A 112,270-nucleotide genomic window follows, 5' to 3' on the forward strand; every position below is an offset into this window, starting at 1 on the left:
GTAGACGGCCACGCTCGCGATGCCGGCATCCCGGCAGGCCCGGGCCACGCGGACAGCGATTTCGCCACGGTTGGCGATGAGCACCTTGCGCACGACGAGTTCTCCTCATTCGTCACGGACCGTGCTTGAAAGCCTCGCCCGCGCCTCGTCGCCCTTCAAGGGCATTCCTTTCAGGAACAGGTCAGATTCCGCAGGCCCTGTACGCCTGTATCCGAGCAACTTCACGTAAAGGTCGAAGAACTTCAGAGGAATGCCAAGTCGCCAGGTGGCCTCATCAATGACGTAGGGGCACCCCCTGCCCGGGGGTGCCCCTTTTTCCCGTCGTCGCCCTGAAAGGCGCCACCTCGGACTTTCAGCCGCTCCCCCCGCCGAAGCGGAACCCCACGCCGCGCACTGTGATGATCCAGCCGCTGCCGCCGAGCTTGCTGCGGAGACTGCTGACGTGTGTGTCGACAGTCCGCCGGGACCAGGAGTCGCCCCAGATCTGGTGGATGAGGCGCTTGCGGGGAATGACCGTGTCGGGGTTGGAGGCCAGCATGTACAGCAGGTCGAACTCCTTGCGGGTCACGTCCACGGCACGTCCGTGCAGGATGACCTCGCGAGAGCCGGCGTCGATCCGCAGCGGTCCGTGGCTGACGACCCTCGTGGCGGGCGCCGGCGTCCGGACGCGGCGCATGACCGCCTCCATCCGCGCCATGAGTTCCCGGAACCCGTAGGGCTTTACGAGGTAGTCGTCGGCACCCGCCTGCAGACCGAGTACACGGTCGAGTTCCGACCCGCGCGCGGTGACGGCGATCAGCGGGACGTCACAGGTCGACCGGATGCCGCGGCAGACCTCCAGCCCGTCCAGATCGGGGAGTTCGAGATCGATCAGTACGAGATCGGCGTCCGCGTACGACTGGAGCGCGGCGCCGCCCGAGGTGACGCTGTCCACCTCGTGGCCATGCCGCTTGAGTGCGCGGACCAGGGCTTCGGCCTCGGCTGCGTCGTTCTCCACGACGAGAACACGCCAGGCTGCCACCTCCCCACGGCGAGGAGCCGGTATGTGAGGCTCCTTCAGATTGGTTGAATGCTGGCTCATTAGTCCCCCTAGCTCGTCCAGCTTTGTCTGAATCGTTCGATTTCTGAACAGACACAGGAAACCTACAAACCGATCCTCCGGTATGTCAATGACGATCAGATCGGTTGACCGCTGGCCCAAATGACGTTCAACGAGACGTCAAATCAAGGCCGTACAGGCGTAGTTGATCGAAACTGCAGGCAAATTGGCGCTCACCTGCTGCATCACCTCAAGGCACCCCAGCAGGGCCTGACCAGGCAAGAGGCTGACAAACAGTCAAGGTGGTTTGTTATGATCCAGCTCACTATGGGCTCGCTCCGGGCGCGAGCCGCATCGGTTTCCTACTGGCCCGGGGACTCCCGCACGGGACGCGGGGCGCCCTCCCTCACCTGGCCATGAGCACAAGAGGAGCCTGGAAGTGAACAGACGGGAAATCTCGGTCCGTGCGCGAGGCCTGCGATGACCAAGCAGGAACGGGCCGCCCGCACCCGTGACGCCTTGCTGCTGGCGGCCGCCCAGGAGTTCCAGCGGCACGGTTACGACAGGGCGAAACTGTCCGCCATCAGCTCCGAGGCCGGGGTCAGCTCGGGCGCGCTGCACTTCCACTTCGAGAACAAGGCGGCCCTGGCCGAGGCCCTGCGCGCCGAGGCCTCGCACACCCTGCGCCGAGCCGCGCGCCTCGCCCACCGCCGCCGGACCAGCGCGCTCCAGACGCTGGTCGACCTCTCGCATGCCCTGGCCGACGTGCTCCGGCGCAGCATCGTCGTACGCGCAGGCTTCCTGCTCAGCTGCGAGGGCGCGAACGGCACGGACCTGAATCTGCGTCAGGAGTGGCAGGTCTGTGTGCAGCAGCTCCTGGCCGAGGCGGCCGACGAGCGCGCGCTCGTCCAGGGCACGCGCCAACAGCAGCTGACCGGGGTGCTGGTGGCCTCGACCATCGGGTTCGAGGTGCTCAGCCGCTCCAACCCCGAGTGGCTGTCCTGCTTCACCGTCACCGGCTTCTGGGAAGTGCTGCTGCCCAAGCTGGCCGCTCCCGAGACACTGACGCACCTGGACCCCGCGGGCACGGACACGGCACACCAGGCGTCGAACGCGGCCGTGCGCACGGGTGTCGTTCCGGCTCCGGCCGGCCCGGCCGTCCCCTGATCCGCGGGTCGCCGTCACAGGTCGGTGCCGCCGCTGACGTCGAGATACTGCCCGGTGATCCAGCGGGAGTCGTCCGACGCCAGGAACGCCACCACGTCCGCCACATCGGAGGGTCGGCCGATCCGGTCGAACACGGACCGCGCGGCCAGGGCGGCCCGCGCCTCAGGGGTCTTCCGGCGCCGGGCGTTCATGTCCGTCTCGACGAACCCCGGCCCGACCGTGTTCACGGTGATGCCGCGACCGCCGAGCTCCTTCGCCAGACACAGGGTCATCGTGTCCAGCGCCCCCTTGGACATGGCGTACGCGACGGACTCGGGAAAGGCGCGCCGTGAGGCGAGCGAGGAGATGTTGATGACGCGCCCGCCGTCCCGCATCCGCGGCAGCGCCCGCTGCACGAGGAACAACGGCGCCTTGGCGTTCACGGCGATCATCCGGTCGAAGACCTCCGGGACGGCCTGAGCCACCGGTCCCGACCCGCTCACTCCGGCGTTGTTCACCAGGATGTCGAGCGAAGGCTCCTCCCGCTCATCCCACTCATCCTGCTCATTCCGCTCATCCCGCTCCGCCCGCAACCCCGCGTCGAAGGCCTCGAAGACGGCATCGGCGTCACCGGGCACCCCGAGTTCCGCCCCGACCGGGAAGGCGCGTCCGCCGTTCTTGCGTATCTCCGCGACGACTTCCGCGGCGGCGGCCTCGCTGTGGCCGTAGTGGACGCCGACCAGCGCCCCGTCCTGAGCCAGCCGCCCGGCGATGGCTCTGCCGATGCCTCGGCCGGCCCCGGTGACCAGTGCGATCTTGCCTGTCAGTGTGCGCTTGATATCCACGAAGACCCTGTATCGACGTAACGGAGGAAGGCGGAAGCAGGACGAGGAGGAAGCAGGAAGCGGGAAGCGGCAAGGGGAAAGCAGGAAGCGGGAAGCGGGAAGCGGGCGTACGGGAAGCAGTCATGTCCGTCAGCGGCCCACGAAATCCCGGTACCACGGCGCGTGTTCGGCCAGGCTGCGCGCGAACCCCGCTCCGGGATCCGCGCCGGCGCGGGCCCAGAAACCGCCGTCCGCGAACCAGTGGTCCACCGCGAGCATGCCGAGGTGGTGCAGTGCCCGAGGCTGCCCGGCGAGCCGGCTGCGGGCCTCGTCGAGGTCCAGGGGCGGGCCCGGCAGGCGCAGGCCGAGCCGGTCGGCCACCGTGTCCAGCAGCTGCGAACCGTCCACCGGCTCCGGGTGGTTGACGTGATGCACACCCGCCAGTTCCCGGTCCGACAGTCCGGCGGCGACCACCGCACGTCCCAACGTCCGTACGTCGATGACGGAGTGGCGCGACACGCACCCCTTCAGGCGCGCGGAGAGCGCTCGCATCAGGGCGGCCAGCCCCGGCACCACCCATCTGTCACCCACCCCGAGCACGAGGTGCGGACGCAGCACGACGCCGCCCGCGTCCAGCACATGACGCTCGGCGGCGGCACGGGAACGGCTGGTCGGCGAGGCCGGCGCGAGAGGCGGCTCGCCGGGCAGCGCGCCGGTGAAGGGCCCTCGCCCGTATACGGCGGCCGTACTCACCTGGACGATCCGGGCCACCCCGGCGCGCGTCGCCTCCTCGACGAGGGCCCGGGTGCCGTGGTCGTTGACGGCCTCGGCACGCCGTTCGTCGTCCCCGATGTGGGAGGCACAGTGCAGGACGACATCGACGCCGTCGCAGACACCGCGCAGCGATGCCGGGTCGGCCAGGTCCGCTCCCACGACGTCCGCCGCCAGGACACCGGCCTGCGGCGGCCGACTCCCGGGGTCGCGCAGCAGCAGCCGGACCGGGGGCGGGACGGAGCCCGGTTCCCGGACGGCGGCCACGACATGACCGCCGATGAAACCGCCGGCTCCGGTGATGAGGATCAGTGGTGACAAGGTGGTGAGCTCTCCTCTCGGGCCGGCGGTTCGCCCGTCATGGCCGACGGTCGGTGACGGACCCGCTCCGGGGACCGTCGGAGACCAGGTCGGGTACGGCCGGCCCCGGTGCCGTGACCGTCACAGTGCAGTCGAAGACCTCGTCGTCGTCCTGCAGGCCCCGCACCCTGACCGTGGCCGGGTCGGGCTCGCCCTTGGGCACGGTGTCGGCCTCTATCCAGCAGGGGCGGTCCAGTTCGGCGTACCGGCAGAAGACCATGTCCATTCCGGTCGCCATCATGATGCCCGGGAAGAGCGAGAAGGCCGTCGCGGCCTGGCGGGCCGCCTCCAGCAGCACGATGCCCGGCACATGGTCGTTCGGCCGTCGGAACAGCGTGGGGTGCGCGGTGTTCACCCTGAGCTGCCAGGCCCCGGGCCGCGGAGACGGCGCCAGTACGACGGCGGCGGCGTCGGTCCTGCCGACGGCCTCGGGCGGCAGTCCCGGCAGGAGCGGCACGGGACGGCCGGTCATCGACAACCGCTCACCGCGCACCCGGCGGTAGGCCCTTTCCGAGACGCAGTCGACCCGCCCGCCGGCGACCGCGACCACCCGGCCCGCGCGGCGCAGCACCATGTCGCAGCGCATGCCCGCCAGCCGACGCCCCCGGCGCCGCACATCGCTGCAGGTGATGTCGGCGACGACGTCCTCGGTGGAGCGGTCGAAGGCGAGTCCGGCCGGCGAGGTCGAGTAACTCAGACGCTGCATCACGAACCGTCCGCCGATGGGCACTTCGAACACGGCATGGGCCAGCAACATCGTGCTCTGCCGCAGTATCTCCGGTATCAGCAGCGGGTCCTGGAAGCGCCCGGACGCCTCGGCGAAGAGCCGGTGCCGCCGCGGCCAGCGGGCCCTGATCTGGAAGTGGGTGTCGTCCAGGCGGCGCCATCCGGTGGGAAAGGCGTCCCGGGGATCGGGCCGGTGCACCTGTTCCCCGCTGATCTCCGTGTGCCACAAGGCGGTTGCGGGGACCGGCGCGACAGCGCCTGTGATTTCCTCGTCCCATGCGGTCGTGCCGACGGATTTCGTCCGGTCCATGGCTCCCCCCGAGTCACTCACCAGAGCGAGGCGTCCTCACCCGCCGCATAAGATACGTGTGATCCGGTTTTCTTTTCAATACGCGACGTGATGTTGCGCGTGCATACGGTGGAGGGACCCATGGCCCAGCAGGACCGCGCTATCAGAACCCGCAGGTCGATCCTCGAGGCGGCCGCGAAGGTGTTCGGCGAGCGCGGTTACGCCTCGGCCACCGTCGAGGAGATCCTCAGCCGCGCCGGGGTCACCAGGGGTGCCCTGTACTTCCACTTCTCCTCCAAGGAAGAGGTCGCCCTCGGTGTACTGGAAGCCCAGATGCCCATCGACCGGTTCCCGGAGCAGGCCAGCAAGCTGCAGAAACTCGTCGACCACGGCATGGTCATGGCCTACCGGCTGCAGCACGATCCGCTGGTACAGGCCGGCGTCTCCCTCGCCCTCGACCAGGGCGCGGCCGAACTGGACCGCAGCGCCGCCTTCCGCGCCTGGACCGATCAGCTGGAGCGCATCCTGACCGAGGCGCGCGGCCAGGGCGAACTCCTGCCGCACATCGACGTCTCCGACACCGCGGAGTTCCTCACCGGTGCCTTCGCCGGCGTCCAGGCGATGTCACAGGCCCACTGCAACCGCGACGACCTCGACCGTCGCGTCTCCGTGATGCTCCGCCACGTCCTGCCCGGCATCTCCACTCCGGCCATGCTCGCCGCCCTCGACTTCTCCCCGGAGCGCGGCAGGCGGGTCTTTCTCGAGTACCAGGATTACACGCCCGAGACCGCCTCCTCGGTGGCAGGGAGTTAGCGTCACCCAGCCGTAACAAAACCGATCGGTCGGTTAATCTCGGGTTCATGCCGGGGCCGTCTCACCGCCCCGGTTCCGTACAGTCGGCTTCATCCAGCCATGGAAAGGACCCACCGTGCGGCTGCGCTGTGCTGTGCTCGACGACTTCCAGAACGCGGCGACCGAGCTCGCCGACTGGTCGCCGCTCGCGGACGACGTGGAGGTCGTCCCCTTCACCACCCACTTCCCCGACGAGGACACCCTCGCCGCGGCCCTCGCCGACTTCGACATCGTCGTCACCCTGCGGGAGCGCGTCCCCTTCCCCGCCTCCCTGTTCGCCCGTCTGCCCCGGCTGAAGCTGCTGATCGCGTCCGGCATGCGCAACACGGTCATCGACTACGCCGCCGCCGAGGCGCACGGCGTCACCGTCTGCGGTACGGCCAGCTCCTCGACCCCGCCCGTCGAGCTCACCTGGGCCCTGCTGCTCGGCCTCGCCCGCGGCCTCGTGCGGGAGAACAACGCCCTGCGCTCGGGCGGCCCTTGGCAGAGCACGGTCGGCGCCGATCTGCACGGCCGCCGCCTGGGGCTGCTGGGCCTGGGCAAGATCGGCAGCCGGGTGGCCCGGGTCGGCATCGCCTTCGGCATGCACGTCACCGCCTGGAGCCAGAACCTCACCAAGGAGTACGCCGACGAGGTGGGCGTCCAACTGGCCGCCTCCAAGGAGGAGTTGCTCACCGAGAGCGACTTCGTCTCCGTCCACCTCGCCCTGAGCGACCGCACCCGGGGCCTGCTCGGCGCGCCCGAACTCGCCCTGCTCAAGCCGACCGCCTACCTGATCAACACCTCCCGCGCGGCGATCGTCGACCAGGACGCCCTGCTCACCGCCCTGCACGAGGGCCGTATCGCCGGCGCCGGAGTGGACGTCTTCGACATCGAGCCCCTCCCCGCCGACCACCCGATGCGCACAGCGCCCCGCCTCCTCGCCACACCCCACCTGGGCTATGTCTCGCGGGCCAACTACGCGACGTACTACGGCCAGGCGGTCGAGGACATCAGGGCGTATCTGGCGGGGGCACCGGTACGACGGCTGCCCTGAGGGTGCCGTACGGCGCCGACGGAGCCCCTCCGGCAGCGACAGCGCGCTCAGGCGCTGTCGGCGGCCTGGGTCTCCGCGGCCGGCCGGCGGTAGATCCCCTCGCTCCGGCGCAGATGGTGCAGGTCCACCAGATAGCGCCGGAGCGTCACATGGTCGATGTCGTCGCTGTCCTCGCACCAGGCGCGCAGCTTGGCGTCGACGGTCCGCTCCGGGTACTCCACGCCCGGCTCGAAGCTCTGCTCGGCGATGTACCGGAGCACCAGTTTCTTGCGGGTCCACTGCGCGGGCAGCCGGACCAGCCGCCGCCCGTCCCGGACGAAGGTCCGCAGGATCACGTCGGTCCGCTCGTCCCCGGAGTCAGGGCCGCCGCAGGGGCTCTCCCGCCGCGCGGCCTCTCGCGCGTACTCCTTGAACAGCCCGTACGCCACGCCCAGTTCCCCGCCGTCCCCGGCCGTCACCACGCCCTGCTCCCGCAGCCGCCGCAGTGCCACGGCCGTCTCCTTCGGGGACAGCTCCGCGGCCCGGGCGACCTCCTCGGTGCTCCCCGCGCCCAGCGCCACGGCGGCGAAGGCCCGCACCCGGCTCTCCTCGGCGAACAGCCGGACCAGTTGTTCCGTCGGATCGGTTGCCATGCGCGGAGGCTAATGGACGTACCGCCGCGGGGCTGAGCGATTTTTTTCTTCGCCGGACCCCTCCGATCTCGCCGGACCCACCGGCCGATCTCGCCAGGCGTACCGGTAGGTCCTCGCTGGATCCTCGCTAGGCGTACCGGTAGATACTCGACACGTCCTCCAGATCGTCCGGGGTCACGTCCCACGGCGGCAGTCTCTCGTGCCGGGCGACGATCCGGCCGTCCTGGCCTCTGCCCCGGCCTGGCGGCCGCTCCGGCAGGTAGCGGTTGTTGCGGTGGCGCCGCTGCCAGCGCTGCCACTGCATGTCGACGAAGGCGTGGACCAGCCAGAAGACGGGATCGTTGACGGACCCGCCGCCGAGCATCGCACCCCCGACCCAGCGGTGCACCCGGTTGTGGTTGAGCCACGGGTTGCTGTCGGGTCCCCACCCCTCCATCTTGTTGCGGAAGCCCTTGGTGACCGTCGAGTCCCACGGGGCGACGTCGTAGACGGGGTCCCTCAGCGCCCGGTCCAGATCGGCCTTGGTGGGCAGGTTGATCGGATTGCGGGAGCGGCCCAGGTCCCGGGTGAGGAACCGGTCGTCGGTGACGCCCGCCCTGATGGTCCACCAGCCGTTGCGGTAGGCGAACGGCCCGGTCATCACCTGCCGGTCCCCGCGTCGCCCGTTCCCGCCGAGCAGGTCGTTGGTCCACGGCACCGAGGTGGCCGAACGGTCCCTGGTCCAGTCCCAGTACGGCACCGTCACCGAGTCGTCGACGCGGCGCAGGGCGTTCTCCAGCTCCAGCACGAACATCCGGTGCCAGGGCAGGAAGGAGGGCGTCATATGGGCGGCCCGCAGACCTCGCTCGCCGTCGCCGCGGAAGTGCCTGATGTGCAGCCGGACGAACTCGTCGTACTCACCGCGGCGTTTGACCTCGAGCAGCGCCTGGACGAACCGTCGCTTCTCGGTGGCCGTCAGCCTGTTCACGTTCTTACGCACGTACACCATGGTCGGCCTCCCCGTGCGGGTGCCCGCCGCCGAGCGGACCGGGGGCCATGTAGCGCAGCCGTCGGCCGGGTCCGAGTTCGTCGACGGCCGCGCGGGTCGCCTCCAGCGGGGTGCCGTACCAGCTGTAGTGGTCGAGCATGCTCAGCCAGGTGCCGTCGGCCCGGCGCATCAGGTGCAGCGGGTGGCCGTCCACGGTGACGCGCCAGTCGGCGCCGAGGGCGCTGAGCCCGTGGAAGGGAAGCGGGGCGCCCTGGATGTGGCGGCCCCGGTAGGTCTCGTCGAAGGGGATGTCGGTGTGCCGCTGCCGGTTCGCGGACTGCGAGGGCCGGGAGCCGGCGAGCACCGGGGTGAGCGCCACCGCGCCGGAGCCGAACAGCAGCCGCGCCACCTCCCGCCGTGTCCGCCGCCTCGGCTCGCTGTGCACCCGGGCGCCCTCTCCCTGCGCCGCACCCACGGACACCCCGTCTGTACTGACGGCCATCGCTCACTCCTCGCACGGTTCGGCTGTTCGTACGAGTAACCGTCCGGGACGCCCCACGGTCACCACCGAGGCGCCCATACGGTGCAGTGGTCAGCTCGTCCAGAAGTCCCACCAGCGGGTCAGGATCAGCATCCCGACGACCCCGATGTGCAGCACCACGAGCACCCAGGTGAACTCCGCGAAGAGGGTCCGCGCCGGGCCCGGCGCGGGCAGGAGGCCGCCGCGCACGAGGAAGGAGGTCAGGTACCAGAACAGCACGATCGTCGCGAGCCAGGCCAGACAGCACCACAGGCACAGGGCGTTGATCTCGTACAGCGACTCGTACTGCAGCCAGGAGACGAACCCGATCCCGAAGACGCATCCGGCCTCGAAGGTCAGCCAGTACCAGCGCGGGTAGGCGGCCCCCGCCAGCAGACTCACCCCGACGCCGATCACGACGGCGTAGGTCACCAGGCCCAGCATCGGGTTGGGGAACCCGAAGGCCTCGGCCTGCTCGCTCTCCATGACGCTGCCGCAGGACAGCACCGGGTTGAGGCTGCAGCCCGGGGTGAAGTCCGGGTCCTCGAGCAGCTTGAACTTGTCGAGGGTGATGACCCAGGAGGCGAGCAGCCCGGCAGCCCCGGTGAGCACCAGCAGCAGGGCGAACGCACGGCCGCCGCCCGTGGTGCGCCGGGCGGCCGGGGCGGGGGTCACCACCGCGCGGCCCCGCGGTAGACGCGGAGGTGGCCGACCGCGAAGGTGATCGGCGCCGGACCGCAGGGGGCCGGGTGCCAATGGCCGGCGCTCACCGACAGGTTCAGGATCGGATACGCCGACCAGTCGTCGCCGACGCCGGTGCCGTCGGAGAAGACGCGCTCGCCGTTGACGTACCACTCGACGGAACGCGCGCCGTAGGTGGTGCCGACGGTCACCCACCGGTCCGGGGCGATCGCGTCGGCGTCGGAGTGGCAGGTGGAGGCGGGGTTGACGTTGTTGGACAGCTCCAGCAGGTTCGGGTTGTCCGGGTGGTACTCGAAGGAGTCGACCTCGTTAGCACCGTCCTTCCAGGTCCACAGTGCCGGCCAGGCCCCGGTCCCCGAGGGCAGTCTGACGCGGGTCTCGACGTGGTCCCCGGTGCGCACCCGGAAGCCCTCGGCGGAGTACTCGGTGGTGAGCAGCCCGGTGCGCCAGGCCCGCCTGCCGTTGTCCAGGGTGCGGCCGGCCGGGGTGGCGGTGAAGGTGGCGACGCCGTCCGAGACGGTCACACAGCCGGGGTCGAGCCAGTCGAGTTTGTCGTCGTCCGGATTGTGGTCGCGGTAACGGTAGGCGCTGGTCCGGTCGCCCACCCATTTGGCGCCCCACTCGATCGGGGCGTCGAACTCCTCCGACCAGGTCGGTGTGAAGGTGGCGGTGTCGATGGTCATGGCGGCGAGGGTAGGTAAGTCGCCCGCCGCTTTTCCTGATTCACCTCGCGCAGACGATCGAGTCGAGCCGGGCGCACCATACGATCAGCCCATTCGCCGACCAGCTGCCCATCCCTCCGAATGCCTCTGCGCATTCCATTCTTCACCCCCGCCGATTTCACGCGTATGGAGCAACGCGTCACTTTTGCAGCGGCCTTGTACTGCTATGTTCTCCAACCGTCGGATCAGAGGTACTTTCAAGCGAGGTGAATCATGAAGAAGGCAATTTTCACCACTGCGGCGTTGGCCATCGGTGCGGGTCTTGTGGGCGGCTCGGCCGCGACGGCGGCGGCCGCCACGGGGTCGTCTTCGGGCAACTCGGGTGTCACGGCCAGTCCGCTCGGGCTCATGTCCCCGTCCAAGGTGAGCCCGGCGATCCTGCCGGCGACCGACGCCGTGACGCGGCTGGCCCGCGACGGTGGGATCGCGAAGGGAAGCGCGTTCGACAAGAACAGCAAGAACGCGGCCGGAATGTCCGGCGTTTACCTGGACGGAATGGACCCGGATGCCGCCAAGCGGCCCACGATTCCGGTGAAGAACCCGGCCGGCAGCGGCTCCGTCCAGGTCCGGCCGCTGAAGGCGCCGACGGCCGCCGGTTTCGGCTCCTTCCTTCCCCAGTGACGACCCGGCAACCGTACGAGTCCCTGGCTCCGGAATTCTGAGACTCTGATCCGGTTCTCGGCAACCCGCGCACCATCATTCCGGCCCACCGGCCCGCATCCTGCCGGTGGGCCGGAGGCATGTCTCAGAGCAAAGCCGGGCACAGCAACGGGCGGTCACATTGCGCCATCCGAAGGAATCTGTCCACGTTTGATTGTTCCCACCGTGACTTATGCGTGCATATACGGGTTTCCTTTTCGTAAGCGTGCGCAACCGTGAATTCAGGAAGGAACCAAGTTGCCCAAGAAGTTCGCGGTCATCACGGCCCTCGCCCTCAGCACCGTAGTCGCCGGCGCCGGCCTTGCCTCTGCCGGTGAATACGACGGCAATGGCAAGACCACCACTGTCAAGGGTGGCAGCGGGTTCTCGTCGGCCCCGGTAGTCGTCAACGCGCCCCAGCAAGGCGTTCTCGTCGTCAACGGCACCCTGGTCGACGGCCGCTGCATCGCCCCGTGGTCCAACGGATCCGTCCTCGGCGGCGTCGTCGCGACGAACTCGCACTACGCCTCCTGCAACACGGGCACGGTCCACCAGGAGCAGCTCGGCAGCTACAAGGGCGGCCTCCTCTTCTGACCCCCTGATCCGAGCGATTCGCAGCAGGTAAATCTCCCAACGCAGCCCGGAAAGGGGCAGCTCATGCGTAACAAGGTTACGGCCGTTTCCGCGCTTGCCGCGGGTATCGTTCTGGCGGCCGGCGGTACCGCCGCCGCCGACGGCGACATCACCACCGTCCAGGGTGGCAAGGATTTCTCGTCGGCCCCGGTCGTCGTCAACGAGCCCCAGCAAGGCATTCTCATCGCCAACGGCACCCTGGTCGACGGCCGCTGCCTCGCCCCGTGGTCCAACGGATCCGTCCTCGGCGGCGTCGTCGCGACGAACTCGCACTACGCCTCCTGCAACACGGGCACGGTCCACCAGGAACAGACCGGCCACTACAAGGGCGGCCTCCTCTTCTGACCCCTGATCCGAGAATTCGGAGCAGGTCAACCCCAAACGCAGCCCGGAAAGGCTCAGCTCATGCGTAACAAGGTTACGGCCATTTCCGCCCTCGCCGCAGGCATCGTCCTGGCGGCCGGCGGTACCGCCGCCGCCGACAGTGACACCACCACCGTCAAGGGCGGCAGCGGCTTCTCGTCGGCCCCGGTCGTCGTCAACGAACCGCAGCAGGGGATCGCCGTGGTCAACGGATCCGTCCTCGACGCCCGCTGTGCCGCGCCGTGGTCCAACGGATCCGTCCTCGGCGGTGTCGTCGCGACGAACTCGCACTACGCCTCCTGCAACACGGGCACGGTCCACCAGGAGCAGCCCGGCTCGTACGTCGGCGGCCTCCTGTTCTGAGCAGTCCTTCGCCCGATGGCGGTCCGCCGGAAATCCGGTGGGCCGCCATCGGCGTGTCCGCCGCGGGCTCCGGTGCCAAAAGCGTGGGCCCTGGCCGCATGGGAGTGCGGCCAGGGCCCACGGAGAGAGCGCCGACAAGGAGGAATGAGCGCCGATTCACTTGGACCAACGACGCCGAAACGTCCGTGGTCACCCTGTCTCATTCATTTGGCCCAACGCGGCAAAGCACAAGGGCAATTGCGCTCCCCTCACTTCCCGCCGCCCTTCCCGCGTTTCTTCCCGGGAAACGCCGAAGGGCCGGCTCCGCGGAGTGCGGAGCCGGCCCTGAACATCGAGCCGATGGGCGACGAAGTCGAGGAACGAGTCGCCTGCCTGATCGCCTGGTTGGATCGCCTACCTGTTGATCGGGAGTCCACCGAGCAGCTGTCCGTCGGCGGGGTTCGGCAGCGTGCCGCCGAAGATGGGGGTCTTCACCACGCCGGACTTGTTCACGCCCTGCTTGACGTTGTCCGCCGTGCGCTTGACGTTGTTGCCCACATAGCCCGTCGGCACCTTGGCGGCCGAGGGGAGGCTGCGGGCGACCGTCTTCCCGTTGTCGACGAGGCCCGTCGCCGGCATGTCCACCGCGGCGGCGGGCCCGGCGACACCGGCGACGGCGAGGGAGCCGGCGACGACCGCGGCAGCCTTCAGGTTCTTCATCATGTTCCTTTCCTGGTGACTCGACTTCCGTAACTCGCGTTCGGCGAAAGGGACTTCAGCCCGCGGACGCCGTGAGTGAGTCGGTCTCGGTTCTCCTGGGCTAACGAGAGGGGACCGGTCTGGAAACTCCGCCGCGGACAACTTCCAGGAACTCATACGAAAAGACCCGTCGGGCCGGACACGACCGGCGCAACGCGGTGGTGAACGCACGGGCGGTCATCTCCACCGAGTTTCGGATCGTGTGATCACCGTTAAACCGGTGCGGACGACCGGCTGCAAACGGGTGACATCGCGCGGGAAACAACTCCGAAAGGTCCGCCGTTCCGACACGGTCGGCCATCTGACCGTTAAATATGGATAAGTGTCTGGTGCCGCTCATCCCCTGAATCCGGAAAGCCTGTTGCCCCTCGGGCCCTCTCGAACAGGCGTGGGATCTCGTATCGGGAACGCGAGCCACACGTCGTGTTGCTGGTTCGGACTCTTTTCTTCGGAAGGGCAGCCTCGGTCATGCGCATTTCCGCGCCGCACGTCCTGCATGTCGCGCAGCCCGTCGAGGGCGGTGTCGCCCGGGTCGTGACGGACCTGGTGGCCGCACAGGTGACGGCGGGGCTGCGGGTGACCGTGGCCTGTCCGGGGGGCGGCACGCTGACGGACTCCCTGCGCGCTTCGGGCCGCACCGTGCTGCGCTGGGACGCGGTCCGCCGACCGGGGGTCCGACTCCCGGGCGAGGTACGGCAGTTGGCCCGGCTGGTGCGCGATGTGCGGCCCGACCTGGTGCACGCGCACAGCGCGAAGGCAGGGCTCGCGGCCCGGCTCGCGGTGCACGGCCGGCTGCCGACCGTCTTCCAGCCGCACGCCTGGTCGTTCGAGGCCGCGGACGGCGTCGTCGCGCGGCTGGCGCTGGGCTGGGAGCGGTTCGGGGCGCGGTGGGCGACGCGCGTGCTGTGCGTGAGCGAGGCCGAGCGGCGTACCGGCGAGCGATATGGAATCGCCGCTTCTTGGCGGGTGGTCCCCAACGGGGTCGACACCGGCACGTTCCACCCGGAGGGGGACAGCGCGCGGTCGGCGGCGGGCCCGCTCGTCGTGTGCGTGGGCCGGCTGTGCCGGCAGAAGGGGCAGGACGTGCTGCTGCGGGCCTGGCCCGAGGTGGTGCGGCGGGTGGCCGGTGCCCGGCTGGTGCTGGTCGGCGACGGGCCGGCCGCACGGTCGCTGCGCCGCGGTGCGCCCGCGTCGGTGGAGTTCGCCGGCGCCGCCTCCGACGCCGCCCCCTGGTACCGGGCCGCCGACGTCGTGGTCCTGCCGTCCCGCTGGGAGGGCATGGCGCTCGCCCCGCTGGAGGCCATGGCGTGCGCCCGTCCGGTCGTCGTCACGGACGTGGACGGGGCGCGCGAGAGCCTTCCCCCCTCCCATCGGCCGTCCTGTCTGGTGCCGCCGGAGGACCCCGGCGCGCTGGCCCGGGCGCTCACGGCGCTGCTGCGGGACGAGCCGCTGCGCGCGGCGCTCGGCGCGCAGGGCCGTGCGCATGTGCTCGCCGCCCACGACCTGCGGCACACCACGGACGCGGTCACCGGCGTGTATCGCGAGTTGCTCGGCGTCGTTCCCGCGCCGGTCGTACCCAACGAGGGCAGAAAGAGCATCACCACATGACCGCGGAAAGCACCGTCGCCTCACCCACGGGACCGCAGCGGGTGCTGGAGGGCGCCCTCTCCGTTCTCGTCCCGGGCGGCCTGGCCGGCGGACCCGGGCCGTCGGCCGGGCGGGCCGCCCGCCGGTCGCCGCGGGCGTCCCGGGCAGTGCTGTGGCTCGTCGACGGCGCCGCCGTCCTGCCGGCCGCCCTGGTCGTGCCCGTGCCGCACAGGCATCCGCTGGTCTTCGCCCTGCTCGCTCTCGGCGTGCTCGGGCTGAACCGCCGGGCCTCGCGGTACGGCACGTCCGTGGTCCCCGGGGTCCTGGACGAGGTCCCGGCCGTCTGCGCCCGGATCGCCGTCGGCTGGGCGGCTGCCGTGGCGCTCTCCCCGCTGCGGTCGCTCCCGGTGACCGTGCTGCTGGCGGCCGTCGCCGTGCACTGCGGGGCGGCCTGCGCGGGCCGCGCCGCGGTGCACGGCCACCGGCACCGGGTGCTGCGGCGCCGGCCCTGTCCCGCGCTGGTGGTCGGTCCGCTCGCGGCGGCCCGGGAGGTCGCCGCCGCGCTGCTGCGCCACCCGGACTGCGGGGTCCGCCCGGTGGGCGTCGTCGCCGACAGCCTGGAGCTCCTCGGCGGCACCGGTACCGAGCCCGGTGTGCCGGTGCTCACCTCGGCGCAGGACACGGTCGCGGCGCTCCTCGAGAACGGTGTGGAGACGGTGCTCGTCGTCGGGGCCGCCACCAGGGTGGAGAAGGCCGCCGAGCTGCGGATGCTCGCCGCCTACGGATGCGTGCTGTGGGAGCTGGACCCGCAGACGCCGTCGTACGGCCTCACTGGTCGCCGAGAGGGGGCGGGGCAGTTGGCCGGCTTCTCGCTGAGGTGGCTGGGCCCGGAGAGCGGACGGCGGCGCGGCAGCGTCGGCAAGCGGCTGCTCGACGTGGTGCTCTCGGGCTCGCTGCTGGTGCCGGCCGCACCGCTGCTGCTGCTGTGTGCGCTCGTGCTGTGGGTCATGGACGGGCCCGGAGTGGTGTTCCGGCAGGAGCGGATCGGCAAGGACGGGCGGCCGTTCACCATCCTGAAGCTCCGCACCCACCGGCCCGCCAGCGCGCACGAGGCGGCGACCCGCTGGAGCGTGGCGAACGACCAGGACATGAGCCGGTTCTGCCACTTCCTGCGCCGCACCTCGCTGGACGAGCTGCCGCAGCTGTGGAACGTCTTCCGCGGCGACATGAGCCTGGTCGGGCCCCGGCCCGAACGGCCGTATTACGTCGCCAAGTTCAGCCAGGCCTATCCGGGCTACCGGGCGCGGCACCGGATGCGGTGCGGGATCACCGGGCTCGCGCAGATCCACGGGCTGCGCGGCGACACCTCGATCGAGGACCGGTGCCGCTACGACAACGCCTACATCGACAACTGGTCGCTGTGGCAGGACGTCTGCATCCTGCTGCGCACCGCGGTGCAGTTCGTACGGCCGACGGGGAGCTGAGCGGCGGTGAGCACTCCTACGACGGCCCCTCCCCCGCTCGCGCTGTCGCTGCCGGCGCTGCGCCGGGCCCGCTGCTCGCTGTCGGTCCTGTCCGCGCTGCCGGTGGTGGCGGTCGTCGTGCTGCTGGGGCTGCCCGTCGCGCCGGGCAGCGACGTCACACCGGCGGACGCGGCGTCGGGGCTGGTCGTGGTGTGGGCCGTCGTGGCCACCGTACGGCGGGCGCGGCGGCCGCTGACCCGGACGGCGGCGGTCGTGCTCGCTCTGCCCGTGGTGGGTGTCGCCGTGGCCGCGGCGGGGGCGGCGTCCGCCGGCGACGCGGTCACCGGACTGGCCCGCTATCTGCAGGTGTTCGTGCTCGTCCCGGTCGCGGTGCTGCTGCTGGTGCGCGACCGGCGGGGCGCCCGGCTGGTGCTGTGGTCGCTGGTCGGCCTCGCGGTGTGGCAGGGGGCGGTCGGGGTGCACCAGTACCTCACCGAGACCGGGGCGCTGTATCAGGGGGCCGACATCCGGGCGGTGGGCACGTTCGGGCCGTCCGACGTGATGGGGATGGCGAACGTCGTCTCCTACGGGGTGGTCGCCGCGACCGGTCTCGCCCTCGGGTCGCCGGCGCGACGGCTGGGGGTCCCCCCGCCCGAAAAGTGGGGGAAGGTCGTGGCGGCCGGCTGTGCGCTGGCACTGCTCGTACCGCTCGCGCTGTCCTTCAGCCGGGGTGCCTGGATCGCCACGGTGGTGGCCTGCGGGGCGCAGCTGCTGCTGGGCGGGGTGCGGCGGGCGGCGAAGGTGTTCGCGGCGGCGGTCGCGGCCTGCGTCGTGCTGGTCGGCGGGCTGGGGGTGGGTGCGGCGGTGCTGCAGGAGCGGCTGACCAGCATCACCGAGGTGGCCGACGCGCCGGACCAGTCGGTCGTCGACCGCTACACCCTGTGGGCGGCGGCGGCCGGGATGTGGCGCGACCACCCGGTGACGGGCGTGGGGCTGAAGGCGTTTCCGGCGCACCGGGACGGCCATGCCTCGCTCGCGCTGTCGTCGGGCAGCGACACGGCGGGAGCGGGCCAGGCCTTCCGGCGTCAGCCGCTGCTCTCCCCGCACAACATGTACCTGCTGCTCCTCAGCGAGCAGGGCCTGCTGGGGGTGCTCGCGGTGGCGGGCAGCTGGCTGGCCCTGCTGGTGTGCGCGGTGCGGCGGCTGTCGCGGCCGGGGCGGGGCGACGGCGCCCGGGACTGCGCGGTCCCGATCTGCGGGCTGCTGCTGTGGCAGCTCGTGAACTTCCTGTACGCCGACATCGGAGGCCCCTCCACCGTCCTCACGGCCGTCTGCTTCGGCCTCGCCGCCTGGTGGGCACTGGCCCACGACGAGACGACGGCCCCGGCCGCGGAATCGGGCCGGCGATGAGGCCCCGGCCCACCACGACCGGTGACGCCCAGGAGCACCCGCCGGCCCTGCACGGCCCGCCCGCCCCCGAAGACACCCACCCCGAACACCCGGCCGACGTCCTCCGCCCGCTCCCGGCCGCCGTCCCCCAGCCACTCCCGGCCGACCATCGCCCCGGCCTCAGCATCGCGCAACCCGTCGAAGACGGCCCCGACATGACCGCCCCACAACCGGTCCAAGCCCACGCCGACATGACCGCCCCACAACCGGTCCAAGCCCACGCCGACATGACCGCCCCACAACCGGCCGAAAACCACCTCCACATGACCGCCCCACAACCGGCCGAAAACCACCTCCACATGACCGCCCCACAACGGGTCGAGAACCGCCGCCCGACCGGCCACGCGGCCGACCCCGACTCCCCCGGCCCGGCGGGCGATCGCCCCAGTGGCCAGACCGTCGGCGTTCACCCGCCCGCGTCGGCCACCCCGGCCGACCCGGCGCCCGTTCCCCGCCCGGGCGGTCCCACGAGGCGCTTCCTCGCCAGGGCGACGTTGCTCACCGTCGCGCTGTCCATGGCCGGGGCGCTGCTCGGGCTCGGGCGGGATCAGGCGCTCGCGCATCTCTTCGGCGCCGGGGCGGACACCGACGCGTTCCTGGTGGCCTGGACCGTGCCCGAGATGGCGTCGACGCTGCTGATCGAGGACGGCATGGCGTTCGTGCTCGTGCCCGCGTTCAGCGTGGCGTTGGCGCGGCGGGCGCGCGGGCTCGGCGGCCCCGACCCCGTGCACGCCCTGGTCGCCGCCACGTTGCCGCGGCTGTGCCTCGCCCTCGCCGGCACGGCCGCCGTGCTCGCGGCCGGGGCTCCGCTGCTGGTCTCCGTCCTGGCGCCCGGTCTGCCCGACCCGTCCCTGGCGGTGTCCTGCACCCGGATGACCGCGACCTGTGTGCTGAGTTTCGGGCTGGCCGGGTACTGCGGTGCGGCGCTGCGGGCGCACGGCAGTTATCTCGCTCCGGGCGCGATCTACATCGCGTACAACGGCGTGATCATCGCCACGATGGTCGTGCTGGCCGCGCGGTGGGGCGTACGATCCGCCGCTCTCGGCGTCGCTCTGGGCGGGTGCCTCATGGCCGCCCTGCAGGCGCCCGCCCTGTGGGGGCGGATCGCCGGACGGCCCGTCGCGGCACCTCCGCCGAGCCGCATGCCGAGCCGCATGTCGGCACAGCCGGCAAAGCGCCTGGCGCTCGGCCTGGTCTGTGCCGTGCTGCTGTTCGCCCTGTGCCGGCAGTCGCAGGTGCTCATCGAGCGGTACTTCGCGTCCGAACTGCCGGCCGGTGCCATCTCGCATCTCAACTACGCCCAGAAGGTCGCCCAGTTGCCGATGTCGCTGGCGCTGATGGTGTGCGTCGTCACCTTCCCGGTGGTGGCGCGGGCCATCGCCGACGGCGACCCGCGGCGGGCCAGGGAGCGGGTGGAGCGGGACCTGGTACTGACGGCCTGTCTGGTGCTGCTCGGCGCCGCCGTGGTCGTGGCCTGTGCGCCGCAGATCGTCCAACTCCTCTTCCAGCGCGGCGCGTTCACGGCGCAGGACACCGCGACGACCGCCGCCGTCATGCGGGTCTACGCGGCCGGGCTGCTCGGGCACACGCTGGTGGGGGCGCTCGTCATGTCGTACTTCTCGACCGGCCGGACCACCTGGTACCCGCTGGGCGCGATGGGCGTGGGCGCGCTCACCACCGTCGCCCTCAGCGCGTGGGCCGTTCAGCCCTGGGGAGCCCGCGGCATCGCCGGGGCCAACGCGGCCGGCATCACCCTCACGGCGCTGCTCCTGCTGCACGGCGTCGGTCCGCGCACCGTGCCCGTGCGGGTCCGCCGGGTCGTCGCGGGACTGGCCCGGCCGGTGTGCGCGGCCGTGTGCGCCACCGGTGCCGGGCTGTTCGGTGCGGGGCTCTTCGCCTCGCCCGCCGCTTCCGTCGCCGCCGGCTGCGGCTGCGTGACCGCCGTATTCCTGCCGCTGGCCTGGTTCCTCGACGCGGCGGGCGCCCGGTCCCTCCTGGCTCCCGTCATGCATTCCGTCCATCGCTCCGTCACACGAAAGCCTCGCCATGGTCGCTGACACCTCCATCGCGCCGCGCACGGCCGAACCCCGTCCCGGAACAGCCACCGGGGGACGCCCGAAGCGGCGTACCGCCGCGTGGGTCGCCATGTACCACTCCGTCTCGGACTGCCCCGACGACCCGTACAACGTCACCGTCACGCCCGCACGCCTCGAACGGCAGCTCGCCTGGATGGCCGGCCGCGGTCTGCGCGGGGTGAGCGTGCGCGAGCTGCTCGCGGCGCGCGCCCGCGGCACGGAACGCGGCCTGGTGGGGCTCACCTTCGACGACGGCTACACGGACTTCGTCACCACCGCCCTGCCGATCCTGCGCCGCCGGGGCTTCACCGCGACGGTGTTCGTGCTGCCCGGGCTGCTCGGCGGCGAGAACGCCTGGGAGCCGAGCGGCCCGCGCAAACCGCTGCTCGACGCGGACGGCATCCGCCGTGCCCTGGCCGCGGGCATGGAGGTCGCCTCGCACGGTCTGACCCACGTCGATCTGACCAAGGCCACCGACCAGGTGCTGCAGACCGAGGTCGACGACAGCCGCCACCGGCTCGCCGCGATCACCGGCGGCGACATCGAGGGCTTCTGCTACCCCTACGGCTTCGTCGACGAGCGGGCCGCCGACGCCGTGCGCCGGGCCGGTTACCGCTACGCCTGCGCGATCTCCCCCGGCCCGGCCGGCTGCGGCGACTTCGCGCTCCCCCGCATCCACATCGGGCAGGCGGACACGGCGGTGCGGCTGGAGCTGAAGCGCCGCCTGGCCCGGGTCCACGGGCGCGCCCTGGAGACCGTATGAAGGCGCTGCACATCATCACCGGCCTCGGCGTCGGCGGCGCGGAGCAGCAACTGCGCCTGCTGCTGCGCCATCTGCCCGCACAGTGCGACGTGGTGGCACTGACCAACCCCGGCCCGGTCGCCGAGGGCCTCACCGCCGACGGGGTCAACGTCACCCACCTCGGGATGACCGGCAACCTCGACCTGCGCGCGCTGCCCCGCCTTACCGACCTGATCCGTTCCGGCGGCTACGACCTCGTGCACACACACCTGTACCGGGCCTGCCTCTACGGCCGCGTCGCCGCCCGGCTCGCGGGGGTCGAGACCGTGGTGGCCACCGAGCACTCGATCGGTGCGAGCCGGCTGGAGGGCCGGCGGCTGACCCGCGGTGTCCGCGCGCTGTACATGGCCGGCGAGCGCCTCGGCCTCGCCACGGTCGCCGTCTCGCCGACGGTGGCCGAACGGCTGCGGCACTGGGGCGTGCCCGGGCAGCGCATCCGGGTCATCCCGAACGGCATCGACGCGCCCCGCTTCCGGTACGACGAGGCGCGCCGCAAGGAGGCCCGGGCGTTCCACGGGGTGCCGGACCACGCGTACGTCGTCGGCGGGGTGGGGCGCCTCGCCCCGGGCAAGCGCTTCGACCTGCTGGTGCAGGCGCTGGCCCTGCTGCCCCTGGACGTATGGCTGTTGCTGGTCGGCGGCGGATCCGAGGCGGAGGCGCTGCGGCGCACCGCACGGGATCTGGGGGTCGCGGGCCGGGTGGTGCTGACCGGCGAGCGCCCGTCCCTGCCCGCGCCCGGCGACAACACCCCCGACCTGGTCTCCCTGCTGTCCGCGATGGACGTGCTCGCCTCGCCGTCTCCCGAGGAGTCCTTCGGTCTCGCCGTCGTGGAGGCGCTGGCCGCCGGCCTCCCCGTGCTGTACGCGAGCTGCCCCGCCGTGGAGGACCTGGGGCCGGACGCGGCGCCCGGTGCCCGGCGCGTCACGGGCGGCGCCGGGGCGTTCGCACGCGCACTGCTGCGGCTGCGGGCGGAGGGACCGGGCGAGCGGACGGTTCCGGACGTCGTGCACCGCTACGACATCACGCGCACCGCCCGGCAGCTGATGGATCTGTACACGGACGCCCTGTCCGGCTCGACTTCGGAAGCGAGTTCCTCATGACGGACATCCCCGACCGGCGTGCCCCGCTGTCCGACCCCGCGCGCGCCTGCGTGAAGCGACTGCCCTCGTGGTGGTGGCTGCCGGCCGGCGCGCTGATCGGCGCCGTGGCCGGTGGCGCCTACGGCCAGTTGAGGCCGCCGGAGTACACGGCGACGAGTTCCGTCGTCGCCGTGCCCACCGGCAGGACCGGCGCCGACGGCACCGACGCGCTCGGCCTCGCGCAGGCGTACGGCCGGGTCGCCCCGCAGCTGGCGGTGCTCGCGGACGCGCAGGTGTGGGCCGGTGTGCCGGTCGCGACGCTGCGCGAGAGCGTGCGGGTGGCGACCTCGCCGGACGCGCCGATGGTCGCGGTGTCGGCGACCTCGTCGCGCCCGGACCTGGCCGTCGACATCGCCAACGCCGTCTCCCGCGCGCTGGTCACCCAGGCGGACCACAGCAAGGACACCACCGGCATCCGGTTCGAGCGCCTCGCCCGCGCCCTGACACCCAGCGAGCCGTCGTCCGCGTCTCCGGCGCTGACCTCGCTCGTGGGCGCGAGCGCCGGGGGTCTGCTGGGCGGCCTCGCGCTGCTGGCCCGGCCGCGCCGGGTCGCGGACGACGACGACCGCAGCCGGGCGTCGGTACCCGGCCCGGCGAACGCGGCCGACGCCCGCGGAACGCTTGGATGACCGGGCCGGGCCGCGCGCTGGCGGTGGAGGTGTGCACCGACGAGCGCGCCTTCGCGGAGCTGGCCGGGGAGTGGGAACGACTGCACCGGGCGTGCCCGTCGGCGACGCCGTTCCAGAGCCATGCGTGGCTGCACTCGTGGTGGCTGTCGTACGGCAGGCCGGGCGGGCTGCGGCTCGTCCTGGTGCGCCGGAGCGGTGAACTGGTGGCGGCGGCACCGCTGATGCGGGTGCACCACCCGCTGCCGGCGCTGGTGCCGATCGGCGGCGCCATCACCGACTTCCACGATGTGCTCGTCGACGGCGCGGCGGCCGCACAGGGCGCCTGGGCCCTGGCGGACGCGCTCACCGACATGGCCCGCACCGCCCTGGTCGACTTCGGCGAGGTCCGGCCGGGCGGCGCGATGGAGCGGGTCTACCTCTGCTGGCGCGGCCCGCGGCACCGGTTGCCCGACTCCGTGTGCCTGGAGTTGCCCGCCGTGCCCGTGAACGAGCTGGTCGGGCGGCTGTCGTCGAGGCACGCCCAGCGGGTCCGCAACAAGGTGAAGCGGCTGTCCCGGCTCGGCGTCGAGTGGCGTGTCGTGCGCCACGACGAGTCCGAGGCCGCACTGCGCCGGCTCCTCGAACTGCACCGACTGCAGTGGCAGGGCAGGAAGGTGTCGCCGGAACACCTGCGGCCGCGGTTCCTGGAGCACCTGGTCCGGTCGGTGGGTCCCATGACCCGGTCCGGCCAGGCGGCGGTGCTGGAGTTCGTGCTCGACGGGACGGTGGTGGCGGTCAACCTGAATCTGCTGTCGGGGGAGATGGCGGGCACGTATCTGTACGGCTTCCACCCTCGCTTGCGGGAGCGGAAGGTGGACGTGGCGGCGATGCTGCTGCACGCCTCCGCCGAGCACCTCGCGTCCGGCGACGGCTGCCGGGTGCTGAGCCTGCTGCGCGGCGACGAGCCGTACAAGTACCGCTGGCACCCCGAGGCGGTCCCCAACCAGCGCTTTCTGCTGGCCCGGCGCCGCACCCTGCCGCTGCTGGCTCTCGCGGCCGGCGAGGCGACCGCGAGGGCCGGCGCCAAGCGGGTCCTGCGCGGAAACCCCGACCCGGCCGGTCAGCGGTAGCGCTCGGCCCACTGCAGACAGAGGGAGAGCTTGCCGCCGATCTGGTGCTCGAACCACTTCGCGAGGTCCAGCAGGGTGCAGTGCGGCAGCTCGGAGGGCCTGGGCGTAGGCGTAGGCATGGGCGTCGGCGTCTTCGACGTCTGGTCCGGCCCCGACGCCGGGTCCGGGTCGGCGGAATCCGTCGGCGCGGTCGGGACGGGGACCGACGGCCCCGGTTCCGGCCGCGGCACGAGGGGGCTGGACAGCAGTACGCGGTACAGGGCGGAGGCCCGGGGGTTGTCGGAGCACAGCCACACACCGTGCGGGCAGTAGTCGGTGATGGTGTTGTACACCGGCTTGTGCTCGTCCATCCACGCGAGCATGCGCAGCATCCACGTGATGTTGTCGCCGTTGCGGAACAGGCCCCATTCCGGATACGAGATCGGTTTGCCGTGCCGGCGCGCGAAGTCCACGTGGTGCTGGAGGCCGTAGGGCTCGGAGACCTGCTCGTCGAAGTCGAGCCCGCGCGGCTGGTCGTACGCGTCCATGCCGAGGATGTCGACGAACTCGTCGCCCGGGTAGCACTCCGGCCAGGGAATGGCGTCCATGCCCCGGCTCGGGGCGAAGTCGAACCTGAACTTCTGGCCGGGGACCGAGCGCATGACGGTGACGATGCGTTGCCAGTACCGCTTCCAGCTGTCCGGGTCGGGGGCGCAGCGGTGGGTGTAGGTGACGCCGTTCATCTCCCAGCCGAGCACGATGACGGTGTCCGGCACGCCGAGGTCGACCAGCCGCTCGGCCAGCACCTCGAAGTGGTCGTCGAAGGCGCCGTCCGCCGCCCGCCGCAGCAGCTTTCTGACCGCCCAGTCGGGGACGTTCTCCTCGTTGCGCTCCATCATCGGCACATTGAGCACGAGCAGCCGGTCGGCCTTGGCCCGCCGCCACTTGGCCCAGCTGTCGAGGAAGCCGTGCGCGCCCTCGATGTTGTGCCAGGCGTCCCCCGGCAGATAGGTGTGCCCCACGCGCAGTTCATGGCCGCCGAGCCAGCGGCTCAGCTGCTTCATGCGCTGCAGGCCGACGGGACCGTAGTGGAGGTACGCCCCGAACGCGGGACCGCGCGCGGATGCCGCCGGCGGGGAGTCCGTGGAGTCAGGGGGTGTGGGGGCTGTTGGGCGTTCGGGAGGTGTGGGGGGTTTGGGTGCCGCGGTGTGCGGCGGGTCGGGGCGGCTTGCGGCGTCGGTCGCGAAGGCCGGGCCCGGGACCAGAGCCGCCGACGCGACGACTCCCGCGGTGATGAACGCCAGTCGCCGCAGGCGCCTTGGGCGGCCGGGGCCGGACCGGCGGTGTTCAGGGGCCATGCGTCCTCCTTGTGGGCAGCTCCCTCCCGTTTGTTGACGTATGGCCATATATACGCTTAATGCATCAACCGAGTACACCGGATCGGTGCGAATCGCCCACAAGAGTGACCGCGAACGGTCCCTCATGTGCCGTACAGCGCCTCGATGTCCTCCGCGTAAGCCGCCATCACCGCATGCCGCTTGACCTTCAGGGACGGCGTGAGCATGCCGTTGTCCTCGTTGAACTCGCCCTCGACCAGCACGAACGCGCGGATCGACTCGGCCCGGGAGACGGCCTCGTTGGCGTAGTCGACGGCCTTTTGGACGTCGGCGCGCATCCGGGGGTCCTTGACCACGTCGGCCGTCGGGGTGTCGGCGGGCATCTTGCGTACGGCGAGCCAGTGGGCGACCGCTTCGGGGTCGAGGGTGATCAGGGCGCCGACGAAGGGCCGGTTGTCGCCGACGACGAGGCACTGGCCGATGGGTGAGCGGCTGCGCAGGCGGTCCTCCAGGACGGCCGGGGAGACGTTCTTGCCGCCGGAGGTGACGAGGATGTCCTTCTTGCGGCCGGTGATGGTGAGGTAGCCGTCCTCGTCGAGGGAGCCGAGGTCGCCGGTGGCGAACCAGTCGTCCTGGAGCACGGCGTCGGTGGCGGCCGGGTTGTTCCAGTAGGAGTGGAAGACGATGCCGCCCTTGATGAGCACCTCACCGTCCTCGGCGATCCGTACGGCGGTGCCCGGGACGGGCCGGCCGACGGTGCCCGGGCGGGGTTTGAGGGGCGGGACGATGGTGGCGGCGGCCGTCGTCTCCGTCAGCCCGTAGCCCTCGTAGACGATGATTCCGGCGGCGTAGAAGAACAGGTTGAGGTTACGGTCGAGGGGGCTGCCGCCGCTGATCGCGTAGCGCATACGGCCGCCGAGTTCCTTGCGGATACGGCGGTAGACCAGCAGGTCGTACAGGACCCAGGCGGCGTAGAGGCCGGGGCCGGGGCCCTTGCCCTGGTTCAGGAACTTGTTCAGGTACGCCTCTCCGAAGCGGACGCCGATACGGTCGGCGCGGTCGAAGGAGGCGCCGCGGCCGATCTTCTGCGCTGTCGCGCGGCCGGTGTCGTGGATCTTCTCGAAGAGGTACGGGACGCCGACGAGGAAGGTCGGGCGGAACTCCCTGAAGGCCGGGCGGAGTTCGTCGGGCTTGATGCTCGGGCAGTGGCCGATCTCGATGCGGGCCATCAGGCAGGCGATCTGGAGGGTGCGGCCGAGGATGTGGGCGAGCGGGAGGAAGAGGAGGGTCGAGGCGGTCTGCCGGGTGACCTCCTTGAAGATCGGGTGGAGCAGCTCGACGGTGTTGGCGGCCTCGGCGTGGAGGTTGCCGTGGGTGAGGACGCAGCCCTTCGGTCGGCCGGTGGTGCCGGAGGTGTAGCAGACGGTGGCGATGGTGTCGGGGGTGAGGGCGGCACGGCGTTTGGTGACCTCGTCGTCGGGGAGGTCGCGGCCGAGGGCGGTGAGGGTGGTGAGGGCGTCGGTCGCTTGCGACCGCGTCGCGTCCAACTGCCATATCCGCGGCGGCTGTTGGTGGCCGGCCGTGCCTGTCGTCACCGTCTCGGTGTTCTGCTCCGTCTCGGTGATGACGTAGCGGGCGCCCGAGTCGCGGACGATCCACTCCACCTGGGCGGCGGAGGAGGTGGCGTAAACGGGGACGGTCTGGCCGCCGGCGGCCCAGACGGCGAAGTCCAGGACCGTCCATTCGTAGCGGGTGCGGGACATCACGGCGACGCGGCCGCCGGGTTCGAGTCCCGCGGCGATCAACCCCTTGGCCACGGCGGTGACTTCGCGCGCGAAGGCCGCGGTGGTCACCGGTTTCCAGGTGCCGCCCTCCTTGCGCCGGAGGGCCACCGCGTCGGGAGCCTCGGCGGCGTTGGTAAAGGGGAGGTCGGCGGTGGTGCCGGTGGTGTTCTGCGATGCGAGGGGTGGGGTCCGGGCCTCGCGGACCACGCCTTCGGCATCCTTGACGATCTCGACCCTGGTGCGATCCATCAGGTCGGTGCGCTGCTTCGCCCGCTTCAGATCCTTGCGTACGCCCATGACGGCTCCCGGTGCCAGTCGGACTTACCGAGAAGTCAACTTACTCACGCGTAACGGAAGGTCAATGGGTCGGGACGTAGTGAAGATGTGTGCCTCTGTACGGTGCTCTACGACCACCCCCACGGAAGGAAACCCGTGCACCCTTTGCGTCTTCGGTCCGCCCTGGTCGCCGTCTGCGCCGCCGCGGCCATGTCCTTCGCCGGCGCCGCACCGGCCGCCGCCCACACCTCCGCCCCAGTTCGGGCGGCCTCCGTCGCTTCCGGCCTCACCCCGCTGACCGACCTGTTCGCCGAGCGGCTGCTGGTCGCCGACAAGGTGGCCGCCGCCAAGTACGGCACCGACAAGCCGATCGACGACCCGGTGCGCGAGCAGCAGATCCTGGACGACGTGGCGGCGCGGGCCACCGCGCTCGGGCTGGACCCGGCGGCCACGCAGGCCGTCTTCCGGGACCAGATCGAGGCGAACAAGCTCGTGCAGCGCGGGCTGTACGCACGTTGGGACGCACATCCCGAGGAGCGGCCCACCGAGCGTCCCGACCTGGTCAAGGAGGTCCGCCCGGTGCTCGACCGCATCACCACGCAACTGCTGGACGCGCTGAAGGACACGCAGCCGGCGCGCACCTCGCCGTCCTGCGAGCCACGGCTGTACGTCGCGGCCGCATGGTCGGCGTACGGCCATGAGTTGGACCTCCTGCATCTGAAGGGGCTTCAGCGGGCCGTGCCCTCGGTGTGCGCGGGCGCGCTCAGTCCCGCCCCCTGAGATCGCTCGCTCGCTGAATCGCGTCGGCGAGACGGCTCACCTCCTCGTCCTCCGTGGTGGTCGCCAACTCGTCGGCTCGATCGGCCAGTTCGGAGAGACGGGGCATGCCGGGCAGGGCGGTCCCGCGGTCGTCGCCGAAGCTGAGGGCGTCGGCGAAGTAGGCGGCCGTGGCCGTGACCTGGAAGCGGGGGCTCGCGCTCCAGACCGAGTCCTCCAGGGAGCCCGTCTCCAGCCGGCCCGACTCCTCGTGCGGGGCGCGGGAGGCGGGGTCGAGCCAGCGGACGCTCGCCGTGGCGAGGTGGCCTTCCGTGCCGGGGCGGGTGCGGACGGCGTAGAGGGCCGTCACCGTGTGGCCGGGGCCGATCTCGCCGCCGTCGACGCGGTCGTCCCGGAAGTCCTCGTCGGCGACCTGCCGGTTGTCGTAGCCGATGAGGCGGAACTCGGAGACCGTCGCCTGGTCGAAGGCGACCTGGGCCTTGGCGTCGCGGGCCGTGAGGTCGATGTTCTTCGGGAGTTCCTCGCAGAAGACCTTCCGGGCCTCCTCCTCGCCGGAGACGTACACCGTGTGGCCGTCGCCCTTGTCGGCGAGGCGTTCCATCAGGGCGTCGCCGTAGTCGCTGCCGACGCCCACGCCGAAGAGGGTGATGCCGTGTTCGCGGCGCTCGGAGGCGATGCGTTCGAGGATGGTGTCCGCGTCGGTGTCGCCCGTGTTGGCCAGAGCGTCGGAGACCAGGACGACACGGTTCGTGGCACCCTCGCGGAGGCCGTCCTCCGCCGTTTCGTAGCCGGTCTCCACTCCTGCGCCCAGGTTGGTCGAGTCCGTGGGCTCCAGGCTGTCGATCGCGTCGTGGATCTCGTCCCGGTTGCCGTCCAGGCGGGTCATCGGCAGGACCCTCTCCGCCTCGTCGCTGAAGGTGACGATGGCCACCGAGTCGTCGTCGCGCAGGCGGTTCGTCATCACGCCCAGGGAGTCCTTGGCCAGGTCCAGGCGGCCCGGTTCGGCCATCGAGCCGGAGATGTCGATGACGAAGGTGAGCGCGGCGGGCGGGCGTTCGTCGGGGTCGTCGGCCGGGCGGGTCGCCAGGCCGACGCGGACCAGGGACCAGTCCTCGCGTTCGGTGCGGGCGCCGTCGACGGTGACCGTGAAGCCGTTGCCGTCGGGGCGGTCGTAATCCTGGCGGAAGCTGTTGACGAACTCCTCGGGGCGGACCGTGGAGGGGTCGGGCAGGTAGCCCTCGGCGAGGGTGCGGCGGGCGTAGCCGTAGGAGGCCGTGTCGACGTCCAGCGCGAAGGTGGATAGGTAGTCGGGGGCGGGTGCGAACTCACGGGAGTCCGAGTCCTCACGGGAGTCCGAGTCGTCGTCTCCCTCCTTGTGCTCGCCCGTGCCGCCGTTGCCGTGGGTGTAGTCGGGGGCCGGGAAGCCGCTGGCATAGCCGGCGCCGTTCTTGTCCGCCGAGGTGTCCCCGCTGTCGCCCTGCCCGCAGCCGGTGAGCAGCAGGCCGCCCGCCGCGGTGATGGCGAGGAGCCCTCCTATTCGGTACCGCTCCATCGTCCGAGCCATCGTCCGTGCCCCCTTGGTCCGTTGACGTCGACTTATGCGACTGTGACGGGCCAGGGGGCCGGAACGTGCGCTATGGAGCGTTGCGGATGAGTCTCGAAGAGGGCACGGGGGCGGCCTGTCGAGACCGGTGGGTGATCCTCCGTTGACCTACGACACCACGTCCTTGCGGGCGAAACCCCGGAAGGCCAGCGCGAACAGGACGAGCGCGTACGTTATGGAAATCGCGGTGCCCTGGATCATGCCGGACCACTCCAGCCGGGGCTGCACGGCGTCCGCCCAGGCGAACTGCCAGTGCGCGGGCAGGAAGTGGCGCCAGTCGCCGAGGGCCGTCACCGCGTCGAGGACGTTGCCGACGATGGTCAGGCCGACCGCGCCGCCGACCGCGCCGAGCGGGGCGTCCGTCTTGGTGGAGATCCAGAACGCCAGCCCGGCGGTGACCAGTTGGGACACGAAGACGTACGCCACGACCACCAGCAGCCGCTGCGCAGCCGTGCCCGTGTCGAGCGAGCCGCCGGTCGGGATCTGCAGGGGACCCCAGCCGTAGGCCACCGTGCCGACGGCCAGCGCGACCACGGGCAGGATCACCATCGCGGCCAGGCTGAGGCCCAGTCCGACCACGAGCTTGGACCACAGCAGGCGGGCCCGGGGCACGGGGGCCGCCAGCAGGTAGCGCAGGGAGGACCAGCTGGCCTCCGACGCCACCGTGTCCCCGCAGAACAGCGCGACGGGGATGACCAGCAGGAAGCCCGCGGAGACGAACAGGTTCACGGCGGCGAAGTTCGCGCCGGACGCCGTGGCCGTGTCCATCAGCGTGATGCGGTCACCGCCGCCGTCCGGCTCGCCGCCGATCGCGAACGCGGCGACCAGCACGAACGGCAGGACGGTGAGGATGCCGAACATCACCAGCGTCCGGCGCCGCTTCAGCTGTCGGATCAGCTCCACCCGGAGCGGCAGGGTGCGGCCCGCCCGGTAGCCGGAGGCGACCTCGGTGCGCGCGGTGCTTTCGCCGAGTGTGCTCATGCGGACCCTCCGATCAGGGTGAGGAAGGCGTCTTCCAGACGGCGGTGGGGCCCCACCGACTGGACGGGCACCTCCAGCCGTACGAGTTCGGCGATCAGGCGCTGTGCGCTGCCGTCGGTGTCCAGGCGGACGAGCAGGCCCTCGTCGGTGGTGATCGCCGAGGCGATGCCGGGCAGCGCCGCCACCTTCTCCACGACCGGCTCCTCGACGGGCGTGGCCGTGCCGACGAGCAGTGTGTCGCCGGAGCCGATGATCTCGCCGACCGGGCCGGCCTGCACGAGGCGGCCGCGGTCCATCACCACCAGGTGGGTGCAGGACTGCTCGACCTCGGCGAGGAGGTGGCTGGAGACGATCACCGTGCGGCCGGCGGCCGCGTAGCGGATCATCACCTCGCGCATCTCGCGGATCTGCGGCGGGTCCAGGCCGTTGGTCGGTTCGTCGAGGATGAGCAGGTCCGGGAGGCCGAGCATGGCCTGGGCGATGGCGAGGCGCTGGCGCATGCCCTGGGAGTACGTGCGCACGGCGCGGGCCAGCGCGTCGCCGAGGCCGGCGATCTCCAGGGCCTCGTCGAGGTGGGCGTCCTGAGGCGGGCGGCCGGTGGCCTGCCAGTACAGCTCCAGGTTCTCCCGGCCGGACAGGTGCGGCAGGAAGCCCGCGCCCTCGACGAATGCGCCGACCCGGGAGAGTACGGGTGCGCCCGGGCGGATCGCGTGGCCGAAGACACGGATCTCGCCGGCGTCGGGCTTGATCAGGCCCATCAGCATGCGCAGTGTCGTCGTCTTGCCGGCGCCGTTCGGGCCGAGGAGGCCGAGGACCTGGCCCTTCTCCACCCGGAAGGACAGGTCCCGCACGGCGTAACGGTCCTGCGAGCCCGCGTACTTCTTGCTCAGGTCCGTGATCTGCAGGGGGACGTCCGCCAGGTCGGGGTCGGGCGCGGGGGTGGCGGTGCGGCGGCGGGCCGTCAGCAGCAGGGCCGCGGCGATCAGCGCGGCGGTGATCGGCAGCCACCACACCCAGGACGGCAGCGCGGCGGCGGCGGTGCTCACGCCGGGCGCGGTCGGGACGGACAGGTCGCCCTTCAGGGAGACGGTGTACGTGGCCGGGGCGGCCGGGGAGGCGTAGCCGAGGTCCGTGGAGGAGAGGACCAGGCGAAGACGGTGGCCCTGCTCGATGCCGTAGTCGATGGCCGGGAGCGTGATCGTCACGTCCTGGCCGGACTTGGCGTTCTCGACGCGCAGGGGTGTGACCAGCTGTGACGGCAGCACCTGCTGGGTGCCGTCGGGGCCGACGTCGTAGACCTTGGCGAAGAGCACCGCGTCCTCGCTGGTCGACTTCACGCGGACGGTCGCCGTCGGGGAGCCGGTGATGCGCAGGTTGCCGGTGACCGGCGCCGACTCGAACGCGGCGAACTGGCCCGGGAAGTCCAGGGACACCCCGATGCCCAGCGAGGACAGCTGGGCCAGGCCGCCGGTGCCGCCGAGGCCGGGCAGGGCGGAGACGGCGGGCGGGCTGGCGCCGGCCGGGTTGGCGAAGCTCTGCTCGCCGCCGGTGAGCGCGACGGCCTTCCGGCCGCTCTCCAGGCCGGGGTACGCGTCCGAGCTCGCGCCGCGCAGCAGTGCCTCGCCGTCGGTGGAGTCGACGCCTCCGGTGCGGGTGACGCGGAAGGCGGGGCCGGTGTCGGCGCTCTTGTCGTCCTTGAGGTAGCGGTCGAACCAGGACTTCACGCGCCCCTGGATCCGGCTCGTCTCCATGTCGCCGCCGTCATGACCGCCGGAGATCCAGTCGACGTCGACCGGGGCGCCGTTGGCACGGATGGCCTTCGCGGCCTGGTCGGCCTGGCCGAGGGGGAAGAGCGAGTCCGACTGGCCCTGCATGAGGAGGGTGGGCACCTTGATGCGGTCGCCGACGGCGGACGGTGAGCGCTCCTCCAGCATGGTGCGGGCCTGGGCGTCCGGGGTGCCGGACTCGGCGACGCGGTCGTACATCTCGCAGATCCGCGTCTCGAACTTGGAGCAGCCGCCGGCCGAGTTGACGAAGATGCCCGCCCAGAGCTTCTTGAACACGCCGTTCGGGAACAGGGCGTCGGCGAGGTTCCAGTACGTGATCGCCGGGGCGATCGCGTCCACCCGGTCGTCGTGGCCGGCGCCCAGCAGCGAGATGGCTCCGCCGTACGAGGCGCCCGCCATGCCGACCCTGGGGTCGCCGGTCTTGTCCAGCTCGACCTGGGGCTGCTTCGCCAGCCAGTCCAGCAGCCTGGACACGTCGGCGACCTCGCCCTTCGGATCGTTCAGCCCGACCTTGCCGGTCGACTTCCCGAAGCCACGGGCGGACCAGGTCAGCACCGCGTACCCGTCCCGGGCGAGGTCCTCGGCCTGCTGCCGTACGTCGTCCTTGCTGCCGCCGAAGCCGTGTGCGAGGAGGACGGCGGGGCGGCGTCCGGAGGGGCCCGAGGTGAAGAACGAGGTGTCGACGCGCACCCCGTCGCCCATGTCCATGACCCGTTCCGTGCTCTGCACCGGCGGCGCGTCGTCGTCGGCGACGGCCGTCCATGTCCCGGCCCCGGCGAGGACTAAGACGGAGGCCGCGGCGGCGATCCACCGTCGCGGCCTCCGTACTCGCCCTCGCAGTGCGGGCAGTCGAAGATCCATGCTTCAACGGTACGGGGCCAACCTGTCGGCAAGTTATCTACCGGGGGCTGAATCACAGGCCCTCCCGTGGGGGTACGGGAGGGCTTTTGTCTACCGCGTTCGTGGTAGGGCGGGTGGGAGCTCGGGCGGTTCTGTTGTCGGCCGGCTGACCTCAGGTCCGCTCATCCTCCGGAATTGATACGAGCCACCGGGTTTCCCTGCGTGGGCGCAGGTACAGCGCCCAGTACAGAGTGGCCACCGCCGTTATGCCGCCCGTCCACAGCAGGTACTCCGTCTCCTGCTGGCTCAGGATGTACACGAGGACCACGATGAGCAGCAGCGGCATCGCAGGCCACAGCGGCATCCGCCAGGCCGGTGTGTGCTTGTGGGCGGCACGGCGGGCCGCCAGCGCGGCGATCGCGACGAGCAGGTACATCCCCGTCACCGAGACCCCCGTCACGCCGTACAGCGTGTCGAGGTTGACGAAGCACAGGGCCGCGCCGGGGACGCCCACCGCGAGCGTGGCGACCCATGGGGAGCCGAAGCGGCCGAGCTTGGTGAGGACGTTGTTGACCGGCTCGGGCCAGGCCTTGTCGCGGGCGGAGGCGAACAGGACGCGGGAGTTCTGGATGACCATGACGATGCCCGCGTTGACGATCGCGAGGGCCACGCAGAGGCTGATGAAGGTGCCGACGGCGGAGTTGGACCAGGCCGTCACCATGGTGCCGATGTCGCCGCCGGTCAGTTCCTCCAGGTTCGACGCGCCGAGGGTGATGGCGACGACCGGGACCAGGATGATCGCGGCGGAGATGCCGAGGGTGGCGAGGACCGTGCGCGCGACGTTGCGGCGCGGGTTCTCCAGTTCCTCGGAGAGGTAGACGGCGGTCGAGAAGCCCTGGGTGACGAAGAGGGCGATGGCGAGTCCGGAGACGATCAGCAGGGCCGTCACCGTGTCCGTGCGGCCGTCCGTGCCCGCCACCTCCATCGACAGCAGGCTGCCGGGGCCGCGCTCGGCATGGGCGAAGCCCAGGACCGCCACGACGGCCGCGGCGATGACCTCCAGGACCAGGAAGATGCCGGTGATCCAGGCGTTGGCGCGCAGGTCGAGCAGGCCGGCGAGGGTGGCGAGCAGCATGACGGCGGCGCCTGCCATGGACGGGTCGAGGTCGGCGATCGGGGCGAGGTAGTCGGCCGTGCCCATCGCGATCACCGGCGGCACGATCATGACGACCAGCAGGGACAGCACGAAGACCAGCCAGCCCGCCAGCCGGCCGGCCAGCGTGGACACCATCGCGTACTCGCCGCCCGCGCTGGGGATGAGGGTGCCCAGCTCCGAGTAGCAGAACGCCACGGCGATGCAGAGGAGGGAGCCGATGGCGATCGTGAGGGCGGTGGCGGTGCCCAGCGAGCCGAACAGGTCGGGGACGACCACGAACAGGGTGGAGGCGGGGGTCACGCAGGAGAGCGTGAGCAGGGTGCCGCCGACGACGCCGATCGAGCGCTTGAGCTTGTGAGGGCTGTCCGGCGCCTTGACGTCGGCGCCCTCGACAGGGGTGAGGGTGTCGGTCACGAGGGGGATGCAACATTGACGGAAACCGTCACGTCAATGGCTGGTTATCTACGGAATTCGTTGTCGATCAGCCTCTTGACGCGTGTTAGCGTTGCGTTAAAGCCGCATATCAGCGCGACTTCCGGGCGTGCGGGAACCGCAGCCCGGGCCTGTAAAAAAATGGGGCCGTCCGCGATCCGGACGGCCCCGGACGCTCAGCGTCAGTGGCTCAGTGCCTCAGTGCGTTATTGCGTCAGTGGTTGCGCGGGAAGCCGAGGTCCACGCCGGAGGGCGCGTCCGCCGGGTCGGGCCAGCGGGTGGTGACGACCTTGCCGCGGGTGTAGAAGTGCGTGCCGTCGTTGCCGTAGATGTGGTGGTCGCCGAAGAGCGAGTCCTTCCAGCCGCCGAAGCTGTGGTAGCCGACGGGGACCGGGATCGGGACGTTCACGCCGACCATGCCGGCCTCGATCTCCAGCTGGAAGCGGCGGGCGGCGCCGCCGTCCCGGGTGAAGATCGCGGTGCCGTTGCCGAACGGCGAGCTGTTGATCAGCGCCACGCCGTCCTCGTACGTCTCGGCGCGCAGCACGCACAGAACGGGGCCGAAGATCTCGTCCTGGTACGCCTTCGCGCTGGTCGGCACCTTGTCGAGGAGCGAGATGCCGATCCAGTGGCCGTCCTCGAAGCCGTCGACCGTGTAGCCGGTGCCGTCGAGGACGACCTCGCAGCCCTCGGCCGCCGCGCCCTCGACGTAGGAGGCCACCTTGTCGCGGTGGACCTTGGTGATCAGCGGGCCCATCTCGGAGGTCGGGTCGTTGCCGGGGCCGATCTTGATCTTCTCGGCGCGCTCGCGGATCTTCTCCACCAGCTCGTCGCCGATCGAACCGACGGCCACGACCGCGGAGATGGCCATGCAGCGCTCACCCGCGGAGCCGTACGCCGCCGATACGGCCGCGTCCGCCGCCGCGTCCAGGTCCGCGTCCGGCAGGACCAGCATGTGGTTCTTGGCGCCGCCGAGCGCCTGGACGCGCTTGCCGTTGGCGGAGGCGGTGGTGTGGATGTAGCGGGCGATGGGGGTGGAGCCGACGAACGACACCGCCTTGACGTCGGGGTGCTCCAGGAGGCGGTCGACGGCCACCTTGTCGCCGTGGACGACGTTGAAGACGCCGTCCGGGAGACCGGCCTCCGCCAGCAGCTCGGCGAGCCTGACCGACGCCGACGGGTCCTTCTCGCTCGGCTTCAGCACGAAGGTGTTGCCGCACGCGATGGCCAGCGGGAACATCCACATCGGCACCATCGCCGGGAAGTTGAACGGCGTGATGCCCGCGACGACACCCAGCGGCTGCCGGATGGACGAGACGTCGACCCGGCTGGCGACCTGCGTCGACAGCTCGCCCTTCAGCTGCACGTTGATGCCGCACGCGAGGTCGACGATCTCCAGACCGCGGGCCACCTCACCGAGGGCGTCGGAGTGCACCTTGCCGTGCTCGGCGGTGATCAGCTCGGCGATCTCGTCGCGGTGGGCGTCCAGCAGCGCACGGAACTTGAACAGGATCGAGGTGCGCTGGGCCAGCGACGACTGGCCCCACGTCACGAAGGCCTCCTTGGCGGCCGCGACCGCCGCGTCCACCTCGTCGACCGAGGCGAACGCGACCTTCGTGGTGACCGCGCCGGTCGCCGGGTCGGTGACCGGCCCGAACGTGCCCGACGCGCCTTCGACGGTCTTGCCGCCGATCCAGTGGTTGACGATCTTCGTCATGCCCGGTTTCTCCTTCACAAGTGGCGGCGTCGGGTGGAGACGTGCCGTTCGTAGAGCTCGCGTGCCTTGACCGCCGACGGCCTGGTCGCGGTCTCGGCCACAGGAACATCCCACCAGGCCTGCGCGGGCGGCGCGCCCGACACTGTGTCTGCCGTTTGGGTCTCCACGTAGACACATGTGGGAGTGTCCGCGGCACGGGCCTCGGCGAGCGCCTCACGAAGATCGCTCACGGTCTTCGCGCGCAGCACCCGCATGCCGAGACTGGCCGCGTTGGCGGCCAGGTCGACGGGGAGCGGGGCACCCGTGAAGGTGCCGTCGTCCGCGCGGTGGCGGTAGGCGGTGCCGAAGCGCTCGCCGCCCGTCTCCTCCGACAGGCCGCCGATGGACGCGTACCCGTGGTTCTGCACCAGCAACACCTTGATCGCGACACCCTCCTGCACGGCGGTCACGATCTCCGTCGGCATCATCAGATAGGTGCCGTCGCCGACCAGCGCCCACACGTTGCGCTCGGGGGCGGCCAGCTTCACGCCGATCGCGGCCGGGATCTCGTAGCCCATGCAGGAGTAGCCGTACTCCAGGTGGTACTGGTCGCGCGAGCGCGCCCGCCACAGCTTGTGCAGGTCGCCGGGGAGGGAGCCGGCCGCGTTGATGATCACGTCCGACTCGTCCACCAGAGCGTCCAGGGCCCCGAGCACCTGCGGCTGCGTCGGCCGTACGTCGGGCTCGTCGGCCTCGTAGCAGGCGTCGACGCGCTGCTCCCAGCGCTCCTTGTCCTCGGTGTACTCGGCGACATAGCTGCCGGCGACCCGGTGCGCGTGCATGTCCAGGGCCGCGGTCAGCTCCATCAGGCCGCTGCGGGCGTCCGCGATCAGCGGCATTCCGGCGAGCTTGTGGCCGTCGAAGGGCGCGATGTTGAGGTTGAGGAAGCGGACGCCGTCACCGGCGAAGAGGGTGCCGGAGGCGGTGGTGAAGTCGGTGTAGCGGGTGCCGACGCCGATCACCAGGTCGGCGGTGCGGGCGAGTTCGTCGGCGGTGGCGGTGCCGGTGTGGCCGACTCCGCCGACGTCCTGGGGGTGGTCCCAGCGCAGGGAGCCCTTGCCGGCCTGCGTGGAGGCGACCGGGATGCGGGTGACCTCCGCGAACTCGGCGAGGGCCTCCTCGGCGCGGCTGTGGTGGACGCCGCCGCCCGCGATGACCAGGGGCCTGCGGGCGGACCTGATCGCCCGCACCGCGTCGGCGAGTTCGGTCGGGTCGGCGCCCGGGCGGCGTACGACCCAGGTGCGCTCGGCGAAGAAGTCGTCCGGCCAGTCGTACGCCTCGGCCTGCACGTCCTGCGGCAGCGCGAGCGTGACGGCGCCGGTCTCGACCGGGTCCGTCAGCACCCGCATGGCGTTGAGTGCGGAGGGGATCAGGGCCTCGGGCCGGGTGATGCGGTCGAAGTACTTCGACACCGGGCGCAGACAGTCGTTGACCGACACATCGCCCGCGTAGGGCACTTCGAGCTGCTGGAGGACCGGGTCGGCGGGGCGGGTGGCGAAGATGTCGCCGGGGAGGAGCAGGACCGGGAGGTGGCTGATGGTGGCGAGGGCGGCGCCGGTGACGAGGTTGGTCGCGCCGGGGCCGATGGAAGTGGTCACGGCGTGCGTGGACAGCCGGTTGGACTGGCGGGCGTAGCCGACCGCGGCATGCACCATCGACTGCTCGTTGCGGCCCTGGTGGTACGGCATGTCATCGGCGAACTCGATGAGCGCCTGGCCGATCCCGGCGACGTTGCCGTGGCCGAAGATGCCCCAGGTGGCGCCGATCAGGCGCTGACGTACGCCGTCGCGCTCGGTGTGCTGGGCGGACAGGAAGCGGACGAGCGCCTGTGCGACCGTGAGCCTCGTCGTTGAGGTCATCGGTAACCCTCCGTGTGGTCCGGGCGGAAGTGGATCCGCCACTCACGTACGGTTCCGCCGCCCCGTACGACTCGACGGGCCGTGTCGGGGACCTCCGGCGCGGGGCCGTAGCGGGCGGGGAGTCTTCGCTCGCACTTCGCTCCTGCCAAAGCAAAGCGGCTACCCGCGCCGGAGGCGATCTGGGGGCGGAACGTACGGCTCGTGGTCATGGGGACCTCACAGCAGTCCTACGGCAGTGTCCACCGCGGCGGCGACGTCCCCGTCCGCCGGGTAGAGCAGCGAACGGCCGACCACCAGCCCCCGCACGGTGGGCAGTTGGAGTGCGCCGCGCCATTTCTCGTACGCCCCCTCCTGGTCGTCCCCGACCTCGCCGCCGAGCAGCACCGCGGGCAGCGTGGACGTCGTCATGACCTCGGCCATGTCGTCGGGGTTCTCGGTGACCGGCAGCTTCAGCCAGGTGTAGGCGGAGGTGCCGCCGAGGCCGGAGGCGATGGCGATGGACCTGGTGACGGCCTCGGCGGACAGGTCGTTCCTGACCTTGCCCTCGGGGGTGCGGTGGCTGATGAACGGCTCGACGAAGACCGGGAGTCGGCGTGCGGCCATGTCGTCGATGGCACGGGCGGTCGACTCCAGGGTGGTCAGCGACCCCGGGTCGGCGTAGTCGATGCGCAGGAGCAGCTTGCCGGCGTCGAAACCGAGGCGCTCGATGTCCTCGGGGCGGTGGCCGGTGAAGCGGTCGTCGAGCTCGAAGGCGGCGCCCTGGAGGCCGCCGCGGTTCATCGAGCCCATGACGACCTTGCCGTCGAGGGCGCCGAGCAGGAGCAGGTCGTCGAGGATGTCGGCGGTCGCGAGGACGCCGTCGACGCCGGGGCGGGACAGCGCAAGGCAGAGGCGCTGAAGCAGGTCGGCGCGGTTGGCCATGGCGAGCCCCCGGTCGCCGACGCCGAGGGCGCCGCGGGCCGGGTGGTCGGCGGCGACGATCATCAGCCGGCCGGAGTCGCCGAGGAGGGGCCTGCGGATGCGGCGGGCCGCGGCCTCCGCGATCGCCTCGGGGCGCTGGGTGCGCAGGCGCACGAGTTCGGCGATGTCGACGGTCACTTGACGGCTCCCGCGGCGATGGCGGCCTCGATCTCGTCCGGCGTCGGCATCGCGGAGGAGCACTCCAGACGGGAGGCGACGATGGCGCCGGCCGCGTTGGCGTGCCGCATGATCTTCTCCAGCTCCCAGCCTTCGAGCAGCCCGTGGCAGAGGGAGCCGCCGAAGGCGTCTCCGGCGCCGAGCCCGTTGAGGACGTTGACCGGGAGGGGCGGGACCTCGGCCTCGTCGCCCTTTTGGTTGACGGCGAGGACGCCCTTCGGGCCCTGCTTGACCACGGCGACCTCGACACCGGCGTCGAGGAGCGCGCGGGCCGCGGCCTGGGGCTCTCGTACACCCGTCGCGACCTCCACCTCGTCGAGATTGCCGACGGCGACGGTGGTGTGCTTGAGGGCCTCGGCGTAGAACGGGCGGGCCGCGTCCGGGTCCGTCCAGAACATGGGGCGCCAGTCCAGGTCGAAGACGGTGATGCCTGCCTTCGCCCGGTGGGCGAGGGCCGCGAGCGTCGCCGTACGGCTCGGCTCCTCGCTCAGGCCGGTGCCGGTGATCCAGAAGATCCGGGCGTCGCGGATGGCGTCGAGGTCGAGCTCGTGGGCGTCGATCTCCAGGTCCGGGGCCTTGGGCCGGCGGTAGAAGTACAGCGGGAAGTCGTCCGGCGGGAAGACCTCGCAGAAGGTGACCGGGGTGGGCAGGCCGGGGACCGGGGTGACCCAGCGGTCGTCGACGCCGAAGCCCTGGAGGGCCTCGTGGAGGTAGGTGCCGAAGGGGTCGTCGCCGGTGCGGGTGATCACCGCGGTCCGCCGCCCCAGCCGGGCCGCGGCGACCGCGACGTTCGTCGCCGAGCCGCCGAGGAACTTGCCGAAGGACGTGACCTGCGGCAGCGGGACGCCGGTCTGCAGCGGGTAGAGGTCCACTCCGATCCGCCCCATGGTGATCAGGTCGTACGCCATCGCGTTCCCTTCGTATCGGCTCTCCCGGCTTTGTAGTCCGAGCCGCACAGCCCTGTCAATGTTTTGTCCAGACATTCGGACCAGACCTTGACAGCCGGGTTCCCGTGCCCGGAGGCTGACCGGCATGACGTCGTTGTCACCTCAGTCGCCTTCTTCCGGCCCTTCCGCTCTCTCCCGCATCCGCATCGGGTCGGCTCCCGACTCGTGGGGTGTGTGGTTCCCCGACGACCCCCAGCAGGTCCCCTGGCAGCGCTTCCTCGACGAGGTCGCCGAGTCCGGCTACGAGTGGATCGAGCTGGGCCCGTACGGGTACCTGCCGACCGACCCCGCCGTCCTCACCGAGGAGGTGGCGCGCCGGGGCCTGAAGGTGTCGGCCGGCACCGTGTTCACCGGTCTGCACCACGGCGAGGCCGTCTGGGAGAAGACCTGGGCGCACGTCGCGGACAACGCGGTGCTCGCGCAGGCCATGGGGGCGTCTCATCTGGTGGTCATCCCGTCCTTCTGGCGGGACGACAAGACCGGTGAGGTGCTGGAGCCGGACACGCTGACGCCGCAGCAGTGGCGGAACCTGACCTCGCTGACCGAGCGGCTGGGGCAGCGGGTGCGGGAGGAGTACGGGCTGCGGATCGTCGTCCATCCGCATGCCGACACGCACATCGACAGCGAGGAGAACGTCGTCCGGTTCCTGGACGGGACGGACTCCGACCTCGTTTCGCTGTGCCTGGACACCGGGCACTACGCGTACTGCGGCGGCGACAGCGTCAAGCTGATCGAGACGTACGGGTCGCGGATCGGGTACCTGCACCTCAAGCAGGTCGACCCCGAGATCCTCGCCGATGTGCGGGCCAAGGGGACGCCGTTCGGGCCGGCCGTGGCTCAGGGCGTGATGTGTGAGCCGCCGACTGGGGTGCCTGCGTTGGGGCCGGTGCTGGAGGCTGCGCAGAAGCTGGATGTGGATCTGTTCGCGATCGTCGAGCAGGACATGTATCCGTGTTCGCCGGACAAGCCGTTGCCCATTGCTCGGCGGACTCGGGCGTTCTTGCGGTCCTGTGGGGCCTAGGACCTGTCGTTTGGATCATGCCGGCGTCGCGGGCCTGGCACGCGCTTCCCCGAGCTCTTCGAGCAGGGGGTACCCCCAGCCGCGTTGTCGTCGGTTGCCGACTCCCCACGCTCGAACAACCTCGCGCGGGGGCACCCCCATCGACCCCGGCTCGGGTCGGCTGAAAAGCGCAGTACCTCTCAGCCGACCTGATCCGAACGACAGGCCCTAGGGACGCCGGTACACCAGCCGGCGCAGGACTGTCTCGGCCGGGCCGCGTCGCCCGGCGCGCTCCAGGGCGTACGCCCCGGCCACCGTGAGCAGCCAGACGCCGGCCGCGAAGAGCGCCATGGTGGCGCTGGTCAGGTGCTCGCCGAGGCCGAGGCCCCAGGCCGCCAGCAGCGGGGCGAAGATCAGCGAGTGCGTGAGGTAGCAGGACAGCGATCGCTTGCCGACCGCTGACACCGCGACGACGGCCGTCGCGCCCCACCGGCCCTGTCGGCCGGGCCGGTGGGTCCACCAGTGCGCGAACAGGGCGACGGCGGCGACATAACCGATCCCGGCGGCGTTCCCGGTGAAATCCCGCAGGACGGTGAGCGCCCCCTCCTCGCTCTGTGCGTCGTCCGGCACGTCGAGCGCGCCGACGTGGGCGAGCGCGGCGGGCAGCCCGCCGAGCCAGCCGACCGCAATGCCGCTGACCGCGGTACGGCGCAGCAGCCGCAGATGGCGCCCGGGCTCCTCCAGGACGCGACGGCGGGCCGCCCAGAAACCGAGCAGGAAAACCAGGTAGCCGCCGCCGATGAGCGCGAGCGGGGCACCGGCGAAGGTGACGAACAGACCGGTCGTCAGCCGGGTACCGAGCGCCACGAGCGCGTTCTCCTCGCCCGACGCGTACGCCTCGAAGCCCGCCTGCGCTGCCGAGTCCCCCAAGGATCCCAACTCGCCCCGGAGCAAGGCTGTTACTACTGGCCACGCAGTGAAGACCACCAGCTGTGCGGCCGCGATCCCGATCCACCACTTCAGCGCCCGATCACTGCGCCTGACGAAGAGCCGGCCGAGGACGAGACTCAGCAGCCCGTAGTAGCCGACGATGTCGCCGGCCATCAGCAGGGTGGCGTGCGACAACCCGATGACGATCAGCCACAGACTGCGCCTGCGCAGGATCCCCACCGCGGCGCGCCCCGAGGTACCGGCCTCGATCTGGCGCAGGTAGAGCTGCGTCATCCCGTAGCCGAAGAGGAACGCGAAGAGCGGATAGACCCGTAGATCCAGGACGGTGATCATGGTGAACTGGACCGCGCGGTCTGCCCAGGTGCCGTCGACCGGCTGCCACCCCGAAGGGCCGTGCCGAGCCGCCCAGAGGTGGAAGGCGGTGTTGGACAGGACGATGAGCAAGAGCATCATCCCGCGCGCGAGATCGGGCGCCAGCGCCCGCTCCTCACCCCGAACGGCCCCGCGCCGCAGCGGCGCCTTGTCGGCGTTCTCGGTATCGGTCGTCGTCACACGGCCACGCTAGGAAGGCGCCCGGTGCCAGGAAATCCGTCTTCGGTCTCACCACGGCCGACCAAAGTATGCCGCCCGTGCGACCAGTGCGGGTTGTGTGCGGCTTGTCGCGGCCACGCGGCGGACCCGCATATCGACAACAGCCCCGCGCCCCGGAAAGGGGCGTTGCAAGATGGGGGGATGACTGGTGCCGTACGTGTGCGGTCGGGGCAAGGGCCTTGGGGGTCTTGGGAGATCGCTCTCGGCCTGCCCCATCCCCGGCTGCGGCCCGGGGTGATCAGTTATCGCGGGATCCGGCTCGGTCTGGATCGGCCTCGGCGGCGGCTGGAGGCGCCCATCGGAGCCGCGACACTGCTGCTCGGCTTCGACGAACCCGTACGGATCTCCCGTGCGGGGCGGCCCGCCGACACCCTCGTCTCCGTCTACTGCGGACCCACGACCACCCCGGCCGTCGGTGAGCACAGCGGTCGACTGGCCGGTATCGAGGTGCAGTTGATGCCGTGGGCGGCGTTCAGGTTGTTCGGGACGCCGCAGTACGAGCTCGCCAATCGGACCGTCGACCCCGATGACCTGCCGCACGCCCTGCCCACCCGCGTCGGCGAACTCGCCGCCGCGCTGGCCGCGTTGCCGACCTGGGCGGACCGGTTCGGGCTGCTCGACGACGTGTTCGCGCGCTGGTCGGACGCCGGTACGCCGTGTTCGGCCCGGGTGGTGCGGGCCTGGGCGGAGCTGGTGCGCACGGGTGGGTCGGTGCCGGTGGGGCGGCTCGCCGACGAGGTGGGGTGGAGCGTACGGCACCTGGAGAACCGGTTCCGGGAGCAGATCGGGCTGGGTCCGAAGGCGGCGGCACGCGTGCTGCGGCTGCAGCGGGCACGGCGGCTGCTGGCGGCGGGGCGCGGGCAGGCGGAGACCGCGGCGGCCTGCGGGTTCTATGACCAGGCCCATCTGAGCGGGGAGTTCAAGGCGATGACGGGATGCACGCCAGGCGAGTTCACGGCGGCGCGAGGGGCGCCGGCCGGGACGCCCGTGCCGGACCGGCTGGCGGGCGAGGCGACGAGCCTCGTCCTCGCGTCCGGTCGGGACGCATCCGACCGCGGTGCGCATTTTTCCAAGACCCGTGACCTTGGCTGAATGCAGGCTTTGATCCTCGGCGAGCCGCAGGAGGCGGGGGAGCTGGTGGGTCGGGCCCGGCGCAGCGGGTCCGGCCCACCGTTGCGTGGAGGCCCGGCATTGCGCCGCGAGCCCGCGTTGGCCTGAAGGAGAGCCGGCGGGGCTGTCAACGCACCGCGCCCTGGCGTCGGCGGGTGCCTTTGCGGCACCTGTGTCACAAGCGCTTCTTTCCTGTCACGCATGTCGCATCTCCGCGGGCCTTGCGTCACACCCCGTGCACAGGCCCTGCCCGCTCGTCGATCCCCCTCGTTGACCGGACGCAGGCTTTGTGATCACCAGCGCAGCGCACGGTCCCCACGACGACCGCCCCCGGTCGCCGCCGCTGCGCGCGCAGGGAGGTGCAACCGATGATCGACCGAACGCTCTGGTCCTACAAGGAGATCGCGGCACACATCAAGGTGCAGCCGGACACCGTGCGGTCCTATCGCAAGCACGGGCTGCTGCCACCGCCCGACCATGTGGAGGGCGGCAAGCCCTTCTGGTATCCCGACACCGTCCGGGCCTGGGTGGAGTCCCGGCCGGGCAACCGGGGGCGAAGGACGGCTGCGGACTGACCTCCCCGAAAATCACCTGTGCCCCACCCCCGGCGTGGGGCACAGTCACTCCATGAGCGACTTCTCCGTCAAGCCGGTACTCAGAGGCGACAGGACCGTACTGCGGCCATTCACCGAGGCCGACGCCGCTGTCATGGCGGAGATCATCGAGGACCCCGAGGTCCTCCGCTTCACGGACGAGACCTCCGAAGAGTTCCCCCTGGAGCGGCTGCGCTCCTGGTACGGCACCCGCTCCGACCAGCCCGACCGCCTCGACCTCGCCGTGACCGACCGCACCACCGGCGAACTCGTCGGCGAGGTCGTCCTGTACGAGTGGGACTCCAAGGCCCGCAGTTGTACGTTCCGCACGCTCATCGGGCCCAAGGGGCGCAACCGAGGGCTCGGCACCGAGGCCACCCGTCTCATCGTCGGCCATGGCTTCGAACAACTCGGGCTGCACCGGATCGAGTTGCAGGCCTACGGCCACAACCACCGTGCCCTGCGGGTCTACGAGAAGGCCGGTTTCGTGGTGGAAGGGGTTCGGCGGGAAGCCGATCTGCGGGACGGCGAGTGGGTCGACTGGGTGGTCATGGCCGTCCTCGACCATGAGTGGGCCACCCACCGCGGCCACCCCGACCTGGTCACCGTCGGCTCCACGGCTCGATAACCGTCACCCCCGCCCCCGGCCCCGTCCCGATCGCCTCCAACGCCGCCGGCACCGCGTCCAGCGAGATCGTCGACGTCACCAGCAGATCCGGCCGCAGCACCCCCGCCCGTACCAGCTCCAGCATCGGCGGGTAGGTGTGCGCCGCCATCCCGTGACTGCCCAGGATCTCCAGCTCCAGGGCGATCGCGCGGGCCATGGGTACCGGTGTCGTGCCGGACGTCGAGGGCAGCAGGCCCACCTGGATGTGCCGGCCCCTGCGGCGCAGGCAGTTGACGGACGCGGCGCAGGTGACGGGGGAGCCGAGCGCGTCCAGGGAGAGATGGGCGCCGCCGTCGGTGAGGGCGTGGATCGTGGCCGCCGTGTCCGGTGTGCGCGACGCGTCCACGCACTCCGCCGCCCCGAACTTCCGCGCGAGGTCCAGGGCCTGGGGCGAGACGTCCACCGCGACGACCCGGGCGCCGGACGCCGCCGCGATCATCACCGCCGACAGGCCGACCCCGCCGCAGCCGTGCACCGCGACCCACTCCCCCGCCGCCACCCGGCCCTGCTGCACGACCGCGCGGAACGCCGTGGCGAACCGGCAGCCGAGCGAGGCCGCCGTCGCGAAGGACATCCCGTCGGGCACCGCGACGAGGTTGACGTCGGCGTGGTCCAGCGCCACGTACTGCGCGAAGGAGCCCCAGTGTGTGAAGCCGGGCTGGGTCTGGCACTCGCACACCTGCTGGTCGCCCGCCGCACACGCCCGGCAGCTGCCGCAGGCGCACACGAACGGCACGGTGACCCGGTCGCCGGGCCGCCAGCCGGTCACCCGGTCGCCCACCGCCTCGATGACACCGGCGAGCTCATGACCGGGTACATGCGGCAGTGTGATGTCCGGGTCGTGCCCCTGCCAGCCATGCCAGTCGCTGCGGCACAGCCCCGTCGCCTCGACCCGCACGGTCACACCGTGGGGGGCGGGGTGCGGGTCGGACACCTCTCGTACCTCGGCCGGTTCGCCGTACCGCTCGAACACGACAGCCCGCATCCCGGTCTCCTTTCGGCCGCGCCCCTTGCACGGAGATCATCGCGAACGCTAGACGCTCCGCCGGGTTTGCGGTACGGCACCTGTGCCCGCTTCCAAGACGGTCAGCCGCGCGCGGCCACCTCGTCCCGTTGCCCGTCCCGTTGCCCGTCCCGTTGCCCGTCCCGTTCCCGGTCCCGCTCCTCGTGCGCCCCTTCCACAGCGGCGGGCACGGTTTCGCCCCCCGACTCGCTCATCCCGAACCTGTCGTGGAACCGGCGCAGCGCCCCCGGCGCCCACCAGGTCGCCCGCCCCGTGAGGCGCATGACCGCCGGGACCAGGAGACTGCGGACGATCATCGCGTCCATCAGCACCGCCAGGGCGATGCCGAGGCCGAGCATCTTGGTGTTGGTCACCCGGGAGGTGCCTATCGCGACCATCACGACAGCGAGGATCACGGCGGCGGCGGTTATCAGGCCGCCGGTGCGTTGCAGGCCGTGGCGGACCGCCTGGTCGTGGTCGCCGGTCGCGTCGTACTCCTCCTTGATGCGGGAGAGCAGGAACACGCCGTAGTCCATGGACAGGCCGAAGGCGACGCAGAACATCAGCACCGGGAGGGTCGTCTCGATCGAGCCGGGGCTGGTGAAGCCGAGCAGTCCGGACAGATGGCCGTCCTGGAAGACCCACACCACGGCGCCGAACATCGCCGTCAGGCTCAGCGCGTTGAGCACGACCGCCTGGATCGGGATCAGCACACTGCCCGTCAGCAGGAACACCAGCAGCAGGGTGACGACGGCGATGAAGGCGGCCGCCAGGGGCAGGCGTTCGGCTATCGCGTCCTTGGAGTCGACCAGGACGGCCGCCGCACCGGTCACCTCGGTGTCGAACGGCGCCTGCGTGGCGCGCAGTTCGCCCACCAGGCGCTGGGCCGGGTCGTCCACCGCCTCGCCCTTCGGCAGCACCGTGAAGTAGGCGGAGTCGCCCTTCACCAGCGGCCCGTCGACCCGGAGCACCTCCGGGAGAGCCGCGATCCGTTCCTTGTAGTCGGCGTACTGCGCCTGCGTCGCCCGCCCCTCGGCGAACACCTCCAGGCCGCCGCCGGGGCTGCCCGGGAAGCCGTCGCGGATGTGCTGCTGCACCACGTGGGACTCGGCGCTCGACGGCAGCTGACGGTCGTCCGCGGTGCCGAACTTCACGCCCAGGAAGGGCAGTCCGAGCAGGACCAGGACGGCGGTGGTGCCCAGGGCGAAGAAGGGAGCGCGGCGCATGACGAGGTTCGCGGTGCGGGTCCAGGCCCTGCCCTCCGATGCGCCGGACGCCCGATCGGGTGCCTCACCGGACCCCTTCGGCCGCCCGCGCCGGAACAGGCGGCGCAGATCGAGGGAGTTGACCCGGTGGCCGAGCAGGACCAGTGCCGCCGGGAGCAGGATCAGCGCGGCCGCCGCGGCCAGCAGCACCACCGCTATCCCGGCGTAGGCGAAGGAGCGCAGGAAGTACTGCGGGAAGAGCAGCATCGCCGCGAGGGAGACCGCGACCGTGAGGGCCGAGAAGAGGACCGTACGGCCGGCCGTGCGCAGGGTCGTGCCGACCGCCGCCAAGGGCTCGGCGCCGGCCGTGAGTTCCTCGCGGAAGCGGCGGACGATGAACAGCGCGTAGTCGATGGCGAGGCCGAGGCCCAGGGCTGTGGTGAGGTTCATCGCGAAGACCGACACGTCCGTGATCTCGGCCAGGCCGCGCAGCACCGCGTTCGTGCCGAGGATCGCGACGATGCCGATGCCGAGCGGCAGCAGGGCCGCGACCGCGCTGCCGAAGACCATCACCAGCAGCACCAGGGTGACCGGCAGGGCGATCACCTCGGCGCGCAGCAGGTCCTCCTGGATGATCGTCTGCATCTCGTGCCGCACGGCGACCGGGCCGCCCACGCTGACCTCCACCGGCCCGTGCGCACCCCGGAACTCGGGCGCGAGGCGGTCCAGGGTCTCCCCCATCTCCTTCTCCTCGCCCGTGATGCGGGCGGCGATCAGCGCCTCATGGCCGTCCTCGGCGCGCAGGGCGGGGGCCGACGAGGGGTCCGCCTGCCAGTAGGAGCCGACTCCTATGACGCCCTTCTCGGCGGCCAGACGTTCGGTGAGCCTCCTGGCCTCGGCGGCGACCGCGGGGTCGTCCACGGAGGCGCTGCCCGCGTCCACCAGGAGCAGGAGGTTGGGCTGGGAGGCGGGGAACTCGCGCTCCAGTGCCTTGGTCGCGTAGGTCGACCCGGCGTTCGGATCCTCCCAGCCGCCGCTGCCCAGCCGGTCGGCGACGCCGCTGCCGGCCACCACCGCGAGCGCTGTGAGCACCAGGGCCACGAGCAGCGACAACCGGGGGCGGGCCGTGACGAAGCGGGTCCAGCCTCCGACGCGGGGCGGCCTGTTGACTTCGGTCATTGTGCGGTGTCCCCTTCACCTGATCCGTGCTGTGCGCAGCGAGGCAGCATGGAGCCGTCACTGCCATAGACTGGCAAACACGAGACATCGCTCGCGTTTCTCCAGAATGCGAGCGACCGCTCGCGTTTGTCAATCGCGTTCGGAGAAGCTGGGGATAACGCGTGTCCGTCAACGAGGAGAAGGAGCAGCCGCGCCGCCGCCAGGCCCGCGGCGAGCGCCGGATCGCCCAACTCCTGGAAGCCGCCGCCACCGTCTTCACCACCACCGGCTACACGGCCGCCAGCACCAACGCCATCGCCCGCGAGGCGGGCGTCTCGCCGGGCACGCTGTACCAGTTCTTCCCGAACAAGGAGGCGATCGCGATCGAACTGGGCGTCCGGCTCATGCACGAGATGCGCGAGACGTACGGCGAGGCGCTCGCGCCGGTCGATCCCGCGACGCCCCTGGAGCAGGCGGTCGGCTCGGCCGTGGACCGGTTCATCGCCTTCAACTGCGAGCACCCGGTGTTCTTCGCGCTGATGCACGGCCCCGACATCCCCGGCCGCATCACCGAGGAGCACGACGCCCTGCACGCGACGCTGCTCTCCCGGATCGAGGACCTGCTCTCCTCGCTCCTGCCGGACACCCCGCCGGCCGACCTCACCCGGACGGCGCACATGAGCCTCGGCCTGTACAAGGCGGGCCTGGAACTGGTCCTCGCCCACGAGGGCGCCGAGCGCGAGGCCTACATCCGGGAGCTGAAGAACGCCCTGATCCGCTACCTCGACCCGCTGGTCGGCGCCACACTCGGGCAGCCCGAGCCCTCCTGAAGCCGCCCGGCACCCCCGGAGCGCGGGTCCCACGTCACCCCGACGCCTCTTGGAGAAATACCCCATAGGGGTATAGCTTGGGGTGCGGAGGCCCCTCCTGGGCCCCCTCGGCCCCACATGCCTCGACGAGGAGAACGACATGACCGCCCAGACCGGCACCCCGGGTTCCGTCACCGCCGTCTACAAGGTGAGCGGTATGAGCTGCGGGCACTGCGAGGGTGCCGTATCCGGCGAGATCTCCGAGATCCCCGGCGTCAGCTCGGTGAAGGCCGTCGCCTCGACCGGTGAGGTCACCGTCGTCTCCGCGGCGCCGCTGGACGAGGAGGCGGTGCGCTCCGCGATTGACGAGGCGGGCTTTGAGCTGGTCGGTACCGTCTGAGACCCGCGCTCCCCGGGAGTGCGACGACAGAGAGTGCCAGGAGATGCCGTCCGGTGTCTGCGGCTCCGTCGTGGCTGATCGCGCAGTTCCCCGCGCCCCTTCGGGGCGCGGCCGAACCGCCTTGGAGCACGGAGAACATGTCCAGCACCGCCCAGGCCCCGATAGCGCCGATCTCGGAAGTCGAGCTGCTCATCGGCGGAATGACCTGCGCCTCCTGCGCGGCCCGCGTCGAGAAGAAGCTCAACCGCATGGGCGGCGTCACCGCCACGGTGAACTACGCGACGGAGAAGGCGAAGGTCAGCTACCCCGCGGACATGGAGGTCGCCGACCTCATCGCCGTCGTCGAGAAGACGGGGTACACCGCCGAGGAGCCCGCTCCCCCGCGGCCCGAGCCGCAGCAGTCCCCGGACAATGCCGAGCGGGCCCCGGAAGACCCGGAACTGGCCTCATACCGCCAGCGCCTCACGGTCTCCGCCCTGCTCGCGGTCCCGGTCATCCTGCTGTCGATGGTCCCGGCCCTGCAGTTCGACAACTGGCAGTGGCTCGCGCTCACCCTCGCCTCGCCGGTCGTCGTCTGGGGCGGGCTGCCCTTCCACCGCGCCGCGCTCACGAACGCCCGGCACGGTGCGGCGACCATGGACACGCTGATCTCGATGGGCACGCTGGCGGCGTTCGGCTGGTCGCTGTGGGCGCTGTTCCTCGGTGACGCGGGCATGGCCGGCATGCGCGACGACTTCGAGTTCACCGTCGCGCGCGTGGACGGCGCCTCGCAGATCTACCTCGAAGTGGCCTCCGGGGTCGTCACCTTCATCCTGCTCGGGCGCTGTCTGGAGGCTCGCGCCAAGCGCCGCGCGGGTGCGGCACTGCGCGCCCTGATGGAGCTCGGCGCGAAGGACGTCGCCGTACTGCGATACGAGGAGGGCGAGCGCGAAGCGCTCTCGGTTGAGGGTGGTGGTGGGAGACGGGCGGGCGGACGCGAGGTCCGCGTCCCGGTCGACCGGCTGGCCGTCGGCGACCGGTTCGTCGTACGGCCCGGCGAGAAGATCGCCACCGACGGCACCGTCGTCGAGGGCTCCTCCGCCGTGGACGCGGCCATGCTGACCGGCGAGTCGGTGCCGGTCGACGTGACGGTCGGGGACGCGGTCACCGGCGCCACGGTCAACGCGGGCGGGCGGCTCGTCGTGGAGGCGACCCGGATCGGCGCCGACACGCGGCTCGCCCGGATGGCGAAGCTGGTGGAGGACGCGCAGAACGGCAAGGCCGAGGTGCAGCGGCTGGCCGACCGGATCTCCGCGGTGTTCGTACCCGTGGTCATCGTGCTCGCGGTCGCCACCTTCGGCGCCTGGCTCGGCATGGCCGACGACGCGGTCGCCGCGTTCACCGCGGCCGTCGCGGTACTGATCATCGCCTGCCCGTGCGCCCTGGGCCTGGCCACGCCCACGGCCCTCAGGGTCGGCACCGGACGCGGGGCTCAGCTCGGGATCCTCATCAAGGGCCCGGAGGTGCTGGAGTCCACGCGCCGGATCGACACCGTCGTCCTGGACAAGACCGGCACGGTCACCACCGGTCGCATGACCCTGCAGAAGGTGTACGTCGCCGAGGGCGCCGACGAGGAGCGGGTGCTGCGGCTCGCGGGCGCCGTCGAGCACGCCTCCGAGCATCCCGTCGCCCGGGCCGTGGCCGCGGGTGCCGAGGAGCGGGTCGGACGGCTCCCGGAGGTGGAGGGGTTCGAGAACGTCCCCGGGCGCGGCGCCCGCGCGCGCGTGGAGGGCCATGACGTGGCCGTGGGGCGCCTTTTCGAGGAGCTGCCACCCGAGCTCGCCCGCGCCCGGGAAGAGGCCGAGAGAGAGGGTCGTACGGCCGTCGTGGTCGGGTGGGACGGGGTGGCGCACGGTGTCGTCGCCGTCGCCGACGCGGTGAAGGAGAGCAGCGCCGAGGCGGTGCGTGAGCTGCGCGCGCTGGGGCTGACTCCGGTGCTGCTGACCGGGGACAACCGGACGGTCGCCGAAGCGGTGGCGCGGACGGTCGGTATCGATCAGGTGATCGCGGAGGTCCTGCCCGAGGACAAGGTCGAAGTCGTACGGCGGCTGCGGCGCGAGGGGCGCCGCGTGGCCATGGTGGGTGACGGCGTCAACGACGCGGCAGCGCTTGCCACCGCCGATCTGGGTCTCGCCATGGGGACCGGGACGGACGCGGCGATCGAGGCGGGCGATCTGACGCTGGTGCGCGGGGATCTGCGGGTGGCCGCGGACGCGATCCGGCTGTCCCGCAGGACGCTGGCCACGATCAAGGGCAACCTGGTGTGGGCCTTCGGGTACAACGTCGCCGCGTTGCCGCTCGCCGCGGCGGGGTTGCTGAACCCGATGATCGCGGGGGCCGCGATGGCCATCTCATCGGTGTTCGTCGTGACGAACAGCCTGAGACTGCGAACCTTCCGGTGAATTCGTAGTAAGAACCCCGCCAGGCCCCTCTGGAGTCCGAAGCCCAGCTCACATAAGCTCTTCACAAGGCTCTCGCATCATCCTTACGCTTGGGTCCCGATCGCCATATCGGGGCTCTTGCGTATCTAACGGACATATGCAAGAGACGCAGATCACAGTGATGTGAACGTAACCATCGAAGGGGTTCGAAGGTCTAAGTTGACGATGTCAGGCAGCGTCTTGGGGGGCGCTTACTGGCATCTGGGGATGTCTTGGGGGACTTCCTCAGAGTTGCGTTGCCGGGGCACGTACATCGGGAAGCTTTGAGCGGCCCTCCCGACCGTGCGCTGTCCCGGCAGATCGCATACACAACCGAACACATCACAACCGCACACATGAGTACGACGAGTTCTGCTCGTTCTACTCAATCGGCAACACCGAAAGACAGCGATTCAGGCGCTCGTCTCTCAGACGCCCGGCCGGATCCCGTGGGGGGAATCCGCACCGGGACATGGGAAGGCGCCCTGGACGTCGGCCCGTGGGGGGACCGGCGCCAGGGCGCCTTTCTCTTCGCGGATTCAACCGGGGGGTCTCGGGGGCTTCAGGTCGTCTCCCGGCTGACAGCCGGTGGGGGCTGGTCGCGCCGCGCGGCGGAGCCGCACATCGACACAGCCCCGCGCCCCTTGCAGGTCAGCCCCGTCACCGGCGTGTATCAGCGCTCTTCGACCGGAACGAAGTCCCGCTCCACCACACCCGTGTAGATCTGGCGCGGACGGCCGATGCGCGAACCCGGCTCCTTGATCATCTCGTGCCACTGGGCGATCCAGCCCGGCAGACGGCCGAGGGCGAACAGGACCGTGAACATCTCGGTCGGGAAGCCCATGGCCCGGTAGATCAGACCCGTGTAGAAGTCGACGTTCGGGTAGAGGCTGCGCGAGACGAAGTAGTCGTCGGAGAGCGCGTGCTCCTCCAGCTTCAGCGCGATGTCCAGCAACTCGTCGGACTTGCCGAGGGCCGACAGGACGTCGTGCGCGGCGGCCTTGATGATCTTGGCGCGCGGGTCGAAGTTCTTGTAGACCCGGTGGCCGAAGCCCATCAGACGGACGCCGTCCTCCTTGTTCTTCACCTTGCGGATGAAGGAGTCGACGTCGCCGCCCGCGTCACGGATGCCCTCGAGCATCTCCAGCACGGACTGGTTGGCGCCGCCGTGCAGCGGGCCCCACAGCGCGTTGATGCCGGCCGAGATCGAGGCGAACATGTTCGCCTGCGAGGAGCCCACCAGGCGGACCGTCGACGTGGAGCAGTTCTGCTCGTGGTCCGCGTGCAGGATCAGCAGCTTGTCCAGGGCCGAGACGACGATCGGGTCGAGCTCGTACTCCTGCGCCGGCACCGAGAAGGTCATGCGCAGGAAGTTCTCGACGTAACCGAGGTCGTTGCGCGGGTAGACGAACGGGTGGCCGATCGACTTCTTGTACGCGTACGCCGCGATCGTCGGAAGCTTCGCGAGCAGGCGGATCGTCGAGAGGTTGCGCTGCGTCTCGTCGAACGGGTTGTGGCTGTCCTGGTAGAACGTGGACAGCGCGGAGACGACCGACGACAGCATGGCCATCGGGTGGGCGTCGCGCGGGAAGCCCTTGTAGAAGTTCTTGACGTCCTCGTGCAGCAGGGTGTGCTGCGTGATGTCGTTCTTGAAGGTCGAGAGCTCGTCGACGGTCGGCAGCTCACCGTTGATCAGCAGGTAGGCCACCTCCAGGAAGGTGGAGCGCTCGGCCAGCTGCTCGATCGGGTAGCCGCGGTAGCGGAGGATGCCCGCCTCGCCGTCGAGGTAGGTGATGGCGGATTTATAGGCGGCGGTGTTGCCGTAACCGCTGTCCAGCGTCACCAGACCGGTCTGGGCGCGGAGTTTGCCGATGTCGAAGCCCTTGTCGCCGACGGTGCTGTCAATCACCGGGTAGGTGTACTCGCCGTCGCCGTACCGCAGTACTACAGAGTTGTCGCTCACGTCTTCCCTCACCGACGTTGTGCCTCATCTTCGAGGTTGCCCTGACTGTCTCTACCCTCCCCCATTTGGCTCAGGAGAGTGCACTCGGGGTCGACCATTGGGCCTATCGGCGGCACTCAGTGCCGCCAACCTGTCATCCTGCCCCGTGTTTTCCCCATCTGGAAGTGGTCTGTGACCTTCACGACTCGTTTGATCGATCATTTTTTTCGCTGCCTCACGAACCGCCAGGTCAGAAGCGTCTGCGGCGGCGGGCCGAAAGCGGTGTCAGGAGCCGGCGAGCCGGTGGTCGAGCGCCGTGCAGCGCCGCCCCGCCGACACCGTGCGCACGGCCTGGCCGATCGCCTTGCGTGAACCGACCAGAACGACCAGTTGTCTGGCCCGGGTCACGGCCGTGTAGAGCAGGTTCCGCTGGAGCATCATCCATGCTCCGGTGGTGACGGGGATCACCACAGCGGGATATTCACTTCCCTGTGAACGGTGGATGGTCACCGCGTACGCGTGCGCGAGCTCGTCCAGTTCGTCGAATTCGTACGGCACCTCCTCGTCCTCGTCCGTCAGCACCGTGAGGCGCTGGTCGACCGGGTCGAGCGAGGTGACCACGCCCACGGTGCCGTTGAAGACACCGTTCTTCCCCTTCTCGTAATTGTTGCGAATCTGGGTGACCTTGTCGCCGACACGGAAGACCCGGCCGCCGAACCGCTTCTCCGGCACATCGGGGCGTCCGGGGGTGACGGCCTGCTGGAGCAGCCCGTTCAGCGTGCCCGCGCCGGCCGGTCCCCGGTGCATGGGAGCCAGAACCTGGACGTCCCGGCGCGGGTCGAGCCCGAACTTGGCCGGAATTCGGCGGGCTGCCACGTCCACCGTGAGCCTCCCGGCCTCCTCCGTGTCGTCCTCGACGAAGAGGAAGAAGTCCTTCATGCCATCCGTGACCGGGTGCTGCCCGGCGTTGATCCGGTGTGCGTTGGTCACCACGCCCGACTGCTGGGCCTGACGGAACACGCGCGTGAGGCGGACGGCCGGGATGGGGCTGTCCTCGGCGAGCAGGTCCCTGAGGACCTCTCCCGCGCCGACGCTGGGCAGCTGGTCGACATCACCCACGAAGAGCAGATGGGCACCCGGCGGTACGGCCTTGACCAGCTTGTTGGCCAGCAGCAGGTCCAGCATGGACGCCTCGTCGACCACCACCAGGTCCGCCTGGAGCGGGCGGTCCCTGTCGTAGGCCGCGTCGCCGCCGGGCTTGAGCTCCAGCAGGCGGTGGACGGTGGAGGCCTCGGCTCCGGTGAGCTCCGCGAGGCGCTTGGCGGCGCGGCCGGTAGGGGCGGCGAGCACGACACGGGCCTTCTTCGCGCGGGCCAGCTCCACGATCGAGCGCACCGTGAACGACTTGCCGCAGCCGGGGCCGCCGGTCAGGACGGCGACCTTCTTCGTCAGCGCCAGCTTGACGGCGGCCTCCTGCTCGGGGGCGAGGTCCGTGCCCGTACGGCCCTTCAGCCAGCCCAGCGCCTTGTCCCAGGCCACGTCACGGAAGCCCGGCATGCGGTCCTCCTCGGTGCGCAGCAGGCGCAACAGCTGCGCGGCGAGGGAGAGTTCGGCCCGGTGGAACGGGACGAGATAGACGGCGGTGACGGGATCACCCGAGCCGCCTTCGGGACCGGGGACCTTCTCCCGTACGACACCGGGGTCGCCGCCGTCCTCCGGCACCTGGGCCAACTCCCCCAGGCACTCGATGACGAGCCCGGTGTCGACCTGCAGGAGCTTGACCGCGTCGGCGATCAGCCGCTCCTCGGGGAGGTAGCAGTTGCCCTGGTCGGTGGCCTGCGACAGCGCGTACTGCAGGCCCGCCTTGACGCGCTCCGGGCTGTCGTGCGGGATGCCGACGGACTGGGCGATCTTGTCGGCGGTGAGGAAGCCGATGCCCCAGACGTCGGCGGCCAGCCGGTAGGGCTGGTTCTTCACCACGGAGATCGAGGCGTCGCCGTACTTCTTGTAGATGCGCACGGCGATGGACGTGGACACCTCGACGGTCTGCAGGAAGAGCATGACCTCCTTGATCGCCTTCTGCTCCTCCCAGGCGTCGGCGATCTTCTTCGTGCGCTTGGGGCCGAGGCCTGGGACCTCGATGAGCCGCTTCGGCTCCTCCTCGATGATCTTCAGGGTGTCCAGCCCGAAGTGCTGGGTGATGCGGTCGGCGAAGACCGGGCCGATGCCCTTGACCAGGCCGGAGCCCAGGTAGCGGCGGATGCCCTGGACGGTGGCCGGCAGGACGGTCGTGTAGTTCTCGACGGTGAACTGCTTGCCGTACTGCGGGTGGGAGCCCCAACGGCCCTCCATCCGCAGCGACTCGCCGACCTGGGCACCCAGCAGCGCGCCGACGACGGTCAGGAGGTCGCCGCCGCCCCTGCCCGTGTCGACGCGGGCGACCGTGTAGCCGTTCTCCTCGTTGGCGTACGTGATCCGTTCGAGGACGCCTTCGAGTACGGCCAGTCGTCGTTCGCCTGCGGAAGCCCCCGGCTGATTGGACATGATCCGACGCTACCGCCCGGGTCCGACAACGCGGGAAGCCTGTGGACGAAGCAGCCGCCGGCCGTCACCCCGCCTGGGACTTCACGTGGTCGATGACCGCCTGGAAGTCCTCGGTCGGCGAGAACTCGACGAACTCGCAGTCCTCCAGGGCCACCGGGACATGGCCGGGCGCCCAGTAGTACGCCTGACCCGCCTCGTACTCCCGCTCGCCCTCGGCCGAGCGCATCCTGAGTCGCCCCTTGAGCATGTAGCCCCAGTGCGGGCACTGGCACGCGTCGCCGGGAAGCCCCTTCACGGCCGGCCCCATGTCCGTGCCCTGCGGCAACCGCACGTACCCGACCGACATGCCGCCCCCAATCGGCTTGATGCGCAGTTCCACCCCGTCGCCCTCCATGGCGACGGGCGTCTCGTTGCGGGTGGCCGACGTCATGACTCCTCCGCTTCCGGCCTGCGACGGGCCTGGGGAACACCACTGCGTCACCTCCAGCCTGGGCCCCCTCCCGGCGGCCTGCGACTTGTGAGCGGATCATCACGATCCGGTCTCGGGATGTGGTTGAGGGCTTGATTAACCCCCGTGTAATCGATTCCAATCCTCCGTACACGCCGATGTAATCGATTCCACGGCGTGGCACGTACGAACCACGAGGAGGTGGAGCGGCGATGGCGAGCATCAAGGACGTCGCTGCCGAGGCGGGCGTCTCCGTCGCCACGGTCTCGCGCGTCCTGAACGACCATCCGTCGGTCAGCGCCGAGGCACGCACGCGCGTGCTGGCCGCCGTCGAGACCCTGGGCTACCGCCCGAACGCCGTCGCCCGCTCCCTGCGCACCGACCAGACCCACACCCTCGGCCTGGTCATCAGCGACGTGATGAACCCCTACTTCACCGAACTGGCCCGCTCCGTCGAGGAGGAGGCCCGCGCGCTCGGCTACAGCGTCATCATCGGCAACGCCGACGAGCGGCCGGACCTGCAGGACCACCATGTGCGCAACCTGCTGGACCGGCGTATCGACGGGCTCCTCGTCTCCCCCACCGACGGCGGCTCGCCGCTGATGCTGGACGCCGCGCGCGCGGGGACGCCGATGGTGTTCGTGGACCGGTGGATCCCGGGCGTGGACGTGCCCGTGGTGCGGGCCGACGGGCGGGCCGCCGTACGGGACCTCGTGGCGCATCTGCACGGGCTCGGGCACCGGCGGCTCGCGATCATCGCGGGACCGGCGGCGACCACGACCGGACGGGAGCGCGTGGAGGCCTTCCGGGAGGCACTCGGCGCGTACGGCCTCGAACTCCCCGACGCCTACACAGGGCAGGGCGACTTCCAGGCCGAGAGCGGGCGGCGCGTCACCGAGGGCTTCCTCGACCTGCCCGAGCCGCCCGAGGTCGTGTTCGCCGCCGACAACCTGATGGCGCTCGGCGCGCTGGACGCCGTACGCGCGCGTGGGCTGCGCGTGCCGGACGACCTCGCGCTGGCCGCGTTCGACGACATCCCGTGGTTCGTGCACACCGATCCGCCGATCACCGCGATCGCCCAGCCGACGGGCGAGCTGGGCCGGGCCGCCGTACGCGCCCTGGTCGACCGCATCGAGGGACGGCCCGGCGAGTCCGTCACGCTGCCCGCCCGTCTCGTCGTACGCCGCTCGTGCGGCGAGCACCCCAACCCCCCACAGTCCCCCTCCCCAGTGCAAAGGAGCACGTCGTGAGCAACCCGGACGAGTTGCTGCGCATCGAGGGCATACGGAAGACCTTCCCGGGCGTGGTCGCGCTGGACGGCGTCGACTTCGATCTGCGCCGGGGCGAGGTGCATGTGCTGCTCGGTGAGAACGGCGCGGGCAAGAGCACCCTCATCAAGATGCTCTCCGGCGCCTACACGCCCGACGCCGGCCGGATCCTGGTCGGCGGCGAGGAGACGCGCATCAATGGTGCGCAGGACTCCGAGCGCCTCGGGATCGCCACCATCTACCAGGAGTTCAACCTCGTTCCCGATCTCACGGTCGCCGAGAACATCTTCCTGGGGCGCCAGCCGCGCCGCCTCGGGATGATCGACCGCAAGCGGATGGAGGCCGACGCCGCCGTCCTGCTGGAGCGGGTCGGCGTCAACGTCTCCCCACGCGCGCGTGTCCGTGAACTCGGCATCGCACGCCTGCAGATGGTCGAGATCGCGAAGGCGCTGAGCCTGAACGCGCGCGTGCTCATCATGGACGAGCCGACGGCCGTGCTGACCTCCGAGGAGGTCGACAAGCTCTTCGCGATCGTGCGCAGACTGCGCGAGGACGGTGTCGGGATCGTCTTCATCACCCACCACCTGGAGGAGATCGCCGCCCTGGGCGACCGGGTGACGGTCATCCGGGACGGCCGGAGCGTCGGGCAGGTCCCGGCCGCCACGCCGCAGGACGAGCTCGTACGGCTGATGGTGGGGCGCTCGATCGAGCAGCAGTACCCGCGCGAACGCGCCGACAAGGGCGCCGCGTTGCTCACCGTCGAGGGGCTGACCCGGGACGGCGTCTTCCACGACGTCAGCTTCGAGGTGCACGCCGGTGAGGTGGTCGGCATCGCGGGGCTCGTCGGCGCCGGGCGCACCGAGGTCGTGCGGGCGGTCTTCGGGGCCGATCCGTACGACAAGGGCGCCGTGAAGGTCTCCGGGGCGGCCCTGAGGCGCCACGACGTCAACGCGGCCATGGCGGCCGGCATCGGACTGATCCCCGAGGACCGCAAGGGCCAGGGCCTGGTGCTGGACGCGTCCGTCGAGGAGAACCTCGGCCTGGTGACACTGCGTTCGGCCACGCGCGCGGGGCTCGTCGATCTGAAGGGCCAGCGGGAGGCCGCGGGGCGGATCGCGCAGCAGCTCGGCGTGCGGATGGCGGGCCTCGGGCAGCACGTGCGCACCCTCTCCGGCGGCAACCAGCAGAAGGTCGTCATCGGCAAGTGGCTGCTCGCCGACACCAAGGTGCTGATCCTCGACGAGCCCACGCGCGGGATCGACGTCGGCGCCAAGGTCGAGATCTACCAGCTGATCAACGAACTCACCGCCGCCGGTGCGGCCGTACTGATGATCTCCAGCGATCTGCCCGAGGTCCTCGGCATGAGCGACCGGGTCCTGGTCATGGCCCAGGGCCGGATCGCGGGCGAACTCCCGGCCGCCGAGGCCACCCAGGACGCCGTGATGGCGCTCGCCGTCTCCACCCCCAACACGATCGGAACGGAGGCCCCCCGTGGCCACTGACACGCTCAAGAGCACGCCGGGCGCGAGTGGCGCCTCGGGGCTTCGCCGGCTCCTCCTCGACAACGGCGCGCTCACCGCGCTGATCGTCCTCGTCGTCGCGATGTCGGCGCTGTCCGGCGACTTCCTGACCGCGGACAACCTCCTCAACGTCGGCGTCCAGGCGGCCGTGACCGCCATCCTCGCCTTCGGCGTCACCTTCGTCATCGTCTCGGCGGGCATCGACCTGTCGGTCGGCTCCGTCGCCGCCCTGTCGGCCACCGTCCTCGCCTGGAGCGCCACGTCGGAGGGCGTCCCGGTCTTCCTCGCCGTGCTCCTCGCCATCGCGACCGGCATAGCGTGCGGCCTGGTCAACGGCTTCCTGGTGTCGTACGGCAAACTCCCGCCGTTCATCGCGACGCTGGCGATGCTGTCGGTGGCCCGCGGCCTGTCCCTGGTGATCTCGCAGGGCTCCCCGATCGCCTTCCCCGAGTCGGTCTCGCACCTCGGAGACACGCTCGGCGGCTGGCTGCCGGTGCCGGTGCTCGTGATGGTCGGCATGGGGCTGATCACGGCGTTCGTGCTGGGACGGACGTACATCGGCCGCTCGATGTACGCGATCGGCGGCAACGAGGAGGCGGCCCGCCTCTCCGGTCTGCGGGTGAAGAAGCAGAAGCTCGCCATCTACGCCTTCTCCGGTCTGTTCGCCGCCGCCGCGGGCATCGTGCTCGCCGCCCGGCTGTCCTCCGCGCAGCCGCAGGCCGCGCAGGGCTACGAGCTGGACGCCATCGCGGCGGTCGTCATCGGCGGCGCCTCGCTCGCGGGCGGCACCGGCAAGGCGTCGGGCACGCTGATCGGCGCGCTGATCCTGGCGGTGCTCAGAAACGGCCTCAACCTGTTGTCCGTGTCCGCCTTCTGGCAGCAGGTCGTCATCGGTGTCGTGATCGCGCTGGCGGTGCTGCTGGACACGGTGCGCCGCAAGGCCGGGGCCACCCCCGTCACGACCGGCGGCAGCGGCAACAAGGGCAAGCAGGCGGCGACCTACCTCCTCGCGGCCGTCGTCGCGGCGGCGGTCGTGGGCGCGACGTCCCTCCTGCACAGCGGTTCGTCCGAGGCGAAGAGCCAGAAGATCGGCCTGTCGCTGTCGACCCTCAACAACCCCTTCTTCGTGTCGATCCGCACCGGGGCGCAGGAGGAGGCGAAGAAGCTGGGCGTCGACCTCACGGTCACGGACGCGCAGAACGACGCCTCGCAGCAGGCCAACCAGCTGCAGAACTTCACCAGCGAGGGCCTCGGCACGATCATCGTCAACCCGGTGGACTCGGACGCGGTGACCCCTGCGGCGAAGGCCGTGAACAAGTCGGGTATCCCGCTCGTCGCCGTCGACCGTGCGGTCAACAACGCCACCACCGCCGCCCTCGTCGCCTCCGACAACGTCACCGGCGGCAAGCTCGCCGCCGAGGCGCTCGCCGAGAAGCTTGGCGGCAAGGGCAGGATCGTGATCCTGCAGGGCCAGGCGGGCACCTCCGCCAGCCGTGAGCGCGGCGCCGGCTTCGCCGAGGGCCTGAAGGCCTACCCGGGCATCGAGGTCGTCGCCAAGCAGCCCGCCGACTGGGACCGCACCAAGGGATTGGACGTCATGACCAACCTGCTGCAGGCCAACCCGGACATCGACGGCGTCTTCGCGGAGAACGACGAGATGGCGCTCGGCGCGATCAAGGCCCTCGGTTCCAAGGCCGGTAAGTCCGTCCAGGTCATCGGCTTCGACGGAACCGCGGACGGTCTGAAGGCCGTCGAGGCGGGCACCCTCTTCGCGTCGGTGGCACAGCAGCCGACGGAGCTCGGCAGGATCGCCGTACAGAACGCGGTGAAGGCAGCGAGCGGCGACAAGGTCGAGAAGTCGGTGATGGTGCCGGTGAAGGTGGTCACGAAGGAGAACGTGGCCGGCTTCACGGGCTGAGCTCGACCGGCGGGCGGGTCCTTCGCGGGACCCGCCCGCCTCAGGTGACCACGGGGATCAATCAGGGGAGCGACCTCATGTATGACTACGACCTCCTGGTCGTAGGGTCGGCCAACGCCGACCTGGTGATCGGTGTCGAGCGCCGGCCGGGCGCCGGCGAGACCGTGCTCGGCTCCGACCTGGCCGTCCACCCGGGCGGCAAAGGCGCGAACCAGGCGGTCGCGGCCGCCCGGCTCGGTGCCCGTACGGCGCTGCTGGCCCGGGTCGGCGACGACGCGCACGGCCGGCTGCTGCTCGACTCGCAGCGGGCGGCCGGTGTGGACACGGTGGGCGTCCTGGTCGGCGGCGCGCCGACCGGCGTCGCGCTGATCACGGTGGACCCGTCCGGGGACAACAGCATCGTGGTCTCGCCGGGGGCGAACGGACGGCTCACCCCGCAGGACGTACGGGCCGCCGCGAGCCTCTTCCAGGCGTCCCGGGTCGTGTCCGCCCAGCTGGAGATCCCGCTGGAGACGGTCGTGGAGGTGGTCCGCAGCCTGGCGGACGGCGGCCGCTTCGTCCTCAACCCGTCCCCGCCCCGCCCGCTGCCGGGCGAGGTGCTGGCGGCCTGCGACCCGCTGATCGTGAACGAGCACGAGGCGAAGGTGATCCTCGGCGACTCCGCGGTGGGCGAGACACCGGAGGACTGGGCGCGGATCCTGCTCGCCAAGGGGCCCCGCTCGGTGGTGGTGACCCTGGGCGCGGAGGGCGCGCTGGTGGCTTCCGCGGAGGGTGTGACGCGGGTGCCGTCCGTGAAGGTGGACGCGGTGGACACGACGGGCGCGGGCGACGCGTTCACGGCCGCGCTGGCCTGGAAGCTCGGGGCGGGCTCGTCCCTGGCCGAGGCGGCGGCGTACGCGGCACGGGTCGGGGCGGCGGCGGTCACGAAGGAGGGCGCGCAGGAGTCCTTCCCGACGGCTGCGGAGGTGGAAGCCCCGTGAAGAAGGCCGGGATCCTGAACCGTCACCTCTCCGGCGCCCTGGCCGAGCTGGGCCACGGCGACGGTGTGCTCGTGTGCGACGCAGGCATGCCGATACCCGACGGCCCCCGGGTCGTGGACCTGGCCTTCCGGGCCGGGGTGCCGTCGTTCGCCGTGGTGCTGGACGGTCTGCTGGCCGAGCTGGTGGTGGAGGGCGCGACGGCGGCGAAGGAGACGCGGGACGCCAACCCGGCGGCGGCCGCGCTGCTGGAGGGGGAGTTTCCCGAGCTGGAGCTGGTCACGCACGAGCGGCTGAAGGAGCTGTCGGCCGGGGCACGGCTGGTCGTACGGACCGGGGAGGCACGGCCGTACGCGAATGTGCTGTTGCGCTGCGGCGTCTTCTTCTGAGCAGCCGTACGAACGTTTCGAGGGGCCCGGTCCGTCGACCGAGCCCCTCGGGTTTTCCCCTCCCGTCAGGACCCCCGCGATCCCCCCAGATCCCCCTCCAGAAGTCCTGATGCCAAGTACGACCGGCGAGGTGGAGCAAGGGTTGTACGGCCTTCCCGAATTTCTTTTCCGCGCACCCGTCGCATCGCGTCGGCATCGCGTGGGCACCGCCTCGCCACCGCCTCGGCGTGCCGACGATTCGGGGCAGACGTAGCGTTTAGTCATGTCCGAGGTAGACGAAAACCCCCTCCTGTCCCTCCAGGACGACGTGCTCCACGAGCTCGGCGACGACCGGATCGGGGACATCGCGGGGCTGCTGGGCACGGACGAGGCGGGTGCCCGGCAGATGGTCTGTACGACGGTGTCGGCCCTGTCCGACGAGGCGGAGACCGTGGCGACGCCGCACGACGCCCCGCTCACGGGCGTGGCCACGGTGGGAGGGTTCGCGACGGGCGGCCTCATGGCCGGGCTGCTGGCCGAGGAGGCCGAGCCGGTCGCCGCCTCGGTGGCCCGCAGTACCGGGCTGCCGCCGGAGGCGGTGTCGCGGGTCGTGGAGATGGTGATTCCGGTGGAGCTGGCGGTGCTCACGAAACGGGCGGCGAGGAAGTAGGGCGAGAAAGCGAAGGCGTGAGGAAGTAGGGCCGAGGAAGCAGGCGAGGAAGCAAGGACATCGATCCGCCCCGCCCGGACGAACGCCGATGCGAGGCAGATCGCACGGGCCGCCGTGCTGTCGCCGGTTACCGGATGACGTGCTCCACGAACCGGGACGCCGTCTCCGCGAGCACCTCCCGCCCGTCCCGCGCCCACAGCCCGTCGTTGAACAGCTCGACCTCGACGGCGCCGGTGTAGCCCGCCGCCGCCACGTACCCGAGCCACTCCCGCATGTCGATCGCCCCGTCCCCGATCTGACCGCGCCCGGTGAGCACGCCCTCGGGCAACGGGGTCGTCCAGTCGGCGAGCTGGAAGGTGTGGATACGGCCACCCGCCCCCGCCCGGGCGATCTGCTCCGGCGCCGTGTCGTCCCACCAGATGTGGTACGTGTCCACCGTGACGCCGACCTGGTGGGCCGGGAAGCGTTCCGCGAGGTCCAGGGCCTGGGCCAGCGTCGACACCACGCACCGGTCGGCGGCGTACATCGGGTGCAGCGGCTCGATGGCCAGCTTCACGCCGTGCTCCTCCGCGTACGGCCCCAGCACCGCCAGCGCGTCCGCGATCCGCTCCCGGGCGCCGTGCAGGTCCTTGGAACCGGCGGGGAGTCCGCCGGACACCAGCACCAGGACGTCCGTGCCCAGCGTGGCCGCCTCCTCGACGGCCCGCCGGTTGTCGTCCAGCGCCTTCGCCCGCTCGTCCGGGTCGATCGCCGTGAAGAAGCCGCCGCGGCACAGGGTGGTGACGGTCAGGCCCGCGTCACGGACCAGCTTGGCCGTCGCCTCCAGGCCGTACTCCTGGACGGGCTCACGCCACAGGCCGACCTGGCCGACGCCCAAGCGGCCGCATTCCCCGACCAGTTCGGGCAGGCTCAGCTGCTTCACCGTCATCTGGTTGATGGAGAAGCGTTCGAGTTCGGTGCTCACTGGGCCACCCCGTACAGCGACAGCAGGTTCTTCATCCGCTCCTCGGCCAGCTTGGGGTCCGGGAAGAGGCCCAGTGCGTCGGCGAGTTCGTAGGCGCGGGCGAAGTGCGGGAGGGAGCGGGCCGACTGCAGGCCGCCGACCATGGTGAAGTGCGACTGGTGACCGGCCAGCCAGGCCAGGAAGACCACGCCCGTCTTGTAGAAGCGGGTGGGCGCCTGGAAGAGGTGGCGGGACAGCTCGACCGTCGGGTCGAGGAGCTCACGGAAGCCGGCCACGTTCCCGGTGTCGAGGACGCGTACCGCCTCCGCCGCCAGCGGGCCCAGCGGGTCGAAGATGCCGAGCAGGGCGTGGCTGAAACCCTTCTCGTCGCCCGCGATCAGCTCGGGGTAGTTGAAGTCGTCGCCCGTGTAGCACCGCACGCCCTGCGGGAGGCGGCGACGGATGTCGATCTCCCGGCCCGCGTCGAGCAGTGACACCTTGATGCCGTCCACCTTGTCGGGGTGCGCGGCGATGACCTCCAGGAAGGTGTCGGTGGCCGCGTCCAGGTCGCTCGACCCCCAGTAGCCCTCCAGGGCCGGGTCGAACATGGGGCCCAGCCAGTGCAGGACCACCGGCTCGGCCGACTGGCGGAGCAGGTGGCCGTAGACCTGGAGGTAGTCCTCGGGACCGGAGGCCGCCGCGGCCAGCGCCCGCGAGGCCATCAGGATGGCCTGCGCCCCGCTCTCCTCCACGACGGCGAGCTGCTCCTCGTAGGCCGCCCGCACCTCCGCGAGGGATCCGGCGGCGATCTGGTCGGTGCCGACACCACAGGCGATCCGCCCGCCGACGGCCTTCGCCTCGGCGGCACTGCGGCGGATCAGCTCGGCTGCGCCCGCCCAGTCCAGGCCCATCCCCCGCTGGGCGGTGTCCATCGCCTCGGCGACGCCGAGCCCGTGGGACCACAGGTGGCGGCGGAAGGCGAGGGTGGCGTCCCAGTCGACGGCGGCGGGCGAGTCGGGGGAGGTGTCGGCGTACGGGTCGGCGACGACGTGCGCCGCGGAGAAGACCGTACGGGAGCTGAAGGGCGCGCCCGGGGTGAGGGCGAGGGGCTCCTGGCGGGGCTCGTACGCCCTCAACCCGCCCTTGAAGTCGGGAAGTCGGATGGTCACAGCGAGATCTCCGGTACGTCGAGACGGCGGCCCTCGGCCGAGGACTTCAGGCCCAGCTCGGCGAGCTGGACGCCGCGGGCGCCGGCGAGGAGGTCCCAGTGGTAGGGGGCGTCGGCGTAGACGTGCTTGAGGAACAGCTCCCACTGGGCCTTGAAGCCGTTGTCGAAGTCGGCGTTGTCCGGGACCTCCTGCCACTGGTCGCGGAAGGAGTAGGTGGCCGGGATGTCCGGGTTCCAGACCGGCTTGGGGGTGAGGGAGCGGTGCTGGACGCGGCAGTTGCGCAGACCGGCGACGGCGGACCCCTCGGTGCCGTCGACCTGGAACTCCACCAGCTCGTCGCGGTTGACGCGCACGGCCCAGCTGGAGTTGATCTGGGCGATCGCGCCGCCGTCGAGCTCGAAGATGCCGTAGGCGGCGTCGTCCGCGGTGGCGTCGTAGGGCTTGTCGTTCTCGTCCCAGCGCTGCGGGATGTGGGTGGTGGCGATGGCCTGGACGGACTTGACCCGCCCGAAGAGCTCGTGGAGCACGTACTCCCAGTGCGGGAACATGTCGACGACGATGCCGCCGCCGTCCTCGGCGCGGTAGTTCCAGGACGGGCGCTGGGCGGCCTGCCAGTCGCCCTCGAAGACCCAGTAGCCGAACTCGCCGCGGATGGAGAGGATCCGCCCGAAGAAGCCCCCGTCGATGAGCCGCTTGAGCTTGCGGAGCCCCGGGAGGAAGAGCTTGTCCTGGACGACGCCGTGCTTGATGCCGGCCTCGTTCGCGAGCCGGGCCAGCTCCAGGGCGCCCTCCAGGCCGGTCGCCGTCGGCTTCTCGGTGTAGATGTGCTTGCCGGCGGCGATCGCCTTCTTGATCGCCTCCTCGCGGGCGGAGGTGACCTGGGCGTCGAAGTAGATCTCGACGGTCGGGTCGGCGAGGACCGCGTCGACGTCGGTCGAGATGTTCTCCGCGTCCAGGCCGTGCTGCTCGGCGAGCGCCTTGAGCGCGTGCTCGCGGCGGCCGACCAGGATCGGCTCCGGCCACAGCACGGTGCCGTCGCCGAGGTCGAGTCCGCCCTGCTCGCGGATGGCCAGGATGGAGCGGACCAGGTGCTGGCGGTAGCCCATGCGCCCCGTCACACCGTTCATGGCGATACGCACCGTCTTGCGTGTCACGTCGATCCCTTCGTACGCGTCGTACGCGATGTCTGCGCCGCGTATCGCCCTGTCCCTCACTGGTGAGCGTCGCAGCAAGCGCTTTCTATTCGATAAGAAGCTAGCCTCTGAGCAGCGGTCCGGACAAGACCGTGACCAGCCTGAGTTGTTCGAGGGGACGAACAACGGGGCCTGTTGGCCGTATGGTCTGCTCGGCACACACGGAACCGTGGACGTGGGCGGCCTGTCTACGTGGGCGTAAGCCTGCCTGTGAGCGCGTACGAGGTGTACGACGAGATGCACGACCGGAGGACGACGAGATGACGGTGACCCTGGCGGACGTGGCGGCCCGCGCCCAGGTCTCCCCCGCGACGGTGTCGCGCGTGCTGAACGGGAACTACCCCGTGGCCGCCACCACCCGCGAGCGGGTGCTGCGGGCGGTGGACGAGCTGGACTACGTGCTGAACGGTCCGGCGAGCGCGCTGGCCGCGGCGACTTCCGATCTGGTCGGGATCCTCGTCAACGACATCGCCGACCCCTTCTTCGGGATCATGGCGAGCGCGATCCAGTCGGAGATCGGGGGTCCGGGCGGTCGCGCGGGCGGCGAACGGCTGGCGGTGGTCTGCAACACGGGCGGCTCCCCGGAGCGGGAGCTGACCTACCTGACCCTGCTGCAGCGGCAGCGGGCCGCGGCGGTCGTCCTGACCGGCGGCGCCGTGGAGGACGCGCCGCACGCGGCGGCGGTGGCGGCGAAGCTGCGGAAGCTGGCGGACGCCGGGACGCGCGTGGTGCTGTGCGGGCGGCCGCCGGCGCCGGACACGGGCGCGATCGCGCTGACCTTCGACAACCGCGGGGGCGGACGGGAGCTGACCGAGCACCTCATCGGCCTCGGACATCGGCGGCTCGGCTACATCGCGGGCCCGGAGGAGCGCACGACGACCCGCCACCGGCTGGAGGGCCACCGGGCGGCGCTGGAGGCGCACGGCATCGCGGAGGACCCGCGGTGGACGGTGTACGGCCGCTACGACCGCCAGTCCGGTTACGAGGCGACGCTGGAACTTCTGCGGCGGGATCCGTCGCTGACGGCTGTCGTGGCCGCGAACGACTCCGTCGCGTTGGGGGCGTGTGCCGCGCTGCGGGACTCCGGGCTGCGGATTCCGGACGACGTGTCGGTGGCGGGCTTCGACGACCTTCCGTTCAGCATCGACGCGGTGCCTTCCCTTACGACGGTGAGGCTGCCGTTGGCGGAGGCGGGGGCGCGGGCCGGGCGGATCGCCATGGGGCGGGAGGAGGCACCGCCCGGGGGGATCGCGACGGTTCGGGGGGAGTTGATGGTTCGGGGGTCTTCTGGGGGGCCGCGGGTTTCCTGAGGGGTGGGCGGACCGGGGCCTCGGGTTTCCACCGCCGTCTCACCCGCCCTCCTCGACCACCGCGCACGTCACGCACGTCACCGCACCCTGTCGAGCCGGTGAAAGACGGCTGGCAAGCCCAAGCCGAAGCCCATACGCATGCGGATGCAGCAGCCGCAGACGATCCGGCCGCCCCTCACCACCGTGCGCTGACTCCGGACTACCTATCGCTCGCCGGCAGCAGCGTGGCGCGACCCGGGCACGGCACTCGCGCGGCCGACGGGCTGCCGCCCCTCTCCTGCAACCGCCGGGCCGATCAGCACGGGGGTATCCCCCGGTGGCGGGTCAGCGAGCGGTGAGGACGTGCGCCCACGGCTCATCGATGTCGGCCAGCCCCAGCACGGCGACCACGTTGTCGAGCATTCCGGCGCCGAACCAGCGCCGCACGGCCTCGTCGTCGCCCAGCAGCTGCCGGACGGTGTCGACCTGCTTGGCGTAGCACCGGCGTACGGCCTGTGCCACCAGCGGCTCGCCGACGGCACAGTTCGCGTGCATGAGGAAACGCAGGATGTTCCGGTCCGCGACGAGCGCGGCGTAGGCGCCCCGTGCGGCATCCAACCTCGCCTCGGGCGAGAGGCCGACCCCGCCCGACGCCGGTGAGTGGGCGACCAGTGTGTCGGTCATGACGACGGACACGTGGTCGACCGCCGCCGCGAACAGGGCTTCCTTGTTCGGGTACAGGCGGTAGAGATACGGCTGAGAGACGCCGACCCACGCTGCGATCTCGTGCGTCGTCGTACCGTAGAAACCCTTTTGCGCGAAGCAGTCGACCGCGGCGGCCATGATGGCCCGACGTCGTTCGTCGCTCTTCGTGCTGGTACCGGCGGCAGGCATGGGCGTCAGTCAAACACGGCTCCCCTCAGCCTCCAAAAGTCACGCTGAGGTCGGAGTCGGACGGCACGTGGTCGGGCGTGAGCGCCTCGATCGCCACCAGCGGGTTCCAGTAGTCCAGGTAGTGGGTGATGCGCCCGTCGTCATCGGTCCGCACGACGGAGATGCACGTCTGCTCGTACGGCTTGCCGGTCGGCAGCGCGGTGCCCTTCGAGCGGAACTCGGCGATCACCAGACTCGGGTCGACGGTGTCGTGGAAGACCAGGTCGACGAACTCGACGTCGAAGGTCTCGGGAAAGTTGCTCATGTGCGCGACCAGTGCGTCGCGCCCCGTCACCCGCTGGGGCACGCCGGCCGGCGCGTACGGGAACTCGAGCACCGCGTCCGGGGCGAACAGCTCCACCCATTCCTCGACGCGGCCTGCGGCGGTGAGGCGCAGGTGCTCGGTCAGGGCGTGCTGAGCAGCGGCGCGGCGGGCGGCGTCGTCTTCCGTGACTGTCATCTTCCCTCCTACGTTAGTGGTCGACCTATAACCTACCACGACGGAAGGCGTTGCGGGTAGTCGAGCAGTTCCGCGGACCAGCTGGGCGGCCTCTGGCGGAGCGCCGCTCAGTACACGACGGACACGATCCGGCAGGCGGCCTCAGCCAGTCGGCGATCTCCCTCGATGTCGGCCAGGGTGAGGGCGACGGCCGGCTGCATCCCTCGCGTGCACAGACGCCAGGCGGTTTCGGTATCCAGGTGGACGAGGGCTGCAGGACGCCGCAGCGGCTCTTCCGTCAGGGACCAACGGCCCTCGGCGGTGACGGTCGCAGCCCAGGTGCCGCCCGCCGGACCGGCCACCCGCACCTGGATCTGGGTGCCGACGGAGGCGGACGTGTCGCGCAGGGTGTGCGGCAGGGCGCGCAGGAACGTGTCCAGGACCACGGCGAGGGGCCCCGGATCCGGGTCGGTGGCCCGGCCGGTGGCGTGGCGGATCTGCTGGCGGTGGGTCCAGTACTCGGTGAACTCCCGTGCGGTGTCCAGCCACATCGGCGCCGGATCGACACCGGCCCAGGAGACACCGAGCGAGGGCGCCGCCGGATCGGTCCGCTCGAAGACGCGGGCGACCTGGTCGCCGACCAGCTCCAGGGTGTCGGTGAGCGCGGCGGGGCTGACCCGGGCGTGGGCGTCGACCCACTCCTGGTTGATGCGATGGATGTACGCCGTCAGGTCCTCGCCGGGCGCGAAAGCGGGGCCCTCACGATGCCCGTCGCGGTGCCGGGCGAGGCGTCCGTAGCAGTCGCCCAGCAGGTGCGCGGCGACATCCCGTACGCTCCACCCGGGAACCGCCTCCCGCCCCCAGTCGGCCGGAGCGAGTCCGCGCAGGGTGGCGATCAGGGCCGTGTGCTCGGCGGCGAAGAGAGGGCGAGCGTCGATCGCAGGGCCGAGCCAGCGGTGCCCGCCGGGCGGCAAATGGGGCTGTGGGGCCGAGGGGTCCATGAACTCAAGGCTGCCGCAAGGGTGGTTCGGGCGACCACCGGGCTTCCCGGCGTACGGCCAAGCGCTCGTGGGCCGTTCAATGCCGACACGACCGATGAGAGGGAAGGCGGCCGACCATGTTCGCGTCCATGACCCGTTCCGTCCCGTGTCCGGACTGCGGTGCCGCAGCGGACTGGGCCGGTGTGCAGGCCCTGCTGGGCGAGTCGCTGCGCTGGGACGTGGAACTCACTTGTGCGGGCTGTGGGTTCGCGGTGGCCGAGTGCGGCGGTGCGCCGTCGGAGGAGATGCGGCGACGGCTCATCGCCGAGCACGGACGCGCGGTGCTGCTTGTGCGCCGCCCCGTGGCGAACGCCTCGGTCATGCGGGTACTCCGGGCCCAACTCGGCGTCGGCCTGGCGGAGGCCAAGACCCTGCTGGGGCGAGTACTGGCGGCGCAGTACTCCGGAACTCTGCCCGAGATGGAACTGCTGGCCCGCGGACTGCGCGCGGCCGGCGTCGACGCCGTCGCCACCCCGGACACGCGCCCGGACCGCTGGAAGTGCGCAAGGACCTGCCGCAGCGGATGCCCCGACATGTCTGCGATGGAAACCAGTTCCTCGCTGCTCAGCCGACCCCACCGATGAGTTTCGGGCCGCGCCCCGGTCTCCCCTGCGTCCTCACCCGAGCGAGAACCAGCGAGAACCAGGAGTTCCAGCCATGCGCATCGTCATCACCGAGTTCATCAGCCTCGACGGCGTCGTCCAGGCGCCCGGCGGCCCCCAGGAGGACACCGACGGCGGGTTCGCGCACGGTGGCTGGTCGCACCCGTACTTCGACGAGGAGGTGCTGGGCGGCGTCTTCGACGCGGGGATGCAGAAGGCCGAGGCGCTGTTGTACGGGCGGCGTACCTATCTGACGATGGCCGCAGCCTGGCCCGAGCGCGCAGGTGACCCCTTCGCCGACCGGCTGAACTCGCTGAAGAAGTACGTCGTGACCGACACGCTCACCGACTCCGAGCTGACCTGGAACAACACCACGCGCATCCCCGGCGGCGAGGCCGTCGCCCGGATCCGTGAGCTGCGCGAGAGCGAGGGCGGCGACCTGGCGATGATGGGCAGCCCCACCCTCGTGCGGACCCTCATCCAGGAGGGACTGGTCGACGAGTTGCAGCTCATCGTCATGCCGGTGCTGCTGGGTGGCGGCAAGTCGATCTTTCCGGCGGACGGCGGGAAGCGGCCGTTCGAGCTCGTGTCCACGGTCGCCGGGAAGACGGGTGTGCAGGTGTGCGTCTACCGGCCGGCCGCCGCCGAAGGGTAGCCGCGCGGGCGCGGGCGTTCTAGGCTCGACTCGACGGTATCTCTGACTCAGTCAAATAACCCGGACGAGTATCGGGGGTCGACGATCATGACCGTCCAGGACATCCGCGCCTTCAACCGCTTCTACACGAACGTCATCGGCGCCCTCGACTACAGCCGCCACCTCTACGCCCCGTACACCCTCACCGAGTCCCGCGTCCTGTACGAGCTCGCGCACTCCCCGCGTACCGACGCGGCCGACCTCCGGGCCGAGCTCTCGCTGGACGCGGGTTATCTGAGCCGGATCCTGAACAAGTTCGAGCAGGACGGGCTCATCGAGCGCACGACCTCCCGAAACGACCCGCGCCGCCGGCGCGTCACGCTCACCGCGCGCGGCCGGGAGACCGGCAAGCTGCTGGAGGAGCGGTCGAACGAGGCGGTGGGCTCGCTGCTGGCCACCGTGCCGGCGGCGGAACGGCCGCGCCTCGCCGAGGCGATGACGACCGTACGCACCATCCTGTCCCACGGCCGCCCTCCCCGCCGCGAGGACGTCGTGCTGCGCGAGCCCGGCCCCGGCGACCTCGGCTGGATCGTGCAGCGCAACGCCGCGCTGTACGCCGTCGAGTACGGCTGGAACGCGGACTACGAGGGGCTGGTCGCGAGGATCGTCGCGGACTTCGCGGAGGATCATGATCCGCATCTGGAGCGGGTGTGGATCGCCGAGCTCCACGGGCGGCCGGTGGGCTGCGTGATGTGCGTACGGGACGAGGCCCCCGCGACCGCCCGGCTGCGGCTGCTGCTGGTCGAGCCCGACGCCCGCGGCCTCGGCATCGGCGGCCGCCTGGTCACCTCGGTCATCGACTTCGCGCGCGGCGTCGGCTACCGCGACCTCGTCCTGTGGACCAACGACGTCCTGGCCGACGCCCGCCGCATCTACCAGCGGCACGGCTTCGCCCTGGTGGCCGAGAAACCGCACCGCTCCTTCGGCAAGGACCTGCTCGGGCAGGACTGGCGGCTGGAGCTGCACTCCACGCCGGAGTGACCCGCTCGGTCACACGGCTTCCCAGGCACCGTCGCGCAGTTGGTACACCTGTGCCCGCTGGGTGACGGCATCGCCGTAGCGGTCGAAGCCGACCCGTCCCATCGCTCCTTCGAAGCGGATCCCCTGCACCGCTTCGCGGACGTCTTCGCGCGCCGTCGACGGCAGTTCGTCGCCGGTGATGCGCACGCCCTCCTTGACGGCACGGATCAGCGCCCAGGTGGCGTCGTAGGCGTACCCGCCGTACGGCCCGTAGGGAGTCGGATATCCGGCCTTCTCATAGTCCGCGATGAACGACTTGGCGGAGTTGAGCGACTCCGTGGCAGCCCCGCCGGCGGTACAGATGTCACCCGCCGCGCCGCTGCCCGCCAAGGTGGCGTACTCCCCGGCGAAGAGACCGTCACCGCCCGCGACCCGGATGTCGGGATCGACGGCGTGCAACTGCTTGCTCAGCGGAGCCGCGGCAGGATATTCGCCACCGAAGTACACGACGTCGGCACCGAGAGCACGAGCCCGCTGCACCTCGTCGGTGAAGTCACGCTGTTCGTAGTCGACTTGGCTCTGCCCCACGATGGTTCCGCCCTCCTCGCGGAACGCCTTCTTGAACATCTCCGCCAGCGAACGGCCGTAGCCGAGCTTGTTGTCGATGACGAAAGCCTTGCGACGACCGTCCTCTCCGTACAGGTACGCGGCCGCGGCGGGCGGCTGCGCGATGTCGTTGGCCACCGTGCGGAAGTAGGTGTCGTACGGCCTGGAGCGCGAGCCGCCCAGCCAGTCAGGGCCGAGAGTGAGCCTGGGGTCGGAGTTCGAAGGAGAGATCTGGGACAGGTCGTCCTGGGCGAACACCTCCTGCATGGGCTCGGCGACGGACGCGTTGAGCGGCCCCACGACTCCCACCACGTCGGAGTCGGCGACGAAAGTGGTGGCGTTCGCCTGCCCCGTGGCGGGCTGGGCCTTGTCGTCCAGGGCGCGGATCTTGAAGGTGACACCCGGGACGAAGGCGTCCTCGTTCGCCTTCTTCACGGCCAGCTCCGCCGAGTTCCTGATTCCCTCGCCCAGCTCCTCGAGGTCACCGCTCAGGGGGACGCTGACGCCGATCGCGACGGTGAGCTTGCTCGTGGTGTTCTTGGAGTCCCCGGAGTTCCCGGAGTCCCCGGAGCTCTCGGACGGGCCGCCGTCCGACGATCCGCCGCCCCTCGCGTCCTGGAAGAGTGAGTCCAGCGTCATGGGAAGTGTCCCGAGCGCGGCGACCAGCAGGGTGGACACCACGACGACCGTCCGGCGGCTGAGCCGCCACCGACGCCCTCTCGCCGCCGGTGAGCCGGCCGTGGCGGCGGCTTTCCCAGCCGGTGCGTCGGCGGCGGGTTCGTCGGCGGCTGGTTCATCTGCGCCGGGTTCGTCGGCGGCTGGTTCGTCGGCGGCTGGTTCACTCTGGACCGGTTGGGCCTCGCCCAGGGCGGCCTCGGCCAGTTCGCCCTCAGCCGGTTCGCCTCCCGCCGGTTCGCCCTTCGGCTCGGAGGGCTCAGACGGCTCGGAGGGCTCAGACGGCCCGGAGGGCTCAGGCGGCTCGGACCGCTCCGCCGCCAGGTAGCGGTTGCGGGCCAGGGCGATCGCGCCCGCTGTGTTGCCGTTGCGCTGCTGGGGCACCGGCCGGCCCTTGGCCACCAGGGAGCCGTACAGATGGTGGTACAGCGTCATCATGGTGAGAAGTGGCGGCGCCTGCGGGATCCCGCGTTCCAGAGCCCCGATCAGCTCCCCGGTGAACGCGGTGTACGTCTCCCCCGGCGGGGCCAGTGCCGTCCTGGTCTCCGACGTCGCGGTCAGCACGAACGTACCGCTGATGTCGGACATCCCGCCGAGCCCCGAGGACGACATCGCGCCGTGCAGGGCGAGACCGCTCCAGCAGCAGTCCAGGATCACCACCTTGCGCCGCGCCCGGGTCTGCGGGCTGAGCAGGAGCTCCCGGATGTCCTGGTAGCGCAGGGCGCTGTAGAGACGTCGGGGATTGGTGCGGGGCAGGGCCAGATAGAGCTCGTTGGACAGCTCGTGCACGAAGCCGTGCCCCGCGTAGTAGACGAGGAGGGTGTCCTCGGCCTCGTCGGCGAGCCGGGCGACCTCTTCCAGCGCCTGGTCGCGGTCGGGTTCGGGGAGCACGCGGATGTGGTCGGACGCCAGGCCCCACACGCTCTCGTCGTGCAGGAGCTCCGCGAGCCGGGTGAGGTTCTGGGACACGGCGGGCAGCGGTTCGAGGCCGGGGTCGGCGTAGGAGTGGGCGCCGATCAACAGGGCTCTGCTGAGTGCCGGTTGGGAGAGTTCGCTCATGACCGCGGCTGGTCGAGCGTGGCGGCGGTCGCCACCGGGGTGCCGTCACCCGGCTCGGCGGTCTGCGGCGCGGTCAGCTGCCGCACCAGCCGTTCGATCTGCTCGGCGTCGGTGCCGCTCACGGTCACGGTGACGCCCTCGCGTTCCACCAGGACGCGCGGTGCGTTCGCCCGCGACTGGCGCCAGGTCGCCACGGCCACGAGCAGTCCGCCCAGGGCCACCGCGTTGCTGAGCACGACGTCGATCAGATCCAGGCCGGGACCCATGGCGCCCGGTGTCGCGTTCCTGCCCCGCAAGGTGAGCGTCGCGCCTGCCGAGTCGGGGTCCCGCAGCAGCCAGCGCTGCAGTGCGCGAAGATGTCCCCCGTCGTCGTCGAGCACGGTGATACCGAGCCGCATGCTTCCCCCTCGCACGCTCGCACGCCGCCGATTTCGGCCCCGTATTTCGGCCTCATACCCCTGATTTCCGGCAGCATAGCGACGCCGCGAGCATCCGGCGTCGACTCTGGAGAAGCCGTTCCCGATCCGATCGCAGCCGTCCGCGGTGGAGCAGATACCGCGCACGGGCATGACGCGAGCCGGGCACAAAACGATCAGTCACGGAGGAGTTCGCAGAACGTCGTGCGGGAAGTGCCCGCGCGGGTCATGCCCGACCTGGACCGGGACGAGTAGGGTCCAGAACCATGAAACTGGCGTTCTCCACCCTCGGCGTCCCCGGTCTCCCCCTCCCCGACGTGCTGCGGCTCGCGACGGCGCACGGCTATCACGGCGTGGAGCTGCGCACACATCCGGAGGAGCCGGTGCATCTGGGCCTCGGCCCCGCCGAACGGGCCGAGGTCGCGGCCGAGTTCAAGGGCGCCGGTGTGGAGCTGCTGGGCCTGGCCGGGTACGTCCGGGTCGCGGCGCCCGGTGACGACGGGCCCGTGATCGAGGAGACCCGCAGGCTCGTCGACCTCGCCCACGACCTCGGCGCGCCCTTCGTCCGCGTCTTCCCCGGCGCCGATTCCGAGCAGAGCCGCCGGTCGGCGGACGCGATCGCCGCGCGGCGGCTGGGTACGGCCGCGGAGTACGCCACGGACATGGGCGTACGGATTCTGCTGGAGACGCACGACTCGCACCGCACCGCCGCCGACGCGATCCGCGTCCTCGGCCTGGTCGGCCACCGCCACGTCGGTTCGCTGTGGGACGTCATGCACACCTGGCTCGGCGGCGAGCAGCCCACCGAGAGCTACGCCGCCCTCGCCCCGTACCTCGGCTACGTCCAGGTCAAGGACATCGCCTCCGCCGACGACACGACCCCGCTGGCGCTCGGCGCCGGGGTGCTGCCGCTCACCGAGTGCGTGGAGGTCCTCTCCCGGCACGGCTGGGACGGCTGGCTGTGCTGGGAGTACGAGAAGCGGTGGTACGAGTCCGCCGCCCCGCTGCCCGAACTGCTGGGCGCGGGCCGGGAGCACCTGGCGCGGCTGCTGAACGAGTCGGCGTAGGCGAAATCGGCGTAGGCGCAAAGCGAGTCGGCCCGGGCGAAATTCGGTGGTCCGGTGCCGGGACCGCCGTATAGCCTCCCCCCTCGTGCCCGAAACCACTCCGCGCCCCGCCATGCCCTCATGAGCCTCGCCCGTACGCTGATCGACGTACGGCCGCTGCGCACCTCCCCCGTCTTCCGGCGGCTGCTGATCGGGCGGACCGTGTCCGTGCTCGGCAGCTTCATGACCATGGTGACCGTCATGTACCAGGTCTGGGACATGACGCACAGCGCGGTCTGGAGCGGTGCGGTCGGGCTGGCACAGGTGGTGCCCATGGTGGGCGTGGGCCTGTTCGCCGGGTCGTGGGTGGACCGGGGGGACCGGCGGCGGATCTTCCTCGTCGCCACCGTCGGGCAGGCGGTGTTCGTGCTGCTGCTCGCGGTGCAGGGGTTCACCGGCGGTGTGCCGGTGGCCGGGATCCTCGCGCTCGTGGCGGCCGGGTCCTGCTTCGGTGCGGTCGGCGGGCCGGCGGCGGGCGTGTTCGTGCCGCGGCTGCTGCCGAAGGAGCAGGTGGCGGCGGGACTGGCCCTCAACCAGGTGACCGGTCAGGCGATGATGCTGCTCGGCCCGGCGCTGGGCGGGCTGTTCCTGGGCTGGTTCGGCATCGGCGTGTGCTACCTGCTGGACGCGCTCAGCTTCGGTCTCGCCTTCTACGGCGCCTTCGGCCTGCCCGCGCTGCCGCCGGAGGGCGAGCCGGCGCGGGCCGGGCTGCGCGGCGTCCTCGACGGCCTGCGCTTCCTGGCCGGTCACCGCGTGGTGCGCGGCGCGCTCATCACCGACCTCGCCGCCACGATCCTCTCCATGCCGGTCAGCCTCTTCCCGCTGGTCAACGCCGAACGCTTCGGCGGCAGTCCGCGCACCCTGGGCCTGTTCCTCTCCGCGCTCGCGGTGGGCGGCGTCACGGCGACGGCACTGTCGGGTGCGGTCACCCGGCTGGGCCGCCCCGGCCTGGTGATGCTGTGCGGGTCGGCGACCTGGGGCGTGGCGCTGGCACTGTTCGGCCTGATGACCGACCCGTGGGTGGGGCTCGGGCTGCTGGTGGTGGCTGGTGCCGCCGACGCCCTGGCGGTCGTCTCGCGCAGCACGATCGTCCAGACCCGTACCCCTGACGCGCTGCTGGGCCGGGTCACGGCCGCCGAGCAGATCGTCGGCCAGGGCGGCCCGCACCTCGGCAATCTGCGCGGCGGCGTGGTCGCCGGCTGGTCGTCCGGCGCGACCGCCCTCGTCACGGGCGGGCTGCTGTGCGTACTGGCGGTGGCCTACGTCGGGACGAGCACGCCGGAGCTGCGGGACGGCTAGGTCGTGTCCGGCGGATCAGGCCGGCTGCGCGAAGCAGCGGCACATGCCGGCCCAGCCGAGCCGGGGTCGGGGGCCCCGCGAGGTTGTTCGAGCGTGGGGAGTCGGCAACCGACGACAACGCGGCCGGGGGTACCCCCTGCTCGAAGAGCTAGGGGGAGCGCGTGCCGGACCCCGCGACGGCATGATCCGCCGGACAGGCCCTGGGCTACGCCGGACGCGCGATGATCGTCGCGGTGGGGTCCAGGCACCAGTGCAGTACGGCGGGCCAGGATCCGTATCCGGCGTCCAGGTCGAGGTGAGCGGCGCCGGGGAGGATGTCGGTCGGGAGGGCGAGGGGGTCGCCGTATGCGGTGCCGGCGCCTTCCTCGCAGTACGGGTCGTCGTCGCCCGCGACCAGGCGGGTGGGGCCCGGGAGCGTGAACTCCAGGGCGGGCGGGGCGAATTCGGCGACCTCCGGGTGCCGGGTGAGCACGGCGCCGGACGGCGGGGCGACGAGCAGCACCCGGTCCGCGGCGGCGAGCCCGGGCAGCCCACGCGCCACGGCGTGCAGCCACAGCACGGCGGAGAGGCTGTGCGCGACCACGACCCGCTCCGAGCCCGCGTCGAGCGCGTCCAGGTGCCGGGCCAACTCCGCCAGCCAGACCTCCAGTTCGGGGTCGTCGGGGTCGGGCAGCTGCGGGTAGACGACCTGGTGGCCGAGCTCGGTGAGACGGTCGGCCAGCCAGTGCTGCCAGTGGTCCTCGGGGCGGTGGTTCTGCCAGCCGTGGAGGATGAGGTACGCGGTCATGGCGTGATGGTTTCCGGTCACCGCCGTACCGGTCCAGTGGGAGTCGACGACGTCCGCGCCAGGAACCCGGCCACCCGGGTCTCCAACCTCCCCCGGCACTGCGGCCACTCCTCCGCCGTGACGGAGAAGATCGCGGAGTCACGCAGCCGCCCCTCCTCGCCGGGAACCTTCGAGGCCGACCAGTTCCGCAGGACGCCCTCGAATCTTCCCCCGGCCTTCTCGATCGCGGTGCGGGAGCGAAGGTTGCGGGCGTCGGTCTTCAGGTCGACACGGGACACCTTCCAGACCTCGAAGGCGTGTCGGAACAGGAGCAGTTTGGACTCGGCGTTCACCCCCGTACCCTGCGCCGACTTCCCCAGCCAGGTGTGACCGACCTCGACGGCGGACAGCGCGTCCTCGGACAGCCACGAGCGGGGCTCGCAGTAGGACGTGGCCCCGACCGCGCGCCCGGAGACCGTGGACACCTGCGCGTACGGCGCGACCTTCCCGGCCGCCGCGCGGGTGAGCTGCAGGTCGATGAACCGGCCGACCTCCTCCGCCCTCGGCACCCAGGTGAACGCGTAGGTCCCGCGATCCTCCTCCGCCGCCACCGCCAGATCCGCCGCATGCCGGTGCTCCAGCGGCTCCAGCCGTACCAGCACCCCCTCGAGAACCGGCCCCTCCAGCTCGAAGCTCACCCGTCGACCCCCGTCACCGCTACGACCGTCACTGCGTCACGACCGTCACAACCGCGCCCGCAACGCCCCGAACTCCTCGTGGAAGCCCGGGAAAGTCTTCCGTACGCATCCGGGGTCGTCGAACGAGATACCCGGCACCCGCAGCCCGGTCACGGCGAAGGACATCACGATGCGGTGGTCCCCGTACGACGTGATCTCCGCACCGCCGGCAAGAGGCGCACCCGGCCGGATCTCGATCCAGTCCGGGCCGGTCGCCACCTCCACCCCCAGCCGCCGCAGGTTCTCCGCGCACGCCTCCAGCCGGTCGCACTCCTTCACTCGCGTGTTCGCCACGTCCTCGATCCGCACCGGCCCGGAGGCGAACGGCGCGATGGCGGCGAGCGTCGGCATGGTGTCGGAGATGTCCCGCATGTTGACCGTCACGCCGTGCAGTCGGCCCGTGCCGCGGACCGTCGTCCCCTCCGCGACCACCGACACCTCGGCGCCCATCCGCCGCAGTACGTCGACGAAGCCCAGGTCGCCCTGGAGCGCCCCCTCGCCCAGGCCCGGGACCGTCACCTCGCCGCCCGTGACGGCGGCGGCCGCGAAGAAGTAGCTCGCGGTCGAGGCGTCCGGCTCCACCGCGTAGGTGGTGGCGCGGTAGCCGCCGGGCGGGACGACGAAGGCGTCGCCCTCCCTCGCCACCTCCACGCCGAACGCCCGCATCATCGCGATCGTGATCTCGACGTACGGCACCGAGACCAGGTCGGTCACCGTGATCCGCAGTCCCTTCCGGGTCAGCGGCCCGAGCAGCAGCAGCGCCGTCAGATACTGCGACGACTGGCCCGCGTCGAGCGTCACCTCCCCGCCCTCGACTCCGGCCGCCGCGACCGTCAGCGGATGGTGGCCCTCGCGCTCCTCGTGCCGCAGGTCCACGCCCAGGTCCCGCAGGGCCGAGCTCAACGGCCCCAGGGGACGTCGGCGCATCTGGGGCGAGGCGTCGAAGCGGTAGGTGCCGTGGCCGGCCGCGGCCAGCGTCGGCAGGAAGCGGGCCGTGGTCGCGCCGTCGCGGCAGTAGACGTCGGCCTCCGGGACCGCCGGGCCCTGCGGGCGGCCGTCGACCTGCCAGCTGTCCGGGGTCCGGCCGACCCGGTAGCCGAGCCGGGTCAGCCCCTCGGCGAAGCCGTCGGTGTCGTCGGAGCGCAGCGGCCGTACGAGCGTCGTGACACCGTCGGCGGCCGCCGCCAGGAAGAGGGCGCGGGCGGTGATGGACTTGGAACCGGGGACGTCGACTACGGGCATGCCCTCATGATCGCCCGTGCACCGCCACCACGTCCGGGACGTCCACGGGATGGACCCGCACCGGCCCCGCTGCGGACCCCCGTCCGTTGCCCACACGTCACGTGGAACCCGGTCAACCCGGGCGTACCAACTTCGCGGATTCCGGCCATCCCCGGGAACCCGGCCCCCCTCCCGCCCGTCCAATCCGCGAGCTGCCGGAGAGTCACCTGGTGCGGTGTCGGCCCTCGCTGCTGGCTGCGATCGCTGACCACCCTCTCCGCCGCACCACGGCCGGCAGCACGCCGTCATCGGCGCGCCCCCCTCCAACCGCGCCGATGACGGCCCCTTGTCGGTTACGGTTCGTTCCCTTGACTGGCAGAAACCTCCCGGTTATTGGTGACTTCTCGGAAGTTTCCTTCAGCGCACCACCTCCGGAAGGAGCGCACGTGCCCGACTCCAGCACGGGAAGCACGGGAAGCACGGGAAGCACGGGAAGCACGGGAACACATTCCAGAAAGGCCGCAGCACATTCCAGACGTACGGTCCTCGCGGCCGCCGCGGGTGTCACCACCGCCCTGACCCTCGGCGGCACCGCCCACGCCGCCGCCCCCGACGACCGGAAACTGCGCGCCCTCATCGCCCGGATGACCCTGCCGGAGAAGGTCGGCCAGCTCTTCGTCACGCGGGTCTACGGCCATTCCGCGACCACCCCCGACCAGGCCGACGTCGACGCCAACCTCAAGGAGATCGGCGTCCGCACGGCGGCCGAGCTGATCGCCACCTACCGGGTGGGCGGCATCATCTACTTCACCTGGGCGCACAACACCCGCAGTCCGCATCAGATCGCCGACTTGTCCAACGGCATCCAGAAAGCCTCCCTCACCCAGCCCCGCGGGCTGCCCGTGCTGATCTCCACCGACCAGGAGCACGGCATCGTCTGCCGGGTCGGCGAGCCCGCCACGCTCTTCCCGGGCGCCATGGCCATCAGCGCCGGCGGCTCCCGCGCCGACGCCCGCATCCTCGGCCGGATCGCCGGGCGGGAACTCAGGGCGCTCGGCGTCCGGCAGAACTACTCCCCCGTGGCCGACGTGAACGTCAACCCGGCCAACCCGGTCATCGGTGTGCGCTCCTTCGGCTCCGAACCGGCCGCCGTGGCCGGCATGGTCGCCGCCGAGGTGGCCGGGTATCAGCATGCGCGGCAGGTCGCGGCCACCGCCAAGCACTTCCCGGGCCACGGTGACACGGCCGTGGACAGCCACTACGGCTTCCCGGTCATCACCCACACCCGCGAGCAGTGGGACCGGTTGGACGCCCCGCCCTTCCGGGCCGCCGTCCGCGCGGGCATCGACTCGATCATGACCGCGCACATCATGGTCCCCGCCCTCGACGACTCCGGCGACCCGGCCACCCTCTCCCGTCCGATCCTCACCGGCATCCTGCGCGAGGAACTGGGCTACGACGGCGTGGTGGTGACCGACTCCCTCGGCATGGAGGGCGTACGGACGAAGTACGGCGACGACCGCGTCCCCGTGCTCGCGCTCAAGGCGGGCGTGGACCAGCTCCTCAACCCGCCCTCGCTGGCGATCGCGTGGAACGCCGTCCTGAAGGCCGTGCAGGACGGGGAACTCACCGAGGCGCGGCTCGACGAGTCGATCCTGCGCATCCTGCGACTGAAGGCGAAACTGCGGCTGTTCGACGAGCCGTACGTCAGCCAGGACGGCGTCGACCGCACCGTCGGCACCCCCTCCCACCTCAGGGCCGCCGACCGTATCGCCGAGCGCACGACGACCCTGCTGGTCAACGAGGGGCCGCTGCTCCCCCTCTCCCACCGCACCCACCCCAAGCTCCTCGTCGTCGGCGCCGACCCGGCATCGCCGTCCGGCACCACGGGACCCCCGACCGGTGTGCTCGCCACCGCCCTCACCGAGCTGGGCTTCACGGCGACCGCCCTGTCGACCGGTACGGCACCCTCCGCCGCCACCATCGCCCGGGCCGTCGCGGCGGCGCGGGAGGCGGACGCGGTGGTGGTCGGGACGTACAACGTCACGGCGAGCAGTACTCAAAGGACACTGGTCGAGCAGCTCCTGGCCACTGGCAGACCGGTCGTGGCGGTCGCCATCCGCAACCCGTACGACGTGGCCCACCTGCCCGCCGTCCCGGCCTACCTGGCGTCCTACTCCTGGACCGATGTCGAACTGCGGGCGGCCGCACGGGTGATCGCCGGACGGGTGGCCCCGTGCGGGAGGCTGCCGGTACCCGTGCAGCGGGCGGACGATCCGGCGCGGGTGCTCTACCCGGTGGGCCACGGGCTGTCGTACGAGAACAGGTAGCACCCTCTGACCCTTTGGGCGTAGCACCCGTACGCCACATAACGGCCTCACTCACCACCGACCGACGCAAAGGACCCCACTCGTCTGGCGTGCGCCCGCTGCGGCGGGTCACGCTGGACGGGGGTATCAGGGGGGAGTGCGATGCGTGGGAGATGTGCTGCGGGGGTGGCAGGCGCGTTGCTGGTGCTGCTCGCCGCATTGTTGACGGGATGCCAGAGCCCGGCGGGGGCGGAGGAGGACGGGCGGCTCGACGAGACCGCGAACGAGCAGTCGACGGCGCCACCCCGGCCCGTCGGCTACGGCGCGCTGTTCCTCGGCGTCGACGAGTGCAGCTCCTTCGGTACGACGAGCTTCACCGAGGTGTCCTGCACCAGTGAGCGGGCGGCGGCCCGGGTCGTGGCGCGGCACGACGGCAAGGTGGGCGACGGTCCGCTGTGCCCCGGGACCACGGACTTCGTCCTCCACATCAGCGAACAGAGCCACAGCTCCGACGAGGACGGCGACGGCGCCATCCCCCAGGGCTACGCCTGCATGCGCAACCTCGCCCCACCCCACCCGGGCGACCCCGGCGGCGGAGGCGGCCCACGCACCATCGTCGGCGACTGCGTCTACAGCTCGGGCGACGGCCAGGTCCGCGAGACGTCGTGCGACGGCAAGGGGGATCGGAAGCCGCAGTACAAGGTCTCCAAGGCGGTACCGAAGCGAGCCGAGTGCCCGCTGTCGACGGCGCTGTACGTCCAGTTGGGGGGCGAGAAGCCGGTGGGGTGCGCGCGGCCGGTCTGACCGTCGGCGCCCACGCGAACGGCTCACTCCCAGGTGCGCCATATGTCAGGTTCATGGAGGGTGGTGGTGTCCCTGACAACGCTCCGGAGGAGGCCAGGTGACCGCTCTGACTCGGATTCCGCTGGACGGCGGGGGCTCCGTGCTGGTGGAGCAGCCCGGCCTCCCGGACGGGGGGCCGGTGAAGGCCGGTCGCGTGGGCGACACCGTCCGCGAGCTGCCGGGCACCCTGGAAGGCGCCCTGGAGCCGGTCACGGAGGCCGCCCGCGCCGCCCTCACGCAGTTGCGCAAGGCCCGCCCTGACGAGATCACCGTCGAGTTCGGCGTCGACCTCGCGTTCGAGGCGGGGGCCGTGATCACCAAGAGCCAGGCGGGCTGCCATCTGAGGGTGACCGTGTCATGGAGGGACCACGGCTCCGGCATGGGCGAGCGCTGATCCCCCGTGACGAGTTCGAGGAGCGCACCCAGTGACGCCGTCCCGTTCGACCTGCCCACGGCGGTGGCCCAGATCCTCGCCCCGGACGGCCGCGTGGCCGGTACGGGATTCCTGGTGGCCGAGGACATGGTGGTCACCTGTGCACACGTCGTGGAGGCGGCAGGGGGCGGTCCCGGGGAGCCCGTAGGGCTGGCCTTCCCGCACGTGGTGGACGCCGAGCCGCTGACGGGTACCGTCGCGGCCGAGTTGTGGCGTGCGACCGGGGACGAGGACGTGGACGGTGCGCTCGTTCGGATTCCCCGCTCAGGCCCCGCCGGAGGGACACCTGGGCTTCGGCGACATCGGCGACCTGCTTCCCTCCGCCGATGGCCAAGGCGCGCACCTCCAGTTGACCGGCGCCAACGACCTCACCACCGGCTTCAGTGGCGGACCCGTCCTCGACGAGGTGACCGGCCTGGTCATCGGCATGCTCACCGAGATCACCGCACCCGATGTGTACAAACGGGGCCTGGGCATCGCGTACGCCACTCCCACCCGGGTGCTGCGGGAGATCCTGCCGGAGCTGGCCGAGCGCGATGTCTGTCCGTACCGGGGCCTGGAGCCGTTCACGGCCGAGCACTCCCAGTGGTTCGAGGGCCGGTCGGACGCGGTAGGGCAGGTGGTGGCGAACCTGGCCCAGCAGCGCCGCCTCACCCTGCTGCTCGGGCCCTGGCGGATCGGGCAAGTCGTCGCTGATCCAGGCGGGCGTGCTGCGCGAACCGGCGAACGGCGTGCTGCCGGGCAGCGACCGGTGAACCGCCTGACGTTCAGCCCTGACGGCCGCACCCTCGTCACTGCGGGCGTCGACGGAACAGCGCGCCAGTGGAACGTCGCCGAGTCCCCCGAACCTGACAAAGCCATCGAGCAGGTCTGCCGCACCTTCGGCCGCGACCTCACCCCGGAGGAACGCAAGACCTACCTCCGCGATGATTCCGACACGTCCGTATGCCCATAGAACCGTGAAACCGGCGGCAGGCCACCCAGCACCCGCCGCCGGTGCAACACGATGAACCTCACGGAACGTTACGGCCGCAACGTCCGCTCCACGCCCCGCGCATCCAGCTTCGCGTCGAACTTCGCCAAGGGCTTCGCCGTCGACGGGTTCTCCTGGGCCGAGGTCGGGGCCACACCCGCCCAGTCCAGAATGCGAGCCGTGGCCAGCGCCCTCTCCCCTTCCACCAGGCCCGCCACACGCGCCCCGTGGTTGCCTCCCGGTACCGTGAAGACGTACGAGTCCTCGGAGCCCCTGCCTACCCGGAACCGCTCCGCGCCCCAGGGGTCGTTCTGGCCGTAGACGAACATCATGTGCCGGGCGTTGTGGCGGACCCAGGTGTCCACGTCGCGCATGGCCCACGGCTGGAAGCGCATCGGGATGTCACGCGGGACGAAGTCCCTCGGTGTGAGGTAGCCGTAGCGGATCAACTCCCGTTCGATGTGCGGGAATCGAATGGTCGCCGCGCCCAGTTGTGTGCCCGCCTGGTAGTAGTACGGCGTGTAGTGCTCCAGGCCCTGGTCCGTGGCGTAGGAGAAGCCCACGGCCCGGTCGATGGACTGCCAGATCGCCTCGTCGGTGGCGTGCGCCGCGTCCGCCGGGATCGAGGCGCAGTCGGACAGCAGGCTGTACTGCCAGAAGCCCCAGACGTAGTCCAGGACGACCGCCTCGTACGCCTTGTCCAGGCTGCCGAGCGTGCCGAAGGTGTAGCCGTGCTGTGCCGCGTAGGCCGCGTACCGCTCCTTCAACGGCTCCCGGCGCACCAGCGCCTCCCGCTGCACCGCGTTCAGCCGGTTGCGGCACTCCTTGGTGCCGACCCGCGCGAAGAAGCGGTCGTACGCAGAGTCCTCCTCGTTCACCGCGTCGTTGGGGGCGACGTAGGCGACGACGCCGTCCATGTCACGGGGGTAGAAACGCTCGTAGTACGTGGCGGTCATGCCGCCCTTGGAGATGCCCGTGGAGATCCATTTCTGGTCGTAGACCGGCTCCAGGGCCTTGAAGATGCGGTGCTGGTCGGTCGCCGCCTGCCAGATGTCCAGCTTGGTCCAGTCGGCCGGGTCGGGCCGGGACGGGGTGAAGAAGCGGTACTCCATGGAGATCTGGTTGCCGTCGACGATCTGCGTCGGCTCACGTCGGCTCGGTGACGTGGAGACCTCGTAGCCGCTGGTGTAGAAGACCGTCGGGCGGGAGACGTCCTTGTGCAGCACGGTGAGGCGCTGCCGGAAGGTGCCCGCGGACGGGCTGCGGTGGTCGACCGGCTGGGTGTAGTCGAGGACGAAGAAGCGGTAGCCGGGGTACGGCTTCTCCTCGATGAGGCTCATGCCCGGTATGGACAGCAGCCGTTCCTTGATGTCCGGCTCGGCGGCGGTGGCCGCCCCTGCCGTGGTGGCCGTGCCGAGCGCGCCCATGAACAGCGCGAGCGCCAGCAGCCATCTGAGGGTCTTGCGCGCCATGCACCCTCCCCTGAGATGCGGATGTGCGCGCAAGCTATCGGTCAACTCACCGCTGCAACAGGCGAGATGAAGTCAGCACAGAATCCACCCCTTGCTCACCGACCCCCGGCCCACCTTGCCCTTCACCCACACGCAGCGGTGCCCGGCGTGCACGGTGACCGGGCCTGCCCGGTAGCTGTACACACCCTCGTCCTTGACCGGATTGGCCCGGTATGCCTGGACGCTGACCATCATCTTCTGCCGGCGCCCGGGGTCCTTGGGCACGGTGATGGCGCAGACATAGCCGCGCTTCTTGTAGACGTACAGGGTGCCCGTGGAGAAGGGGTACGTCCTGACCTTGCGCCCCTCGCACTGCGTGGGTGCCGCCTGCGCCTGAGTCGGAGCCGCGACCGCGAGCAGTCCGGACGCGGTCAGCAACGCCAGGCCGATCGCCAGTCGTCGGCGTATCGCACCACTGTCCACTGTCTTGTCCTCCCCGTACACCGGCATTGAGCGTACTGATGTACGGACGCATGACGTATGCCGGGTGGTTGCACGACCGTCACCACGACATGCCCAGGCCGTTCCGTTCGGATCACCGGACCCTGGGCATGTGAGCGCACTCATCGGGTGCGGCGCCTCCGACCGCCTGTAGCCTGGCGTCGCCGTACGACGGGGGAGCTGACCGTGGAGAACGTCCTTTCCGTGGCCATCGGGGCCGCTGTCGGCCTCATAGGGGTGGTGTTCGGTGCGTGGTTCACCGCGCGCCGACAGGACCGCATGTGGCTCCGCGAACAGAAGCTGAAAGCCGGTGTCGGCTTCAACACGGCCGTGGTTCAGCTACTGGACCACCTGAAGGAAACACAGCTGAGTGACGATGGTCCCGGAGCCAACGAGTTGGCGAACCGGATGCAGGAAGCACGCTCAGCCCTCTACCTGCTCTGCTCCAGCGACACCGTCGATCTTGCCGATGCTCTCGCGCGTCGGGTCTGGAGCACCCGGCCCACCGACGGCAGGGACGACCGCCGGGCCGAGTTCCGAGAGACGTTGGAGCTCCTGCGTCGCTTCACCCACCAGCTCCGGCAGGAGATCGCCAGATCGTAGCCCCCTGGGATCACCGGGCGGACCGGACGACCCCTGGCGCACCCGGAGTCACGCCGCCGCGGCCTCCGCCTCCCCTATGAACGTCCGCCAGAGCTCGGCGTACCGCCCGCCGCGCGCCAGCAGCTCCTCGTGGGTACCGTCCTCGGCGACCCGCCCGTCGGCCATGACCACGACCCGGTCGGCCCGCGCCGCCGTGGTGAGGCGGTGGGCCACGACGAGGGTCGTGCGGCGGCCGGCGAGGCGGTCCGTCGCCTGGTTGACCTGGGCCTCGGTGGCCAGGTCCAGGGCGGCCGTCGCCTCGTCGAGGAGCAGGACGTCGGGGTCGACCAGCTCGGCGCGGGCCAGCGCGATCAGCTGGCGTTGCCCGGCGGAGAGGTTGCGGCCGCGCTCGGCGACCTCGTGGAGGTAGCCGCCGTCCAGGGTGGCGATCATCTCGTGGGCGCCGACCGCACGGGCGGCCGCCTCCACTTCGGCGTCCGTCGCGTCCGGGCGGCCGTAGGCGATGGCGTCACGGACGGTGCCCTGGAAGAGGTAGGCCTCCTGCGGGACGACGCCGAGCCGGTGGCGGTACGACGTGAGGTCCAGGGAGCGCAGATCCGTGCCGTCGACCGTGACCCGGCCGCCGGTCGGGTCGTAGAACCGCGCCACCAGCTTCACGAGGGTCGACTTGCCCGCGCCGGTCTCACCGACGAAGGCGACCGTCTGCCCGGCGGGGATGCGCAGATCGATCCCGGACAGCGCCTCCTCATCGTCCCCGTACTGGAAGTGCACGTCCTCGAACGCGACCTCGCCCCGCAGCGACAGCACCTCCAGCGGCTCCTCGGCCGCCTTCGTCGACGTCGGCTCCCGCAGCAGCTCCTGGATGCGGCCGAGGGAGACCGTGGCCTGCTGGTAGCCGTCGAAGACCTGGGAGAGCTGCTGGACCGGGGCGAAGAACAGGTCGATGTAGAGCAGATACGCCACCAGCGCACCCGTCGTCAGCGTCGCGTCGTCGATCCGGAGGCCGCCCACGATCAGCACCGCCACCGCGGCCGCCGACGACAGGAACTGCACGAACGGGAAGTAGACCGATATCAGCCACTGCCCGTGGACGCGGGCCTTGCGGTAGCTGTCGCTGCGCTCGGCGAACCGCGCGCCGCCGTCCCGCTCGCGCCGGAATGCCTGCACGATCCGCAGCCCGGACACCGACTCCTGGAGGTCGGCGTTCACCAGCGACACCCGCTCACGGGCGAGTTCGTACGCCTTCACACTCGCCCGGCGGAAGAAGTAGGTCGCGACGATCAGCGGCGGCAGCGTCGCGAAGACGACGAGCGCGAGCTGGAGGTCGATCACCACCAGGGCGACCATGATGCCGAAGAAGGTGACGACCGAGACGAACGCGGTGACCAGACCCGTCTGCAGGAAGGTCGACAGCGCGTCGACGTCCGTCGTCATCCGCGTCATGATCCGGCCGGTCAGCTCCCGCTCGTAGTAGTCGAGTCCGAGCCGCTGGAGCTGGGCGAAGATCTTCAGGCGGAGGGAGTAGAGGACGCGCTCGCCGGTGCGTCCGGTCATCCGCGTCTCGCCGACCTGCGCCGCCCACTGGACGGTCACGGCGAGCAGGCCCAGCAGGGAGGCCGCCCAGACCGCGCCGAGGGCGGCCTGGGTGACGCCCGAGTCGATGCCGTGCCGGATCAGGACGGGCAGCAGCAGACCCATGCCGGCGTCCACGGCGACCAGGCCGAGGCTGACGAGGAGGGGCAGCCCGAAGCCGCGGAGCAGCCGTTTCAGGCCGTACGACTCCTCCGGGCGGACCGCGCTCGCCTCGTCGACGTCGGGGGTGTCGGTCGCCGGGGGCAGCGCCTCGACCTGGGCGAGGAGCTCGGGCGTGGCCGGGGACTCCTCGAGCGCCAGGTCCCTGGGCTCGCGGTCGCCGGTCCACAGCCGCGGAGTCACCCCGCGTTCGGCGTCGAACTCGGCGTCCAGCTCGTCGCGTACGGAGGTGTCCTCGCGGGGGCAGGCCGGCTGGGCGTGGCCGGGTGAGACGCCGCCGAGTTCCTCGGGGTCGGTGAGGAGGCGGCGGTAGAGGGCGGAGCGCTCCTGGAGTTCCTCGTGGGTGCCGATGTCGGCGAGGCGGCCGGCGTCCAGGACGGCGATGCGGTCGGCGAGGTTCAGGGTGGAGCGGCGGTGGGCGATCAGGAGGGTGGTGCGGCCCTCCATGACGTGCTTGAGCGCCTCGTGGATCTCGTGCTCGACGCGGGCGTCCACCGCCGAGGTCGCGTCGTCCAGGACGAGGAGGCGCGGGTCGGTGAGGATCGCGCGGGCGAGCGCGACGCGCTGGCGCTGGCCGCCGGAGAGGGTGAGGCCGTGCTCGCCGACCTTGGTGTCGTAGCCGTCGGGCAGCTCGGCGATGAAGCGGTCCGCCTGGGCGGCGCGGGCGGCCAGGCGGATCTCCTCCTCGGTCGCGTCGGGGCGGCCGTACGCGATGTTGTTGCGGACCGTGTCCGAGAAGAGGAAGGAGTCCTCGGGGACCAGCCCGATCGCGGCCCGCAGCGAGTCGAAGGTCAGCTCGCGCACGTCGTGGCCGCCGATGAGGACGGCGCCGCCCGTGACGTCGTAGAAGCGCGGGAGGAGGAGGGAGACGGTGGACTTGCCGGAGCCGGAGGAGCCGACGACGGCGAGGGTCTCGCCCGGCCGGATCTCGAAGGTCAGTCCGTCGAGGACGGGACGCTCGTCGTCGTAGCCGAAGGACACGTCGTCGAACTCGACGGTCGCGGGGGCGTCGGCGGGCAGCGTCTTGGTGCCGTCCTTGATCGACGGCTCGGTGTCGATCAGCTCCAGGACGCGCTCGGTGCCCGCGCGGGCCTGCTGCCCGACGGTGAGGACCATGGCGAGCATCCGGACCGGGCCGACCAGCTGGGCGAGGTAGGTGGAGAAGGCGACGAACGTACCGAGGGTGATGTTCCCGCGCACGGCCAGCCAGCCGCCGAGCGCGAGCATGGCGACCTGCCCGAGGGCCGGGACGGCCTGCAGCGCCGGGGTGTACTTGGAATTGAACCGGATGGTGCGCAGCCGCCCCGCGAAGAGCCGCCGGCTGACGTCCCGCAGCTTGCCGGTCTCCTGCTCCTCCTGCCCGAACCCCTTCACCACGCGTACGCCGCTGACGGCCCCGTCGACCACGCCCGCGACGGCCGCGGCCTGGGCCTGGGCGTACCAGGTGGCGGGGTGCAGCTTGACGCGGCTGCGCTTGCCGATCCACCACAGGGCGGGCCCGACGGCGAGCGCGACGAGGGTGAGCGGCAGCGACAGCCAGGCCATGACGGCCAGGGAGATCAGGAAGAGCATGAAGTTCCCGATGGTCATCGGGAGCATGAAGAGCAGGCCCTGGATCAGCTGGAGGTCGCTGGTGGCGCGTCCGACGACCTGCCCGGTGGACAGCTCGTCCTGGCGTCGCCCGTCGAGCCGGGTGATGGTCCCGAACATCTCGGTCCGCAGGTCGTGCTGGACGTCGAGGGCGAGGCGGCCGCCGTAGTAGCGGCGTATGTAGGTGAGGACGTAGACGGCCAGGGCGGCGGCTATGAGCAGGCCGGCCCACAGGGCCATCCCCCGGGTGTGGTCACCGATGACGTCGTCGATGATCACCTTGGTGATCAGCGGGACGATCGCCATGACGGCCATGCCGGCCAGTGAGGAGCCGAGGGCGAGGATCACATCCTTGGGATAGCGCCAGGCGTAGCCCCACAGTCGCCGTGCCCATCCCCGTTGCGGTTCCACGCCGGTGCCCTCCGTTCGTCCTGATCTACCGGAAGGCACCAACGCGGACAGCGGCGGATTTCATCCCGCTGTAACGATCGGCGACCGATCAGATACGGACGCGCAGGTGGTAGAAGCGGGTCGTCTGCACGGCGTTCTGGTTGTCGTCGCTGACCAGCAGCACCTTCAGGCGCCCCGGCGAGTACCCCGTGACCGCCATCCCCTCGATGTTGTCGAGGAGCGGGTTCGGCTGGGGCTGCTTGGCCGTGGCGCCCAGGGACGGGCACGCGGCGATGTCCGCGAGGAGGGTCTTCTCGACCAGGCGTACGTCGTCCTGCCCCGTCAGGTGCTCGACGCCGCTCGTGTCCGTGGCGCGGCGCGGGTCGGCCAGGTAGAGCCGGACCGTGTTGCCGACTCCGGCGGTGAAGCCGCGCTCCAGGACGAGGAGGCGCCCGTCGGGGGTCGCCTGGACCTCCGGGACGCCGAGGCCGGTGTCGGCGCGGTAGGCGTACTGGGCGCCGAGCTCGAAGTGGCCGCCCGTCGTCCGGGTCCGCTGCCAGGTCTGGAAGCGGACGATGCCGGCGCTGTCGCCGTTCAGGGCGTACTCCATGGACGCGAGCAGGGTGCGGCCGCCGGGAAGCAGGGTCAGCCCCTCGAAGGTGCCGTTGGAGACGGCGCGGCCGGCGGGGGCGACGCGGAGGGCGTCCGGGACGGGGAGCCGGTCGAGGATCCGGCCGTCGCGGGAGTAGCGGCGCACGGACGGCTCGGTCTCGGACGAGATCAGCCGCGTCCCGTCCCGGTCGACGACGAGCCCCTCGGAGTCGAGGGCCGCGCCGCTCTCGTCGGCGAGCGGGACGACGGCCCGCGGCGCGAGCGTCCGCCGGTCGAGGGTGAAGAGGGCGGAACGGTCGGAGACGGCCGCGAGCGAACCGGTGGGGGTCCCCCCGCTCGAGCGAAGCCGAGAGTGGGGGACGTCCACGGCAAGCGCGGAGAAGTTGCCGACGAAGGTGCCCTCGTACGTCGTCTTGTCGAGCGCGTCGGAGAAGCGGTCGATGGAGACGGAGGGCGAACAGGCGTGGCTCTGCCCTGCGTTGGCGTGCACGGCGTTGGCCGGCCCGGTGGCGGACAGACAGGTGGCCGCCGCCAGGGACGCGGTGACGGTCGCGAGTACGGTTCTCAGGCGCATGGGCGTCACCGTAGGACGGCACGGTGACGGACAGGGGGCTGCCACGTGAAACGTCAGCTTGCCGCCAGGTCCCGGTGGATGACCTTGGCGACGCCCTGAATGGTCGTGATGCCGTAGTTCATGGTGCTGTTGCCATGGGTGAGCACCGTGACCACGTAGTCGTGGCCGCCGCCCTTGAACGCACCGACGCTGTGCACCCGCCAGCCGTTCGTGGCCCGCTGCAGCCAGCCGTTCTTGACGGCCACGGAGACACCGGACGGCGCTCCGTACGGAGTGCCCCAGCGCTGCGACGAGATCACCTGACTCATCAGCTTCAGGATGTAGGCGCGGGAGTTGTCGCTGAGCACCGAGTTCCTGGCGGTGATGAGCTTGAGCAGCTTCTGCTCGTCGGTGACGGTGATCTGGGTCAGCCCCCAGTAGCCGTTGGTCCCGGGCTTGGTCTGGGTCATTCCGGCGGCGGCGAGGAAGCCCTTGATCTTCGTCATGCCGAGCTGCTTCCACAGCGTGCTGGTCGCGGCGTTGTCCGACTTGGTGATCATGGCCTTGGCGAGGGACGTCTCGCGGTCGGTGAGATAGCGGTTGTGCTTCTTGGCGTCCCACAGCAGCGTGGCCAGCACGGTGACCTTGACGACGCTGGCGGAGTCGTAGGCCGTGGAGGCGCGCAGGCTGCAGGTGGTGTTCGTGGAACGGTCGTAAAGGCCGACCGCGACGGTGCCCCTGCGGTTGGCGAGGGCCGCGGTGATGTCCTTCTTCAGCTTGTCGGCGAGACCGGCCTTGGCGGAGGTACAGCTGACGGTGGGAGTGGCGGCCGCGGCGGCGGGCGAGGCGGCGGCGACGGACGGTATGAGGACGCCCGCGCCCACGCCGGCCGCGACGAGCACTCTGGCTCGTCTCGAAAGGCCTCTTGACTTCTCGCTGGATGTCCCTTGAGTCATGCCCTGATGACTCACGGGACCGGATGAAAGGTTGTACGTGTGTCAAAGGCGGTACGCGTGAGGACCGCTGCCGACGCAACCGAGCGGGAGCCCGCGGTGGACGGCTTGACGCACCACGCCTCACTGGAGCCGTCGCGCCCCTTCATCCATCCCTCCTCGTAGCCCTCGGGGTCGCCGCCCACTGCTGAGACCTGACCAACCACCGCTCTCAGCTTCGCCTCTCCCGGGGCCGTACCGTGCCGCTCGGGGCCAACGCGGCGGGCAAGACCACACTTCTGGCTGCCGCGGGTGCACCGGTAAGGAATCGTTAAGGAAACCCCTGGCCGAGCAACTGCACCATTGCACACGCATGACCGCGCCGGTAACGTCCCAATAGAAATGATCAAGCAGTTGTCTGACCAACAGCTGCGGGAACATGGGGGATCAAATTCGTGAGCATGCGAAGCAAGGGAATTTCTGCCGTCATCGCCCTCGCCATGACCGGCACGATGTACGGCATCAACACACAGACGGCGTCCGCGGCCACCCCGGAAACCGGGCAAGTGCGCGCCGGCGCCGATGAGATCTGCACCGTCCTCGGAATCGGCAGTGGCGCGGCAGGCCTGTCCAAGGCACTGGCCAAGGGGGCGTCGTGGGTGGGTATCGGCGCCAGCATCGGGTGCTATCTGTACTCGCAGGCGAAGAACGCCACGCCCGCGGAAAAGCGTGCGGCCATGATCAAGTCGTACAACAAGTACCAGGCAATGAGTGACCTCAAGAAGCTTGATGCGCTCGGTTACTACTGCCGGAAAAAGAACACCGGCGGTGGCGGCGGCACTGACGCTGCCCCCACCGACGTGAACACGAACGTGAATCGTGTGAGCGTGCGGGCAGGCTGGCGCGACATCAAAATGAAGGGCGTGACGTACTCGTGCACAGCCACCGGGGACTGACAGGTCACCGCGGCCCGGCCTATGGAGAGCGATTCCTGCTCTCCATGGCGCTGGTCGTCGTGAGCCTGTTGTGGATCACACGGGACATGGCTCAATGGGCGACGGTACTGTGCGGCGCCGGTTCGGTTGTCGGGGCACTCGGGGCGCTGCACTTCGGCTGGCGCTACGTTCGCTCACGCGGCGGCGAATCGCGGTGACTGCTCCACAACTTCCTCCGTCGTTCGGTCCTTCTTCCGCCGGGTCAGGCCCCGGTGGATCTCCGACGCCGTGAGGCGTACACCGCGCCGGCGGCGACAGCGAGAGCGGCACCGCCGGCACCGGCCAGCAGCACGAGGTCCGAGGAAGAGCCGGTCTCGGAGAGGGCGTCCGCTGTCGGGGAACTCGTCGTCTCACCCGTGTGCGTACCGGGTTTGAGGACCTGGAAGCCCGACCAGAGCTGGCCCTTCCAGTGCGTGTCCGGCCGGCCGGGTGCCGCTCTGAGCGTCTCGACGCCGATAATGACGTCGCCGATTTCATTGCCGGCCGTCACAGTGAACGGGAAGTCCTCGGCGACGCGGACGCGGAGCCGGATCGTCAGGGGTTTGCTGGGCACCAGGTCAGTTGTGACGTAGTCGCTGGCTTTGGAGCTGGGCGGGAAAACCACGTCCCGCCATTCCCCGGAACGGCGGTCCCTGGCCTGCAGGTCGACGGAGTTCGGGTCCCCACCGGGCATTACGGGCGTGAGGTCGTTCACCTGTTTGATGAGCACCACGTCGACATCGTCCATCGTCGTCGGCAGTCGTGCGTTGTAGACCGTGATCGTGAACTCGTGCCATCCGTCGCCCGCGGCCACCCGTCGGGGCAACCCGGTGATCTCGAACAGCACGCACTTGTCTTCGAAGAACGGGGCCACGCAACGGCGAGTGCTCGGCGTGGCGGTCGGGGACTCGGCGGCGTACGCCGTCGCGCCGGACAACAGGACCGCCGGGATCATGGCGGCGACTGCCGCGGTTCGACGGAAGTTCATGCGGAGTTTCATGTGCGGCCTCTACGGTGGCGAAATAGGCGGAATCACCGGGCTGTGCATGTGACATGTGGCGCTCGTGCGACCGCTACGTCGTGCAAAAAGTTGTGCCCGGGAGGTCTTTTCCGGGGGCCGGTCCTTCCAGCATCAGCGGCACACGGTTACTCGGCCTTGCTCGCGAGATGCCCCCGCACCCGGGTGAGCGTCGCCGAACCAGCCCGGAAGTCCATCCCGACGCCGCCTGTGCCGATGGAGACCGAGACGCACCCGCCAGGCGATCCGGAGATGGTCACGGCGTTCGCAACGGACGCGTCCCAGCCCTGAACACGAACATTGTCGGTGTCACCGAAGGCGATGAAGAACTCGCAGGTGTCGAAGCTCTTGGCACGCCATTCGTCCGGCAGTGATGAAGGCATGACGTCGGTCTCGAGCCCCAGCGTTACTGAACAGCCCCGTTCGTCGATATGTACGTGACTCAGGGCGCATTCCGAAAGATCTGGCGGTGACGATCCGTAGAGGTCACGCAACTCCCGCGCCGACGTCAGCGCAAGGGTCCAGTCATTCGGCATAGAACCGCCTCTCGGATGTGCCGGGCAGTTCGGAGTGCAACCGAGCGTCGACTCTTCGCATGAAGAGATGCCGTCCGGTGTCCGCACCGTCAGCGGTGATCCTGAACGCGCTCTCGTGGTCGACGAGCAACGAGTCGCTGCAACTGAATCGCAGGTCGACCCCGGGCCCCGACACAGTGACCCGCAAGCGCCGCAGCTCTTCCGGCACCATCGCGATGTCGGCGATGGTCGGAGGGTGCCAGTCGGTCAATGCGATGTCCGCAACGGCCAGGAAGTCGATGTGACATTGGAATGTGTCCACTTCGGCTGCCCGCCACTCCTCAGGGACGTGCTCCGCTGCACGTTGGCGAGATACTCATTCCACGCCGACATCCACGAAGCTCCTCACAAACAACCACCGGTACGCCTGCCCACCGGACACCCTCAACCAGGTGCCGGGGCGATGAGCAGCCGTCCTTGACGGCATCCCCGCCCGCGCACCCCACCGCCCAGCTGATCCTCAGCAGCGGTGAGCCCGTGATCTCCATGTGGGGCTGGTCCGGCAGCGACAAGGCGATGACGCTCGCCAGGCTCAAGGGACTCGTGAAGGCGGGCGAGTTGCACTACATCCAGATCGGTGGCGGCGGCATGGGCGGGGGCCCGGTGGCGGTTCGAACGTCAGCTCCGAGGTCACGGAGTAGGTGCAGAAGAACGGTACGGCGGTGAAGGAGAGCGACTACAGCAAGACCACGGCGGAGTCCGACTCGGACAACTCCGCACAGAGCAACCAGTCGACGATCTACCGCCTGGACGCGTCGGACGTCAGCTGACACCGACGTGACACACAACGGCCCCTGCTTCCCCGGTCAGGGGCCGTTCTGCTGCGTCAACTCTCGTGGTCAAGACGCACGAGGTCCTCGGGCAGGGCGTACCGGTGATCACCGGTCAGCACGTCACGCTCGAAGAGCAGCACGTACTCCCGGTCCTCGTCGAGACCGCACGTGGCACACGGCTCCTGGTAACCGATGGCCTCCGCACGCTCCTGGCCGGGAGTTCCCTTGTCGTTGCCTCCCCACCTGATGCGGTCGCCGACGCGGTAGGTGTCCTGGAAGGTGTGTCCGAAGTGGAACTGGAGGGTCATCGGACCTTCGTCACCACACCTTGGACAGCCGTGCAGCCGCGGCACGACCGCCATGTTGAACGCCCCCATCAGTTCCTCCGTCACTCAGTCCTCGTCGTCCCGCACAGACCACCCACGCTCGACCTTCCGCTCCCTCGACCATCGCATCTCAGGAGGGCGTACATGGCCGACGCTCTCCCGGTGTGAACCGGAAGGGCATCAGCTGATCCAGGGGCGATCTCCTTGTCGCCCGGCCACGCACCCGCCGCCGCCTTGATCGCGCCCTCGGCGGTACCGTTCTGGCCGCCGACCAGCCAGGTCACCCCGGCCGACGTCCGTACGGCGATGCTCTGGCCGGCGTGCGAGTAGTAGCGCGTGCCCGACACGGCAGCACTTCGCCCCGCTGAGCACTAGCTCAGCGGGGCGAAGTGATCAGGAGCCGGAATTGACGAACAGCGTCGGAAACATTCGGGAGGGCCCCCTCCGGGTCTTAGTCCTCGTCGTCCTCCAGATACCAACCGCGCTCGACCATGCGCTCATTCAGCTGTTCCACCTGCCGAGCCGGCGGTTTCCGGATGGAGAGCGCCGCTGCCATCTGGTTGCGCACCACATGCTGGTCGAGGCCGAAGGCGGCCTCGACCACGACGCCGAGATTCCTCTCCGACAGGAGGCCCGAGAGGATCACGAGCAGTGGACCGTAGTCCGCGTCGTCCTCCCGGATGCCGACCGGAAACACCAGGTGGAGCTGGTCGACCACTTCTGCGAGATGAGGTTCCAGATCTGGCATTTCCCGATCCATGACGCCGGTGCGTGAACGATGGCGTTGAACGATACGCCCCGGACTGCTGCCGCCCGTCGCCGACCGGATCGCCCGGATGCGCCACTTGTACATCGGCAGGCGATCGTCGGCGCCCGTGTCCACGCGGTTTAAGGCGGTGACCCACGCGGTCGACGCCGTACTGGCCTGGTCGCTTCCGGAACCCGTCGTGCTCGCGCTCGATCACCACTGTCGGCACGTCATGGCTCCCGGACTGCCCGGAAGTACGGTTTGGCGGCGTCCCAGTCACATGGCTGCGAGGATGCGCTGTGTGGTGACGGATGAGGAGTGGGCGCGGGTTCGAGGGAAGCTGCGCTTCGGGCAGGTCTTGCGGGGCACTGTCGTGAAGGTGCCAAGACCTGGGACGATCGGGATCTTCGTAGATATCGGATTGGGCGTCGGGGGCTTTGTCGACGTTCTGCTGTTGCCGGAACAGGCAGAACAATGGCCCGCCGAAGGCACCATCACTGATTTCGAGGTTTGGTGGGCGGACAGCCGTCAGCAGGTCCGGCTGAAGCCGTCCGATCCGCGGTACTTGCGGGAGGACTTCGCGGACTTCACTGCACGTGTGAGACCCGGTTGGCCGTCCGACATAGGCCGGCCCGTTCGCGACAGCGGGCCGGTCACCGCGCAGGACCTTGCTTCGCCACTTGATCGGCAGGACCGCCGTGAACTGTGAGACGCGGGTGCGGGCCCGGGGCGTCTGAAGGATGTGGGCGGTGAGCTCTCCACCCGGCATTCATGGTTCCTTTCCGGATCAAGCGTCTTTGCCCCGCCATCCCACCGGTTCCGCGCCCCACACCCCAACCCTCCATGCGGGGGCATTTCGGCATGTCAACTCGCGTAGATGAGCACCGATTTGCCGTTTCCCGTCACCTAAAAGACACGCACCAGCCCTCGACTTCACCGCATGTCCATGCCACTCTCCCGTTTGCCGCCTCAGTTCAACCCGCGTAGATCCCCGCGTAGATGGGAACCCCACATGCTGGCGACACACATACGTCACCGCCGCTGGAAGTCGGTGGCGCTGACGACGGCCGCCGTCCTGGTCGGCCTCACCGCTCCGGCGCTCACCGCCTCCCCGGCCGCCGCGACGACGACGGCGTACGACGACACGTACTACGCCGACGCGATCGGCAAGACCGGCACGGCCCTGAAGGACTCCCTGCACACGATCATCAGTGACCAGACGGCGATCTCGTACTCCGCCGTCTGGAACGCCCTGAAGGTCACCGACCAGGACCCGAACAACAGCAACAACGTAAAGCTGCTGTACTCGGGCATCTCCCGCAGCAAGTCCCTCAACGGCGGCAGCACCGGCAACTGGAACCGCGAGCACGTGTGGGCCCAGTCGCACGGCGACTTCGGCACCTCCGCCGGCCCCGGCACCGACCTGCACCATCTGCGTCCCGAGGACGTCCAGGTCAACAGCATCCGCGGCAACAAGGACTTCGACAACGGCGGCAGCAGCTTCACCAACTCCGGCGGCAGCCTGACCGACTCGAACTCCTTCGAGCCCCGCGACGCCGTCAAGGGCGACGTGGCCCGCATGATCCTCTACATGGCCGTCCGCTACGAGGGCGACGACAGCTGGCCCGACCTGGAGCCGAACGACGCCGTCACCAACGGCAGCGTCCCCTACCACGGCCGTCTCTCGGTGCTGAAGGCGTGGAACGACGAGGACCCGCCGGACGCCTTCGAGGAGCGCCGCAACGAGATCATCTACGACACCTACCAGGGCAACCGCAACCCGTTCATCGACCACCCGGAGTGGGTCGAGGCGATCTGGTAGGCGACCGGGCCCTGTTCAGTCGCCGTGGACAGGTAGACCCGTAGTGCCACAGGGCTTCAGTACCGCAGAGCCGTGGACGCGCCAGGGGCCCCGTCGGTCCCTGGCGCGTTCGGTCACCACCTGTGCAGCCGAATAACCTGCGCCGATCCGTTGCCGTTGACCCGGCTATGAAGAAGATCAGCGCGCTCGCCGCGTTCACCATGGCAGCCTTCGCACTCGCCGCCCCGGCCCACGCCGACACCTACACCCACGCCGACGAAGGCGACCGTGGCCGTATCACCGTCGCCGGCTACCCCTTGACCACCGCCTACCTCTGCAAGGAGGCGCTCTCGCTCGTCCCCGTGGTCACACCGTGGACCAGCACCGCGGTGGACGACGCCTGCCACGACCGCGAACACGTCCACGACTCGCGCGACCGGGCCGCTGGGACAGCACGCTGAGGCATCACACCGTGAGGTGCGTCGGCGCGAACATCCGCAGCACCGCCGGAAGGACGACCACCGACGGCCCGGGCTCGGACAGCGCCTTCGCCAGGTCGGCCTCCAGCGTCTCCGGGGTCGTACGGACCCCGGGGACGCCGAACGACTCGGCCAGCGCCACATAGTCCGGCCGCGTCAGCTCGGTCGCCGTGGCCCGGCCGAACGCGTCCGTCATGTACTCGCGCAGGATGCCGTAGCCGCCGTCGTCGACGATGAGCCAGGTGACGTTCAGGTCGTACTGGCGGGCCGTCGCCAGCTCGGCGATCGAGTACAGCGCGCCCCCGTCGCCGGACACCGCCAGCACCGGACGTGTCGGATCCGCGACCGCCGCGCCCAGCGCCGCCGGGAAGCCGTAGCCGAGGCCGCCCGCGCCCTGGGCGGAGTGCAGCTGGTTGGGGCCCTTGGCGTCGAAGGCCGACCAGGCCCAGTACGCCAGGATGGTCATGTCCCAGAAGGACGGGGAGTCGGCGGGCAGGGCACGGCGCACTGACTCCAGGACCTGCTGTTCCAGGGTGAGTTCCTGGGCGGCGATCCGCTCGGTGACCTTGGCGAGGACCTCGCGGACGCGCTCGGGCGCGGACGGATCCGTACGCTCCGCCACCGTCTCCAGCAGCGCCTGCAAGGCGAGGCGGGCGTCCGCGTGGATGCCCAGCGCGGGGTGGTTGGACTCCAGCTTGCCGAGGTCCGCCTCGATCTGGACGACGCGGCCGCGGGGCTTGAACGTGTGGTAGTTCGAAGAGAGTTCGCCGAGGCCCGAACCCACCACCAGCAGTACGTCCGCGTCCTCCAGGAAGTCCGTGGTGTACCGGTCCTCGATCCACGACTGGAGCGACAGCGGGTGCTTCCACGGGAACGCGCCCTTGCCGCCCGGAGTCGTGACCACCGGTGCCTGGAGCCGCTCCGCCAGCTGCTGCAGCTTGCCCGAGGCGTCCGCCCGTACCACTCCCCCGCCCGCGATGATCGCCGGCCGGGCGGCCCGGGACAGCAGGTCGGCCGCCACCGCCGTCAGTTCGGGGCGCGGCGGCAGCTCCTCGGGGAAGGCGTCGCCGCCCGTCACCACCGGGATCGACGTCTCGGCGAGCAGCACGTCCTGGGGGATCTCCACCCACACCGGGCCGTGCGGGGCCGTCAGCGCCGACTTCCAGGCCGCCTCGATCGCGGACGGGATCTGCGACTGGGTGCGGACGGTGTGGACCGACTTCACCACGCCCCGGAACGAGGCCGCCTGGTCGGGGAGTTCGTGCAGGTAGCCGTGCCGGCCGCCGCCCAGGCCCGCCGTCGGGACCTGGCTGCTGATCGCCAGTACGGGGGCGCTGGCCGCGGCCGCCTCCTGGAGCGCGGCCAGCGAGGTGAGCGCGCCCGGGCCCGTCGACAGCAGCAGCGGCGCCGCCTCACCCGTCATCCGGCCGTACGCGTCCGCCGCGAACCCCGCGTTGTTCTCCACCCGCAGACCGATGTACCGCAGGTCCGAGCGGCGCAGGGCGTCGAACATGCCGAGCGCGTGCTGGCCGGGCAGGCCGAAGACCGTCGTCGCGCCGAGCCCGGCCAGCGTCTCCACGACCAGGTCCCCGCCGTTGCGGCCGGCGGGAGGGTTCAGTGCGGCGGCAATCTGTGCTTCGGTCGGACGGAGTACCAGGTCGTGGTCGTGAGTCACTTCGCTTCCGAGTCCTTCCGGGCCGCCGCGATCTGGCGGGACATGATCGTGGTGAGTTCGTACGCCGTGTGGGACGCGGCCACCGACGTGATCTCGGCGTGATCGTACGCGGGCGCCACCTCGACGACGTCCGCCGATACCAGGTTGCAGGACGCCAGGCCGCGCAGGATCTCCAGCAGCTCGCGCGAGGTCATGCCACCCGCCTCGGGGGTGCCGGTGCCGGGCGCGTGCGCCGGGTCGAGGCAGTCGATGTCGATGGAGATGTACAGCGGGCGGTCGCCGATGCGCTGGCGCAGCTGGTCGGCGACCTCGTCGGCGCCGCGCCGGTAGATGTCGGCGGAGGTGACGATGCCGAAGCCCATCTTCTCGTCGTCGGTGAGGTCCTGCTTGCCGTACAGCGGACCGCGCGTACCGACGTGGGAGAGCGCCTCCGTGTCCAGGATGCCCTCCTCCACCGCACGGCGGAACGGGGTGCCGTGGGTGTACTCGGCGCCGAAGTAGGTGTCCCAGGTGTCGAGGTGGGCGTCGAAGTGGAGCAAGGCGACCGGGCCGTGCTTCTTCGCCACCGAGCGCAGGAGCGGGAGGGCGATGGTGTGGTCGCCGCCGAGGGTCATCAGACGGGCGCCGGTGCCGAGCAGCTCGTCGGCGGCCGCCTCGACGGTCTCCACGGCCTCGTTGATGTTGAACGGGTTCACCGCGATGTCGCCGCCGTCCGCCACCTGCGCGAGGGCGAACGGGGACGCGTCCTGCGCCGGGTTGTAGGGGCGCAGCAGCCGGGACGCCTCGCGGATGGCGTTGCCGCCGAAGCGGGCGCCCGGCCGGTACGAGACGCCCGAGTCGAACGGCACGCCGACCACGGCGACGTCGGCGCGGCCGACCTCGTCGAGGCGGGGCAGCCGGGCGAAGGTCGCGGGTCCGGCGTACCGCGGGATGCGGGAGGAGTCGACGGGGCCGCGGGGCGTCTCGTTGCTGCTCATGGGGAAATGCCTTCTTTCCTACGTCTCATACGCTTCATCGCGTATGCGGGTTATCTGCCTACGACTCTACTGGCGAGCCGGCACCGGTTCGGACACGAGTTCGGGAGCCCGACCGGCGAGGCGCTCACGCCAGGCGGCGAGTACGGCCGCGTCGGTCGGCCTGGTCATCAGGGAGACGGCGATGTACGCGGCGAGGGAGGACAGCAGGCCGTAGTAGACGGGCTCGTTGGCGAGGATGCCGTGGGTCGCCATCAGGACGATCACCGCGACGCCGCCGACCACGACCGAGGCGAGCGCGCCCTGCACCGTCCCGCGCCGCCACAGCAGTCCGCCGAGGATCGGCACGAGCAGTCCGCCGACGAGCAGGTTGTAGGCAACGGTCAGCGCCTCTACGACGTTGTTGAGCGCGATGGCCGTGACGATGACGGCGATGCCCATGAGGAGGATGAAGGCGCGGTTGCCCTTCACCTCGTCGTGGGCGTTCTCGGTGAGGTCGGCCTTCACCTTGCCGTGGGCGTCCTCGGCGCCGCGGGCCGCGCCCCGCAGCCGCGACCAGATGTCGTTGTTGGCGACGGTCGCGCAGGCGATCAGCGCGCCGGAGGAGGTGGACATCACGGCGGCGAGGGCGGCGGCGAGCACCAAGCCCCTCACCCCGACCGGGAGTTCGTCCTTCACGATCGTCGCGAAGGCGTCGTCCGCGCTGCCCAGCTTGGGGTAGAGCACCTTGGCGGCCGTTCCGATGACGGCGCCGGCGAGGGCGTAGGCGAGGCAGTAGGTGCCGGCGACGGTGCCGCCCCACTTGGCGGTGTTGTCGCTGCGGGCGGTGAAGACGCGCTGCCAGATGTCCTGCCCGATGAGCATGCCGAACGTATAGATCAGAACGTAGGTGAAGATCGTCTCGCCGCCGATGCCCAGCGGGTCGAAGTACTCGGTCGGCAGCTGCGCCTTCATCTCGCTGAACCCGCCCGCCTTGACGACGGCGATGGGCAGGAGCAGCAGGAGCACGCCGACGGTCTTCACCACGAACTGCACCATGTCGGTCAGGGTGATCGACCACATGCCGCCGAGCGTCGAGTAGGCGACGACGATCGAGCCGCCGAGGACGATCGCGACGGTGCGGTTCATGTCGAACAGGACGTCGAAGATCGTGGCGTACGCGATGGTCGAGGTGACAGCGAGCATGAGGGTGTACGCCCACATGACGACACCGGAGATGACGCCGGCCCGCCCGCCGTAGCGCAGGTCGAGCATCTCGGAGACGGTGTAGACCTTCAGGCGGGCGATGCGGGCGGAGAAGAAGATCGACAGGGCGAGGAGCCCGAGGCCGATGGTGAACACCATCCAGGCGCCGGAGAGCCCGTACTGGTAGCCGAGCCCGACGCCGCCGATGGTGGACGCGCCGCCCAGGACGATGGCCGCCATGGTGCCGGAGTACATGGTCGGCCCGAGCCGGCGGCCGGCGACCAGGAACTCGCTCTTGGACTTGGCGCGGCGCATGCCCCACCAGCCCATGGCCAGCATGCCGGCCAGATAGACGACGATGACTGTGTAGTCGACGGCCATGTTGGGGCCTCCTTCGCGCACATTCCGGTGGCGTGTCGTGCAGATGGGGGGTGGCGTCGTTCGGAATTCGGCAGCGGCTCGCGGGGACATCCGCCCGTACCCGGGGCCGCCGGTCTGGAACGACAGTAGGTGGCCGGAAAGCGACTGCGAAGTGTACGTTTCATCCATCCGAGGTTGCGCGAGTGTAGGAAACGTCCCATGCCGGAGCCCGCTGTTCCCCCCACCCCACCGGTCGCCCTCTCGGCCCTCGTGGCCCGTGAGGACCTGGGCCTGCGCCAGATCGCGGGGCCGACGGACGCGGACACGGTGATCCACTGGGCGCACACGTCCGAGATGGCCGACCCGTATCCCTATCTGCTGGGCGGCGAGCTGCTGCTGACGGCCGGGGTGCACGTGCCGGAGGCGGCGGGTTCGGGGACGTACTTCGACGACTACGTGTCGAGGATCGTCGCGGCGGGCGGCGCCGCGCTCGGCTTCGGGCTCGCTCCCGTCCACGACACGGTGCCGCGCGCGCTGGTGGAGGCGTGTGACACCTACGGGCTCCCGCTCCTGGAGGTCCCGCCCCGGACGACCTTCTCCGGCGTGGCCCGCGCGGTCTGGCAGCTGATGGCCCAGGCCCGCCACGCCGAACTGCGCCGCGTGACGGAGGCCCAGCAGAGCCTGGCGGCCGCCGCCTCCCGCCCGGATCCGGTACGGGCGGTACTGCGGCAGCTGGCGCAGCGGGTCGGCGGGTGGGCTGTGCTGTACGGACCGGAAGGGGCGGAGGTCGCTTCGGCGGGGCGGGTTCCGGAGGGGGCGGACACCACGTCCGGGGCGGGGGCGCAGGGCCCGTCGGCGGTGCGGGTGCCGCAGGAGACGGTGAGCGGGGCGCTGGCCGGGCTCGCGGCGGTCGTACGTCCCTCGGGTCCGGGCACACCGACCTCCGCCACCGACGCCGCCGCCGGCGTCCACCTCGCCGCCTATGCCCTCGGCGCCGGACAGGGCTTCGTGCTCGGCGTCGCCGCCCCGCACCGCGATCCCGGCGACCACACCATCGCCTCGGTCGCCGCCGTACTCCTCTCCCTCCTCACCGGCGAGCACCAGAGCGGCTCCGGGGCGGCCCGTTCCTCGGCGCTCGTACGGCTGCTGCTGGGCGCCGAACCGCAGGCGGTGGCCCCCCTGCTGGGCGAGGGCGACTGGCTCGTGGTCCACGCCCGACCCGACAGCCTGCCCTGCGACCCGGTGACGGCCTCGGCGCTGGGCGCGGCGCTGGGCTCCCCGCTGGTCGACCTGGCGCGGGACGTCGTACGCGTCCTTGTCCCGGCGGGCCGCGAACCGTCCGCGCAGCCCGGCTGGACCCTCGGCGTGAGCGCCCCCGCGCCCCCGCCGGACTGGCCGGCGGCCGACGCCCAGGCGGCCCGGGCCCTGTCCCGGGCGAGGGCCACCCGCACGCCCCTGTTCCGGCACGCCACCCGACGCCCCGCCCTCACCGAACTGCTCTCCCCCGACGAGGCGGAGGCCCACGCCCGCGCGCTCCTCGAACCGCTCGCCCCGCCGCTCACCGAGACCCTGCGCACCTGGCTGTCCCTGCACGGCAGTTGGGACCGCACGGCGGTCGCCCTTTCCGTGCACCGCAACACCGTCCGCCAGCGGATCGCCCGGTGCGCGGCGCTCCTCGGCACGGACCTGGACGACCCGGACGCACGGATGGAGTTGTGGTTCGCCCTGCGGCACAGCGAGCGGTGACCGGCGATGCGCAACACCACGCCGTGATCTGCACAGTGACCCACGTCGCACGCGCACCGGACTCCGGGCGTCCCCACAGTTGTCTGCCTCACAATGGGAGCCATGCCGATACCCGGGACACCCAGCCGCGCCGAGCTCGTCGACCACCTCGTCAGAACCCGTATCGCGGGGGACGTCGCCACTCCCCGCGAGAACAACCTCTCCCACTACCGCAAGCTGGCGAACGGCGACCGCCACTACTGGTTCGGCCTGGAGCTCGGTGACCGCTGGACCGACGAGCAGGACGTGCTCGCGGTGATGGCCGAGCGCGTCGGCGTGAACGACGACCCGGAGTACCGCCACGGCCAGGACACCATCGACCCCGAGCTGACGGTGGCCGCGCTGGAGCGGATGGCGGCCCGGCTGCGCAAGGCGGCGGACGGCGGGCAGCGGGTGCTGTTCGCGACCGGCCACCCGGGCGGCCTGCTGGACGTCCACCGCGCGACGGCCGACGCGCTGCGCGCCGCGGGCTGCGAGATCGTCGTCATCCCGGAGGGCCTGCAGACCGACGAGGGCTACGTCATGCAGTTCGCGGACGTCGCGGTCCTGGAGCACGGCGCCACCCTCTGGCACACCCACTCCGGCGAGCCGATGAAGGCCATCCTGACGGGGCTCGAGCGCGCGGGGCGTCCGCTGCCGGACCTGGTGGTGGCGGACCACGGCTGGGCGGGATACGCCGGGCAGCACGGGGTGGACTCCGTCGGATACGCGGACTGCAACGACCCGGCGCTGTTCCTCGCGGAGTCGGAGGGGACCGTGCAGGTGGTGGTCCCGCTCGACGACCATGTGATCAGCCCGCGCTTCTACGACCCGATGACGGCCTACCTGCTGGGTGAGGCCGGCCTGGTCGAGTAGGGGTTGTACTCGACCCCGGGGAAATCTCGGCGAATGCTGCGGGAACGCCGTCGGACTTCTTCATGGAGGTTGCAGCCCGGCCCACATCCCCTTGAGACACACCCTTGTCTGTTCAACCGGCAACGGATGTGACGGAGTTTTCTCAGGGGAACGGATGGTGCCGATGCCCAGTTCTGACAGTGGATACGCGGCGCCGCTGCGGGCGTCGGGCGCGCCACGCCTTCCCGCGCAGCCGCTTCCCCCACTCGCCGAGACGGTGCCCCGGCGGCCGGCCGAGGCGCCCCGGACACACAGACGGACGTCCCGGACACGCGGACACGCGGCCCCTCCGGCCCGGGAGGGGCGCCGCCTGTACGTCATCGACGGCATCCGCCTGCTCGCCGCACTGATGGTGGCGGTGCACCACTACGCGGGCACCGACCGGCTCGACCAGCCGGGCAACCCGGTCTGGGACCGTCCGGTGTCCGAGATCATGCCCACGGTGTTCCGCTTCGCCACCTACGGCTGGATCGGCGTCGAGATCTTCTTCGTGATCAGCGGCTTCGTGATCTGCATGTCGTGCTGGGGCCGCACCCCTCGGCAGTTCTTCGTCTCGCGGGTCATCCGGCTCTATCCGGCGTACTGGTTCGCCATCGCGTTCACCACGGCTGTCATCGTGCTGCCCGGGGTGTGGGAACGCCTGAGAGCGCGCGAGATACTGCTCAACCTCACGATGCTCCAGTCCGGCTCCGCCTCGCCGCACGTCGACGGCGTCTACTGGACCCTGTGGACGGAGCTGCGGTTCTACCTGCTCTTCCTCGTGGTCGTCGCCATGGGGCTCACCTACCGCAGGGTCGTCGTGTTCTGCTGCGTGTGGGGCGCCGCCGCGATGCTCGCGCCGATCTCCGAGCTCCGCCTGCTGATCCTGGTGGTCAACCCGGTCGCCGCCTGGTACTTCATCGCCGGCCTGGTGCTGTACCTCATGTACCGGTTCGGTCAGGACCTGCTGCTGTGGGGCATGCTGGCGATGTCCTGGCTGATGGGGCAGATGGAGGTGGGGCGCCGTATCGACGCGGTGGAGCACGTCTCCGGCTGGCGGGGCAGCGCGCTGATCTTCACCGCGTTCCTGCTGTTCATGGTCGCGGTGGCGCTGGGGTACACGGACCGGATCCGCTGGAAGTGGCTGGTCACCGCGGGCGCCCTGACGTATCCGCTCTATCTGACGCACTACCTCGCCGGCACGACCCTGATCAACCGCCTGCGCGACACCATGGACCCGCGGCTGCTGGTCACGGTCGTGATCGCCGCCTTCCTGGTGCTCAGCTGGCTGATCCACCGCTACGTCGAGCGCCCGGCGGCACGGCTGATGAAGAGGGGCATGGACACGTCCTTCGCGCGGTTGCGGAACGCGAGCCGGGGGTGACCTGCCGGGGCCCGTCCTCACGCCACCCTTAGGTCAAGACTTCGTAAAGTGGCGTGCATGATCTTTGCTGCAGTGTCCGACGCACCCGTCGGCGGAGTCGCCGGCTGGGCCGCCGACCTGATGGAGAAGCTGGGCGGACCCGGCGCCGGGCTGGCCATCGCGCTGGAGAACCTGTTCCCGCCGCTGCCGAGCGAGGTGATCCTGCCGCTGGCGGGGTTCACGGCGAGCCAGGGGCGTATGGACGTCTTCGCGGCCGTCGCCTGGACGACGGCGGGTTCGGTGGTGGGCGCACTGGCCCTGTATCTGCTCGGCGCGCTCCTCGGCCGGGACCGGCTGATCGGGGTGGCCTCGCGGCTGCCGCTGGTGAAGGCCTCGGATGTGGAGCGGACCGAGGCGTGGTTCCTCCGGCACGGCACCAAGGCCGTCTTCTTCGGCCGCTTCGTGCCCGTCTTCCGCAGCCTGATCTCGATACCGGCCGGCGTCGAACGCATGCGGCTCCCCGTGTTCCTCACCCTCACCGCGGCGGGCAGTCTCATCTGGAACACCGCGTTCATAGCGGGCGGCTACGCACTCGGCACACGCTGGCACGAGGTCACCGACGTCGTCGGGCTCTATTCCAAGGTGATCCTGGTGATCGCGGGTGTGGCGGTGCTCGGATTCCTCGCGGTACGCCTGTCACGGTCGGGGCGGGGACAGCGCAGGCGTACGGGCTCGGTGGGCTGAGCGGTCACCGCGGAACGCGGACGACCCCCTCCTGGATCACCGACACCGCGAGCCGCCCGTCCTGCGTGTAGATCCGGGCCTGTCCGAGCCCCCGCCCCGCGTACGCCGACGGCGACTCCTGGTCGTACAGCAGCCACTCGTCCGCGCGGAACGGGCGGTGGAACCACATCGCGTGGTCCAGCGAGGCGCCGACCACGTCCCCGACCGCCCAGCCGCCCCGGCCGTGGGCGAGCAGCACCGAGTCGAGCAGGGTCATGTCGGATACGTAGGTGGCGAGTACGACATGCAGGAGCGGGTCGTCGGCCAGCTTGCCGTTGGTGCGGAACCAGACCTGGGAGTGCGGTTCGCGCGGCTCGCCGAACTTGCCGTACGGCGGCTCGTCGACGTAGCGCAGGTCGACCGCCTGGCGCGCCTCCAGGAACCGCTCGACGACCGCCGGGTCGAGATGGTCGTAGCTGCGCAGCCGCTCCTCGGAGGTGGGGAGCGTCGCCGGGTCGGGTGAGGGCGGCATCGGGGCCTGGTGGTCCAGGCCCTCCTCGTACGTCTGGAAGGACGCCGACAGCGCGAAGATCGGCTTGCCGTGCTGGACGGCGACCACCCGGCGGGTGGTGAAGGAGCGGCCGTCGCGCATGCGGTCGACGTTGTAGACGATGGGCGCGCCCGGGTCCCCCATGCGCAGGAAGTACGCGTGGAGGGAGTGGGCGGGCCGGTCCGCCGGGACCGTGCGGCCGGCGGCGACGAGCGCCTGGGCCGCGACCTGACCGCCGAAGACCCGCGGGACCACGGCGGAGCGGGACTGGCCGCGGAAGATGTTCTCCTCGATCTGCTCCAGGTCGAGCAGATCGAGGAGACCCTGTAGTGCCTGGTTCATGGCACCTTTTCTATGGGCTGGTGATTGCAGGAGTCTTACAGGCCCATGTCCTTCGCGATGATCGACTTCATGATCTCGCTGGTGCCGCCGTAGATGCGGTTGACGCGGTTGTCCGCGTACAGGCGGGCGATCGGGTACTCGTTCATGAACCCGTAGCCGCCGTGCAGCTGGAGGCAGCGGTCGATCACGCGGTGCGCGACCTCGGTGCAGAAGAGCTTCGCGGAGGCGGCCTCGGCGGGGGTCAGTTCACCGGCGTCCAGGGCCTCCAGCGCGCGGTCGGCGACGGCCTCGGCGGCGTCGACCTCGGCCTGGCAGGCGGCCAGCTCGAACTTGGTGTTCTGGAAGTGGGCGACCGGCTTGCCGAAGACAGTGCGCTCCTGGACGTACTGCTTGGCGAACCGCACGGCGGCCTTGGCCTGGGCGTAGGCGCCGAAGGCGATGCCCCAGCGCTCGGAGGCCAGGTTGTGGCCCAGGTAGTAGAAGCCCTTGTTCTCCTCGCCGAGGAGGTCCTCGACCGGGACCTTGACGTCGACGAACGCCAGCTCGGCGGTGTCGGAGGTCTTCAGGCCGAGCTTGTCGAGCTTGCGGCCGACGGAGTAGCCCTCGGACTTGGTGTCCACGGCGAACAGGGAGATCCCGTGGCGGCGGTCCTCGGCGCTGGGCGCGTCGGTGCGGGCGCAGACGATCACGCGGTCGGCGTGCACACCACCGGTGATGAAGGTCTTCGCGCCGTTGAGGACGTAGTGCGTGCCGTCCTCGCTCAGCTTGGCGGTGGTCTTCATGCCCGCGAGGTCGGAGCCGGTGCCCGGCTCGGTCATCGCCAGCGCCCACATCTCCTCACCGGAGACGAACTTCGGCAGGAACCGCTTCTTCTGCTCGTCGGTGGCGAGCATCTTGATGTACGGCAGGCCGAGCAGCACGTGCACGCCGGAGCCGCCGAACTGGACGCCCGCGCGGGCGGTCTCCTCGTACATGATGGCTTCGAACTTGTACGAGTCGATGCCGGCGCCGCCGTACTCCTCGTCGACGCGGATGCCGAAGACGCCGAGCTCGGCGAGCTTGTAGTAGAAGTCGCGGGGCGCCTGGCCGGCCGCGAACCACTCGTCGTACACCGGTACGACCTCGGCCTCGATGAAGGCGCGGATGGTCTCCCGGAACGCCTCATGGTCCTCGTTGAACACAGTACGGCGCACGCCGCCACCTCCACCGGTACATGTCTAAGCGCTTGCTCACTCAACCGTACCGGCGGGTATCAACGGCCGTCCAGGGGTGCAGTCCCGTAACGCTCGTCACTCCCCGGGGCTGCGGTACCGACGGAACTCGGATGTCTTGACCGTCCAGGGGCCGAAAGGCACCGCGTCGCCGTAGATGTACGGGTCCTTGCGGGTGTAGCGGCCCTTGCATGGATCCGAGTGGACCTCGATAGTGCCGGTGCGCGGGTCGACGATCATGTAGTGAGCGATGCCCATGGCCGGATAGTCGTCGAGCTTCTCGACGTAGTCGTTGTTGGGGTTGGACGGCGAGACGATCTCGACGACTGCCAGAACCTGCGTCGCGTCGACGGCGACCCCCTCCTCGTCGAGGACCGCCTCCGGGATGACGACCGCGTCAGGGAGACGCATGCGGCCGATCGCGGGGTGCTCGATCTCAGGACCGCTGGCACAGATGTAGCCGGGATGCGTGCTGAGAAGCTGGTCGTCCAGCTGCTTGCAGATGCGGCGAACCGTACCCTCGTGGCGCTTGGACGGGCACATCATGGCCAGTATCGGGCCCGACGGCCCGATCTCGACGCTCCAAGCTCCTTCGAGCTGTTCGGCGTAGGCCCCGAGC

102 protein-coding genes and 2 pseudogenes (1 of these 104 cut by a window edge) are annotated in these 112,270 nt (G+C 70.8%); 49 read left to right on the forward strand and 55 right to left on the reverse strand.

The window, feature by feature from the left end; translation table 11 throughout:
• The coding region (locus tag ACIBAG_RS20760; RefSeq protein WP_280842533.1) for a biotin carboxylase N-terminal domain-containing protein at positions 1-93 on the reverse strand (93 nt) is incomplete at its 3' end.
• Between the two features lie 259 nt (positions 94-352).
• Complete coding sequence (locus ACIBAG_RS20765) at positions 353-1,081, reverse strand: response regulator transcription factor (RefSeq protein ID WP_399106976.1); 729 nt, start codon at positions 1,079-1,081, stop codon at positions 353-355.
• 438 nt (positions 1,082-1,519) lie between these two features.
• Here ACIBAG_RS20765 and ACIBAG_RS20770 point away from each other — a divergent pair, with 438 nt between their 5' ends.
• Entirely contained in the window at positions 1,520-2,206 is a 687-nt protein-coding gene (locus ACIBAG_RS20770; protein ID WP_399106977.1) for a ScbR family autoregulator-binding transcription factor, read from the forward strand.
• A 14-nt stretch (positions 2,207-2,220) separates the two neighbouring features.
• On the opposite strand, the gene ACIBAG_RS20775 is transcribed toward ACIBAG_RS20770, so the two are convergent.
• The 3 genes from ACIBAG_RS20775 to ACIBAG_RS20785 form a co-directional block, all read right to left on the reverse strand.
• Positions 2,221-3,030 carry an SDR family oxidoreductase gene (locus ACIBAG_RS20775; protein WP_399106978.1) on the reverse strand — a complete coding sequence of 270 codons (810 nt, stop codon included), beginning with the start codon at positions 3,028-3,030 and terminating at the stop codon, positions 2,221-2,223.
• Between the two features lie 129 nt (positions 3,031-3,159).
• On the reverse strand, positions 3,160-4,101 hold the full coding sequence (locus ACIBAG_RS20780) for an NAD-dependent epimerase/dehydratase family protein (RefSeq protein WP_399106979.1): 942 nt from the start codon (positions 4,099-4,101) through the stop codon (positions 3,160-3,162).
• Between the two features lie 37 nt (positions 4,102-4,138).
• Positions 4,139-5,176: a ScbA/BarX family gamma-butyrolactone biosynthesis protein gene (locus tag ACIBAG_RS20785; protein WP_399106980.1), complete on the reverse strand. Its 1,038-nt coding sequence runs from the start codon at positions 5,174-5,176 to the stop codon at positions 4,139-4,141.
• A 120-nt stretch (positions 5,177-5,296) separates the two neighbouring features.
• Here ACIBAG_RS20785 and ACIBAG_RS20790 point away from each other — a divergent pair, with 120 nt between their 5' ends.
• Both ACIBAG_RS20790 and ACIBAG_RS20795 read left to right on the forward strand, forming a co-directional pair.
• Entirely contained in the window at positions 5,297-5,968 is a 672-nt protein-coding gene (locus ACIBAG_RS20790) for a ScbR family autoregulator-binding transcription factor (protein ID WP_399106981.1), read from the forward strand.
• Between the two features lie 115 nt (positions 5,969-6,083).
• Positions 6,084-7,043 (forward strand): D-2-hydroxyacid dehydrogenase family protein, encoded by a 960-nt coding sequence (locus ACIBAG_RS20795; RefSeq protein WP_399106982.1) that lies wholly within the window; start codon positions 6,084-6,086, stop codon positions 7,041-7,043.
• A 47-nt stretch (positions 7,044-7,090) separates the two neighbouring features.
• Here the strand turns inward: ACIBAG_RS20795 and ACIBAG_RS20800 are convergent, their stop codons facing one another.
• The 5 genes from ACIBAG_RS20800 to ACIBAG_RS20820 form a co-directional block, all read right to left on the reverse strand.
• Positions 7,091-7,675, reverse strand: coding sequence for a DUF2087 domain-containing protein (locus tag ACIBAG_RS20800; RefSeq protein ID WP_399106983.1), 585 nt, complete (start codon positions 7,673-7,675; stop codon positions 7,091-7,093).
• 127 nt (positions 7,676-7,802) lie between these two features.
• Positions 7,803-8,663, reverse strand: a complete 861-nt coding sequence (locus ACIBAG_RS20805; RefSeq protein WP_399106984.1) for a tyrosinase family protein — start codon at positions 8,661-8,663, stop codon at positions 7,803-7,805.
• Positions 8,647-9,144, reverse strand: coding sequence for a tyrosinase family oxidase copper chaperone (locus ACIBAG_RS20810; protein ID WP_399106985.1), 498 nt, complete (start codon positions 9,142-9,144; stop codon positions 8,647-8,649). Before ACIBAG_RS20810 ends, ACIBAG_RS20805 begins: the two co-directional genes overlap by 17 nt.
• 90 nt (positions 9,145-9,234) lie before the next feature.
• Positions 9,235-9,840, reverse strand: a complete 606-nt coding sequence (locus ACIBAG_RS20815; protein ID WP_399106986.1) for a vitamin K epoxide reductase family protein — start codon at positions 9,838-9,840, stop codon at positions 9,235-9,237.
• Entirely contained in the window at positions 9,834-10,547 is a 714-nt protein-coding gene (locus ACIBAG_RS20820) for a beta-glucanase (protein ID WP_399106987.1), read from the reverse strand. The genes ACIBAG_RS20815 and ACIBAG_RS20820 overlap by 7 nt, the downstream gene beginning before the upstream one ends.
• 252 nt (positions 10,548-10,799) lie before the next feature.
• Between ACIBAG_RS20820 and ACIBAG_RS20825 the strand changes: the two genes are divergently transcribed.
• The 4 genes from ACIBAG_RS20825 to ACIBAG_RS20840 all read left to right on the forward strand — a co-directional run bounded on the left by ACIBAG_RS20825 (position 10,800) and on the right by ACIBAG_RS20840 (position 12,584).
• Positions 10,800-11,207, forward strand: a complete 408-nt coding sequence (locus tag ACIBAG_RS20825) for a hypothetical protein (RefSeq protein ID WP_399106988.1) — start codon at positions 10,800-10,802, stop codon at positions 11,205-11,207.
• Positions 11,208-11,483: 276 nt separating this feature from the next.
• On the forward strand, positions 11,484-11,819 hold the full coding sequence (locus ACIBAG_RS20830; protein WP_399106989.1) for a hypothetical protein: 336 nt from the start codon (positions 11,484-11,486) through the stop codon (positions 11,817-11,819).
• A 63-nt stretch (positions 11,820-11,882) separates the two neighbouring features.
• Complete coding sequence (locus ACIBAG_RS20835; RefSeq protein ID WP_399106990.1) at positions 11,883-12,203, forward strand: hypothetical protein; 321 nt, start codon at positions 11,883-11,885, stop codon at positions 12,201-12,203.
• A 60-nt stretch (positions 12,204-12,263) separates the two neighbouring features.
• The gene (locus ACIBAG_RS20840) at positions 12,264-12,584 is read left to right on the forward strand and encodes a hypothetical protein (RefSeq protein WP_399106991.1); all 321 of its coding nucleotides are present in this window, start codon (positions 12,264-12,266) and stop codon (positions 12,582-12,584) included.
• A gap of 393 nt (positions 12,585-12,977) precedes the next feature.
• Here ACIBAG_RS20840 and ACIBAG_RS20845 read toward each other — a convergent pair whose 3' ends face one another.
• Positions 12,978-13,283, reverse strand: coding sequence for a hypothetical protein (locus ACIBAG_RS20845; protein ID WP_399107355.1), 306 nt, complete (start codon positions 13,281-13,283; stop codon positions 12,978-12,980).
• Between the two features lie 507 nt (positions 13,284-13,790).
• Between ACIBAG_RS20845 and ACIBAG_RS20850 the strand changes: the two genes are divergently transcribed.
• The 8 genes from ACIBAG_RS20850 to ACIBAG_RS20885 all read left to right on the forward strand — a co-directional run bounded on the left by ACIBAG_RS20850 (position 13,791) and on the right by ACIBAG_RS20885 (position 23,575).
• A complete protein-coding gene (locus tag ACIBAG_RS20850; protein WP_399106992.1) occupies positions 13,791-14,930 on the forward strand; it encodes a glycosyltransferase in 1,140 nt (379 codons plus the stop codon).
• A complete protein-coding gene (locus ACIBAG_RS20855) occupies positions 14,927-16,393 on the forward strand; it encodes an exopolysaccharide biosynthesis polyprenyl glycosylphosphotransferase (RefSeq protein WP_399106993.1) in 1,467 nt (488 codons plus the stop codon). Before ACIBAG_RS20850 ends, ACIBAG_RS20855 begins: the two co-directional genes overlap by 4 nt.
• A 6-nt stretch (positions 16,394-16,399) precedes the next feature.
• Entirely contained in the window at positions 16,400-17,782 is a 1,383-nt protein-coding gene (locus ACIBAG_RS20860) for an O-antigen ligase family protein (protein ID WP_399106994.1), read from the forward strand.
• A gap of 338 nt (positions 17,783-18,120) precedes the next feature.
• Positions 18,121-19,878 carry a murein biosynthesis integral membrane protein MurJ gene (gene murJ / locus ACIBAG_RS20865; protein ID WP_399107356.1) on the forward strand — a complete coding sequence of 586 codons (1,758 nt, stop codon included), beginning with the start codon at positions 18,121-18,123 and terminating at the stop codon, positions 19,876-19,878.
• The gene (locus tag ACIBAG_RS20870) at positions 19,868-20,659 is read left to right on the forward strand and encodes a polysaccharide deacetylase family protein (RefSeq protein ID WP_399106995.1); all 792 of its coding nucleotides are present in this window, start codon (positions 19,868-19,870) and stop codon (positions 20,657-20,659) included. The genes murJ and ACIBAG_RS20870 overlap by 11 nt, the downstream gene beginning before the upstream one ends.
• A complete protein-coding gene (locus ACIBAG_RS20875; protein WP_399106996.1) occupies positions 20,656-21,798 on the forward strand; it encodes a glycosyltransferase in 1,143 nt (380 codons plus the stop codon). Before ACIBAG_RS20870 ends, ACIBAG_RS20875 begins: the two co-directional genes overlap by 4 nt.
• Positions 21,795-22,466: a lipopolysaccharide biosynthesis protein gene (locus tag ACIBAG_RS20880; RefSeq protein WP_399106997.1), complete on the forward strand. Its 672-nt coding sequence runs from the start codon at positions 21,795-21,797 to the stop codon at positions 22,464-22,466. The genes ACIBAG_RS20875 and ACIBAG_RS20880 overlap by 4 nt, the downstream gene beginning before the upstream one ends.
• Positions 22,463-23,575 carry a GNAT family N-acetyltransferase gene (locus ACIBAG_RS20885; RefSeq protein WP_399106998.1) on the forward strand — a complete coding sequence of 371 codons (1,113 nt, stop codon included), beginning with the start codon at positions 22,463-22,465 and terminating at the stop codon, positions 23,573-23,575. The genes ACIBAG_RS20880 and ACIBAG_RS20885 overlap by 4 nt, the downstream gene beginning before the upstream one ends.
• Here ACIBAG_RS20885 and ACIBAG_RS20890 read toward each other — a convergent pair.
• Positions 23,566-24,912 (reverse strand): glycoside hydrolase family 26 protein, encoded by a 1,347-nt coding sequence (locus ACIBAG_RS20890; RefSeq protein ID WP_399106999.1) that lies wholly within the window; start codon positions 24,910-24,912, stop codon positions 23,566-23,568. The two genes, ACIBAG_RS20885 and ACIBAG_RS20890, sit on opposite strands and share 10 nt — an antisense overlap.
• A 122-nt stretch (positions 24,913-25,034) precedes the next feature.
• A complete protein-coding gene (locus tag ACIBAG_RS20895) occupies positions 25,035-26,972 on the reverse strand; it encodes an AMP-dependent synthetase/ligase (RefSeq protein ID WP_399107000.1) in 1,938 nt (645 codons plus the stop codon).
• Between the two features lie 189 nt (positions 26,973-27,161).
• Here ACIBAG_RS20895 and ACIBAG_RS20900 point away from each other — a divergent pair, with 189 nt between their 5' ends.
• Positions 27,162-27,731 carry a chorismate mutase gene (locus ACIBAG_RS20900; protein WP_399107357.1) on the forward strand — a complete coding sequence of 190 codons (570 nt, stop codon included), beginning with the start codon at positions 27,162-27,164 and terminating at the stop codon, positions 27,729-27,731.
• Here ACIBAG_RS20900 and ACIBAG_RS20905 read toward each other — a convergent pair.
• The 9 genes and pseudogenes from ACIBAG_RS20905 to iolC all read right to left on the reverse strand — a co-directional run bounded on the left by ACIBAG_RS20905 (position 27,715) and on the right by iolC (position 40,187).
• Entirely contained in the window at positions 27,715-29,292 is a 1,578-nt protein-coding gene (locus ACIBAG_RS20905; protein WP_399107001.1) for a von Willebrand factor type A domain-containing protein, read from the reverse strand. The two genes, ACIBAG_RS20900 and ACIBAG_RS20905, sit on opposite strands and share 17 nt — an antisense overlap.
• 147 nt (positions 29,293-29,439) lie before the next feature.
• Complete coding sequence (locus tag ACIBAG_RS20910; protein WP_399107002.1) at positions 29,440-30,312, reverse strand: ABC transporter permease; 873 nt, start codon at positions 30,310-30,312, stop codon at positions 29,440-29,442.
• Positions 30,309-32,960 carry a CocE/NonD family hydrolase gene (locus tag ACIBAG_RS20915; RefSeq protein WP_399107003.1) on the reverse strand — a complete coding sequence of 884 codons (2,652 nt, stop codon included), beginning with the start codon at positions 32,958-32,960 and terminating at the stop codon, positions 30,309-30,311. The genes ACIBAG_RS20910 and ACIBAG_RS20915 overlap by 4 nt, the downstream gene beginning before the upstream one ends.
• A 151-nt stretch (positions 32,961-33,111) precedes the next feature.
• Positions 33,112-34,509 carry an APC family permease gene (locus ACIBAG_RS20920; RefSeq protein WP_399107004.1) on the reverse strand — a complete coding sequence of 466 codons (1,398 nt, stop codon included), beginning with the start codon at positions 34,507-34,509 and terminating at the stop codon, positions 33,112-33,114.
• Positions 34,510-34,741: 232 nt separating this feature from the next.
• Entirely contained in the window at positions 34,742-36,244 is a 1,503-nt protein-coding gene (gene mmsA, locus ACIBAG_RS20925; RefSeq protein ID WP_399107005.1) for a CoA-acylating methylmalonate-semialdehyde dehydrogenase, read from the reverse strand.
• Between the two features lie 14 nt (positions 36,245-36,258).
• Positions 36,259-38,142: a 3D-(3,5/4)-trihydroxycyclohexane-1,2-dione acylhydrolase (decyclizing) gene (gene iolD, locus ACIBAG_RS20930; protein ID WP_399107006.1), complete on the reverse strand. Its 1,884-nt coding sequence runs from the start codon at positions 38,140-38,142 to the stop codon at positions 36,259-36,261.
• Between the two features lie 74 nt (positions 38,143-38,216).
• A pseudogene (locus ACIBAG_RS20935) lies at positions 38,217-38,339 on the reverse strand (5-deoxy-glucuronate isomerase); the annotation flags it as partial.
• 19 nt (positions 38,340-38,358) lie between these two features.
• Entirely contained in the window at positions 38,359-39,240 is an 882-nt protein-coding gene (locus tag ACIBAG_RS20940) for a deoxyribose-phosphate aldolase (protein ID WP_399107007.1), read from the reverse strand.
• Positions 39,237-40,187, reverse strand: a complete 951-nt coding sequence (gene iolC / locus ACIBAG_RS20945; protein ID WP_399107008.1) for a 5-dehydro-2-deoxygluconokinase — start codon at positions 40,185-40,187, stop codon at positions 39,237-39,239. The genes ACIBAG_RS20940 and iolC overlap by 4 nt, the downstream gene beginning before the upstream one ends.
• Before the next feature lie 124 nt (positions 40,188-40,311).
• Here iolC and ACIBAG_RS20950 point away from each other — a divergent pair, with 124 nt between their 5' ends.
• Complete coding sequence (locus ACIBAG_RS20950) at positions 40,312-41,247, forward strand: sugar phosphate isomerase/epimerase family protein (RefSeq protein WP_399107009.1); 936 nt, start codon at positions 40,312-40,314, stop codon at positions 41,245-41,247.
• Positions 41,248-41,454: 207 nt separating this feature from the next.
• Here the strand turns inward: ACIBAG_RS20950 and ACIBAG_RS20955 are convergent, their stop codons facing one another.
• Positions 41,455-42,729, reverse strand: coding sequence for a DUF418 domain-containing protein (locus tag ACIBAG_RS20955; RefSeq protein ID WP_399107010.1), 1,275 nt, complete (start codon positions 42,727-42,729; stop codon positions 41,455-41,457).
• Between the two features lie 180 nt (positions 42,730-42,909).
• Here ACIBAG_RS20955 and ACIBAG_RS20960 point away from each other — a divergent pair, with 180 nt between their 5' ends.
• From ACIBAG_RS20960 to ACIBAG_RS20970, 3 genes are all read left to right on the forward strand, one after another.
• Positions 42,910-43,860 carry a helix-turn-helix domain-containing protein gene (locus ACIBAG_RS20960; RefSeq protein WP_399107011.1) on the forward strand — a complete coding sequence of 317 codons (951 nt, stop codon included), beginning with the start codon at positions 42,910-42,912 and terminating at the stop codon, positions 43,858-43,860.
• A 386-nt stretch (positions 43,861-44,246) separates the two neighbouring features.
• A complete protein-coding gene (locus ACIBAG_RS20965) occupies positions 44,247-44,453 on the forward strand; it encodes a helix-turn-helix transcriptional regulator (RefSeq protein ID WP_399107012.1) in 207 nt (68 codons plus the stop codon).
• A gap of 52 nt (positions 44,454-44,505) precedes the next feature.
• Positions 44,506-45,099: a GNAT family N-acetyltransferase gene (locus tag ACIBAG_RS20970; protein WP_399107013.1), complete on the forward strand. Its 594-nt coding sequence runs from the start codon at positions 44,506-44,508 to the stop codon at positions 45,097-45,099.
• Here the strand turns inward: ACIBAG_RS20970 and ACIBAG_RS20975 are convergent.
• Positions 45,074-46,123, reverse strand: a complete 1,050-nt coding sequence (locus ACIBAG_RS20975) for a zinc-dependent alcohol dehydrogenase family protein (protein WP_399107014.1) — start codon at positions 46,121-46,123, stop codon at positions 45,074-45,076. The genes ACIBAG_RS20970 and ACIBAG_RS20975 overlap by 26 nt on opposite strands.
• A gap of 101 nt (positions 46,124-46,224) precedes the next feature.
• Positions 46,225-48,525, reverse strand: coding sequence for an MMPL family transporter (locus tag ACIBAG_RS20980; RefSeq protein WP_399107015.1), 2,301 nt, complete (start codon positions 48,523-48,525; stop codon positions 46,225-46,227).
• Between the two features lie 161 nt (positions 48,526-48,686).
• On the opposite strand from ACIBAG_RS20980, the gene ACIBAG_RS20985 reads away from it, so the two are divergent.
• The 3 genes from ACIBAG_RS20985 to ACIBAG_RS20995 all read left to right on the forward strand — a co-directional run bounded on the left by ACIBAG_RS20985 (position 48,687) and on the right by ACIBAG_RS20995 (position 52,154).
• The gene (locus ACIBAG_RS20985; protein ID WP_399107016.1) at positions 48,687-49,334 is read left to right on the forward strand and encodes a TetR/AcrR family transcriptional regulator; all 648 of its coding nucleotides are present in this window, start codon (positions 48,687-48,689) and stop codon (positions 49,332-49,334) included.
• A 139-nt stretch (positions 49,335-49,473) separates the two neighbouring features.
• Positions 49,474-49,713: a heavy-metal-associated domain-containing protein gene (locus ACIBAG_RS20990; protein WP_399107017.1), complete on the forward strand. Its 240-nt coding sequence runs from the start codon at positions 49,474-49,476 to the stop codon at positions 49,711-49,713.
• 137 nt (positions 49,714-49,850) lie between these two features.
• Positions 49,851-52,154, forward strand: coding sequence for a heavy metal translocating P-type ATPase (locus tag ACIBAG_RS20995; RefSeq protein ID WP_399107018.1), 2,304 nt, complete (start codon positions 49,851-49,853; stop codon positions 52,152-52,154).
• 691 nt (positions 52,155-52,845) lie between these two features.
• Here the strand turns inward: ACIBAG_RS20995 and ACIBAG_RS21000 are convergent.
• The 3 genes from ACIBAG_RS21000 to ACIBAG_RS21010 all read right to left on the reverse strand — a co-directional run bounded on the left by ACIBAG_RS21000 (position 52,846) and on the right by ACIBAG_RS21010 (position 57,088).
• Positions 52,846-54,135, reverse strand: coding sequence for a citrate synthase (locus tag ACIBAG_RS21000; RefSeq protein ID WP_004001096.1), 1,290 nt, complete (start codon positions 54,133-54,135; stop codon positions 52,846-52,848).
• Between the two features lie 264 nt (positions 54,136-54,399).
• Complete coding sequence (locus ACIBAG_RS21005; RefSeq protein ID WP_399107019.1) at positions 54,400-56,658, reverse strand: ATP-dependent RecD-like DNA helicase; 2,259 nt, start codon at positions 56,656-56,658, stop codon at positions 54,400-54,402.
• Positions 56,659-56,722: 64 nt separating this feature from the next.
• A complete protein-coding gene (locus ACIBAG_RS21010; protein ID WP_399107020.1) occupies positions 56,723-57,088 on the reverse strand; it encodes a hypothetical protein in 366 nt (121 codons plus the stop codon).
• 230 nt (positions 57,089-57,318) lie between these two features.
• Here ACIBAG_RS21010 and ACIBAG_RS21015 point away from each other — a divergent pair, with 230 nt between their 5' ends.
• The 6 genes from ACIBAG_RS21015 to ACIBAG_RS21040 all read left to right on the forward strand — a co-directional run bounded on the left by ACIBAG_RS21015 (position 57,319) and on the right by ACIBAG_RS21040 (position 63,827).
• On the forward strand, positions 57,319-58,356 hold the full coding sequence (locus tag ACIBAG_RS21015) for a LacI family DNA-binding transcriptional regulator (protein WP_399107021.1): 1,038 nt from the start codon (positions 57,319-57,321) through the stop codon (positions 58,354-58,356).
• A complete protein-coding gene (locus tag ACIBAG_RS21020) occupies positions 58,353-59,876 on the forward strand; it encodes a sugar ABC transporter ATP-binding protein (protein ID WP_399107022.1) in 1,524 nt (507 codons plus the stop codon). The genes ACIBAG_RS21015 and ACIBAG_RS21020 overlap by 4 nt, the downstream gene beginning before the upstream one ends.
• The gene (locus ACIBAG_RS21025; protein ID WP_399107023.1) at positions 59,866-61,812 is read left to right on the forward strand and encodes a substrate-binding domain-containing protein; all 1,947 of its coding nucleotides are present in this window, start codon (positions 59,866-59,868) and stop codon (positions 61,810-61,812) included. The genes ACIBAG_RS21020 and ACIBAG_RS21025 overlap by 11 nt, the downstream gene beginning before the upstream one ends.
• A gap of 77 nt (positions 61,813-61,889) precedes the next feature.
• Positions 61,890-62,792 (forward strand): ribokinase, encoded by a 903-nt coding sequence (locus ACIBAG_RS21030; RefSeq protein ID WP_399107024.1) that lies wholly within the window; start codon positions 61,890-61,892, stop codon positions 62,790-62,792.
• A complete protein-coding gene (gene rbsD / locus ACIBAG_RS21035; RefSeq protein ID WP_399107025.1) occupies positions 62,789-63,178 on the forward strand; it encodes a D-ribose pyranase in 390 nt (129 codons plus the stop codon). The genes ACIBAG_RS21030 and rbsD overlap by 4 nt, the downstream gene beginning before the upstream one ends.
• 262 nt (positions 63,179-63,440) lie before the next feature.
• Positions 63,441-63,827, forward strand: a complete 387-nt coding sequence (locus ACIBAG_RS21040; RefSeq protein WP_399107026.1) for a hypothetical protein — start codon at positions 63,441-63,443, stop codon at positions 63,825-63,827.
• A gap of 127 nt (positions 63,828-63,954) precedes the next feature.
• Here the strand turns inward: ACIBAG_RS21040 and ACIBAG_RS21045 are convergent, their stop codons facing one another.
• The 3 genes from ACIBAG_RS21045 to ACIBAG_RS21055 are packed head-to-tail and all read right to left on the reverse strand — an operon-like array spanning position 63,955 to position 67,093.
• Positions 63,955-64,755 (reverse strand): sugar phosphate isomerase/epimerase family protein, encoded by an 801-nt coding sequence (locus ACIBAG_RS21045; RefSeq protein WP_399107358.1) that lies wholly within the window; start codon positions 64,753-64,755, stop codon positions 63,955-63,957.
• A gap of 32 nt (positions 64,756-64,787) precedes the next feature.
• Positions 64,788-65,939, reverse strand: coding sequence for a dihydrodipicolinate synthase family protein (locus ACIBAG_RS21050; RefSeq protein ID WP_399107027.1), 1,152 nt, complete (start codon positions 65,937-65,939; stop codon positions 64,788-64,790).
• Positions 65,936-67,093: a Gfo/Idh/MocA family protein gene (locus ACIBAG_RS21055; RefSeq protein ID WP_399107028.1), complete on the reverse strand. Its 1,158-nt coding sequence runs from the start codon at positions 67,091-67,093 to the stop codon at positions 65,936-65,938. Before ACIBAG_RS21055 ends, ACIBAG_RS21050 begins: the two co-directional genes overlap by 4 nt.
• Positions 67,094-67,392: 299 nt before the next feature.
• On the opposite strand from ACIBAG_RS21055, the gene ACIBAG_RS21060 reads away from it, so the two are divergent.
• Positions 67,393-68,442 (forward strand): LacI family DNA-binding transcriptional regulator, encoded by a 1,050-nt coding sequence (locus ACIBAG_RS21060; protein WP_399107029.1) that lies wholly within the window; start codon positions 67,393-67,395, stop codon positions 68,440-68,442.
• Positions 68,443-68,766: 324 nt separating this feature from the next.
• On the opposite strand, the gene ACIBAG_RS21065 is transcribed toward ACIBAG_RS21060, so the two are convergent.
• From ACIBAG_RS21065 to ACIBAG_RS21075, 3 genes are all read right to left on the reverse strand, one after another.
• Entirely contained in the window at positions 68,767-69,315 is a 549-nt protein-coding gene (locus ACIBAG_RS21065; RefSeq protein ID WP_399107030.1) for a TetR/AcrR family transcriptional regulator, read from the reverse strand.
• A 25-nt stretch (positions 69,316-69,340) separates the two neighbouring features.
• Positions 69,341-69,814: a nuclear transport factor 2 family protein gene (locus tag ACIBAG_RS21070; protein ID WP_399107031.1), complete on the reverse strand. Its 474-nt coding sequence runs from the start codon at positions 69,812-69,814 to the stop codon at positions 69,341-69,343.
• Positions 69,815-69,921: 107 nt separating this feature from the next.
• Positions 69,922-70,794: a maleylpyruvate isomerase family mycothiol-dependent enzyme gene (locus tag ACIBAG_RS21075; RefSeq protein ID WP_399107032.1), complete on the reverse strand. Its 873-nt coding sequence runs from the start codon at positions 70,792-70,794 to the stop codon at positions 69,922-69,924.
• 128 nt (positions 70,795-70,922) lie between these two features.
• On the opposite strand from ACIBAG_RS21075, the gene ACIBAG_RS21080 reads away from it, so the two are divergent.
• From ACIBAG_RS21080 to ACIBAG_RS21090, 3 genes are all read left to right on the forward strand, one after another.
• Complete coding sequence (locus ACIBAG_RS21080) at positions 70,923-71,417, forward strand: hypothetical protein (protein WP_399107033.1); 495 nt, start codon at positions 70,923-70,925, stop codon at positions 71,415-71,417.
• Positions 71,418-71,490: 73 nt separating this feature from the next.
• Positions 71,491-72,090 (forward strand): dihydrofolate reductase family protein, encoded by a 600-nt coding sequence (locus ACIBAG_RS21085; protein ID WP_399107034.1) that lies wholly within the window; start codon positions 71,491-71,493, stop codon positions 72,088-72,090.
• 87 nt (positions 72,091-72,177) lie between these two features.
• Entirely contained in the window at positions 72,178-73,110 is a 933-nt protein-coding gene (locus ACIBAG_RS21090) for a GNAT family N-acetyltransferase (RefSeq protein ID WP_399107035.1), read from the forward strand.
• 9 nt (positions 73,111-73,119) lie between these two features.
• On the opposite strand, the gene ACIBAG_RS21095 is transcribed toward ACIBAG_RS21090, so the two are convergent.
• Together ACIBAG_RS21095 and ACIBAG_RS21100 are read right to left on the reverse strand one after the other, a co-directional pair.
• Positions 73,120-75,429, reverse strand: coding sequence for an ABC transporter substrate-binding protein (locus tag ACIBAG_RS21095; RefSeq protein WP_399107036.1), 2,310 nt, complete (start codon positions 75,427-75,429; stop codon positions 73,120-73,122).
• Positions 75,426-75,827 (reverse strand): hypothetical protein, encoded by a 402-nt coding sequence (locus tag ACIBAG_RS21100; RefSeq protein ID WP_399107037.1) that lies wholly within the window; start codon positions 75,825-75,827, stop codon positions 75,426-75,428. Before ACIBAG_RS21100 ends, ACIBAG_RS21095 begins: the two co-directional genes overlap by 4 nt.
• Before the next feature lie 284 nt (positions 75,828-76,111).
• Between ACIBAG_RS21100 and ACIBAG_RS21105 the strand changes: the two genes are divergently transcribed.
• Together ACIBAG_RS21105 and ACIBAG_RS21110 are read left to right on the forward strand one after the other, a co-directional pair.
• Positions 76,112-76,912 (forward strand): sugar phosphate isomerase/epimerase family protein, encoded by an 801-nt coding sequence (locus ACIBAG_RS21105; protein WP_399107038.1) that lies wholly within the window; start codon positions 76,112-76,114, stop codon positions 76,910-76,912.
• A gap of 120 nt (positions 76,913-77,032) precedes the next feature.
• The gene (locus ACIBAG_RS21110; protein WP_399107039.1) at positions 77,033-78,250 is read left to right on the forward strand and encodes an MFS transporter; all 1,218 of its coding nucleotides are present in this window, start codon (positions 77,033-77,035) and stop codon (positions 78,248-78,250) included.
• A 205-nt stretch (positions 78,251-78,455) separates the two neighbouring features.
• Here the strand turns inward: ACIBAG_RS21110 and ACIBAG_RS21115 are convergent, their stop codons facing one another.
• From ACIBAG_RS21115 to aroA, 3 genes are read right to left on the reverse strand one after another with little or no spacing between them, the layout of a single operon-like run.
• Positions 78,456-79,037, reverse strand: a complete 582-nt coding sequence (locus ACIBAG_RS21115) for an RBBP9/YdeN family alpha/beta hydrolase (protein ID WP_399107040.1) — start codon at positions 79,035-79,037, stop codon at positions 78,456-78,458.
• 17 nt (positions 79,038-79,054) lie between these two features.
• On the reverse strand, positions 79,055-79,714 hold the full coding sequence (locus ACIBAG_RS21120; RefSeq protein WP_399107041.1) for a GNAT family N-acetyltransferase: 660 nt from the start codon (positions 79,712-79,714) through the stop codon (positions 79,055-79,057).
• 45 nt (positions 79,715-79,759) lie between these two features.
• Complete coding sequence (aroA, locus tag ACIBAG_RS21125) at positions 79,760-80,995, reverse strand: 3-phosphoshikimate 1-carboxyvinyltransferase (RefSeq protein WP_399107042.1); 1,236 nt, start codon at positions 80,993-80,995, stop codon at positions 79,760-79,762.
• 425 nt (positions 80,996-81,420) lie between these two features.
• Here aroA and ACIBAG_RS21130 point away from each other — a divergent pair, with 425 nt between their 5' ends.
• The 4 genes from ACIBAG_RS21130 (at position 81,421) to ACIBAG_RS21145 (ending at position 85,514) form a co-directional block, all read left to right on the forward strand.
• Positions 81,421-83,304: a glycoside hydrolase family 3 protein gene (locus ACIBAG_RS21130; protein WP_399107043.1), complete on the forward strand. Its 1,884-nt coding sequence runs from the start codon at positions 81,421-81,423 to the stop codon at positions 83,302-83,304.
• A gap of 141 nt (positions 83,305-83,445) precedes the next feature.
• On the forward strand, positions 83,446-84,087 hold the full coding sequence (locus ACIBAG_RS21135) for a hypothetical protein (RefSeq protein WP_399107044.1): 642 nt from the start codon (positions 83,446-83,448) through the stop codon (positions 84,085-84,087).
• A gap of 97 nt (positions 84,088-84,184) precedes the next feature.
• A complete protein-coding gene (locus ACIBAG_RS21140; RefSeq protein ID WP_399107045.1) occupies positions 84,185-84,520 on the forward strand; it encodes a CU044_2847 family protein in 336 nt (111 codons plus the stop codon).
• 280 nt (positions 84,521-84,800) lie between these two features.
• Positions 84,801-85,514 (forward strand): hypothetical protein, encoded by a 714-nt coding sequence (locus ACIBAG_RS21145; RefSeq protein ID WP_399107046.1) that lies wholly within the window; start codon positions 84,801-84,803, stop codon positions 85,512-85,514.
• Positions 85,515-85,582: 68 nt separating this feature from the next.
• Here ACIBAG_RS21145 and ACIBAG_RS21150 read toward each other — a convergent pair whose 3' ends face one another.
• Together ACIBAG_RS21150 and ACIBAG_RS21155 are read right to left on the reverse strand one after the other, a co-directional pair.
• Positions 85,583-87,004 (reverse strand): aminopeptidase, encoded by a 1,422-nt coding sequence (locus ACIBAG_RS21150; protein WP_399107047.1) that lies wholly within the window; start codon positions 87,002-87,004, stop codon positions 85,583-85,585.
• 72 nt (positions 87,005-87,076) lie between these two features.
• Positions 87,077-87,466, reverse strand: coding sequence for a hypothetical protein (locus ACIBAG_RS21155; protein WP_399107359.1), 390 nt, complete (start codon positions 87,464-87,466; stop codon positions 87,077-87,079).
• Positions 87,467-87,670: 204 nt separating this feature from the next.
• On the opposite strand from ACIBAG_RS21155, the gene ACIBAG_RS21160 reads away from it, so the two are divergent.
• Complete coding sequence (locus tag ACIBAG_RS21160) at positions 87,671-88,087, forward strand: hypothetical protein (RefSeq protein ID WP_399107048.1); 417 nt, start codon at positions 87,671-87,673, stop codon at positions 88,085-88,087.
• Between the two features lie 48 nt (positions 88,088-88,135).
• On the opposite strand, the gene ACIBAG_RS21165 is transcribed toward ACIBAG_RS21160, so the two are convergent.
• From ACIBAG_RS21165 to ACIBAG_RS21175, 3 genes are all read right to left on the reverse strand, one after another.
• Positions 88,136-91,840, reverse strand: coding sequence for an ABC transporter ATP-binding protein (locus tag ACIBAG_RS21165; RefSeq protein ID WP_399107049.1), 3,705 nt, complete (start codon positions 91,838-91,840; stop codon positions 88,136-88,138).
• Positions 91,841-91,928: 88 nt separating this feature from the next.
• Positions 91,929-93,005: an esterase-like activity of phytase family protein gene (locus ACIBAG_RS21170; protein ID WP_399107050.1), complete on the reverse strand. Its 1,077-nt coding sequence runs from the start codon at positions 93,003-93,005 to the stop codon at positions 91,929-91,931.
• A gap of 53 nt (positions 93,006-93,058) precedes the next feature.
• On the reverse strand, positions 93,059-93,940 hold the full coding sequence (locus tag ACIBAG_RS21175) for a serine hydrolase (RefSeq protein WP_399107051.1): 882 nt from the start codon (positions 93,938-93,940) through the stop codon (positions 93,059-93,061).
• 437 nt (positions 93,941-94,377) lie between these two features.
• Between ACIBAG_RS21175 and ACIBAG_RS21180 the strand changes: the two genes are divergently transcribed.
• Entirely contained in the window at positions 94,378-94,872 is a 495-nt protein-coding gene (locus ACIBAG_RS21180; protein WP_399107052.1) for a hypothetical protein, read from the forward strand.
• Positions 94,873-95,113: 241 nt separating this feature from the next.
• Here ACIBAG_RS21180 and ACIBAG_RS21185 read toward each other — a convergent pair whose 3' ends face one another.
• The 3 genes from ACIBAG_RS21185 to ACIBAG_RS21195 form a co-directional block, all read right to left on the reverse strand.
• Positions 95,114-95,878, reverse strand: coding sequence for a hypothetical protein (locus ACIBAG_RS21185; protein ID WP_399107053.1), 765 nt, complete (start codon positions 95,876-95,878; stop codon positions 95,114-95,116).
• 158 nt (positions 95,879-96,036) lie between these two features.
• On the reverse strand, positions 96,037-96,444 hold the full coding sequence (locus tag ACIBAG_RS21190; protein WP_399107054.1) for an Imm50 family immunity protein: 408 nt from the start codon (positions 96,442-96,444) through the stop codon (positions 96,037-96,039).
• Positions 96,434-96,694, reverse strand: coding sequence for a hypothetical protein (locus tag ACIBAG_RS21195; protein WP_399107055.1), 261 nt, complete (start codon positions 96,692-96,694; stop codon positions 96,434-96,436). Before ACIBAG_RS21195 ends, ACIBAG_RS21190 begins: the two co-directional genes overlap by 11 nt.
• 206 nt (positions 96,695-96,900) lie before the next feature.
• On the opposite strand from ACIBAG_RS21195, the pseudogene ACIBAG_RS21200 reads away from it, so the two are divergent.
• Positions 96,901-97,253: pseudogene (locus ACIBAG_RS21200) on the forward strand (hypothetical protein); the annotation flags it as partial.
• A gap of 56 nt (positions 97,254-97,309) precedes the next feature.
• Here ACIBAG_RS21200 and ACIBAG_RS21205 read toward each other — a convergent pair.
• Entirely contained in the window at positions 97,310-97,564 is a 255-nt protein-coding gene (locus ACIBAG_RS21205; protein WP_399107056.1) for a hypothetical protein, read from the reverse strand.
• A gap of 469 nt (positions 97,565-98,033) precedes the next feature.
• On the reverse strand, positions 98,034-98,465 hold the full coding sequence (locus tag ACIBAG_RS21210; RefSeq protein ID WP_399107057.1) for a hypothetical protein: 432 nt from the start codon (positions 98,463-98,465) through the stop codon (positions 98,034-98,036).
• A gap of 166 nt (positions 98,466-98,631) precedes the next feature.
• Between ACIBAG_RS21210 and ACIBAG_RS21215 the strand changes: the two genes are divergently transcribed.
• From ACIBAG_RS21215 to ACIBAG_RS21225, 3 genes are all read left to right on the forward strand, one after another.
• Positions 98,632-99,039, forward strand: coding sequence for a hypothetical protein (locus tag ACIBAG_RS21215; RefSeq protein ID WP_399107058.1), 408 nt, complete (start codon positions 98,632-98,634; stop codon positions 99,037-99,039).
• A gap of 303 nt (positions 99,040-99,342) precedes the next feature.
• Positions 99,343-100,152: an endonuclease I family protein gene (locus tag ACIBAG_RS21220; protein WP_399107059.1), complete on the forward strand. Its 810-nt coding sequence runs from the start codon at positions 99,343-99,345 to the stop codon at positions 100,150-100,152.
• A gap of 167 nt (positions 100,153-100,319) precedes the next feature.
• Positions 100,320-100,592: a hypothetical protein gene (locus ACIBAG_RS21225; protein WP_399107060.1), complete on the forward strand. Its 273-nt coding sequence runs from the start codon at positions 100,320-100,322 to the stop codon at positions 100,590-100,592.
• A 4-nt stretch (positions 100,593-100,596) separates the two neighbouring features.
• Here ACIBAG_RS21225 and ACIBAG_RS21230 read toward each other — a convergent pair whose 3' ends face one another.
• From ACIBAG_RS21230 to ACIBAG_RS21240, 3 genes are all read right to left on the reverse strand, one after another.
• Complete coding sequence (locus ACIBAG_RS21230; RefSeq protein WP_399107061.1) at positions 100,597-102,285, reverse strand: thiamine pyrophosphate-binding protein; 1,689 nt, start codon at positions 102,283-102,285, stop codon at positions 100,597-100,599.
• Positions 102,282-103,262: an agmatinase gene (gene speB / locus ACIBAG_RS21235; protein WP_399107062.1), complete on the reverse strand. Its 981-nt coding sequence runs from the start codon at positions 103,260-103,262 to the stop codon at positions 102,282-102,284. The genes ACIBAG_RS21230 and speB overlap by 4 nt, the downstream gene beginning before the upstream one ends.
• Positions 103,263-103,328: 66 nt before the next feature.
• Positions 103,329-104,825, reverse strand: coding sequence for a sodium:solute symporter (locus ACIBAG_RS21240; RefSeq protein ID WP_399107063.1), 1,497 nt, complete (start codon positions 104,823-104,825; stop codon positions 103,329-103,331).
• Positions 104,826-105,023: 198 nt separating this feature from the next.
• Between ACIBAG_RS21240 and ACIBAG_RS21245 the strand changes: the two genes are divergently transcribed.
• From ACIBAG_RS21245 to ACIBAG_RS21260, 4 genes are all read left to right on the forward strand, one after another.
• A complete protein-coding gene (locus tag ACIBAG_RS21245; protein WP_399107064.1) occupies positions 105,024-106,550 on the forward strand; it encodes a PucR family transcriptional regulator ligand-binding domain-containing protein in 1,527 nt (508 codons plus the stop codon).
• A 102-nt stretch (positions 106,551-106,652) separates the two neighbouring features.
• Positions 106,653-107,444, forward strand: a complete 792-nt coding sequence (locus ACIBAG_RS21250) for a phosphatase (RefSeq protein ID WP_399107065.1) — start codon at positions 106,653-106,655, stop codon at positions 107,442-107,444.
• 163 nt (positions 107,445-107,607) lie between these two features.
• On the forward strand, positions 107,608-108,846 hold the full coding sequence (locus tag ACIBAG_RS21255; protein WP_399107066.1) for an acyltransferase family protein: 1,239 nt from the start codon (positions 107,608-107,610) through the stop codon (positions 108,844-108,846).
• A 57-nt stretch (positions 108,847-108,903) separates the two neighbouring features.
• Positions 108,904-109,569, forward strand: coding sequence for a DedA family protein (locus ACIBAG_RS21260; RefSeq protein ID WP_399107067.1), 666 nt, complete (start codon positions 108,904-108,906; stop codon positions 109,567-109,569).
• A 4-nt stretch (positions 109,570-109,573) separates the two neighbouring features.
• On the opposite strand, the gene ACIBAG_RS21265 is transcribed toward ACIBAG_RS21260, so the two are convergent.
• The 3 genes from ACIBAG_RS21265 to ACIBAG_RS21275 form a co-directional block, all read right to left on the reverse strand.
• Entirely contained in the window at positions 109,574-110,440 is an 867-nt protein-coding gene (locus ACIBAG_RS21265) for an acyl-CoA thioesterase (RefSeq protein ID WP_399107068.1), read from the reverse strand.
• A gap of 35 nt (positions 110,441-110,475) precedes the next feature.
• Entirely contained in the window at positions 110,476-111,633 is a 1,158-nt protein-coding gene (locus ACIBAG_RS21270) for an acyl-CoA dehydrogenase family protein (protein WP_399107069.1), read from the reverse strand.
• Positions 111,634-111,729: 96 nt separating this feature from the next.
• Positions 111,730-112,270: the 3' portion of a Uma2 family endonuclease gene (locus ACIBAG_RS21275; protein ID WP_399107360.1), read on the reverse strand. 35 nt of this gene lie beyond the right edge of the window; 541 of the gene's 576 nt are visible here — the last part of the coding sequence; its start codon lies off the right edge, out of view; it ends in the stop codon at positions 111,730-111,732.

It is taken from the genome of Streptomyces sp. NPDC051243, from assembly GCF_044455405.1.
Classification (GTDB): Bacteria; Actinomycetota; Actinomycetes; order Streptomycetales; family Streptomycetaceae; genus Streptomyces.

Excerpts from the sequence above, each read along its gene's own strand:
- ACIBAG_RS20765 (WP_399106976.1), bottom strand. The coding sequence starts at position 1,081 with ATGAGCCAGCATTCAACCAATCTGAAGGAGCCTCACATACCGGCTCCT.
- ACIBAG_RS20770 (WP_399106977.1), top strand. The coding sequence starts at position 1,520 with ATGACCAAGCAGGAACGGGCCGCCCGCACCCGTGACGCCTTGCTGCTG.
- ACIBAG_RS20785 (WP_399106980.1), bottom strand. The coding sequence starts at position 5,176 with ATGGACCGGACGAAATCCGTCGGCACGACCGCATGGGACGAGGAAATC.
- ACIBAG_RS20790 (WP_399106981.1), top strand. The coding sequence starts at position 5,297 with ATGGCCCAGCAGGACCGCGCTATCAGAACCCGCAGGTCGATCCTCGAG.
- ACIBAG_RS20800 (WP_399106983.1), bottom strand. The coding sequence starts at position 7,675 with ATGGCAACCGATCCGACGGAACAACTGGTCCGGCTGTTCGCCGAGGAG.
- ACIBAG_RS20805 (WP_399106984.1), bottom strand. The coding sequence starts at position 8,663 with ATGGTGTACGTGCGTAAGAACGTGAACAGGCTGACGGCCACCGAGAAG.
- ACIBAG_RS20810 (WP_399106985.1), bottom strand. The coding sequence starts at position 9,144 with ATGGCCGTCAGTACAGACGGGGTGTCCGTGGGTGCGGCGCAGGGAGAG.
- ACIBAG_RS20820 (WP_399106987.1), bottom strand. The coding sequence starts at position 10,547 with ATGACCATCGACACCGCCACCTTCACACCGACCTGGTCGGAGGAGTTC.
- ACIBAG_RS20825 (WP_399106988.1), top strand. The coding sequence starts at position 10,800 with ATGAAGAAGGCAATTTTCACCACTGCGGCGTTGGCCATCGGTGCGGGT.
- ACIBAG_RS20835 (WP_399106990.1), top strand. The coding sequence starts at position 11,883 with ATGCGTAACAAGGTTACGGCCGTTTCCGCGCTTGCCGCGGGTATCGTT.
- ACIBAG_RS20840 (WP_399106991.1), top strand. The coding sequence starts at position 12,264 with ATGCGTAACAAGGTTACGGCCATTTCCGCCCTCGCCGCAGGCATCGTC.
- ACIBAG_RS20845 (WP_399107355.1), bottom strand. The coding sequence starts at position 13,283 with ATGAAGAACCTGAAGGCTGCCGCGGTCGTCGCCGGCTCCCTCGCCGTC.
- ACIBAG_RS20850 (WP_399106992.1), top strand. The coding sequence starts at position 13,791 with ATGCGCATTTCCGCGCCGCACGTCCTGCATGTCGCGCAGCCCGTCGAG.
- ACIBAG_RS20855 (WP_399106993.1), top strand. The coding sequence starts at position 14,927 with ATGACCGCGGAAAGCACCGTCGCCTCACCCACGGGACCGCAGCGGGTG.
- murJ (WP_399107356.1), top strand. The coding sequence starts at position 18,121 with ATGACCGCCCCACAACGGGTCGAGAACCGCCGCCCGACCGGCCACGCG.
- ACIBAG_RS20870 (WP_399106995.1), top strand. The coding sequence starts at position 19,868 with ATGGTCGCTGACACCTCCATCGCGCCGCGCACGGCCGAACCCCGTCCC.
- ACIBAG_RS20875 (WP_399106996.1), top strand. The coding sequence starts at position 20,656 with ATGAAGGCGCTGCACATCATCACCGGCCTCGGCGTCGGCGGCGCGGAG.
- ACIBAG_RS20880 (WP_399106997.1), top strand. The coding sequence starts at position 21,795 with ATGACGGACATCCCCGACCGGCGTGCCCCGCTGTCCGACCCCGCGCGC.
- ACIBAG_RS20885 (WP_399106998.1), top strand. The coding sequence starts at position 22,463 with ATGACCGGGCCGGGCCGCGCGCTGGCGGTGGAGGTGTGCACCGACGAG.
- ACIBAG_RS20890 (WP_399106999.1), bottom strand. The coding sequence starts at position 24,912 with ATGGCCCCTGAACACCGCCGGTCCGGCCCCGGCCGCCCAAGGCGCCTG.
- ACIBAG_RS20895 (WP_399107000.1), bottom strand. The coding sequence starts at position 26,972 with ATGGGCGTACGCAAGGATCTGAAGCGGGCGAAGCAGCGCACCGACCTG.
- ACIBAG_RS20900 (WP_399107357.1), top strand. The coding sequence starts at position 27,162 with ATGTCCTTCGCCGGCGCCGCACCGGCCGCCGCCCACACCTCCGCCCCA.
- ACIBAG_RS20905 (WP_399107001.1), bottom strand. The coding sequence starts at position 29,292 with ATGGCTCGGACGATGGAGCGGTACCGAATAGGAGGGCTCCTCGCCATC.
- ACIBAG_RS20910 (WP_399107002.1), bottom strand. The coding sequence starts at position 30,312 with ATGAGCACACTCGGCGAAAGCACCGCGCGCACCGAGGTCGCCTCCGGC.
- ACIBAG_RS20915 (WP_399107003.1), bottom strand. The coding sequence starts at position 32,960 with ATGGATCTTCGACTGCCCGCACTGCGAGGGCGAGTACGGAGGCCGCGA.
- mmsA (WP_399107005.1), bottom strand. The coding sequence starts at position 36,244 with ATGACGAAGATCGTCAACCACTGGATCGGCGGCAAGACCGTCGAAGGC.
- iolD (WP_399107006.1), bottom strand. The coding sequence starts at position 38,142 with ATGACCTCAACGACGAGGCTCACGGTCGCACAGGCGCTCGTCCGCTTC.
- iolC (WP_399107008.1), bottom strand. The coding sequence starts at position 40,187 with ATGGCGTACGACCTGATCACCATGGGGCGGATCGGAGTGGACCTCTAC.
- ACIBAG_RS20950 (WP_399107009.1), top strand. The coding sequence starts at position 40,312 with ATGACGTCGTTGTCACCTCAGTCGCCTTCTTCCGGCCCTTCCGCTCTC.
- ACIBAG_RS20960 (WP_399107011.1), top strand. The coding sequence starts at position 42,910 with ATGACTGGTGCCGTACGTGTGCGGTCGGGGCAAGGGCCTTGGGGGTCT.
- ACIBAG_RS20965 (WP_399107012.1), top strand. The coding sequence starts at position 44,247 with ATGATCGACCGAACGCTCTGGTCCTACAAGGAGATCGCGGCACACATC.
- ACIBAG_RS20970 (WP_399107013.1), top strand. The coding sequence starts at position 44,506 with ATGAGCGACTTCTCCGTCAAGCCGGTACTCAGAGGCGACAGGACCGTA.
- ACIBAG_RS20975 (WP_399107014.1), bottom strand. The coding sequence starts at position 46,123 with ATGCGGGCTGTCGTGTTCGAGCGGTACGGCGAACCGGCCGAGGTACGA.
- ACIBAG_RS20980 (WP_399107015.1), bottom strand. The coding sequence starts at position 48,525 with ATGACCGAAGTCAACAGGCCGCCCCGCGTCGGAGGCTGGACCCGCTTC.
- ACIBAG_RS20990 (WP_399107017.1), top strand. The coding sequence starts at position 49,474 with ATGACCGCCCAGACCGGCACCCCGGGTTCCGTCACCGCCGTCTACAAG.
- ACIBAG_RS20995 (WP_399107018.1), top strand. The coding sequence starts at position 49,851 with ATGTCCAGCACCGCCCAGGCCCCGATAGCGCCGATCTCGGAAGTCGAG.
- ACIBAG_RS21005 (WP_399107019.1), bottom strand. The coding sequence starts at position 56,658 with ATGTCCAATCAGCCGGGGGCTTCCGCAGGCGAACGACGACTGGCCGTA.
- ACIBAG_RS21010 (WP_399107020.1), bottom strand. The coding sequence starts at position 57,088 with ATGACGTCGGCCACCCGCAACGAGACGCCCGTCGCCATGGAGGGCGAC.
- ACIBAG_RS21015 (WP_399107021.1), top strand. The coding sequence starts at position 57,319 with ATGGCGAGCATCAAGGACGTCGCTGCCGAGGCGGGCGTCTCCGTCGCC.
- ACIBAG_RS21030 (WP_399107024.1), top strand. The coding sequence starts at position 61,890 with ATGTATGACTACGACCTCCTGGTCGTAGGGTCGGCCAACGCCGACCTG.
- ACIBAG_RS21040 (WP_399107026.1), top strand. The coding sequence starts at position 63,441 with ATGTCCGAGGTAGACGAAAACCCCCTCCTGTCCCTCCAGGACGACGTG.
- ACIBAG_RS21045 (WP_399107358.1), bottom strand. The coding sequence starts at position 64,755 with ATGACGGTGAAGCAGCTGAGCCTGCCCGAACTGGTCGGGGAATGCGGC.
- ACIBAG_RS21060 (WP_399107029.1), top strand. The coding sequence starts at position 67,393 with ATGACGGTGACCCTGGCGGACGTGGCGGCCCGCGCCCAGGTCTCCCCC.
- ACIBAG_RS21065 (WP_399107030.1), bottom strand. The coding sequence starts at position 69,315 with ATGCCTGCCGCCGGTACCAGCACGAAGAGCGACGAACGACGTCGGGCC.
- ACIBAG_RS21070 (WP_399107031.1), bottom strand. The coding sequence starts at position 69,814 with ATGACAGTCACGGAAGACGACGCCGCCCGCCGCGCCGCTGCTCAGCAC.
- ACIBAG_RS21075 (WP_399107032.1), bottom strand. The coding sequence starts at position 70,794 with ATGGACCCCTCGGCCCCACAGCCCCATTTGCCGCCCGGCGGGCACCGC.
- ACIBAG_RS21080 (WP_399107033.1), top strand. The coding sequence starts at position 70,923 with ATGACCCGTTCCGTCCCGTGTCCGGACTGCGGTGCCGCAGCGGACTGG.
- ACIBAG_RS21085 (WP_399107034.1), top strand. The coding sequence starts at position 71,491 with ATGCGCATCGTCATCACCGAGTTCATCAGCCTCGACGGCGTCGTCCAG.
- ACIBAG_RS21090 (WP_399107035.1), top strand. The coding sequence starts at position 72,178 with ATGACCGTCCAGGACATCCGCGCCTTCAACCGCTTCTACACGAACGTC.
- ACIBAG_RS21095 (WP_399107036.1), bottom strand. The coding sequence starts at position 75,429 with ATGAGCGAACTCTCCCAACCGGCACTCAGCAGAGCCCTGTTGATCGGC.
- ACIBAG_RS21100 (WP_399107037.1), bottom strand. The coding sequence starts at position 75,827 with ATGCGGCTCGGTATCACCGTGCTCGACGACGACGGGGGACATCTTCGC.
- ACIBAG_RS21105 (WP_399107038.1), top strand. The coding sequence starts at position 76,112 with ATGAAACTGGCGTTCTCCACCCTCGGCGTCCCCGGTCTCCCCCTCCCC.
- ACIBAG_RS21110 (WP_399107039.1), top strand. The coding sequence starts at position 77,033 with ATGAGCCTCGCCCGTACGCTGATCGACGTACGGCCGCTGCGCACCTCC.
- ACIBAG_RS21115 (WP_399107040.1), bottom strand. The coding sequence starts at position 79,037 with ATGACCGCGTACCTCATCCTCCACGGCTGGCAGAACCACCGCCCCGAG.
- aroA (WP_399107042.1), bottom strand. The coding sequence starts at position 80,995 with ATGCCCGTAGTCGACGTCCCCGGTTCCAAGTCCATCACCGCCCGCGCC.
- ACIBAG_RS21135 (WP_399107044.1), top strand. The coding sequence starts at position 83,446 with ATGCGTGGGAGATGTGCTGCGGGGGTGGCAGGCGCGTTGCTGGTGCTG.
- ACIBAG_RS21150 (WP_399107047.1), bottom strand. The coding sequence starts at position 87,004 with ATGGCGCGCAAGACCCTCAGATGGCTGCTGGCGCTCGCGCTGTTCATG.
- ACIBAG_RS21170 (WP_399107050.1), bottom strand. The coding sequence starts at position 93,005 with ATGCGCCTGAGAACCGTACTCGCGACCGTCACCGCGTCCCTGGCGGCG.
- ACIBAG_RS21175 (WP_399107051.1), bottom strand. The coding sequence starts at position 93,940 with ATGACTCAAGGGACATCCAGCGAGAAGTCAAGAGGCCTTTCGAGACGA.
- ACIBAG_RS21180 (WP_399107052.1), top strand. The coding sequence starts at position 94,378 with ATGCGAAGCAAGGGAATTTCTGCCGTCATCGCCCTCGCCATGACCGGC.
- ACIBAG_RS21185 (WP_399107053.1), bottom strand. The coding sequence starts at position 95,878 with ATGAACTTCCGTCGAACCGCGGCAGTCGCCGCCATGATCCCGGCGGTC.
- ACIBAG_RS21190 (WP_399107054.1), bottom strand. The coding sequence starts at position 96,444 with ATGCCGAATGACTGGACCCTTGCGCTGACGTCGGCGCGGGAGTTGCGT.
- ACIBAG_RS21205 (WP_399107056.1), bottom strand. The coding sequence starts at position 97,564 with ATGACCCTCCAGTTCCACTTCGGACACACCTTCCAGGACACCTACCGC.
- ACIBAG_RS21220 (WP_399107059.1), top strand. The coding sequence starts at position 99,343 with ATGCTGGCGACACACATACGTCACCGCCGCTGGAAGTCGGTGGCGCTG.
- ACIBAG_RS21225 (WP_399107060.1), top strand. The coding sequence starts at position 100,320 with ATGAAGAAGATCAGCGCGCTCGCCGCGTTCACCATGGCAGCCTTCGCA.
- speB (WP_399107062.1), bottom strand. The coding sequence starts at position 103,262 with ATGAGCAGCAACGAGACGCCCCGCGGCCCCGTCGACTCCTCCCGCATC.
- ACIBAG_RS21240 (WP_399107063.1), bottom strand. The coding sequence starts at position 104,825 with ATGGCCGTCGACTACACAGTCATCGTCGTCTATCTGGCCGGCATGCTG.
- ACIBAG_RS21245 (WP_399107064.1), top strand. The coding sequence starts at position 105,024 with ATGCCGGAGCCCGCTGTTCCCCCCACCCCACCGGTCGCCCTCTCGGCC.
- ACIBAG_RS21250 (WP_399107065.1), top strand. The coding sequence starts at position 106,653 with ATGCCGATACCCGGGACACCCAGCCGCGCCGAGCTCGTCGACCACCTC.
- ACIBAG_RS21255 (WP_399107066.1), top strand. The coding sequence starts at position 107,608 with ATGCCCAGTTCTGACAGTGGATACGCGGCGCCGCTGCGGGCGTCGGGC.
- ACIBAG_RS21260 (WP_399107067.1), top strand. The coding sequence starts at position 108,904 with ATGATCTTTGCTGCAGTGTCCGACGCACCCGTCGGCGGAGTCGCCGGC.
- ACIBAG_RS21265 (WP_399107068.1), bottom strand. The coding sequence starts at position 110,440 with ATGAACCAGGCACTACAGGGTCTCCTCGATCTGCTCGACCTGGAGCAG.